Below are 115,343 nucleotides of genomic sequence, written 5' to 3'. Positions count from 1 at the left end.
CAAACGCTAAACCGGTGTTAGGAAAATTAGTCTGTTCCTGCAGTCAGGTTGGAGCCGGAAATATTGAAGAAACCATTAAAGGCGGTGTCAACAATTTCACGGATCTATGTAAAAACACCGGAGCCGGATTAGGCTGCGGAAGTTGCAAGACAGAGGTAAAAGAAATTTTAGCAAAATGTAAAGTATAGTTTCTTTTGTTTTCAGGTTTCACGTTTCAGGGTATTGGAATGCAAAGAACCTGAAACTAAAAAACTTGAAACTTGAAACAATTAAAGACATGGAATTGACAAGATTAATAGTAAAAGGAGGCGTTATATCGCCAGGTGAATTACGTGAAGTAGTCAATATGGCAATCGATCATGGTTTAGATTCGATTTCATTTGGTTCAAGACAGGATATAATTTTCCCAAAAGGATTAAATCTATCAAGCAAAGAAAAAATCGGGAAACATCATTTTGTTTTTCCAAATGAAAAAAGTGGTAACAACATTGTTTCATCCTATGTTTCTACTGATATTTTCAGAAATACCAATTGGCTTACGGGAAACAAATTCTTATATATTTTAGAACAGTTTAAAGAACAGCCAAAGCTAAAAGTCAATATTAATGATCCTAAGCAACAGTTAGTTCCACTATTTACAGGCCATTTAAACTTTATTGCTTCGGAGCATGAAGATTACTGGTTTTTGTACATTCGTCTGCCAAAATGGGAACGTATGGAAGTCTATCCCGTTTTGATTTATAGTTGGGATATTGCTACTTTTTATTATGAAATCGAAAAAATAGTAGCTGAAGAATCACATGGAATCGATATGATTTTTAGTTTAGTCAGCGAAGCATTAGACACTAATAACAGAACCATTGACAAACCCTTAAATGTACCGTTTTATCCTTTTCCATATTACGAAGGAATGAACCGTATGGGGATTGATCAGTATTGGTTAGGTTTATATTGGAGAAATAATTTATACGACCTAGATTTCCTGAAAGAAATGTGTGATTTATGTTTTGATTGTAAAATCGGAAAAATATGTATCACACCCTGGAAATCGTTTATTGTAAAAGGAATTCCGAAAGATAGAAAACTGGAATGGGAGAAATTCCTGGGAAAAAAAGGAATCAATGTTCGCCATTCTTTATTAGAATTAAATTGGCACTTGCCAGTGGCAATGGAATGGGCTTTGAACCTGAAAACCTTTTTGGTTCGAACGCTTGATCAATTTGATATTAGTACCTACGGATTAACTTTTGGAATCTCTGAATACAATCGTGATGGTCATTATTTCACTTCGATCGTAGTCGAAAAAAATGAATTGCCAAAAGATTTAGAATCGATTAAAATTCGTGACACTTATAATGTTTTATTTGCAAAGAATTTTGATCCCAATACTCGTGAATATATCGTTCATTCGCAAGATATTGACAAATTAGAATTACCAACGATCCTGATTGAATTAAGCCGAAAATACTTTGAAGAACTTGGGAATTCTATTCCTGAATCAATTGAAAATACGCAGAAAAAAGAAAAACTACAATTGGATATTTACCAATGCCAGGAATGCCTGACTATTTATAATTCAGAATACGGTGATGAAAGTCAAGGGATTCCAAAAGGAATTTTATTTACGAATTTAGCTGAAAGTTATTGTTGTTCTTTATGTGAAGCTCCTAAAAGTAATTTTAAGATTTTGGAGGTTGTTGAAAATTAATTTCTATTGTTTTCGTGATTGTAATTTCTTATTCGTGAGAATTTCAAGGAAAATCTTAACAATATTGTATTTAATAATTGCTTAAATTTAGCTTAGCTAAGAATTACGAAATAATTGATTTCCAACTTCTTCTTAGTTCGAGACTATTATAATCAATAAAACGTACAATTATGATAAAAAGAACAACCAGAACCCCAGCAGTAAAAAATACGGAAACCTCAACTGCAGAACCTGCAAAACCAGCTACTGAAAATACTGCAGAAACCAAACCTGTTGTACAAAGTCCAGCCCTAAAAGCTCCAGTCAAAAGAGCTCCAAGAACAGCTGCGAAAGCCCCGGCGGCAACTATAAAAGCATCTGCAAAAACGCCTGTAAAACCAGCTTCTAACGCAACTCCAAAAGCAGTAGTTAAAAGAACAACAACCACTCCGCCGAAAGGCTCAACTGTAACTCCCGAAATTATCGAAATTAAAACGCTTTCCAGGAATGTGAGTGATAAACCACAAGCGATTTTAAATCTTGATGAAATTGCGATTGAAATTGTAAAAAATAAATCGAAAGATAAAAAGGTAAAAAATAAGCTAAAGGAGAAAAAAGAAAAAGCTAAGAAAAGAGAGAAAGCTATAAAGGCTGTTATAAAAAAACTTGAAAAAGCCAAATTAGCCAAATTTAAATCTGATTCAAAAAAGAAAGAAAAAAAGGAAAAAGAAAAGATTAAAAAAGCTAAGGCTAAGGCTAAAAAAACAGAAAAAGAAAAAGCAAAAAAGGGTAAATCAAAAGATAAAAAGAAGAAAAAATAGTATTTGAAGAAGGTTTGGCTTGAAAGTTGAACCTTTTTTTGTTTTATACGCACCTATGAGTCATTGCGAGGAACGAAGCAACCACACTATAAAACTAAAACAATATTTGACATTCTTCATGTGATTGCTTCGTTCCTCGCAATGACCACCTGAATTGTGTCAAATCACCCCCCAATCGCAATCATGCTGCGATTATCAAAATGCAAAGTCGGGTCGTCCATTTCAGAAACTGTAACCATTCCGGCTCTGACTTTCTTTTTATTTTTGATGGATTCTGAAATCAAATCGGTAATCGATTCGCCACTTCTAAAAGCTGTTAATAAATCAGTTTCTGAATTAGAGAACAGACAATTTTTGATTTTTCCGTTTGCCGTCAGGCGGATTCTATTACAGCCATCACAAAACGGATTTGTAATGGAACTTATGATTCCGAAATCGCCCTGAAAACCTTTTATTTTGTAGGTTCTGGCAGTGAAGTTTTTTTCATCTTCTAATTTTTGAATTTCTTCAGATGAAAATACATTATTTACTTCTGATAAAATCTCATTTTGAGAAACCATTTTGCTTCTGTCCCACTCGTTTCCGGCAAAAGGCATAAACTCAATAAAGCGAACTGAAATCGGTAAAAACTGCGTTAATTGAACAAAATCTGTAATTTCATTTTCATTGAAACCTTTCATCAAAACTACATTTAATTTTACTTTGAAATCATTATTTAAAAGCAAGTGTAAATTATCAATGACTTTTTCAAATTGGTTTCTGAGCGTTATAGTGTGAAATTTAGAGGAAACCAAAGTATCTAAACTCAAATTAATTTTTTTGATGTTAGCTTGTTTTAAAGCCTCAATATGACGATCAATTAAAATACCGTTTGTTGTAATAGAAAGTGAAGTTTCTAAAGTCGCTAATTTCGAAATAATCTCAGGGAAATCTTTTCTTAATAAAGGTTCTCCTCCTGTTAATCTAATTTTATCTACACCATTTTCTACGAAAGTCTGAGCCAAAGCAAAAATTTCATCAGCCATCATTAAACTGGCTTTTGGAGACAATACGATTCCGTCAGCAGGCATGCAATACGTACAACGCAAATTGCATTTCTCCAGTAACGAAATACGCAAATAATTGTGTTTTCGCCCAAAATCATCCGTTAAAATGGCTTTAGAGGGTGTCATGATTTTTTCCTTTTAAAATATGAAAAACGTGCATCACATGCGGAAAAACAGCGTCCATAGATTCTCTGGCTCCGTTTGTCGATCCTGGCAAAGCCAAAACCAAACTTTTCCCTAATGTCCCTGCAACCGTTCTTGATAACATAGCATATGGCATTCTTTGTTGACCGTAATTGCGAATTGCTTCTTCGATTCCCGGAATCCTGCTTTCCAATAATGGCGATAATGCTTCGGGTGTTACATCTCTTGGTGATAATCCTGTTCCGCCTGTAAAAATTACCAATTGATGTTCTTTGGCGAAAGCCTTTGTTTTTTCCTGAATAATATCAATTTCATCCGGAATAATCTCATAATGCGCTGTTTCAACTCCGTAAGAATCCAGTTTTTCAACGATGATCTTTCCTGAACGATCTTCCTTATCGCCTGCAAAAATGGAATCGGAACAAACAAAAACTGCTGCTTTTATTACGTTCGGAAATTTATTTTTGAAAGAAGATTTCCCACCTTCCTTATTGATTAATTTAATGGTCGAAATTTCGATTTCTTTATCAATTGGCTTCAACATATCGTACATCGTAAGCGCTACAATCGAAGCGCCGTGCATAGCCTCAACCTCAACTCCGGTTTTGTAAACCGTTTTCACATTGAAGATAATCTGAATCGTCAAACCTTCAATTTTATATTCCACAGAAGTAAATTCAATTGGAATCGGATGACAATCCGGAATTGATAAATGCGTGTTTTTAACCGCAAATAACCCAGCCGTTTTTGCCATTTCAAGCACATTCCCTTTCGGAACCAAATTATTCACCACAGCATCAATTGTTTCCTGTTTGCTGACTTTGACAATTGCTGTTGCTGTTGCGGCTCTTAATGTGCTTATTTTATGCGTAATATCTACCATTTTAGGTGTTTTGTTTCCAGGTGAATGTATCGTTTTCAAAAATTTCTTTGCCAAAAATCGGTACATCTGTTTTGATCCAGTTCACGATTGTTTCTGTTGCTTCATAAACTTGTTTTCTTCTTGTTGCCGAAACAAATACAAACAAACAAATTTCGCCTGCTTTTACCACGCCCAGACTATGATAAATGTGCATGCAGGTTAAATCGAATTTAGCGAAAGCCTTTTCACGAATTGCATGCAAAGCTTCGTTTGCCATATCGGTATAGGCTGAATAATCAATCGCAACAACCGTATTGTCGTGAATCACATCGGCACGAACTTGTCCTAAAAAAATATTATGTGCTCCAATCGTATGTTTGGATTGATGTTTAGCAATCGACTCCGCAATAAATTCAGGAGAAATTGGTCCTTCTACAAATACATTTTTACTCATTTTCTTTATTTTTTTGAGTTTTTCCGCCACAAATTCACGAATGATTATTTTAATTCGTGAATTCGTGGCGGAAAAATTTCCCTAATATGCAATTTTTTCTTTTATTATTTGGGTTAATGCCAAAGCCCCTCCGGCTATACTTTTTACATTTTTGAATTCCTTTTTCTGAAGGACTTCTACTGCTATCTTACTTCTTATTCCAGATTGGCAATACACATAAATCGTTTGATTTGGATTCAGTTTTTTAATTTCACTTTCTAAGTTTATCAATGGAATCTGAATTCCATTTTTGAAATTAATTTTCGGAAGTTCTTCTTCATTTCTTATATCCAAAAACAACACCCCGTCATTATCAATTTCATCTAAAATTGCTGAGGCAGATATTTCTTCTATTTGATTTTCAGTTACTTTATATTTTTCTTTAAAAGCTTCCATAGTCATAACTACATCAGTATTCTTTTCAAAGTCATACTTTTGCTGTTCATTATTTAAAACATTATAAACCAGTATTTTACCACTTAACACCTCGCCAATTTCTAGAACCATTTTGATTACTTCATTAGCCTGAAGCAGACCGATAATTCCAACTGAAATTCCTATAACTCCGGCATCTGTACAATTTAATGATTGACTGTTTTCATCTGGATACAAACACCTGTATGTTGGTCCGCTTTGATAATTAAAAACCGAAACTTGTCCCTGAAATCTAAAAATAGATCCGTAAACCATTGGCTTATTTGTGATTAAACAAGCATCACTAATTAAATATTTTATCGAAAGATTGTCTGTCGCATCAACTATAATATCATATTTTTCAAATAACGAAATTGCATTTTTTCCTGAAAGTTTTTCTGCAATTGTATTAACTTTCACTAACGGATTTAACTCAAAGACCATGGCTTTGGCTTCATCCACTTTGTATTTTCCAACAGTAGAAGTTTTATAAATTACCTGACGCTGTAAATTAGAAACTTCGATAACATCATCATCAACAATCCCGATTTCACCAACGCCTGCCGCAGCCAAATAAGGCAAAACAGCAGCACCCAAACCGCCTGCACCAATTATCAAAACTTTTGCTTTAGATAATTTGTACTGGCCAGCTTCTCCTATTTCAGGCAGAATTATTTGTCGGTTATAACGTGTTGAATCTTTCATAAAATTCATTTTAGCCTCCTGCAAAGGGTGGCAACAGAGCGACAACATCACTTGTCTGCAATTTATAATCGGTTGTTTTTGGTACTATTTTTTGATTGACAGCCACACTAAAACTAAGGGAATCGAATTGGTATTTTATTTCTAAATCCTGCAATAATTGTTGCAGTGAAACTTCAGAAAAAGCTACTTTTTCGAATTCACATTTAGTCTTTTCAGCCACAGCTCCAAAATATTTAATCTCAATCATTATTCTAAATTTAAATTCTGAAAGATAAATTCATCATCAAAATGCTCCTGAAAATAGGAAGTCAATTTTGAAGTATTTTTTACTACTTCTCCAATCACAATAATTGCCGGTGAAGAAATCTTTTTTTCTGATACCAATTTAGTAATTGAACTGATAGTTCCAATTACCTTTTGTTCCGTATTTTTTGTTCCGTTTTGAATGATCGCTATCGGCAAATCATCAGTACGGTTTTCTTTGTAAATAGAAATGATTTCTTCTAATTTATGCATTCCCATCAAAATCACAACCGTTGCAGCCGATTTTGAAGCCAAATATACATCTTTAGATAATTTGTGATCTGAAGTTGTTCCTGTGATTACCCAAAAGCTTTCTGCAATTTGGCGTTGCGTCAAACTAATTCCAACCGAAGCCGGAACTCCCAAAGCAGATGAAATTCCGGGAACTATCGCTGTTTCCAGACCAAATTTTTCTACATAATCAATTTCTTCACTACCTCTTCCAAAAATAAAGGGATCACCGCCTTTTAGACGCACCACATGACCATGACGATTAGCCATTGAAACAATCAATTCGTTAATCTGATCCTGCGTATAAGCATGACAGCCCAAGCGTTTGCCTACAAAAACAATTTCTGCATTTGCAGCGTATCCTAATAATTCTTCATTTACTAATGCATCATATAAAACAACGTCAGCATTTTCCAACGCTTTAATTGCTTTTAATGTAATCAATTCAACATCTCCAGGACCTGCGCCTACAATTGTTAATTTTGGTGTTTTTGAGTTTTGCATAACTTTTAACTTAAATTGATATTCAGGTCGTTTAATTCGTCAACCGAATTAATATTTGTTAAATGAAAGTTTTCACTTTCGTCAATATTGAGGATTTGATGCGGAATTTTCGCCAGCAAATCCATCATTTTTAATTCATCGTTATCAATTGCGTTTTTGATAGCGGGCAATACTTTTTTAGAATAAATCCCAATCAACGGATGTAATCTGCTTTCTGAAGCAAAAACCGTAATTTCAGCTTCATCATTATGTTTTGAAATTAGTTCTGATAATAACTCTGTTGATATTAACGGAATATCACAACTCAAAATCAAATTAAATTCGGTTTCAGAATTTGATAATGCCGTATATATTCCTCCCAATGGTCCTTTATCAGAAATAATATCCGGTATTTTTTGATACGGCAAATAATCATACTCTTTGGTTGCCGTTATTAATTTTACTTGTTCTGTAATGGGCAAAATCGCCTGAATAATATGTTCAATAAATGGTTTTCCCTGAAACAGCACCAATCCTTTTTCTGACTGCATTCGGGAACTTTTTCCACCACAAAGAATAAATACTGTTAGTGTTTCCATGATTGATTTTTTGTTTCAAGTTTCAGGTTTCAGGTTCTTACCAATATTGTGTTTTTCATTTGACCTTAATGATTGAAACTGTTAGCTATGTTTATTAATTCGTTTTTTCAAATATAGCCCGTGGTTTCAACCTCGGGAGACGTATCGTTAATCGTTTCATACTCCCAACGGTTGAAACCGTTGGCTATGTTCTTATATTCATTTCTAAAATATAGCCCAAGGTTTCAACCTTGGGAGATTTATTATCTAAGCATTTCAAGGAAAAATCAATTTAATGCTTGCCATTAAAATCACCGTTCCTAAAACAATTTTTAATGTTTTATTGGAGAAATAACCGCTGCCATAATAACCACCCAAAACGCCTCCTACAACGGCAATCGGAACCAAATAAAAACTTTCCGTCGGAACTGTTTTTCCTCCTAAAAAGAAGCCCATAATTCCGGCAAATGAGTTCACAAAAATGAACAAACTCGAAATCGCTGCCGATTCTTTAATCGATGCCCATCCCAAAAACAATAAAATCGGACTCAATATAATTCCGCCACCAATACCTAACATACCAGACAATAATCCAATAACAAATCCGATGGTCAAGGCAAGCGGAATATTAATTGTCACGGCTTCTTTTTCCTTAAAATTGAATATTCCGAATAATCTTAACGCTGCAAACACCAAAACCACTCCCAAAATAATTTTATAAATTGTATTATCCAAAGTAATAAAACCACCAATAAACGCTGCCGGAATCGAAGCTATTGCAAACGGATAAAACAATTTAGGCTTGAAATAATTCATTTTATAATAAAAGAAAAACGAAATACTCGAAACAAATAGATTCAATAATAATGCCGATGGTTTCATAACTGAAATTGGAAAAGCAAAAATCGTCATTAATGCCAAATAACCTGATGCTCCGCCGTGTCCAACACTGGAATATAAAAATGCAATCACGATTAATGCGAAGCTGAAAAGGATCATATTTTCGGAACTAAGGAGATTCATGTTTTTTTGTTTCAGGTTTTCTTTGTTTCAAGTTAAAGGTTCCAAGTTAGGCTATATGTTTAAAATTACACACTGCTGTTTAAGCTTGAAATTCTTTATTCTTTATTCTTTATTCTTTATTCTTTATTCTTTATTCTTTATTCTTTATTCTTTATTCTTTATTCTTTATTCTTTATTCTTTATTCTTTAATTCTTAAATCCACTAATCAATTGGCAATAAAGTCACAAGTGCACCTTTTTTAAGGTTTTCTGTATCATTCGGTACAATCAGTAAACTGTTGGCAATCGCAAATGTATTAAGCATTGCTGAGCTTTGGCTGTCTAAAACTGTGACATGAGTTTCATCATACAAAGCTTTTAAAAATAATGTTTTACCAGTTGAATTCGTAATTTCACTGTTTAATTTTCGCATTAATTTTGGCAAATGAATTTCTGCAAAACCCATTCTGTTTTTAATCGCCGGATAAACGTAAACATAAAAATTAGTCAGTGAAGATGCTGGGTTTCCAGGTAAAGCAAAAACTAAACTATCATTTTTACGTCCAAAAAACATTGGTTTTCCAGGCTTTTGGTTGATTTTATAGAAAAGCTCTTCAACATCATTGGCCAATAAAGCTTCTTTTACGAAATCATAATCCCCTACTGAAATTCCGCCCGAAATTAAAATGATATCATTTTTTTCAAGAATGTCTTTTAACGCTTTTTTAGTCGCTTTAAGATTATCCTTAACCTTATAACTTTTTATTTTTTTTATTCCTATCGTTTGTAGCGCTGCCTGAAGCATAACCGAATTACTTTCATAAATCTTTCCTTTCGGTAATTTTTTACCCGGTTTTACCAATTCATTTCCAGTCACTAAAATAGCCACTTTAGGTTTTTCATAAACTGTTATTTCAGTAATTCCGAGACAAGCTAAAAACCCAATCGCTGCCGGTGTAATCAAAGTATTAGCTTCAAAAACAACCTCTTCCTTTTTTATCTGCTCCCCTTTTGCACGAACATTTGTAAATTGTTTTGGCATGCTGGCGATCAAAATAGAATCTTTGTTTACCAAAACATGTTCCTGCATTACTACCGTATCTGCATCATCCGGAACAAAGGCACCCGTAAAAATGCGTACTGCTTCGTTTTCTTTTAATTTTATATTCGCATGATCTCCTGCTTGTGAACTACTCACAACATCATACTGATGTTTTTCACCATGTATAAAAGCGTAACCATCCATAGCCGATTGGCGAAAGGGCGGCATATCAATTGGTGAATAAACCGTTTCTGCCAAAACATATCCTAATGCTTTATGCACTTGTATTTTTTGAGTCGGCATTTTAGTGCTATTTTCCGCAATAATCGATAAGGCTTGTTCAACTTGAATCATGGCTGCTATATTATTACAAGCAAAAAATACTTATTACAAATATAAGTATTTTTACTTAGTTTAAATCGTTAATTATCTAAAATATTTAAAGATTATAAATTTATGCTTAATTCTTCAAATACGTTCAGAAAAAACAAAAAATAGCATTTTGATGGTGCTTAAATTTGGAATTAAGCAATGAGTTTGAATTGTATTTTTATCAAACTTTTTAAATAAAATAGAATTAACTGAAAGATATTTCAAATTCTCAGACTTATTCCTTTTTGAAGTTTCCTTTCGGAAGGTAATACAGCCACGCAAAGCCAATAAAAAATAATATAGCTGATGCTATAAATGCGGGAAGTAATATTTCTTTATTGTTGTCTAATGCATTGTTGAGTGATGCATATAACAGCCAAATTTGAATACTCACATTTAAAATTAGTATAAAAATAAGAGTTGAAAGAATGTTGTTCAGTTTATTAGGATTGGCACGATTCTGACTTCGTCTAAATGTACTCATGATAATTCATTTTTAAATTTATTCTAACTCTCTTTTTCTTCGATATAAGCTTTAACAAATACTTTATTTTCTTTGAAAAAAACTTCTAATTGAGGCAAAGCTCTTGGTGGCGGACCTGCAATTACATCACCGGTCATAGCATCAAAAGAACCTTCGTGGCATGGGCAGTGAATAATTCCAGTTCCTGGTTTGTAAAATACGGAACAGGACAAATGGGTACATTTTTGCTCGTAAGCCCTGAAATCACCACTTTCTAAATGCACCAAAATATAAGGGACAGTACTGCCTTCAATTACGAAACCTCTGGTTCCGCCAACGGGAACTTCATCTTTATTGCAAATAAAATGTTCGCCTTGTACTCCTTCTTTTGGCAATAAATAAGCTTTGGCAGCTACAAATCCGCTGCCTATCATTAATCCTCCTGAAACAAAAGTCAGGAATTTTGCAAAATCGCGTCGGCTTACCTGCGTTGATTCCTGCTTTTGTATCGGGAAATCTTTTTTCCAGTTTTTATTTAAATTATCTTCTTTAGACATGGATCTAATTTTTAATATATTCTTAATTCATTACTGCCTTTTGGCATCATAATATTTACTTTGGTATTGACCGTTTCTTTTCCAAAAATGAAGGTATTTACCGGGGTACTGTTTGGTCGCATTTCTTCGATTTCTTCTCTTGTTCCGTAAAATAAAGCTCCACTCGGGCAAACAGTAGCACACATCGGTTTTTTGCCAACACTAGTTCTGTCATAGCACATGGTACACTTCATCATCAGATCGTATTCTTCCATTTTTTTCGGAACTCCAAACGGACATGCCATCACACAATTGGAACATCCTATACATCTTTCCGTACTGGCAGTATGCACCACTCCAAATTCATCCTGCGAAATAGCATCTGCCGGACAAACATTGGCACAAACCGGATCCTCACAATGCATGCAAACCTGAACTGTTGTCTGAATGGTTGAGGAACGCTCTACATAATTTACGCTGATCAAGGATTCCTGACCATTCGTTTCACATTCGGCACAAGCCATTTCACAGGCTTTACAGCCAATACAGCGCTGCAGATCTACAAAAAACTCTTCATTTCTATTAAAATTAGTTAAGTTCATAATGTGATTTTTATAGATTAAACACTTGCATAAGCTTCCGATTCTTTAGATGACGGCGCAATTTTTCCTTGCGGATCTAATAAACACGCACAAACTTTAAATTCAGGTATTTTAGAAATAGGATCTAAAGTTCCCGGCGTCAATTGGTTTGCTGATTTGGCTCCCGGCCAGTGGTAGGGTATAAAAACCGTATCCTTACGAATTGTTTCAACAATATTTGCCGGAAAAATTCCTTCGCCTCTTCGGGTTACAACTCTTATTAATTCGCGTTGTTTTATATTATATTTTGAAGCTAATTCCGGATGAATTTCTAACATTGGTTCCGGAAATTGATCGACCAGTTTACCAATTCTGCGTGTTTGTGTTCCACTTAGATATTGCGAAACTACACGTCCTGTGGTTAATATTATCGGATATTCATCATCTGTAACTTCACCCGGTAATTTATAGGGAGCGGGATTAAAATGTGCTTTTCCGTCCGGAGTTTTAAACTTTTTGTCTTCCCATAATCTGGGAGTTCCCGGATGATCTAATGACGGACACGGCCAGAAAACACCCATATTGTCTTCCACTTTTTTATAGGTAATTCCAAAATAATCTGCTGTTCCTCCTTTTGAAGCCACTCTTAATTCATTAAAAATGGCCTCACTGTTATCATAAGTAAACTTATCTTTTTCACCCAAACGTTCGGCAATTTCTAATAATATTGAAGTATCTGTTCTTGCATCACCTGGAGGTGTAACAGCTTGTCTAATTCTAATAACACGTCCTTCTGCCGAAGTTGTTGTTCCCTCTTCTTCTTCCTGTAAAGAACCGGCCAGAACAATATCCGCATGACGGGCAGTTTCATTCAAAAAGAAATCAATACACACATAGAATTCTAATTTTTCCAGAGCCGATCTTACATAATTGTTGTTTGGAAGCGATACTAATGGGTTAAAACAAATCGAAATTAATCCTTTGATTTCATCTCTATGAATAGCTTCTATAATTTCATAAGCTGTAAGTCCTTTTCCGGGCATGTCTTTTTCATCGATTCCCCAAACTTCAGAAATATATTTTCGGTGTTCCGGATTTTCAATATCCCTGTTTCCCGGTAATTGATCGCATTTGTGACCATGCTCTCTTCCTCCTTGGCCATTTCCTTGTCCGGTAATTGTTCCGTAACCACAATAAGGTCTGCCAATTCTTCCGGTTGCCAAAACTAAATTAATACAGCCTAAAACATTATCGACTCCTTTTGAGTGATGTTCTATGCCACGTGCGTGAAGCAGGAAACTTGTTTTGGCTTTGCCCCATAATTCGGCTGCAGCTTTGATTTTATCTTTGTCAATTCCGGTAATTTCTTCTGCCCATTCTAAAGTATAGTCTTTTACAGCATCGATTGTTTCCTGAAATCCAGATGTATAATTATCAATAAAATCATGATCTAACATGTCGTGATCAACGAGATATTTCAGCATTGCACCGTATAAAGCCGAATCTGTTCCGGGTTTTACATCCAAATGAATATCTGCAGTTCTGGCTAGCGGAATCATTCTCGGATCGATCACAATCAATTTTGCTCCACGATCTCTGGCTTTCCAGATCCAATGCGTTAAAGTTGGAAAAGTCTCACTGATATTGGCACCAGCCACGATAATCACTTCGGCATATTCTAAATCCGAATAATTATTGGAAGCCCTGTCTAAACCAAACGCTTTTTTATTTCCTGCACCGGCACTTACCATACAAAGCCTTCCGTTATAATCCAGATTTCTGGTTTTTAAGGCAACACGCGCAAATTTTCCAACCAAATAACTTTTTTCATTAGTAAGCGATACGCCTGATAACATTGAAAAAGCATGTTTACCATATTTTTCCTGAATTCTTTTGATTTCAGAAACGGTTTTATCCATCGCTTCATCCCATGTTGTTTTTTCAAAACCCTTTCCTTCTACCCTTTTTATAGGATGCAAAAGTCTGTCAGGATGATTATTTTGCAGATAACGCTGCACTCCTTTTGGACACAAACGCCCTTCATTAAAAGGAAATTCCATCCAGGGTTCAAAACCTACTACTTTATTATCTTTTACTGACAATTGAATCCCGCATTGCATTCCGCAGAAACAACAATGTGTTTTTACAAGCTCATCAGGTTCGTCTCTACCTTCGTAACCATCTTTTGGCGCATAATTTAGATGAGGACCGAAAGCCTCAATTATTTTTTCAGTTGATACAGGTAATTTTGCCATTTTCTTTTTGTTTTTTTGTTTCAAGTTTCAGGTTTCAGGTTGATATAGCTTGGCTATAAACTAAAGTTTACACAAAGTGGAAACCTGAAACCTGAAACAAAATAAACCTGAAACTTTTTAATTTATCCAAATAAGCTTCCGCTTTCTAATCTTGCTTTTAAGTGTGCTTGTGCCAAACGGGATCTTTTTCCTTCGGGGCTTAAGTCAAGATGTGAAGTTCCATCTTCGTGTGTGAAATCAAAACCTAATTGTTTGGTAACGATTTTTAAATCATCAATATGAAGTTGGGTGGCAAATTCTTCTCCGGTATGTGGACAAACTGCCATTCCTTTTTTAATTCCTTCTTTTTTGTAAATATGAGCTCCAATCTGGGCTGGACGCTGAATAATATGAAAGAACTTTCCAAACGGAATCCATATTAAAAACATGATTACGGTCACGGCATGAATTACAGCCAGAAAATCATACGCAAATCCTTTCATGAATTGATAGGAATACGTCAGACATAATCCTGTAACCGAGATTGCAATTAGAAGAATTAGAGGCAATAAATCGCCTTCAAAAGATTGTGTTGCTATTAAACCGGGATTTGTTAATCGTCTTCGGAGATAATAAACAGATCCAATTATGACCAGCCAGGAGGACCAATTTAAAGCGTGAAAAATCAAGAATGCAAGAAAAGATCCTATTTTAAAGTCCATCATTTTAAATCCAAAAAAATGAGCTTCGTAAATGGAAATGGAATTTGGAGCCAATGTAAAATGAATCCAGCCAAATGTCAGCGGAATGGTTATGGCGAAAGCCGACATACAGCCTAATGCAATACAAAAATGGGCAAACCAGCGGTATTTACTTCTGGGGTAAATGAATTTTTGAACTGCTATATTTTCCACAGATTCTTTTCCTAAAAACCATAAGTGCGAAAGTATTTTGCCTGTGAATAAAAATTGAAGACTGCGTTTGAAGTACATCCAGGTTGGTGGTCTTTGAAGCCAAACTGAATATCGATAAACAATTCCGAAGAAAGCAAAGACAGTTCCGAATAAATAGGTGATTAGCGCGGCATCAAAATTTTGCAGTTTTCTGGACCCATAAAAAACAAAAACAATAGTCAGTATTGATACTGCAGTGGCTATAAGTAAAGCCTTGGTATTAAATGTTTTATTTTTCATCCTTAATTAAAATTTAATGATTACTCCTTAACTCGGTTTTTCACAGTTCTTACGATTATAAAACCACCAATTGACACCTGTAGCTAATATAGTGAAAATAACAACGCCAATAAAGAATTGATTTACAGTACCATTAGCAGATATATTATTCCCAATAAGTTTTGAAAAAATAAATGGACCAAATGCTGCAATTGCGGCTGTCCAACCTATTACTCCGGCTGCCTGACGTTGATTTTCTGCAAAAATAATTGGATATTGTCTAAATGTTCCCGCATTCCCGATTCCGGTAAAGAAGAACATGGCTAAAATTACTGCTACAAAAAGTGGAAATTGATCCATACTTGTTGGTGCTACCAATCCCTGAGTTACCAAAATAATAGCTCCAGCCAAAATTCCTAAACCTGTAATTGTAGTCAGTATTGCACCTCCCACTTTATCGGCAACAAAACCAAAGGCAATTCTACTTGCTGAACCTATAAGCGGCCCATAAAAAGCATATACCAAAGGATCTGGCGCATTTGGAAAATCTCCGTATAAAAATTTAATCATTAGAGGAAAAGCGGCTGATAAACCTGCAAAAGTTCCAAAAGTCATTAAATACGTTATCGTGCAATACCAGGTATGTTTATTGGAAAAAATATCCAATTGTTCTTTTATTGAAGCTTTCATTGGAATACTTCTTAAATAGAACCAACTCACAATTGACAATAACAATAAGAAAGGAACAAACCAAAAAGCAGCTGATTGTAAATATATTTCCTTGTTTTTAACCGCAGTGTTTTGAGGATTAATATCATTTAATATTCTCTCTGCCAATTTCGGATTTGCATTTGAAATTGCCTTTGCTTTCGCTTTTACCGGTAATGAACTAAAAAGAATAGCTTTATCATCTGAATTAATTGATGTCTTAACTGAATCGATAACCGTTTTCTTTACGTTTGATAATATTTTAGTTTGCACGTCGGCATTAAGTGAACCAAAAACTTCTTTTTGTTTTTCGATGGATGAATTCTGAAAAACGCTAATGGTTTCTTTTTGATCAATACTGGTAAATACTGAAGCTGTTCCGTAAATTCCAATACTTATAATTAATGGCGTAACAAACTGTGCAACCGAAACTCCGAAATTTCCAATTCCGGCTTGTATACCTAACGCAGTTCCTTTCAGTCTTTTTGGAAAAAACAAACTCGTGCTCGGCATATAAGAAGAGAAATCTCCGCCTCCAAAACCCGTTGTAAAAGCCAATACAGCAAATACCCAAAATGGAGTATTGATGTTCATTACTGCAAAACCAATTCCGATTACAGGAATTAATTTGATCGCGGTTGCAAAAGAAACCACATGTCGGGTCCCAAATATGGGTAAAATAAAAGTGTGAATGATTCTTAAGAATCCGGCGGCCAAACCGGGAATGGCTGTCAGCCAAAATAACTGATCTTTGGAAAAGTTAAATCCTAAGCCTGGCAATTTAACGGCTATTACACTCATCATAAACCAGGAGGCAAACGATAGTATTAAAGTAAGTGTTGTTATTGTTAAGGTTCTCCATGCAATTTTACTTCCTGCAGTATTCCAAAACATTTCATCTTCAGGCTCCCATTTGTCTAACCAGGTTTTCATATTATTCTTTGTTTAATTTTATTATTTATCTTCTATATCTCTGGTAAATTCCGGCGATTTAATTCGCATTGCCTTTATAATTGTTCGGTGCATCCAGAGCAAACAAAGAACGGAGACTGCGAAAATGAAAATCCAGGAACTGGTCCATAGCCCTGTAGCATTTAGCAGGTAACCAAAAATTATTGGCCCCATAAATCCGCCAAGTCCACCAATTAAACCAACCATTCCGCCAACCACTCCAACTTCATTTGGAAAATATTCCGGAATGTGTTTGTATACTGCGGCCTTTCCAATTCCCCACGAAACTCCTATCAGGATTACCAAAACCACATACACCCAAAGATTGGCGTTAAACTTAATTTGGGTAATGCCTTGTGCTAATAATTCTTTCTTTTTGACTTCCTGATTCTGTTTTACCACGATTTCCTGCCAGGAATTTTTTATTGGAAAAATTGAAGTTTCGTTATTATCGCTGATCTGTTTCTCTGAAACTTTATGTGCTTTACCGTTTACTATTATTTCATTAGCGGAAACTTCGGTAACAATTCCATTTGTAGAAGCCATAACTCCCGGCCCCGTTGTAAACACTTCCATCTTAGGAAACATCAATAAAAAACTGATTACTATTGAGGAGCCGAGAACCCAATACATGACTTTTCTAGCTCCGAATTTATCGGATAAATAACCTCCAAAAGCCCTGATTACGCCGGATGGCAAACTAAACATAGTTGCAAACATTCCGCCCATAACTAAGGAAGTGTGATAAACATTCATAAAATTGGGTAAGAGCCATTGTGAATAGGCTACGAAGAAACCGAAGACTAAAAAGTAGTATGCGCCAAAACGCCAGACACGGATATTTTTAAGTGGAGATAATAAATCGGTTATTGATTTTGAAGCTGCCTGATTGGTTTTGTTTTTAGCAACAACAATAAAAAGCAATCCTATCAGTACTAAAGCGCCACCATAAATAACAGGCAATGTTTTCCAGCCATTTATGGGATCTTTTTCTGAGAGGTTATTTAATAAAGTCGGGGCTATAAAAGTAGTAATCGCCGCACCGGCATTTCCCATTCCAAAGATGCCTAAAGCTCTTCCCTGCCCACTTTTTGGATACCATACTGAAGTATAACCAATTCCAACAGCAAAACTGGTTCCTACCAATCCGAAGAAAAAACTTAGAACTGCAAAACTCCAAAATGAATTGGCAAACGGAAGCAGAAAAAGCGGTACAGAACATAACAATAGTAAAACGGTAAAAACAATTTTACCACCATATTTATCTGTTAATATTCCTATTGGAAGTCGGAATATTGAACCGGATAAAATAGGAATTCCTAACAACCAGCCGGTTTCTACAACTGTCCAGTTAAAAATACCTTTATCAACAAGATAAGTGACAAGCACACCATTTAATGTCCAGCAGGCAAAACATATAGTAAAAGCAAGTGTGTTTAAAAATAAAATTCGATGGGATTGAGATAAACCGCTCATAAAAAGGCTTTTAAAATGACTTAATAATGAGACACTGCATTCTCATTTGGAGCAAAATTATAGCCTTATGTACTCCTAGAAAATGACATATATCATATAACGATATTTATATCCTTTATGCAGAAAAATGAAGTAATAAAAAAGCTTGTCTCTTAAATTAATGAGACAAGCTTTATAAAATATTGATAGTATAAAATCAGTTTAACTTTTTCTATCCATGTCTTTTGCGTATTCAGGAGACTTCTCTTTCATTAAATTAACCACAACACGATGCATCCAAATCAGGCATATTAACGAAATTGCTAAAATAAATACCCACGAACTCGTCCAAAAACCCGTAAAACTTAATAAATATCCGAAAATAATGGGCCCGAAAAAACCTCCTAAACCACCCAACATGCCCACCATTCCACCAATTACTCCGACCTCATTTGGAAAATAATCCGGAATATGTTTGTATACCGCAGCGGCGCCTATTCCCCAAGCCGCACCAATTAAAATAACGAGTGCTAAGTAAATCCACATATTGGCTTCAAAATGAATTTGAGTTATTCCTTCTGCCAATAAATCTTTCTTTTGAATTTGTTGGTTTTGTTGCACAACTACTTCTTGCCATGATTTTTTTGAAGGTAAAATTTTACTATGTTCTGCCTCTTTATCATCTTTTGTTATGGCATACGTTTTATCGCCAACTACAATCTGATCTTCTGAAACCTTTGTAACTGTTCCTGCTTTAGAAGCCAATAAACCCGATCCGGCAGTAGTAATTTCCATCTTCGGAAACATTAATAAAAAACTTAAAACGACTGAAGAACTCAATACCCAATACATTACTTTTCGCGCTCCAAAACGATCTGATAAAAAACCACCATAGGCTCTGATTACGCCAGTTGGTAAACTAAAAAATGCTGCAAACAGACCTCCGGTGACTAATGTAGTGTGATATACATTCATAAAATTGGGCAATAACCATTGTGAAAAACTGACAAAAGAACCAAAAACAAGAAAATAGTATAGTCCAAAACGCCAGACCCGAACGCTTTTTAAAGGCTGCAATAATTGTTTGATTGTTTTAGATGTTGCTTCTACTTTCTTATTTGTTGTAAAAATAAAAAATACAATTCCTGTCGCTAATAAAGCAATTCCATAAATAACAGGCAGCCATTTCCATCCATTTTCCGGATCATTCTCTGTAAAATTGTTAAGTAAAGTTGGTGCTAAAAATGTTGTCAAAGCTGCTCCTGAACTTCCCATTCCGAAAATTCCCAATGCCCTTCCCTGCCATTCTTTTGGATACCAGATCGAAGTATATCCTACGCCAATGGCAAAACTGGTACCCACCATTCCGAAAAGGAAACTTAAAATTGCAAATGTCCAAAAGTTGGTTGCAAAAGGAAGTAAAAATAACGGAATTGAACTTAGAATTAACAAGCATGAAAAAACTGGTTTTCCCCCATATTTATCGGTTAAAATTCCCATTGGCAATCGCATAATAGAACCAGTTAAAATCGGAATTCCCAACAACCATCCTATTTCGACGACACTCCATTCAAAAATACCACGATCATTTAAAAAAGTTACTAAAACGCCGTTGAGTGTCCAACAGGCGAAACAAACCATAAAACCTAATGTATTGAAAAAAAGAATGCGATGTGATTGTGAAAGATTTGCCATAGAATATAGTATTTAAGTAGATTATTTTTCAAAACGTAAATCGCTATAAATCAGTCAAAAAATAGATATTTTTTTGCTTATGAAAATTGAGCCTTATAAAATTAAGCAAAAATATATTACTAAATAACTAAATACCAAGTATTTAAATCTTGTTGCTTTTGGAATTAGCTTTAAAAAAAATATTCCTTTCTATTTTTTTTTAAATACTTTGAAATATTGAATTTTAGTTTGCTCAAAAAGGCACCAATATTTTTAAATAATTGCTTTTCAGACGTTTTTGTATCAGTTTGCATAATTAAACTAATAATCAAAACATAAAAAACAAGTATAAAATACTACATTTTAAAGCCTCATATGAGTATGGATTTAACATTTTTCATTTTAAAAAAAACGAATTCAATTAATTGATTTACAAATAATTACAAATTAAAAATTTTGAATTTCGCCCTTTATTTCCTGCTGTAAGAAAAAAAAATTAAGTTTTTTTTGGTTTTTATTAGATTAAAATTAACTTTGTCTATAGGATTAGTAGAGTTTAAAATCATATTTGAAACCAAAAAAACTATATTTTGAAAACAACCGAAAGCATATCGTATTTAAATCTTCAAAAAAAAAATACTTATAACGCATTTTGTTATATGTGCTTCTGTTGCTAAATCTCAGCATTTTTTTTTCGTTTAGCGGTTTTTTTATTCATTATTAAATCGGAACCAAAAACGAAACTATTTAAAATTCACCATAAAAATTCTTATTGAAAATTCCAAAGATCTATCTGATACATTTATTTGTATTGAAATGATTCTTGAAACTATACCTATAAATCAAAAAAAATAATTAATTAATAACTAAATACCTGAAAAATGAAAAAGATGCATCGCTGCTGTATATAAATAAAAAAAGCCATTTCTGCGGCAACAGAAATGGCGAGGCTTAAAGAATATTTATCGCTAAATCAAGAACACATTTAGAGTGCTGAAAAATCAGTGCCCAGGGCGTCTTGTTAATTACTTAAACCAGTACAAAGAAATGAAAAAAAATTTAAAAACATACTCAATACTATTTCTCCTGCTTCTGACGGCCGGGGTTAATGCTCAAAATACGACACCACTTATACAATCTAAATTAGACGGAACTGTTGTAGATGATGTTACTAATCAGCCCATTATTGGAGCTTCTGTCGTTATTAAAGGAACAACACACGGCGTTCAAACCGACGCAGAAGGAAAATTTTATTTTCAGACAGGTCAAAAATTACCTTATACATTAATCATAAGTTATATTGGATATAAAAAAACTGAGATAATTGTTGATAAAAATCCTGTGACGATTCATTTAAAAGAAGAACGTCAGGAATTAGATGAATTAGTAGTAGTTGGATACGGTTCTCAAAAGAGAAAAGACATTACAGGTTCTGTAGCTTCGGTTCCAAAAGCAAATTTATCTCAGGTTACCTCATCGGCAGATAATTTATTACGTGGTGCCATTCCTGGGGTTGTAGTTACACAAAGTTCTGGCCGTCCCGGAGCTTCTTCAAGCGTTCGTATCAGAGGAGGAAACTCTATTACAGCAGGTAACGAACCACTTTATGTTGTTGACGGAGTTTTAATATACAATGATAACAACAATAGTACTGCCGGAGTCGCTTATGCGGGAGCCACTGTAAATGTTTTATCTACTATTAATCCAGGTGATATAGAATCTATCGAAGTGCTTAAAGATGCCTCTGCAACTGCTATCTACGGGTCACGTGGGGCAAACGGAGTAGTCATTGTTACTACTAAAAAAGGAACAAAAGGTCAGGATAATATCTCTTACCAGGGATACTTTGGTTTCGCGAACGTTTCAAAAAAGTTGCATGTTATGAATGCCAGCCAATGGGCAAGTTTACGTAATGACGTTCAGGCAAGTATTGGTCAGGCACCTTCATTTTCTGCAGCTCAAATAGAAGCTTTTAAAACTTCGGGAAGTTATGACTGGCAAGATGCCGTTTTTAGAACTGCTGCACCGGTTCAAAACCACCAATTGTCTTTTTCAGGCGGAGATGAACGTTCCAGATATGCCATTTCAGCAGGTTATTTTCAACAGGAAGGAATTGTAATCGCTTCAGATTTCAAAAGAATTTCCCTTCGTGTCAATTACGAAAGAAATTATTCTCAGAATTTTAAATTTGGTGTAAATGCTAATTATAGCAATTCGGTTGCAAATGGTGTTGGAACAAACGGCGGGTCTTCTGCCGGTAGACAACCAAACCCGTTAGTTGTTGCCTTATATCAACCTCCTGTGGTTCCTATTAAAAATCCTGATGGAAGTTATAATTTAACTAATAATCCTTATGCAACTGCAGTTAATGGAATTATTCCAAATCCGATTAATGATTTAGAGAATACCACTAATGAAACTAAAATCAACAGAATTTTGACCAACTTATTTGGTGAATATAAAATAACCAAAAAACTTACTGCAAAAGTTGCTGTTAGCGGAGATGTTCTTGATACCAAACAAAATTATTATGCACCAGCAACTACAACTACCGGAGCCGGAACTAAAGGTTTAGCCTCAGTTGGAGATCGTTTAGTAAGTTCAGTATTGAATGAGAACACATTAAACTACAATACTAACTTCGGTGATAATCATAAGTTTTCTGCCTTGGGAGGATATACACTTCAATACACAAAAGGCGAAGTGGTAAATGCAGGCGCCAACACTTTTGTAAATGACGCCAATACCTATAACGCTTTACAAGATGGTGTTCCGGTAAAACCTTATAGCGATGCTTTCGAAAGTGTTTTAAAATCATGGCTGGCAAGAGTAAACTATTCCTATAAAGGAAAATACAATTTTACACTTTCCGGGCGTGCCGATGGTTCTTCAAGATTTGGATCAGAATCACTTTGGGGTTATTTCCCATCTGCTGGATTTTCGTGGAATATTACCGATGAAGATTTTGCCAACAACATCAAAGGTGTAACAGAAGCCAAACTTAGAATAACAGCAGGAACAACTGGAAACCAGGAAATTGGAAATTATCTTTCTCTTGCGCAAATGGGTTCTGTGAACTATGCTTTTGGAGGAACACTACAAACAGGATTAGCTCCTACCCGACTGGCAAACCCGGATTTGAAATGGGAAAAAACAAATCAGTATAATATTGGTTTAGACTTATCATTATTAGATCGAAGAATCAATTTTGTTTTTGATGTTTATTACAAGAAAACAAACGATTTGTTAATCAATGTACCAGTTCCATTGACTTCAGGCTATGCAACTGTCCTACAGAATATTGGTGGAGTTGAAAATAAAGGTATTGAGATTGGTTTGATTACAGAAAACATCAAAACAGAAAACTTTTCATGGAATTCTAACTTCGTTTTCTCTGCCAATAAAAACAAAGTTGTTTCGATAGGAAATGGAGTTGATCAATTTTTCCCAATCGTTCCAAATGGTTCCTTATTACAACAACAACCTGTAACGGTAAAAGTAGGACTGCCTTTAGGAACTTTCTGGGGATACAAAACGAATGGAATTTTCCAGACTCAGGAAGAAGTTAACACACAACCAAAAATAAACAGTTTAGCCAATACAAAAGTGGGTGACAGAAGATATGTTGATACGAATGGAGATGGCGTTATTACAGCCCTTGACAAAGGAAATCTTGGAACTTCTCAGCCAAAATTTGTTGGAAGTTTCAGTAACACCATTTCTTACAATGACTTTGATCTTAATTTTTCTTTCCAAGGCGCTTATGGCGGAAAAATCTTTAATGCACTGAATCAGCAATTAGAAATTTCGACTCTTGGAACAAATGCCAACGTTACCCTTGAAGACCGTTGGACAACAGCTAACCCAAGCAATGAAATTCCGAGAGCAACAAGTTCTCCTCTTGGAATCGTTTCAGAACGTTATGTCGAAGATGCTTCTTTCTTAAGATTAAAGCTAATCACTTTGGGATATAGATTACCTAAAAGTATTTCTAAAAAATTGGGAACTAAGAGTGTAAAATTTTATGTATCTGCTGAAAACCTAATTACATGGACTAAATATACTGGTTATGATCCAGAAGTAAGCTCATACGAACAAAACAACTTATACCCGGGAATTGATTTTGGTTCTTATCCAAACTCTAAAACATTCATTTCGGGCCTGAACGTAACTTTCTAAGTAAAAAAAAAATAAAATGAAAAAGATTATTATAACATTCATACTAACTGCCGGACTATTTGTTTCGTGCGCAGATCTGGAGGTAACACCAACCTCTTTCGTAACCGAAGATAATTACTTTAAAACACAGGATGATGCTATTGCAAGTGTAACTGCCGTTTATGCTTCTTTAAGTCTTGATCCGGGAGAACAAAGTTTATTTGGTAGAAATCTATATTTCCTTACTGATATGGCTAGTGATTATGCATCGGCTGGAGTTTCGGCAACCAATCCACAGGTAAGAGCTTTAAGTAGTTTAACTCATGACGCGACTTCAGATCGTGTACAAGTTGCCTGGCGCCAAATTTACGCGGGAATCAACAGAGCCAATGTTTCTATTGATAATATTCCTAAAGTTGCCGGTACAGATGCTGTTAAAAACAGATTGATTCTGGAAGCAAAATTCATCAGAGGTTTATTGTATTTTCAGGCAGTTCGCCTTTGGGGAGGAGTTCCAATTGTTTTACACGAGCCCACTTCTATTCAGTTAGAAAGCTTAAAATCAAGAAGAGCGACTGTTGATGAAGTTTATACTCAAATTATTTCTGATTTAAAAGATGCCGAAGGTTTACCATCAACTTATCCTGCAACTGATGCCGGACGCGCTACCTCCGGAGCTGCAAAAGCGATTTTAGCCAAAGTATATCTGACCAGAAAAGACTGGCCAAATGCGATCGCAAAATCCAGAGAAGTAATCAACGGCGGATATGGTTATGCCCTTTTTGAAAGTTTTGGAGATATTTTCGCGAAAGCAAAAAAGAATGGAAAAGAGCATATATTCTCTGTTCAGTTTGAACCCAACCAAGCCGGAAACGGATCAAGCGGAAGTACTTTTCAGGCCACTGCCTTTACCGGATTTACAGCAACAGAACCTGCTGATATCATTTCGGATGTAGCTTTGTTCTATGACATTTATGCTGCCGGAGATACAAGAAGAGATGTGAGTTATGCCAAACAATTACTGATTCCAGGCACAACGACGCTTTATACTTTTCCGAAGCCAATCTTCAAAAAATATTTGGATGTTAGCAATCTCGCTACCCCTGCTAATGTGGCAATCAATTTTCCTGTAATTCGTTATGCCGACATTTTATTGTCTTTAGCGGAAGCGATAAACGAACAGGGAGCACCAACACCGGAAGCTTATGAATTGATTAATCAGGTAAGAAGAAGAGCGTTTGGAAAACCAATTACGACACCAGATGCCACTGTAGATTTATCAGGATTGACACAAGCCACTTTTAGAGCTGCCATTCAGGAAGAACGTAAAAAAGAATTTGTTCAGGAAGGCCAAAGATGGTTTGATCTAGTGCGTTGGGGAACTTTAGTTACTGAGGTAAAAAAAGTAACGGCTAAAAACTCGGTATCCGAAAGAAATAATTTATATCCTATTCCGCAAAGCGAACGCAATATTGATCCTGTTGGATTACCTCAAAATCCCGGCTATTAATAAAAAGACTTACATAAGAGTAAATAAAATGATCAAAAAACTTTCCATTCTTGCCCTGGTGGTTGTGGTACAATTTCAGCTAGTTGCACAGAAAAAGCAACCTAACATCATCGTCATTTTGGCGGATGATTTAGGTTTCTCAGATATTGGTGCTTTTGGCTCAGAAATTAAAACTCCAAATCTGGATAAGCTCGCTAAAAACGGGCTTATTCTAAAGCAGTTTTACAATGCGGGGCGTTGCTGTCCTTCCCGGGCTTCATTGCTCACGGGTTTGTATTCGCATCAGGCAGGTGTTGGAGACATGGTGCAAGACAAAGGTTTTCCTGCCTATCAGGGTTATTTGAATGAGCATTGCATCACGATCGGGCAGGCACTCAAACAGGCAGGATACCACACTATTGTTTCCGGAAAATGGCACGTTGGTTTAGTACCATCAGCCTGGGCGGCTAATCGGGGGTTTGATGATTCTTTTACTTTACAAAATAATGGGAGTAGTTATTTCAACTCGGAACCTTTGTATAACGACGGCAGAAAGGTTACTTTTTTGAAAGGAGATAAAGAAATTATCCGCAAGGATACTTCTACTTATCTGACTCAGGAAATTACCAATTTTGCCCTTAATTCTTTAGAAAAACAACGAAATCAGCAACAACCTTTTTTTCTATATGTGGCTTACAACGCTCCGCATTGGCCCATTCAGGCATTACCGGAAGATATTGCAAAATACAAAGGCAAATACCTCGAAGGCTGGGATAAATTGAGGGCAAACCGTTTTAAAAAATTAAAAGAACAAGGGATCATTGATAAAAACTGGGACTTATCAAATCGTTTTGAAAAAGTGCCGGATTGGGAAAAACTAAGTACCGAAGAAAAAGACAAATGGGATACCCGGATGGCAATTTATGCCGCCATGATCGACCGAATGGATGCTGGAATTGGAGAAATTCTTCAGAAAGTCAAATCTTTGGGAGAAGAAAACAATACTCTTATTCTTTTTCTTTCGGATAATGGTGGAAGTGCCGATGATGTGAAAAATTGGAATTATGTTACACAAAAGAATGGAACGCCAGGTTCTGTTGCGTCGATTGATAGTTATGAAAGTTCGTGGGGAAATGTGAGCAACACACCCTTTCAATTATTCAAAAAGAACACCCACGAAGGCGGTATTGCTACACCCTTTATTGCTTATTATCCAAAGGATATTAAGGCAGGCACAGTAAGCAACAGGGTAAGCCACGTGATTGATATTTTCCCAACTTGTCTGGAGTTTGCCGGTTTTCAATATCCCGATTCTTTTAAAAGAAAAAAGCTAACGCCCTTAGAAGGTATTAGTTTAAAAAAGGAATTCGAAGGAAAACAGTCTGATGCACATGAAGCCTTGTTTTGGGAACATGAAGGCAGCAAAGCGGTAAGAAAGGATCAATGGAAAGCGGTAGCTGAAAACAATCAGCCCTGGGAATTGTATAATCTTGCTACAGACAGAACAGAAACCAAAAACCTGGCAAAATCAGAACCAAAACTGCTCCAAACTCTGATTGAATTACATCAACAATGGTCAGTAAAAGTAGGCGTCGAAGATTGGAATAAAATAAAAAATTAGTTTAAAATTATACTAAATCTATAGAATTAATCAATATTTTAAAAAAGGAAATAATGAAAAAATTAAAAATTAACTCAAAAATTAAAAGCTCAAAAAAGGGACTTTTTATTACTGCAATACTTCTTGCACAATTTGGTTTTGCCCAAGATAAACCAGAAGAATTTAAAGGTGTAATCGGAAAAACTTTAGCCGATTCTAAAGAATATTGGCCAGAGCCGGTAAAAGCGCCGAAAGGGGCACCAAATGTTGTTTGGATTTTATTAGATGATGTAGGATTTGGAGCTTCAACTGCTTTTGGAGGTTTAATTCAGACACCAACTTTTGATCAGCTAGCCAATAATGGTTTACGTTATACTAACTTTCACACTACAGCTATTTGTGCTCCTACCCGTGCGGCACTTTTAACAGGAAGGAATTCAGGAAGAGTTCATGTAAGCGGCTTTTCACACACCATTTTATCGGCAGGTTTTCCTGGGTGGGATGGAAGAATTCCGTCTGATAAAGGAACTATTGCAGAGATTTTACGTGAAAATGGTTATAACACTTTTGCCGTTGGTAAATATGGCGTTACGCCAGACGAAGAAGCTTCTGACGCAGGACCATTTGACAGATGGCCAACCGGAAAAGGTTTTGATCATTTCTACGGATTTTTAGGATCTCAGACTGATCAATACAATCCTGATTTGGTTGAAGATCAGGTTTACGTTACACCAGACGGACGTCATTTAAATGAATTGATTACAGACAAAGCCATCAGTTATATTAAAACACAGCAAAAAGCGGCGCCCGGAAAACCGTTCTTTTTATACTATGCACCCGGAGCTGCTCATGCACCACATCAGGTTGCTACAAAATGGAGTGATCCATACAAAGGAAAGTTTGACAAAGGATGGGATGCTTACCGCGAAGAAGTTATTGCGAATCAAAAGAAATTGGGTGTAATTCCGGCGAGTGCTGTTTTACCAGAACGCAATCCATTAATTGCTGATTGGAAAAAACTGACTCCGGAACAAAAGAAAGTGTATGCACGTTTCATGGAAGTTTACGCTGGATTTCTGACGTATACTGATTATGAAGTTGGTAGAGTTGTAAATTACTTAAAAGAGACAAATCAACTTGACAATACCGTAATTTTTCTGGCAATTGGAGATAATGGCGCCAGTAAAGAAGGTACTACAGAAGGAACAATCAACCAAAGCCTATTTTCTCAGGGAACATCTGACGATGAAAATCTGAAAAAAAACTTGGCTAATATAGATGAAATTGGGACTGCAAAAGGTCTAAACACCAATTATCCTTTAGGATGGGCACAGGCAACCAATGTTCCTTTCAAAAACTGGAAACAAGATGCGCAATCTGAAGGTGGAACTCATAATCCGTTGATTGTTTTTTATCCAAACGGAATTAAAGAAAAAGGCGGTATCAGAAATCAATACAGCCATGTAACCGATTTACTTCCAACAACTTTGGATATTGTCGGGATCAAAGCGCCGGAGTATATCAAAAATGTGAAACAGGATATTATTCAGGGTTCTTCTTTCTATGCTTCGATTGATAATGCTAAAGCAGAATCGTTACACAAAATTCAGTACTACTACATTTTTGGAAACAGAGCAATTTACAAAGATGGATGGAAAGCCGGAGCAGCGCATTTACCAGATTCATTTGCCGTAAAAAAATCTTTAGGCAAAAATGATAAACCAGCAGAAAGCAATTTTGATGCAGATGTTTGGGAATTGTACAACCTAAATGAGGATTTCAACGAGCGTAATAATTTGGCACAAAAATATCCTGAAAAATTAGCCAAATTGAAAAAACTATTTGATGAACAAGCTAAAGAAAATAACCTTTATCCGTTAATCGACTGGCAGGATGTGTACAACAGAAGAATACACAATTCTGGAGCAGATAAAGGTAAAACGCTTCAGGATTTAATTAAACAAGCTACTAAACCGGGAAGTGCCGGAAGTTCTAACTAATAATATCTTATCCTGCAAGATTCAAAAACTTGCAGGATAAAATTCAATTTGCAAAAAATAAAAAGAAAGCAAAAATAAAATTTGGTCGACTTATCTAACAAAATCTTACAAAATAATTAAATTAAATTCTACTAATTATATAGAATTAATAGTTTAATTTTTAATTTTACAAGACAATTAAGTATGGATTTTTCTGAGCAGCAGGGATAAAAGAAGTTTAAGTAATAAAAAAGGAAATCATGAGAAAAGCAGATTACGAAGTAATAGGAAAAAAAATTGTCGTCGGGGCGATTGTTTTTTTGGTACCACTTGTCATTTTGGCGGGAGGTTTAGCGTTAATTAATCAATTTTTAAAATAAAAAATTATGGCACTAGATCAAACAAAATTAAAAAGAGACTTAGGGATTAGTCTTTTTATTTATAGTTTGCCGGTATTGGCAATATTCCTTTATTTTAAACTAAATAATGGTCATGTATCAGAGTCACATCTTACATTGCCAACTTATTTAGAATTTTTGCAGCCCGCATTTAAAAACATCAGAAGCTGGGGATTAATTGTCTTCTCGATTGTTTTGGGAATTGTAGAATTTGCAGCTGGTTTGTATGATGAGCACTGGACAGGTCGTGAACGCAAAGTTGACATTATCTGTTTTTTAGCACCAAAATTACTTTTACCTCCTGTAATTACATTTTTCAGCTTAACTGCTTTACCTTATTTACTGCCAAATTTAGCGAATACATTATCATGGGTTCCATTTTGGGGCGGTTTCTTCTTAATTGCAATTGCTGATGATTTAACGCAATATTGGTATCACAGACTTCATCATCAGGTTCCGTTTTTATGGCGCTTTCATAGAACCCATCACTCCGCTCCTTATATGGGAATGGCAATGGCTTCAAGACAAAACTTTCTTTACACCGTGTTTTTCTCTCAAATTTATTTAACTGCTACGCTAACTTATTTAGGATTGGGAATTCCGGCTTTATTTGTTTTGGTAATTAAAAGTATCATCACTTTGGGCGCGCATTCAAGCATTGCATGGGATAAACCTTTTTACAAATACAAAGCATTACACCCGATTGCATGGGTTTTAGAACGTTTGATTTCGACTCCGGCGACGCATCATGCACATCATGCAGATACAAGCGGAGACGGTGTTGGGCACTTTAAAGGCAACTTCGGAAACATGTTTTTCATTTGGGATGTGATCTTCGGAACGGGTTTAATTACTCGTAAATTCCCTCAATCCTACGGAACAAAAACCTATAAAAGTGAAGAGTGGTATGCACAATTTTTATGGCCAATATTCAAATCTAAAATTGAAGGGAGCCCTTTAGCAGATGGAGTTCTTGCTTTGCCAACTTCTCAAAAAGAAAATACGGTAGCAACAAATCAAAACGTTTACGAGCCAGTTCAGTCGTAAAAAGCAAATAAAAAACTATACAGCGTTATTAAATGTTCCATTTGATAGCGCTGTTTTTAAAATAAAAAATCATGGCGATAGTTCAAAAAGAAAAACTAACTAGAGATTTAAGCATCAGTCTTATACTATACAGTTTGCCAGTATTGGCAATTTTCCTTTATTTTAAATTAAGCAATGGCATTGTAAACGAATCGCATATTACCTTGCCTTCTTTTTTAGAATTTGCAAAACCCGCATTCGAAAACATCAGAACCTGGGGGTTTATAGTTTTTATGCTTATCCTTGGCATTATCGAATTTACAGCAGGTTTGTACGATGACGAATGGACAGGCGAAGAACGCAAAATTGATATTATAAGCTTTCTTGCTCCAAAATTGATTTTACCTCCAATAATTGCTTTTTTCAGCTTAACGATTTTACCAAATTTAATTCCGAATCTGGAAAACTCACTTTCATGGGTTCCGTTTTGGGGAGGCTTTTTCTTAATTGCCGTAGCCGATGATTTAACGCAATATTGGTACCATCGTTTGCACCATCAGGTTCCGTTTTTATGGCGTTTTCACAGAACACACCATTCCGCTCCATATATGGGAGTCGCGATGTTAAACAGGCAAAACTTAATCTACACCGTTTTCTTTTCTCAAATTTATTTGACTGCCACTTTAACGTATTTAGGTCTAGGATTACCGGCCTTATTTGTTTTGGTTATCAAAAGCATCATTGTTTTGGGAGCGCACTCCAGTGTTGCCTGGGATAAACCTTTTTATAAATACAAAGTACTTCACCCTATTGCCTGGGTTTTAGAACGATTGATTTCGACTCCGGCAACGCATCACGCACATCACGCCGATACAAGCGGAGACGGTGTTGGTCATTTTAAAGGCAATTTCGGGAACATGTTTTTCATTTGGGATATCATATTCGGAACTGGTTTAATTACCAGAAAATTCCCTAAATCCTATGGAATGAAATCCTACAAACAAGAAGAATGGTACGCGCAATTTTTATGGCCCATATTCAAATCTAAAAAAGAAGGAAGCGCTTTGGCCGATGGTGTATTGTCGGTTCCTTTAAAACTAAAACCAGAAAATAGTACTCCGAGTCCGGTTTACGAACAGGCTCAATCTTAAAAAAATATAACCGCCTTTTATAAAAATTTAAATGAAGCAATGCAGTCAAAATTAAATCTTGAAGGCATTGCTAATTTATTTCCTTTTAAAAGAAATTCAAAATCTAAAAATCATGAAAAATAAAATATTTAAAAATAGTATAGCAGTCGTAATCTTGCTGTTTACCATTATTAGCTATTCGCAAGATAAAGGCTCAAGCAGTATCGTTTTATTAGATGCTTTTTATTCGAAAATTAAAAGTCAAAAAAATCCGCAGATAATTGATGCCAGAGGGCCTGAAGAATTTGCTTTAAACCATATTGAAGGCGCTGTAAACTTCAATCTTAAATCAGAAGATTATGAAAAGCAGGTTGCAACTTTAAATCCGTCACAACCCGTATTTATTTATTCTATTGCAGCCTACAGAAGTGGTCTTTTATCAACTGAGCTAATAAAAAAAGGTTTTTCTGAAGTGTATATCTTAGAGGGCGGAATTGCCAGTTGGATTGGTGGTGGAAAACCATTTTATACGAATTTAAAAAGTAAATTAACATTGCCGGAGTACAAAAAAATCATCGCCGATAATAATTATGTTTTGGTAGACATTGGTTCAAAATATTGTGCAACCTGCAAAACGGTAAAACCAATTTTAGAAGATCTTAGAACACAATATGGAGAAAAACTGAAAATTGTTCAAATTGAGCTGGAAGAAAGTCCACAGGTAATTGCCGACTTAAAAACAGTAAAAGTCTTTCCTACATTGATTTTATATCAAAATGGGAAAATTGTTTTCAAAAAAGATGGTTTAGGCGATTTGAAGAATGATGTTGATGTGGCTTTGGCATCTAAATAACAATTTATTTTCTACCACGCATTTTTGTGATCCCGAAGCCCAATTTAACACATTATGAATTTGATTTTGGTACACAAAAATACTTTGTCGATTTGTAAAAAATAAATAACCTCCAGTTTTAACTGAAGGTTTAAAAATTTGAAAATACAATGGCTTTAGCCAAACATTTATTCGGCTAAAACCAATTTAACTCACAAACCGTTAACCTCCAGCTAAAGCAGGAGGCAATTCAAAATAGATATTATTTAATACTTAACAATACCTATAAGGTTTTGGAAACCTTGCAGGAAATAAATATAAAATGTCAACTCAACCAAAACAATTTACCATACACGAAGATTGGACCGTCGTTATTTTAGGATTTATAATTATCGGGATTTCTCTTTTTATTTTTCTTCCCGAAGTTCCAGTTTTCAAATGGACAAACGGGACCGATTTGATTTCGGATGTTTTTAATTTCGGAAACTTAAAAATTCTCGGAATCCAATTTTTATATCTGATTTCGATTGGCGCTTTCGGTGCTTTTTTAATTGGAAAATCGGTTAAATATTTTTTACTGGTTTTTCCGATTGTTTACATTTTAACGGTTATTGCGCTGGTTATTGCAGGAAATGCAGAGGCAAAAGCACTCAATTTAGAAGCTGTAATTTTCAGTTTGATTATTGGTTTGACGATTGGCAATTTTTTCAAACTTCCTGAATGGTTTCGCTCTGCCCTATCGACAGAAGTCTTCGTGAAAATCGGATTGGTTTTATTGGGAACAAGTGTTATTTTTTCAGATATTCTAAAGGCGGGTTCTTTAGGATTAATTCAGGCTTTGGTGGTCGTTTTGTCTGTTTGGTATTTTGCTTTTTGGCTTTGCCGAAAATTAAAAGTAGATGATGAATTGACGATGATGATTTCGAGTGCTGTTTCTATCTGTGGTGTTTCTGCGGCCATTGCAACTTCCGGCGCGATCAAAGGCGATTCAAAGAAATTGTCGTATGTTATTTCGATTGTTTTGGTAACCGCCATCCCAATGATGATTTTCATGCCGATGATTGCAAAATACTTCAATTTCCCTGAAGAAGTGACTGGTGCCTGGCTTGGAGGAAGTATTGATACTTCAGGTGCTGTGGTCGCATCCGGAACTTTGGTTGGCGAAACGGCATTGAAAATAAGTACGATTGTTAAGTTTTCTCAGAATGTATTATTAGGATTAGCCGCTTTTGCCATCTCTGTTTATTGGACCTATACGCATAATAATACGATTGAAGCCAATGAATCAAAACCAACTTTAAGTGTTATTTGGGAGCGTTTTCCAAAATTCGTTATTGGATTTATTCTGGCTTCAATCGTATTTTCTTTTTTCATTACTTCAGAAGTTCGCGATAGCGTAAAAGACAGTTTAAAAAATTTGCAGGGAATCTGGTTCGCATTAGCTTTTACCAGTATTGGTTTAGAAACTAATTTTAAAGATTTGCTTCAAAATAATAGTAGAAAACCATTGTATGCCTTTTTAATTGCGCAATTTTTTAATGTAATTGTTACGTTGGTTATCGCATTTTTATTATTTGGAAAATAAGTTTTTAGGAGCAACGAATAATTCTCGCGCAAAGACGCAAAAGCGCAAAGTTTCTAATCAATTGTATTAGATTGTTTTTCAATTAAATAAGTTAAAATAATAAAAGCCTGAAAAAAATGTATTAAAACTGCATTTTTTGCAGGCTTTTTAAATTTTATTTAAAACTATCAAAAATTAACATAATTATTTAATTATCAACTAATTAAATCAGTAAATTACAATACAAAATTACCTACTCTCCAATCTTATTTAAAAAAAGTTAAAGATTAATTTGGATATTATTATATTAAATTTAACTTTGTCTATAGAATTAGTAGGGTTTAAAAACATAAAGAGCTACATTTTGAAAACAACAGCAAATAGATCAAATTATTTTCTTCCTAAAAAATACACTTATAACAGCTTTTGTTATATGTGCAGCTGTTGCTAATTCTTCATCAATTTTCGTTTATAATGTTCCTTCCGAATCAAATAGTAAAAAACGAAACCTTACCAGATTACATAAAATTCTTATTGAAATTTCATTATTTATTTGATGTTTTACATCAAATAGATGACTGATGATATAATAAAAGCTCATTTCTGCGGCAACAAAAATGGCAAAGCTTAAAGAATATTTATCGCTAAAAAACAACTAACAAAAACAACACTAAAATGAATACCAGAATAAAAAACATCTTCCTTTCTTTCCTTTTGGCAGGAACATTGGGTGCAAATGAATCACACGCACAAAATGCAGCATCAAAACCCAATATCATTCTGATAATGGTTGATGATATGGGATATTCTGATTTAGGAAATTATGGTTCTGAAATCAAAACACCAAATCTCGATAAATTAGCCAGTGAGGGTTTACGCTTACGCGAATTTTACAATAACTCGATTTGTGCGCCAACACGCGCTTCTCTCCTAACGGGACAATACCAGCACAAAGCCGGAGTAGGATTTTTTGATGTCAATTTAGGATTGCCGGCCTATCAGGGATATTTGAATAAAGAATCTTTGACTTTAGGAGAGGTTTTCCGTTCAGGTGGTTACAGCACTATTTTATCCGGAAAATGGCACGTAGGTTCTGAAGATCAGACGCAATGGCCCAACCAAAGAGGTTTTGACAAATTTTATGGCATCTTAAAAGGCGCTTCGAATTATTTTGATACCAAACCTTTGCCTTTTGGAAAAACACCTTATCCGGTAAAATTAATTCGCAATAATGAAGAACTGCATCCAAAAGATGATTCGTATTATTTTACAGATGAAATCGGAAATAACGCTGTTACATTCTTAGACGAACAAAACAAAGAAAACAAACCTTTCTTTTTGTATTTAGCTTTTACAGCACCGCATTGGCCGTTGCAGGCAAAACCAGTTGATATCGCAAAATATAGAGGAAAATTTGATGAAGGCTGGGATATTTTAAGAGAAAAAAGAATCGAAAAACTAAAAACAAACGGCATTTTACCAGCTGATCAAACGGTATCGCCAAGAGATCCTGAAGTTCCGGAATGGAGCAAATTAACTTATGACGAAAAGCAATTCTGGAAAGCAAAAATGGAAGTATACGCCGCCATGGTTGACAATATGGATCAAAATGTGGGGAAAGTTCTGGAGAAACTAAAAGCACTTAAAAAAGATAAAAACACACTGATAATCTTCATTTCAGACAATGGTGCTCAGGGCGGATTTAATACTTACAATCCACTTGGAAGAAGTTTAGTTCGAAATGACGGACCTGTTGGAACTTCCGGATCGTTTGATTATCAGGAACAAAACTGGGCTTATTTATCGAATACGCCACTTCAGCAATACAAAAACAACATGCACGAAGGCGGTTTCAGTTCGCCATTTATTGCCTGGTTTCCATCAAAAATAAAAGCGGGCCGAATCGATAAAGGAACCGGACATATTATTGACCTCGCTCCTACTTTTTATGAATTGGCCGGAATTGACTATCCCAAAACATATAATGGTGTGACGACAAACCCTTTGGTTGGAAGCAGTTTGTTACCTGTTTTATTTAATAATGTTTCGCAGGTCAATAGAGGCGCACCATTATTTTGGGAAAGAGCGGGAAACAGAGCCGTCCGCGATGGCAAATGGAAATTAGTTTCGACTTATCCTGCTTATGAATGGGAGCTTTACAATATTGAGACAGACCGTGGCGAAACAACCAATGTAGCGCAACAAAATCCGGGAATTGTAAACAAACTTTCTGCTTCTTATTTTGAATGGGCAGACCAAACCGGAGTTGTAGAATACAGCAAATTCAAATTAAAACCGGAAGTAATGCCTGGTGGAGCATTGTTAAAAAAATAAGTTTAGAAATAAATTTATTTCAGACAATTTATTCCATTTTAAAAATATCAAAACCAATGAAATACCAAAACATTCTAGAGACGATTGGAAACACGCCTCACATTAGATTAAACAAACTTTTTAAATCGCATGAGGTTTGGATTAAATTAGAGAAATCAAATCCCGGATCCAGTATCAAGGACCGTATTGCGCTGGCGATGATTGAAGATGCAGAGCAAAAAGGGCTTATAAATGAAGAAACTACTATTATAGAACCAACTTCCGGAAATACAGGAATTGGACTTTCGTTAGTCGCCGCCGTAAAAGGATATAAAGTTATTGTTGTAATGCCAGAATCGATGAGCATCGAGCGCAGAAGAATTTTGAATGCCTACGGCGCCGAATTTGTTTTGACTCCAAGAGAAAAAGGAACTTCCGGAGCGGTTGAAAGAGCAAAAGAATTAGCAGCTACAATTAAAAATTCGTTCTTGCCATCGCAGTTTACCAATAAAGCTAATGTTGAAATTCATGAAAAAACAACGGCTCTCGAAATCCTGGCCGATTTCCCGGATGGAATCGATTATCTGATTACCGGCGTTGGAACCGGCGGTCATATTACAGGAGTTTCAAAAATTCTAAAACAGCATTTTCCAAATCTAAAAACTTTTGCTGTTGAACCAGCATTATCACCCGTTTTAAGCGGCGGTTTGCCGGCACCTCATCCTTTTCAGGGAATTGGCGCAGGGTTTATTCCGGAAGTTTTTAATCGCGAATATGTAGATCAAATCATAACGGTTGATAAAAATGAGTCATATAACTTCACAAAAAGAATTGCAAAAGAAGAAGGCATATTCGCTGGAATTTCGACCGGAGCCGCTCTTTCAGCAATTGCAAAAAAATTAAAAGATATTCCGGAAAATGCCGTAATTCTAACTTTTAATTACGACACTGGAGAACGATATTTATCTGTAGATGAACTATTTGATTAAAATTTATGAATAACTTTAAGCAATCAAAAAATAATTATAAACCAACTAAAAATTAATACCAATGGCAGAATCAAAACAACAACAGACCGCATTAGGCGATGTTGCAGCAAGACAATTAGCAATTGCAACACGTACAGTCCCACAAATCGGAACTATTTCACCGCGCTGGTTAACGCATCTATTGCATTGGATACCTGTAGAATCGGGTGTGTTTCGCTTGAATAAAGTAAAAGACGGAAGTCATATTGAAGTCGATTGTTCTGCACGCGACGAAAGAGTTTTACCAAATACTTTTGTCGATTATATCGAGAACCCGAGAGAATATAATTTGGCCGCAGTTCAGACAATTGTTGAGGTTCACACACGTGTTTCTGACTTGTACAGCAAGCCGTACAATCAAATTTCTGAACAGCTTAGATTGGCTATCGAAACGATCAAAGAGCGTCAGGAAAGTGAATTAATCAACAATAAAGATTACGGTTTATTAAGCAATGTGGCCCCATCGCAAATTATAAAAACACGAACTGGCGCACCAACTCCGGATGATTTAGATGAACTATTAACTAAAGTATGGAAAGAGCCTGGTTTCTTTTTATTGCATCCCTTGGCAATTGCTGCTTTTGGCCGTGAATGTACGCGTCGCGGTGTGCCGCCTCCTACTACATCTTTATTCGGATCACAATTTTTAACCTGGAGAGGAATTCCGTTAATTCCATCGGATAAACTGCCTATCAAAAACGGAAAATCGAAAATCATTTTATTAAGAACCGGAGAAAGCCGTCAGGGTGTTATCGGATTGATTCAGCCAGGTTTACAGGGAGAACAATCCCCTGGATTATCTGTTCGCTTTATGGGCATCAATGAAAAAGCAATTGCTTCATATTTAGTATCACTTTATTGTTCTTTGGCTGTTTTGGTTGATGATGCCATTGCTGTTTTAGAAGATGTAGAAATAGGAAAGTATCATGAGTACAAATACTAATAACAGTGATCTGCCTAATATTGACGATCTGCAGCTTTTAGCCAACGAATTGTTCAAGACTTTACCTAATGAATTTCCTAAAGAAATTTCGTTGAGTCCTGATAAAGCCGAACATCCTCGTGCGACAAAGATTGCAGAAACACTTTTGCATGCGGGTGGAGCCAATATCATTGCACCATTCCCAACGCAAAGTCCGTTAAATGTACAACCTCTCCCGCCTTCATTTAGTGGTTTTGGATCTTCTCCTACAATTGCTACTCAAAGTTCGAGCACTTCGGCATTATATCCGAATGCAGGTGCAGGTTTTGATCCTCAATACGGTATTCCTTCGTCAGGAGTTCCTGAAAATAATGCGTTAAACATCAATAATCCACAAACAGGATTTAATGATATTAATTTGAAAAATGAAAGTGCATCTCAAATTAATGAGGAGTCTTTTTTTTCATCCCTGCTTCTGAATAATCAATATTTACCTTTTCAAACCCAAAATTCTTCTTTTGAAGCGGAATTAAAAGTGGCTTTGGAAACGGTTGATACACAATTCAGAAAACGTATTGATTTCCCGTCAAGCGGAAGTGAAACTATAAATTCATATTATTTTTTAGATCAGAATCCGTTTGCTTTCGATAAAAAAAACACAAATGCAATTGTTGGAAATACTTTTGGACTTAAAGAAATCGGTGGTTTGACAGGAGCCAATTTTGATGCATCCTTAATCAAAAAAGATTTTCCGATCCTAAATGAAACTGTAAACGGCAAACCTTTAATTTGGTTTGACAATGCAGCAACGACTCAAAAACCACAAGCCGTCATTGATCGGATCGCTTATTTTTATGAACACGAAAATTCGAATATTCATCGCGCTGCACATGAATTAGCGGCGCGGGCATCTGATGCTTATGAAGCGGCACGCGAAAAAGTAAAGACTTTTTTAAATGCAAGTTCAGTAAACGAAATTGTTTTTGTTCGCGGTGCAACTGAAGGTATAAACTTGGTAGCACAAAGCTGGGGTGATCATAATTTAGTTGCAGGAGATGAAATTATTGTGAGTAATCTCGAGCATCATGCGAACATTGTTCCATGGAAACGATTGGCCGATAAAAAAGGTTTGAAATTAAGAGTAATTCCGGTTGACGATGACGGTCAGATTTTGCTTGACGAATATGCAAAACTGTTAAATTCAAAAACGCGTTTGGTTGCTTTTACACAGGTTTCAAATGCATTAGGAACTGTAACTCCTGCCAAAAAAATTGTCGAAATGGCGCATGCAGCAGGAGCTAAAGTTTTAATCGACGGTGCACAATCTGTTTCGCATATGAAAGTTGATGTTCAGGATTTAAATCCGGATTGGCTTGTTTTTTCCGGACACAAATTATTTGGACCTACCGGAATTGGAGCTTTATACGGCAAAGAAGAATTACTGAACGAAATGCAACCGTATCAAGCTGGAGGAAACATGATTCAGGATGTAACTTTTGAGGAAATAAAATACCACAAAGCACCCAATCGTTTTGAAGCCGGAACAGGTAACATTGCTGATGCAATTGGTCTTGGAGCTGCGATAGATTATGTAACCAAAATAGGAATCGACACCATCGGCCAATACGAACATTATTTATTGGACTATGCGACTCGATTGCTGAAAGATATTCCTGGTGTACGATTAATAGGAACTGCGAAAGATAAAGCAAGTGTATTATCTTTTAATCTGCAAGGTTATACCAATGATCAGGTTGGGCAAGCTTTAAATAAAGAAGGAGTTGCGGTAAGAACTGGACATCATTGTGCGCAGCCAATTTTGCGCCGAATGGGAGTCGAAACCACTGTTCGTCCTTCTTTGGCTTTTTACAATACAACTCAGGATGTTGATACTTTTATAAAAACGGTATGGGAGCTTAAAAAGGTTCGATTTTAGATAAAAAATAATTACTTTTTTTGATATTTTAAGTAATTATAATCAAAAGCGACTGTTTCTGGAAACAGTCGCTTTTTTATATTTAAACGTGAAGAAGAATTGACTTTATTTCCAAGTATTAATACAAAATATAAATATTACTCATACAAATTGTTAATTTACAAACGCTTAACTCATATTAATCATTTATTGACTCAATATTAAATAATTCATTGGCAATATTTTTAAAAATATAACTTTATATGACTTCTATTGTTGCAAATACTACAAAAGCAACACAAACTGTTATATATAATGTTAATAATCGTATATTGTTTAACATATATTTAAGACATTTGATAAAACTAATCCAAAACATTTGAAAAATGAAAATTAAGGCAAAGCATTTTTTATGGCTCGTATTGATACTATTTGTACAAATAGCGAGCGCACAGGAAGGATACATTTCTGGTAAGGTTACTGATAAAAAAGGAGTTCCGATTCCTGGAGTTAATATTGTTCTAAAGGGTACAAGTGCAAGTACTCAAACTGATTTTGACGGAAACTTTAAAATAACCGCCAAAAAAGGAGATATTCTAACGATAAGTTATGTGAGTTTTGCTACGATAAATGTACCTGCTTCAAATGGTATGGCAATTGAATTAGTCGAAACTCAAAATGAATTGGAAGCTGTACTTGTTGTAGGTTACGGTACACAATCCAAAAAGAATTTAACCGATAATATTGCACGTGTAACAGCGAAAGATATTCAGCAAATACCCGTTTCGAACTTGCAAAATGCATTAGTAGGAAAGCTGGCCGGAGTTCAAATTACACAAACAAATGGTAAAGTTGAAGGAGGAATTAATATTAGAGTTCGTGGTGCTGCCAGTATAAGTGCAGGAACACAGCCATTATATGTTTTAGACGGAATTCCGCTTATCACTGATAACGAATCCGGTAATGGAGCACCAACCAACCCTTTATTGACTTTAAGTACCAACGAAATAGAATCTATTGATGTTTTAAAGGATGCCTCTTCCGCAGCTATTTACGGTGCGCGTGGAGCAAATGGTGTTGTAATAATTACAACCAAAAAAGGAAAAGAAGGAAAAGGAAATTTCTCAATCAACTTCTCACAAGGTGTTAGTGAGGCTACACATAAAAAGAAATGGCTTAACGCAAAACAATACGTCGAATTATTGCAGGAAGCTGGAAGAAATGTTGACGATTTAGAATCTGTTGAAGATGAATTGGAATATCTGTCTCAGGGAACTGACTGGAGAAATGGAGAAGTTAATACAGACTGGCAGGATATTGCGCTGCGAACAGGTTATACAACCGATGCAGATTTTTCTGTTTCTGGCGGAGATGAAAAAACAAAATACTTTTTCTCAGGAGCCTATAATAACACAACAGGAATTGTTGACAGTAATGATTTAGAAAGAATTACAGCGAGATCAAACGTATCGCATAAAGTTTCTGATCGTTTTACAGCCGGAATGAATATTGGTTTTTCAAGATCTGTTATCAACAGGGTTCAGGACGACAACGCCTTCTCTACTCCATTGCAATCTGTAGCTCAGGCTCCTATTTCGCAAGCCAGATTAGAGGACGGAACTCCAAATCCAAATACAGAATATGTCAACTATTTATTAGCAAAAGACAATACTTCATGGAAAACAATCATGCGCAGAGTTACCGGAAAAGTTTTTGGAGAATTAAAAATAGTAAATGGTTTGAAATTTAATTCTGATTTCTCGTACGATCTTTTATCACAAACAGAAGATTACTGGCAAGGTAAAGATGCACCGTTTATGGCTACTGACGGAGCTGTATACGCTAGTTCTGTAAATACCGAAAGTTATGTTTTTAGTAACTACTTCACATACGATAAAACATTTGCCGAAAAGCATAATCTAAATGTTGTTGCCGGAATGGAATTCAACAAATACAACAGAAGATATCAGGATGTAAACAGTATTTATTTCCCTAATGACGATTTTCATACTATTGATGGAGGTGCCGAAGTAAATGAAGGACACGGTAGTGAAACTGATTATGCTTTTGTATCTCAATTTGGAAGATTAAATTACTCGTTCGCAGGTAAATATCTTTTCAAGGCAAGTGTCCGTCGTGATGGTTCATCCCGTTTTGGGAAAAATGAAAGATTTGGAGTTTTCCCTGCCTTCTCTGTGGGTTGGGTAATGTCTCAGGAAAGTTTTCTAAAAGATAATACAGTTTTAACTTATTTAAAACTAAAAGGAAGCTGGGGTAAATTAGGAAATGCTGAAATCGGAAACTTTGCTTCCCGTCAATTATACAGACCAAACCCTTATAACTTAAAATCAGGTCTTACTTTTGATCAGGCAGGAAATAATGATTTGACCTGGGAGAAATCAACCCAGACTGATTTTGGTGTAGAGGTTGGTTTCTTAAATAAAATCACTTTTGAGGCTGATTACTATCAGAAAGATACAGACGGTTTACTTTTTGAAGTGCCGTTGCCTCTAAGTTCTGGTGCCCCTTTTGTGAATAAAAACATAGGAAAAATCAGAAGTAATGGTCTTGAGTTTACCTTAAACACAAAAAATATAGAAACACAAGATTTTAGATGGAATACCAGTTTCAACCTTACTACGAATCAATCAAAAGTAAAATCACTTCCAAACAATAATACAGATATCATTTCTGATTATACTATTAACAGAACCGGAGAAAACATTTCTTCTTTCTTTTTAGTAGAATATGCCGGAGTTGACCCCGCTAATGGAGATGCACTTTTTGTAAAAAACACAACAAATGCTGACGGAAGTATTGATAAAAGCACAACTAATGATTATAGTGAAGCTAAAAGAATTATTTCCGGTAATCCTTTCCCAACTTTAATGTCTGGTTTGACGAATACAATGACATATAAAGGTTTTGATTTTACATTTACTTTTCAGGGAGAATGGGGTGCGAGCATCTATAATTCGGCTGGTTTATACCAATCAACTGCAGCTGATTATTTTGACAATCAAACATTGGATCAGTTAAACCGTTGGCAAAATCCTGGCGACATTACAAATGTTCCTCAAGCAAGATTTGGCGGATCAAACGGAACTCAGGAATCTACCCGTTATTTAGATAAAGCTGATTTTGTGCGTTTAAGAAACATTACAATAGGTTACTCATTACCTAAAGAAACTGTAAACAAAGCCGGAATGAGTAGCTTGAGAGTGTATTTTACAGCTGTTAACCTGCTTACTTTTACGAATTACGAAGGAACCGATCCGGAAGCAAGAAGAGACGATATTACTAAAGGAAGTCCACGTGTTGGAGAGGATTTTTACTCTGCACCACCCGCAAAAACATTTGCAATGGGAGTAAATATTAATTTTTAAAAAGAACAAGATGAAAGCAAATAAATTAATCTTATTTATAATTTTCGCAGTCTTTTTTGCAAGTTGCGAAAACGAATTAAACTTAGAACCTAAGCAAAGAGAGGATGCATCAGTAACCTTAAGCACTGAAAGTGGTGTTACAAATGTACTTACCGGTGCTTATGCCCTGGCTGCAAATGGTAATGCCTATGGGGGAAGAATTTTACTTTATGCCGATTTACTAGGTGTAAGTGGCGTATTAAACACAACCGATTTAAGATGGAGAGGTTCCTTTGGAGAGCTAAGACAAATGTATATTAAATCAATGCAATCTAATAACGTAATTATTGAAGGAACTTATGCAAGATGTTATGAAATCATAAATGCAGCAAATACCGTTATCGAAAACATAGATAAGGTTAAAGATGCGGATAAAAAAGCCCGAATGATTGGTGAAGCCAACTTTTTAAAATCGCTGGCTTACTTTGATTTGGTTCGCTTTTTTGCAAAACCATATGTAAGCGGACAAGCCAATAGCCAATTAGGAGTTGTTATCAGACCAAATGCTATTTACGATTTTAATGCAGATCTTTCGAAAGAAAGAAGCACTGTTGATGAAGTTTACAAAGTAATTATTGACGGATTAAATCTGGCTTACACCAATCTCCCTGAAGAAAACAGCTTTTATGCTGATAAATATGCCGCAAGAGCTTTGTTAGCGCGAGTGTACCTGCAACAAGGGAATTATGCGTTGGCAAGAGATGCTGCAAACGATGTGATTGAAAATAGCGGCCATTCATTATCTCAAACCTACGCTGGCGCTTTTAACCACGAAACGGATAAAGACGAAGATGTATTTGCTATTCAGATTACAAAACAAACCGGTGTAAACGATGTTGTAACTTTTTATGCTTCTGAAGATAATGGAGGCCGTGGCGGTGATTTTACTATCAGGGATGCGTATTTATCAAAATTCACTGATCCTGATGACAGAGCAACATTTAATTATGTAAATGATGCCAACGGAAGACTTCTGACTTCTAAATTTACAGATCAGTTTGGAAATGTTGGAATTATCCGTTTGGCCGAAATGTATTTGATAAGAGCAGAAGCTAATTTAAGAGCCGGAACAGCATTAGGAAATACACCTCTTGACGATATTAATAGTATCAGATCAAGAGCAAATGCCGATGATTTAAGCTCCGTAACTATCGATGATATTTTATTGGAACGCGAATTAGAATTGGGAATGGAAGGATTTTTAATCCATGATATCCGAAGAACAAAACGTTCTATTGACATTAGTACCAGTGGAGATGGTTCTGATGTTTTGCCTTTTGATGCTGATGAATTGGTATTCCCTATTCCTTTAAGCGAAACCGATGCTAACAAAAAAATTACTCAAAATCCAGGTTACAGTAGTTAATCTGAAATTATTGAATATAAAAAATCCCGTTTGAACGGGATTTTTTTTTAGCATCAGCTCTGCGTCAAATTAATAATTCGGAATCTTATTTATGCCTTAAACTATCTAAAAAATTACGATTATACACAACCGAATTATGATTTTTATTAAATGATTCGGCAAGTTCATTGTAATACAGGGCCTTTTCAATATTCCCAATATTATAGTAACAGACGGCAAGCTCGATAGCAGGAATAAAAGTCCAGCTTTCGCTGTTTGTTATTCCTGTATAATCCGAAGAAACTTTAAGTGTTAATATAAATTCAAACCAATAAATAGCCCTTTTATAATCGCCTTTTTCTTTATAGATATATCCTATTTCGCAACAGGATTCAGCTCGTGGAATATCAAAACAAAAGCTGTTAAAAAAACATTTTAGAGCATTATCGGGATCTTTACGTTTTTTATAAATTTTACCTTTTTCAAGGCATGCATTTATATTGTCACCAACGGAACCCATTTTGGTATTGAGAAACTGGGTAAAATATTCAATTGACATATCGTATTTATGATGGTCTCTTAATTCTCTTGCATAATAATATAGGGCTCTTGGCGAAAAAGGCTTCTTTTGTAATAACTGCTCTTCATATATTTTTAAGTTTCGGTTTGAGAAAGAAACTTGTTTTGTATGTGTAATAGCGATTTCAGACTTTAGATAATTATCGCCATATGTAATATATTCATGAACAGGATCATTCCATCTATAATTATTGGCTCTTTTTAGTAATCTTTCGCGATAGAAAGAATATAAGGGATTATATTTTTTATCTACAACATAATTATACTTCATTAAAACCATATCAATTTCGGGAGAAAGTGTTTGTTTGAGTTCAATAAAAGCAATTTTATCTTTTTCGATTAAAATATCATCCGCATCCAACCAAAGTTGATACTCTTTTGTAGCTTTGGAAAAAGAGAAATTTCGAGCTGCCCCAAAATCATTTATCCATTCAAAATCGTAGACTTTATCGGTATACAAATACGCAATTTCTTTTGTTTTATCATTTGAGCCGGTATCAACAATTATAATTTCGTCAACTACATCTTTTACGGAGTCCAGACATTTTGGCAACATCTGTTCTTCATTTTTTACAATCATACACAAACTTATCGTTATCATACTTTCTTAATTAATTATTCTTTTACATCATTCTCAAATCAGAATTATTAATAAAAATTCTGATTGAAAATTTCGGCAAAAATAGCCTGTATACAAACCATTAAAGTGCTGGTAAAGATTTATTTATATTAAAAAAAGATTTCGATTACAATGAAAAAACAAAAAACATATACAGAAACCGAATATGTTTATCAATATTTTAGAAACAATAAAAACAATAAATTAAGCAAACACCCCGTGAGTCAATACAGCGCAGCAATGGCAACGTATTTTTTTAAAAATTTATTATAAAAGATAATATGGAATCCCATTTTAAGCAAATAAAAAAACATCACAAAGGATGTTTTTTTATGTGATTTTATAAGTAAGGTTGAAAATTAATATAAAATCTAATTTATTTTTATAGAAAGTAGAATTTTACGATGCCATAGCAATTTCTGCAGGAACTGCAAGCATTGCCAAAGTTAACGGATCTGAATAGCCGGAGAAAAAAGTATCTAACACCTCCTGAAATACTGGATTAGCATTTTCAACCTGAGAAAACAGCGTCATTGAAGAACGTAATTTTCGGGCATCTAATTCTCCTAAAATTACTTCAATTGATTTTGTTTTAAATGTCAGCAAAAGTTCTGAAATTTCAATTAAATGTTTTGCCAAAACCGGATGATTAAGAAACTCCTTTGCCTCATTAAGATCTGCAAGAGCATAATATTTAGCGATAGTACTTTTTCCTAAACCTTTTATTTGAGGAAAAATAAACCACATCCAATGTGTCTCTTTTTTTCCTTTTTTAATTTCAGAAAAAGCAGTCAGATAAAGTTTATTCTGTGCATCTAAAAAACGTGTTAAATCAGTATTTGAATAAGCCATTTGTGAAATTGATTTAGTTTATAATTCAGTTTTTGGTTGTCTGTTTTATCTTCAAATGAAATAAAAAACGATTTATGATTCATTTTCTGTTCTTTTGAAGATATCCAAAACTACTTATCATTCTGAATTAAAAATTATATAATTATTTTAGCTTGTTATATAATTTCATCTTGTTATATAAAAAAAGCTGCAAGAAGATCTTACAGCTTTTGGTTTTTATAATAGAATTAAATTTAATCCCTAAAATCATTCAATGATTTCTCAATAATTTCCAGACATTCCTGAATTTGAGTTTCTGTCATTACCAACGGCGGAGCTAATCTAATTTTATTTCCATGAGTTGGTTTTGCCAATAATCCGTTATCTCTGAATCTTAGACAAATTTCCCAGGCTAAATCAGAATCTTCTCCACAATTAATTACGATGGCATTTAGTAAACCTTTTCCGCGAACAAGCGTAATCAGATTATTTCTTTCAGCAATTTCATTTAAACCTTTTCTTAAAATGATTCCTAAACGTTCTGCATTTTCTGCTAGTTTCTCCTCTTTTATAACTTCAAGGGCAGCAATAGCAACGGCCGCCGCAACAGGATTTCCTCCAAAAGTAGATCCGTGTTGTCCCGGTTTAATCACATTCATAATTTCGTCATTGCACAAAACTGCCGACACCGGGTAAACTCCACCAGAAATTGCTTTTCCTAAAATTAAAATATCAGGCTGTACATTTTCATGATGAACGGCTAATAATTTTCCGGTACGAGCGATTCCAGTCTGAACTTCATCAGCAATAAACAACACATTATGTTTCTCACACAAAGCTTTTGCTTTCGCCAAATAGCCTTCAGTAGGAACATAAACTCCAGCCTCTCCCTGAATTGGTTCAACTAAAAATCCGGCAATATTTTTTGAAGAATTTAAAGCCTTTTCAAGAGCTTCAAGATTATCATATTCAATTTTTATAAATCCATCAGTAAACGGACCGAAATTTTTACGGGCAGTTTCATCATTTGAAAATGAAATAATGGTAGTGGTTCTTCCATGGAAATTATTCTCACACACAATAACCTGCGCCTGATTTTCCGGAATTCCTTTTACTTCATAGGCCCATTTTCTACAAACTTTCAAAGCCGTTTCAACCGCTTCTGCACCTGTATTCATTGGTAACACTTTATCAAAACCAAAATACTTCGTTACATATTCTTCGTAATCTCCTAATTTGTCATTATAAAAAGCACGTGATGTTAAGGTCAGTTTTTGGGCCTGATCCACCATCGCCTGTACAATTTTCGGGTGACAATGCCCTTGATTTACTGCAGAGTAAGCCGATAAGAAATCATAGTATTTTTTTCCGTCAACATCCCAAACATATACACCTTCTCCCCTTTCCAGTACAACCGGAAGCGGATGATAATTATGAGCGCCGTATTTATTTTCTTTTTCAATCAAAATTTCTGCTTTTGACGAAAGGGTATTTTCAGTATGAATCATGATCTGTGTTTTTTAGAATACAAAAGTATCAAAAAAATTTTATTTACGACATTAAAGACTAATATTTGACTTTAATTTTTAATAAATAAGTCAAAATACACCTTTCGAAGATTAAAAAAGTAAAATATGATTTTAGCATAACTCATGTTTAATCCTTTTTTATTAAAAAAAATAATTACTTTTATGGATGTAATAATGCAGATTAAACTCAATATAAAAGAATGGAAACATTAGACGAATTTGATATCAATATAATTAAGGAATTGGAAAAAGACGGAAGAATGGCTTTTTCTGCAATTGCAGCTAATTTGAAAATATCAAACACGATGGTGCATCAACGTATCAACAGAATGATAGAACAAGGGGTAATTGGTGGTATAAAACCAATTATACAAGAAAAAAAGATTGGATACGACTGGGCTTCTTTTACCGGAATAACACTGAATAAAGATTCTGATTCTGACCGGATTATTGAAGCTTTAAAAGATATTCCTGAAATTACCGAATGTTATTATGTAACGGGCTCCTTCACACTGTATATCAAAATTATAGCAAAAAACCACGAACATATGCGAAGAATTCTTTACGAAAAAATCGACAGTATTCCGGGCATTGCCAAAACCGATTCGATTATTGAACTGGGCTGTGCTTTTAAACGAAATATTACTTTATAGTAGTTGTTTGTCAAATCATAAAGTTTATATTTAAACACATAGAAAACATAGTTTTTGGGCTCTCAAAAAAGACGTTTCACTTATTCAAAAACACAGAGTTAGCTATGTGTAAAGAAATATGTTTCTTTTTAAATCCTTTTTTAATACATAAAATCTATGTTTTCTATGTGTTGAAATTAATTCCAGAATGGATTCTTATAATAAGTATAACAACGTTCGCTACATGAAAAACAAGTTTCTTTTTAGATTTTCGTCAAATCAGTTTATTGCATTTCTGTTTCTTTTTATTTTTAATTGTCTACAGGCACAAACGCCAAAAGGAAAACTATTTATTATTGGCGGCGGAGATCGTTCTGACGCTTTAATGAAACAGGTTTTGACTGTAGCCGAATTATCTAAAAAAGATTATATCGTGGTTTTACCGATGTCAAGCGAAGAACCGGATAGTTCTTTTATCTTTTTTAAAACACAAATGGTCACACTCACATCAAATCCAATTGTGATGCTGAACTTTAATGCAGCAACAGCTCAAAATAAAGTTCTTACAGATTCGGTTCAAAAAGCAAAACTGATTTTTATAAGCGGCGGTGATCAGAGTCGTTTTATGAATGTGGTACAAAATACGCCAATTAAAACGGCAATACAAAAGGCATACGAAAACGGAAGCACAATTTCGGGAACAAGCGCTGGAGCAGCCGTAATGTCTGAAAAAATGATTACCGGAAACCAAAAACTGCAAAAAGTATATTCAGGTACTTTTGACAACATTCGCTATGATAATTTAGAAACTTCAGAAGGTTTGGGATTGCTAAAAACCGCTGTTATCGATCAGCATTTTTTAAAGAGAAACCGATACAATCGTTTGCTTTCTGCTTTGGTTGAATTTCCAACTTTAACCGGAATCGGAATTGATGAAGCAACTGCGATTATCGTTCGAAACAATCAAATTGAAGTGGCTGGAGAAAGCGAAGTTATTGTCGTTAAAAACCCGAAGGGAATTATAAAATCTAAAAATAACAACCTGATTTCTATTGAAAAATTAGAAATGAGCATTTATACCGCCGGACAAAAATTTAATATCAAATAAGCATGTTTATCTCAAAAATATTAACGTTAACTTTTCTATTCTGCTGTATCAGTTTTCAGATTTCGGCACAAAAAATCAATTCAAAAGAAGTCAGCCGATTAGAAAAATCAGCACAACAAGTTACCATTATAAGAGACAATTGGGGTATTCCGCACATTTATGGAAAAACAGATGCCGATGCCGTTTTCGGATTACTTTATGCACAATGTGAAGATGATTTCAAAAGAATCGAAATGAATTATATTGAAAAACTGGGACGCCTTTCCGAAATAAAAGGGCAATCCGTTTTATACAATGATTTAGAAATTAAACTTTTAATTGATGTTGATGAAGCTAAAGCCGATTATAAAAAAGCGCCATCATGGCTTAAAAAATTGTTGAATAGTTACGCAGACGCGATCAACTTTTATCTTTACAAACATCCTGAAGTCAAACCGGCACTTTTGACGCATTTTGAACCATGGTTTCCGTTGCTTTGGACAGACGGAAGTATTGGTGCCATTAGTACGGCAGATCTTTCTACAGCAGAATTAAAAGCGTTTTATTCCGGAAATAATGATAAAGTGGCTTACGTAGAAAGAGAAAAATACGTTCAGACCGGCTCCAACGGATTTGCTTTTGCGCCATCAAAAACATCTGATGGAAATGCTATTTTATACATTAATCCGCATACTACTTTTTATTTCAGACCCGAAGTTCAGGTTACAAGCGATGAAGGTTTAAACGTGTACGGAGCCGTAACATGGGGACAATTTTTCATTTATCAGGGATTTAATGAAAATTGTGGCTGGATGCATACCTCCTCCAATGTTGATGTTGCCGATATGTATGCCGAAAAAATCACCAATAAAAACGGAAAATTATTTTACGAGTTCGACAAAAAGCTTTTGCCGGTCATCGAAAAGGGAATCACGATTAACTATACGGAAAACGGAAAATTAATTCCAAAAAAATTCAAAACCTATTTCACCAACAACGGTCCAATTATGGCCAAGCGCGACGGAAAATGGATTAGTTTAAAATCGAATAATCGTTCGATGACCAGTTTGATTCAGAGTTGGGTGCGAACAAAATCCAAAAACTTTGACGATTACAAAAAAGCAATGGATTTAAAAGCCAATACTTCCAATAATACGGTTTATGCCGATAGTAAAGGAAATATCGCCTATTGGCACGGGAATTTTATTCCGATAAGAGATAAAAATCTGAATTGGTCAAAAGTAATTGACGGTTCAATTTCAGCAACACAATGGAAAGATTTACACGAAGTTGATGAAACAGTTCATTTGTACAATCCTGTAAACGGCTGGCTTCAGAATTGTAATTCCACTCCCTATTCGGTCGCAGGAGAAAACAGTCCGAAAAGAGAAAATTATTTGCCTTATATGGCACCAGACGGAGAAAATTTCAGAGGAATTAATGCCGTTCGAATTTTCAGCAAAGGCGATAAATATACCTTAGAAAAAGTCATAGCCGACGGTTACGATTCGAAGTTATCAATTTTTGAGATTTTGATTCCGAGTCTGGTGAATGTCTTCGAAAAAAACATTACATCTACATATCCTGATTATAGCGAATTATCAGAAGCCATTACAATTTTGAAAAACTGGGACTATTATGCTAAGGAAAATTCGGTAGCCACTGCTTTAGCTGTTGAATGGGCGTATAAATTAGATCCAATTATTCTAAAAGCGTATGTTGATGAAGGCGAATTGGATCAGGTTGAAAACACAAAAAAATTCGCGGCAACTGCAGGAGTTGATCAATTAATTCCGCAATTACAAAATGTCATTAAAGAATTAAAATCAAAATGGGGAACCTGGCAGGTTGCCTGGGGAGAAATAAATCGTTTTCAGCGTTCAGGCGGCGCTATCGATTTAAAATACGACGATGCTAAACCGAGTTTACCAATTGGTTTTGGACCTGGTTCCTGGGGAAGTTTGCCTTCGTTTAAAAGCAGCTATCAAAACGGTTCTAAAAAACGTTACGGTTATAATGGAAACAGTTTTATCTGTGTTGTTGAATTTGGCTCAAAAATAAAAGCAAAATCATTATTGGCCGGAGGAAACAGCGGCGATGAAAACTCAAAACATTTTACAGATCAGGCCGAAATGTATCGCAAAGGAGAATTTAAAGACGTCTTATTTTATAAAGAAGATGTTGAGAAAAATGCCGAGAAAACCTATCATCCAGGCGAATAATTCAATCTTAAATCATATAATTTTAAACCTCGTAAGAAATAGCTTTCGAGGTTTTTTTGTAACATATTATTTCTGATATTTGTTTAAAATTGTAAAACGATGAAAAATTCAGCTCTTCTTATTTTTGCTACTATATTGTTTTCTCACACTATAAATGCACAATTAAAACCAGTAAAATATGCTGACGGAAGTCAGGCATTAAATGGTTTAGCTATAAAACCTGCTAAAAAAAGCGGTAATAATCCAGGAATTTTACTTTTGCCGGCTTGGCTCGGAATTGATAATGCCTCAAAAGGAATTGCAGAGAATTTATCAAAACTAGGCTATACTGTTTTTATCGCTGATATTTATGGAGAAGGAAACTATCCAAAAAATACTTCAGAAGCAGGAAAACAAGCTGGTTTCTATAAAACGAATTATAAGGCTTACCAAAAACGAATCAATCTTGCTTTACAGGAATTAATTAAATCCGGAGCAAATGCAGATAATATTGTAATTATTGGATATTGTTTTGGAGGAACAGGAGTTTTGGAAGCTGCGCGTGGTCATTTGAACGTAAAAGGAGTTGCTTCCTTTCACGGAGGTTTAGGAAAAGATGCCGCACGACCTGCAACACCAATTACAGCAAAAGTTTTAATTTGTCATGGAGCTGACGATCCATATGCTTCTAAAGAAGAAATTGCCGCTTTTCAACAAGAAATGCGTGATTCAAAAGCCGATTGGCAAATGATTTATTATGCAGATTCTGTTCACTCTTTCACCAATCCGGAAGCAGGAAACGATAATTCTAAAGGAGCGGCTTATAATCCGGTTGCTGCTAAAAGAGCATTTGAGCATTTGAAGCTTTTTTTGGATGAAGTTCTGAAAAAGTAAATGACACGCAGATGACACGGATTTAAACGGATTTGCACGGATTTTCATTAAATTAAAATTTGTGTTAACCCGATTAATTCCAAACTAAACCTTAATAAACCAAATCACAATCAATAAATAACCAAATGTCACACAGTCCCATTAGAAAAGACAAAACCTGCCTGAATTGCAGGCATGTTGTCGAACAAAAATTCTGCCCCAATTGCGGACAGGAAAATACAGACAGCCGAAAGACCTTTCATCATTTGTTTGTCCATTTTTTTGAAGATTTAACGCATTATGAAAATGCATTTTGGAAAACCATTAAAAATCTTCTTTTTAAACCTGCGACTTTAACCAAAGAATATCTGTCCGGAAAAAGATTATCGTATCTGGCACCTGTTCGTCTTTATATTTTTATCAGTTTTATCACTTTTTTATTGATTGCCTTGTTTCCGAATAAGGTAAACGAAAATCTAAGTAAAAGCGAAAAAGAAATTACTTCAAAACTTATAAAACAAGAGACAAAAGGAAAAATTAACGCTTTTAATGAAGATAAAATTTTTGACTTAAGACCGATGAAAACAATCGACTCAATTCAAAAATATGGAAAAGAAAGTGAGAAATTTTCAGATTTTGAATATTGGGCTTATGAAAAAGTGTTAACTGTTACGGAACACAATACCAAAAGGGAAATTATCGAAAAATTCATTGAATCTTTTTTACATAACATCCCTAAAATACTATTCATAATAATGCCTTTCTTTGCCTTCTTCTTATGGATTTTCCACGGCAAAAAAAGATGGTATTATTTTGATCATGGCATTTTTACCCTTCATTATTTCTCTTTTTTACTTTTAATATTTCTTATCTTATTCATAGTCCAAAAGTTATTTGGATTATTAGGAGAGAACAGCCCCGTCGCTTTTATAGCTGATATTATCAATTTTGTCGGAATACTTTGGATGTGTTATTATTTTTATCCGGCACACCATCGATTTTATGGAGAAAGCAGAATAGTTTCGTTTGTTAAAAGTGTGATGCTATTTTTTATAAACTCCTTTTTTATTCTACTTTTACTTGTATTCTATGTTTTCTACATATTTATCAATTTACACTAAACAAAAAAAATGAAAAAAATTGTAATTCTATTACTAATTGCTTCAGCATTTTCATGTAAAAATGCACAGTCGGTTGCTTCTAAGGACAACTCTGACCCAACCAAATACATGAACAATATTACAGCAAAAGACTTAAAAAAAATGCTTTATGTTGTTGCTTCTGACGAAATGGAGGGTCGCGAAACAGGTTCAAAAGGACAGAAAAAAGCAGGACTCTACATGATTGAACAATACAAAAAAAATAAAATTTCGTTCCCAAAAGGAGCAACAGATTACTACCAACACATTCCGGCAGCATTTTTAAATGCAAAGCGTAATGAAAATTTACCCGATTCAGAAAATATCTGGGCGTACATTGAAGGTTCTGAAAAACCAGATGAAGTTTTAGTGATTTCAGCACATTACGATCACGTTGGAATTAAAAATGGAGAAATCTATAACGGAGCAGATGATGATGGCTCCGGAACAGTAGCAGTAATGGAAATTGCAAAAGCATTCGCAAAAGCAAAAAAAGACGGACATGGGCCAAAACGTTCTATCTTATTTCTACATGTAACAGGTGAAGAACATGGTTTGCATGGATCTCGTTATTACTCTGAAAATCCATTGTTTACAATTGCAAACACTATTAGTGACATCAACATCGATATGATCGGACGTCGTGATGTAGAACATGCTAAAACGAATAATTACGTGTATGTAATTGGTGCTGACAGACTTTCGTCGGATTTACATAACGCTGTTGTGGCCCAAAACAACAAATACACTAAATTAGATTTAGATTTTAAATTTAACGATCCTAAAGATCCAAATCATTTCTACGAGCGTTCCGACCACTATAACTTTGCTAAATTTGGTATTCCGGCTGTTTTCTTCTTTAACGGAGTTCACGAAGATTACCACGGTAAAGGCGACGAACCACAAAAAATCGAATATGATGCTTTAACAAAAAGAGCTCAATTAGCGTTTGTTGTAGCCTGGGATTTGGCGAATAGAGAGAATCGACCGGTAGTGGATAAGAAATAAGGTTCTGAGGTATTGAGATGCTAAGGTCCTAAGTTAAAAAAACAAAAAGGGATGAGTCTAAAAACTCATCCCTTTTTTATGTCATTTAGTTTAAAATCTCTAAAAAGAAAAAACTTAGAACCTTAGCATCTCAGAACCTTTTTCATCAGTCATTCATAGAAATCAAAAACTCCTCATTATTTCTGGTTTTCTTAAAACGTTCGTTCACAAAATCCATAGATTCAACCGGGTTCATATCCGATAGATATTTACGCATAATCCACATTCTTTGTAATGTTTTTTCGTCTAATAATAAATCATCACGACGTGTACTTGATGAAGTAAGATCGATTGCAGGGAAAATACGTTTGTTCGCAATTTTACGATCCAATTGAAGTTCCATGTTACCAGTTCCTTTAAATTCCTCAAAGATAACCTCATCCATTTTAGAACCCGTTTCAGTCAATGCTGTTGCGATGATACTTAATGATCCACCGTTTTCTACATTTCTTGCTGCTCCAAAGAAACGTTTTGGTTTTTGTAATGCATTAGCATCAACACCTCCACTTAATACTTTTCCAGAAGCTGGTTGTACAGTATTGTAAGCTCTTGCCAAACGTGTAATTGAGTCTAATAAGATCACAACATCATGTCCGCATTCTACCAAACGTTTTGCTTTTTCCAGAACGATATTAGCAATTTTTACGTGTTCTTGTGGTTCTCTGTCAAAAGTCGAAGCAATAACTTCTCCACGAACACTTCTTTGCATATCTGTAACCTCTTCAGGACGTTCATCAATCAACAGAACGATTAGATAAACTTCAGGGTGATTGGCTGCAATTGCGTTTGCAATGTCTTTTAGTAACATTGTTTTACCGGTTTTCGGTTGCGCGACTATCATACCACGCTGCCCTTTTCCTATTGGAGAAAATAAATCGATAATACGGGTTGAAACTGAACTGCCTTTCTCGGCTAATTTGAATTTTTCAGAAGGAAAAACCGGAGTCAAATGTTCAAAAGAAACTCTGTCACGAACTACCTGCGGATCGTGACCGTTAATTTTTAGTACACGAACTAAAGGGAAAAACTTCTCGCCTTCTTTTGGAGGACGAACCACCCCTTTTACAGTATCACCGGTTTTAAGACCAAATAATCTGATTTGAGAAGTTGATAAATAAATATCATCCGGAGAGGCTAAATAATTATAATCTGATGAACGTAAGAAACCGTATCCGTCCGGCATCATTTCAAGAACACCTTCACTTTCAATAATTCCGTCAAACTCAAAGTCTGAATCCCTGAAATTATTCTTTTTATTTTTATGATTTGGATTTTGGTTTCCGTTATTCCCATTTCCGTTTTGGTTTGGATTCTGATTTGGGTTTTGGTTCGGATTTTGATTTTTATTCTGATTTGGATTAATCTTTTTTACCGGAGCAGTTCCTTCCACTTTTTCGGCTACCGGAGCCGGAGCTACGGTTTCAGTCTCAGTCTCAGTTATTTCTTCAGACGGAACTTCTTTTTCTTTTTGTAAAGCTACCTTTTTCTCGTAAGCTGATTTATTAAACTTTACGATTTTCGGACCCTTTTTCTCTACCGGTGCAGATTCTGAAACTTCCTGAACTTGTAGAACCGGTTGAATTTTCGTGTTGGGTTTTGAAATCTTAGGTGTTACCTCTATTTTCTCAGCTGGTTCCTCTACTTTATCAAATTCTAAAACAGGAGCATTTTTACTAATTGCTGCTTTTTTAACTGGAAGAATCCTTGCTCTTTTAGGTTTATCATCTCCTATTTCTGCTTGGGGCGCAACATTGACAGGAGGCTTTTCAGCCGCTTCCTGATGTGCTAAAATCTGACTGATTAGAGTCTCTTTTTTAACGCCATTAAACTTTATAGTTTTAGCTAACTTAGCTATTTCTTGAAGCTCAGAAAGCTTCATTTCTTTTAATGCAGAAATATCAAACATGAATATTCTATGAATTTAATTATTTTAAAGGAAATACTGTAAAAAGAATAGGTAGATAATTGTTTTCAATTGACCGCAGTATGAAGTGCTTACGGTATTATGATGCAATAATACGAATAAAATTTAATCATACAATAGTATTTATAAAAAAGAAAATATATTTTTGTAAAACAATTTTAGACCATGATACAAAGAATTCAAACCGTATATTTACTTCTTACCTTTGTTATTACAGGGGTTTTAATGTTTTTTATTCCGCTTTGGACATTAAATACAGGAAAAGCATTCTATTTTATGCAAGACCAGGTTTATACTATACTTTTAGGTCTAAGTACAATGCTTACTGTTATCAGCATTATTTCATACAAAAAAAGACAAAATCAGTTTGTGATGGGCAGACTGAACATAATATTAAATTTAATTTTATTAGGATTATTTGTATATCGATCACTAAACTTATCTGGAGAGACAAGTAACATTGTTTCAGAGAAAGGTATTGGGATGTTTCTACCGATTGTTGCTATCGTGTTATTAGTGTTAGCTAATAAAGCCATCAAGAAGGATGAAGATCTCGTAAAATCTGTTGACCGTTTGAGATAAACCTATAAACTTAATTTTTTTGTGCGAAGAGAACCCGAATTTATATTCGGGTTTTTTTGTGCCTTAAAATGATATGAAAATACCCGTAACAGGAACTTTTACAAAACAACCTCTTCTTAAATTTGCCATTTCCGTCCAAAAACGATTATGAAACAAAAAATAAGAATTCATCTGGCAGATGATCATCAGGTGCTTATCGATGGTCTTACCAATTTATTACAAACGGTTCCAAACTTTGAAGTCGTTGGAAATTCTCTGGATGGCACTACAGTATACAACAATGTCAATGAAAATAATGCTGATATATTAATTTTAGATATAAGCATGCCTCAAAAAGACGGAATTGAAGTTTTACAAGAGTTTAGTAAAAATAAAAGCCCTTGTAAAGTCATTATTTTATCCAGCTATGATGAATTAAAAATCATTAAAGAAGTAATGAAATTTGGCGCTAAAGGTTATTTGACCAAAAAATGTGCAGGCAAGAATATTATTGAGGCCATCGAAACTGTTTATCAGGGACAGGAATATTTTTCTGATACCGTAAGAGAGAAAATCTTCAACACTTTTACATACAATAATCCCAAATTAAATAAAAATATCTACATCGAGAATCCCATTTTGAGTCCACGGGAAATTGAGATTGTTACTTTAATTTCATTGGAATACACCGGAAAAGAAATAAGCGAAAAGCTTTTTATCAGTACCAATACAGTCGAAACACATCGAAAAAACATCATGAGAAAACTTCAGACTAAAAACACTATTGGCCTGGTCAAATATGCGTTAAAAAACCATTTGATTAATCCATGAATTTGTCCCGGAAAGAAATCCATTATAGCAACTACTGATTATGTCTTTCATTAGAATTTTAGCTCTTTTTATTTTCTTCATTTCATCTAATGAAAATGCTGTTTATAGTCCGCAAAAAGGATCTTCAAAAGAAGAAAGCACTTTATCCATTAAAAAAACAAAAGAATTTACCTCCACTCAACTTCATCAATACGAACAATTAAGAAATAAAAAAGTAGTCAGTCTATCAATTGTTCTGGTGATAATTCTCTTTTTTTTATTTTATTTCTTTTATCAGAATACTAAGTTAAAACAGAAAATTAAGCGAAAAGACGTCAAGCAAAAATACTATTAGATGTTATAAATTCCGGAATCGATACTCAGGAATTAGAACGTAAAAAAATCGCTTCGTTTTTACATGACAACATTAATTCTTTATTGTCATCTGCGGGATTGCATTTAAATGTTTTCACCAATCAAAATAATATAGAATCTGATGAAATTCGGAAAACAAAAGTTATTTTGACTGATGTTCATGATCTTTTACGTGATATATCACACGAACTTGTTCCGAGTCTTTTGGTCCGTTTTGGTTTGATTTATGCCTTGGAAGATTTATGCGAAAGAAATTCAAATTCAAGTATCACTTTTGAATTTGCAAGCGCAATTCCAACACAAAAAAGATACATTGAAAAATTTGAAATGAAGCTTTATTTTATCACATCAGAACTTTGTAATAATATCATAAAACATAGCGAAGCAAAAAAAGCACATATACTATTAAAAGAAAAAAACAATCATTTTCTTTTAACGATTCGGGATGACGGAAAAGGGTTTAAAACAAAGAAAATGGACGAGGGCTTTGGACTTAATCGAATAAGAGCACGAATTAAAAAATTCAAAGGAAGTTTTGAAATTATTTCCAATCCAGATGACGGAACAATAATTAAAATAAAAATTCCTTTACCTCATCAACATTCATAAAAGCTTATTTTTTTCCTATTTCAACAATCTCCAAATCTTTAATTTTATCATCATCAATAACAAACCTTAACATTGTACGCATTTGGTGGAAACCGCTTTTTCCGCAAGCGCCGGGATTCATATGCAATAAATTATGTTTTTTATCAAACATGACTTTTAAAATATGTGAATGTCCGCAAATAAATAATTTAGGTGGATTTGTCGCCATTTCTTCCCGAATCGCCGGATTGTATTTCCCAGGATAACCTCCTATATGTGTAATCCAAACCGAAACATTTTCACATAAAAACCGATTGTGTAAAGGAAATTCCAATCGGGCTTCTCCTCCATCAATATTACCATAAACACAACGCAAAGGTTTTAGTTTTTTTATGGTATCGGTTACATGCAAATCTCCAATATCTCCGGCATGCCAAACTTCATCGGCCAAAGCCACATATTTTAAAATAGTATCGTCAATGTGACTGTGGGTATCGGAGAGTAGGAGGATTTTGGTCATTTTTTTTAAGGGGCAAAGGTTCAGAGGTGCAAAGGTACAAAGGTTTTTCTTAAAGCTGCTAAGGTTCTGAGTCGCTAAGATTCTAAGTTTTTTTATATATAAAAACCGATTTGCTTTCGCAAATCGGTTTTGTATCCTAACAGGTTTTGAAAACCTGTTAGGTATTTTAGATAACATCTGGATTTAATTAATTCTTAGAACTTTTACCATCTTTCGAATCTTTCGTATCCATCATTTCCATTAGTTTTAATCCTAACAGACCGCTGATTGAACCATCAGAACCACCGTTTCCGGAAATCAATACATCCGGAATTACTTTGATGTTTCCTTTACCAATTTCTTCGGTAACTTTATATCTGGTAAAGTTGTCTCCACCCATTGCACTAACCTGCAATTGATACGATTCCGCAGTTGATTTACCAATCGCCATGATTTTCTCTGCTTCGGCCAAACCTGTTTTAGAGATTCTTTCTGCTTCAGCGCTTGCGTTCAATTTGGTAGCTTCTGCCTGTGCTCCGGCTCTTGCTTTTGTTGCTTCGGCCTCTGCATTGGCACGCATTTTTGTAGCTTCGGCTTCAGCGTTTACATTCAGTTTTAAACTGGTAGCATCTCCTTCTGCTTTCTTTACGGTTGCATCTGCGGTTCTTTGTGCGATTTCAACACTTTGAGAGGCGCGAACGATTTCTTTTTGCATATCGGCAATCGCAGTTTCTTTCTCCATTCCCTGACGTTGTTCCTGCGCCATTCTTTGGGTTTGATAGGTTTTCTGCTCTTCTTCAGCCAATTTTCTATCCGTCAATGTTTTCATTAATGAATCTGGCGGAACGATATCTCCGATCAAAGTATCTACTGCATTTACGTTGTATTCGTCAAGCACTAATTTGATATGATTTTTAGCCGATTCCTGACGTTCTTTTCTGGTACTTAAGAAAGAAATCACATCGCTATCCTGAGCTGAGTTTCTAAAATAGTTACCAATTGTAGGCTCTAAAACCTGAGAAACTAAGTTATTCATACTACCAAAACGCGCAATAACTTTTGGCGCTTCGGCTGCGGGAACGTGAATAATTTGTGCCACATCTAAATTAAACGGGAAACCATCTTTTGAACGAACTGTAATCGTAGAAAGGTTTTTATCCAAATCATGCGATTCACTTCTGGCATTTGCCCAGTTCAAAACTAAGTTTGTCGTTGGAACTGCTTCTAACTTCGTTGTGTATTTATTCAGTGCATATTTTCCTGGTCCAAGCGGTTCCATCCAGACACCGCGCTGCCCTTTTGAAACAATATTTCCGTGTTTAAAAGTATCGCCTGTAACATCCTGTCCATCTTCTCCTATATAAGAAATCACAACTCCAACGTATCCAATTGGCACATCCGTCATTGGGTTTTGTTCGATCAGGATTCCCCATGTATTAATGTAGTAAGATCCAGCCAACATTACCTGAGGTTGCAAACCACGATTACCACCACTATCTAAAAACTTGTCAAAATCCTGAAAGTTGTTATGGCCTTCAACAAACTTACCGGCAATTTGTCCTTGCGGAATGGGTTCTCCATCTAAAGCTGTTACGATACCAATCATATTCTCATAAATCTTGATTTGGTCTGCAATTACAATTTCAAAAAGAAACGTGTTAATACGATACGAACCTGTCGTAATAAAAGCAGTCTGACGTCCTTTTTGTCCGCCATTGTTTAAGAAAAAAGTAGCATCCTGAAAATTATCACTATCTACTTTTCGGGCTAAGATTCGCCCGGTTGGAATTTCTTGTCCGTCTTTACTAAGGACAAGTCCAATTTTACCCTCGGGAATAACTGTAAATCCAGACATATCGATTGAGTATTGCCAGATCCACATTCCCCAGTACAAACCCGGAGCAAGTGTTTTTGCCTGATAACCGGCTTCTCCTTTTGTCGCAATAATACGACCGTCCGGAAGCGACCTGTCGGCTCCAAACAAAACGAATTTTTTGGTCACAAGACCAATTTTATCTTCGGGAACCATTACCATTCCGAAGAAAACGCGTAAAATAAATTTGTAAAAAATAATGGAGAATAAGATTAAAATTATCCACCAATAAGAAGTAATTTCATTCATAGTTTTTGATATTTAGATTACAAACATAGGAGAAATAGTTCCTGTTAAAATGAAATATTTTTAAAATTAACGTTTAATAATTTTTAGCAAAAAAAGTTAAAATCTAATTGATTTTCTATCGTTGGAATTGTCAATTTCTGACACGATTTTTCGAGAAGTAAACTATGATTGGTATTTTGGGTTTTAACAGTTTCTTACGAAGGTTCTGAGGTTCTGAGATGCTAAGGCTCTAAGTTTTCTTTTTGGAGATTTACAAACAATCCTTTTTATTATATTTTTCATTTCTAATGTTAGACGCACTGCAGTGCGCCTCTACAGAAATCTTTGAATCAACAAAATAAAAAACCTTAGAGCCTTAGAATCTTAGCATCTTAGAAACTTAAAAAAAACCTTTGTACCTTTGCCCCTCTGAACCTTTGAACCTTTACTTTGAGATATTTTATTCAATTTGCTTATAACGGAACACATTATCATGGCTGGCAATTTCAGCCGAATGCGGCTTCTGTTCAGGAAACTTTAAACAAAGCACTTTCGGTATTATTAAATGCTCCTATAAATGTTATGGGTGCCGGGCGAACGGATACCGGAGTTCATGCCCAGGAAATGTACGGGCATTTTGATTTTGAAACCGAAATTGATGTTCCAAATTTAGTGCACAAACTGAATTCATATTTACCAAAAAACATTGCAATTTTTGATATTAAATTAGTTCATGATGATGCGCATTGCCGATTTGACGCTACAAAACGAACATACGAATACCATATCAATACTGTTAAAAATCCGTTTTTGGAGGAACTGAGCTGGTACTTTAATCAAAAATTAGATGTAGATTTGATGAATGAAGCGGCGAAAATTTTACTAAATCATACCGATTTTCAATGTTTTTCGAAAGTAAATACAGATGTCAACACATTTGATTGCACGATTTTTGAGGCTTATTGGAAACAAGAAAATAATAAATTGGTTTTTACGATTTCAGCGAATCGTTTTTTACGAAATATGGTTCGTTCTATTGTTGGAACTTTGGTAAATATTGGATTACACAAAATCTCTTTGGAAGATTTTGAAAACATTATTGCAAGCAAAAGCAGAGAAAAAGCGGGTTTTTCGGTTCCGGCACATGGTTTATATTTAACTGAAATTAATTACGATTATCTATAGCTGTAAACTATAGGCAATAAGCAGTAAGCTTAAAGCCTAAAGCCTAAAGCTTAAAGCTCCTAAAAATATAATGAAAGCAAAAGCATTCGATACCGGATTATTCAAACGAATTTTAACATATACAAAGCCTTACAAATGGCGCTATTATGGCGTTATTATTTTTGCTGTTTCACTGTCGATTTTTGCGGCACTTCGCCCCTATTTGTTAAAACAAACGGTCGACGGCTATATCAAGACCCATGATAAACATGGTTTATTGATGTACATTATAGTAATGGGAGTTGTTTTGCTTATGGAGGTTTTTTCCCAGTTTTATTTTGTGTATTGGGCCAACTGGCTCGGACAGGATATTGTAAAAGATATTCGCACCAAACTTTTCAAGCATATTTTGAGTTTCAGAATGAAATATTTTGATTTGGTTCCAGTAGGACAATTGGTTACGAGATCAGTATCAGATATTGAATCGATTGCTCGTATTTTCAGTCAGGGATTATTTATGATTATAAGTGATTTGATGAAGATGCTGGTTGTCTTGATTTTTATGTTTTACATGAACTGGAAACTGACCTGGATCGTAATTGTTGCCATGCCGATACTGGTTTATATTACCCGAATCTTTCAGCGTAAAATGCAAGTTGCTTTTGAGGAAGTCCGTACACAGATTGCAAACATGAATTCCTTTGTGCAGGAGCGCGTTACGGGAATGAAAATCGTACAGCTTTTTAATCGTGAAAAAATCGAAGCTGAAAACTTTAAAGAGATCAATAATAAACATCGCGTTGCCTGGATCAAAACAATTTTATACAACTCGATATTTTTCCCCATTGCCGATATTATTTCTTCCATCACTTTAGGATTAGTTGTTGTTTATGGTGGTTTCAAGATATTAAATGGAGATCATTTTACGACCTTTGGAGATTTATTCTCGTATACGATGTTTATCGGCATGTTATTTAACCCACTTCGTCAGATTGCGGATAAATTCAATGAGATGCAATTAGGAATGATTGCTGCCAATCGTGTTTTTGATATTATCGATACGCAAGATCATATTCAGGATACCGGAACGCTTGAAGCGCCAATTTTTGACGGAAGCATTGAATTTAAGGACGTACGTTTTAGTTATATTCCAGAAGAAGAAGTCATTAAAGGTATTGATCTATCTGTCGCTTCAGGGCAAACAATTGCCATTGTTGGTTCGACCGGAGCTGGAAAATCGACGATAATCAACTTGCTGAATCGTTTTTACGAAATTAATAGCGGTACTATTTTTATCGACGGCCATAATATTGAAAACTATACTTTGGCTTCCTTAAGAAAACAAATTGCGGTGGTTTTGCAGGACGTTTTTTTGTTTGCTGATACCATTTATAATAATATCACTTTACACAATCCAGAAATCACTCGGGAACAAGTTGTAAATGCTGCCAAAAAAATTGGAGTGCACAATTTCATTATGAGTTTGCCTGATAATTACGATTTTGATGTAAAAGAACGTGGCGTAATGCTTTCTTCAGGACAGCGTCAATTGATAGCTTTTTTACGTTCGTATGTGAGTAACCCGAGTATTTTGATTTTGGATGAAGCAACTTCATCAATTGATACTTATTCTGAAGAATTAATTCAGCGTGCTACAGAAACGATTACCAAAGGAAGAACTTCCATTATTATTGCACATCGATTGGCCACGATTGTAAACGCTGATAAAATTGTAGTCATGGATAAGGGTTTAATTGTAGAACAAGGCACACATCAGGAATTATTGAATAAGGCAGAAGGGTATTACAAAAATTTATATGACTCTCAATTTTCTGTGGCGAACTAGATTTTGAAATGCTAAAAAAGTTCTTAAAAAAGTTAAAATAGCGTTATAGGTATCATAAATGTAATCTTTTCAGGAAATTATGTAACAATATTAAATTTCCCTTTTTTTATCTTTGAAATAATAGAAATCAAATGTAAAAGAAAAATGCCACAAAACAGATTTTACCCAAACGAACAATTCAAAGAAATAGAAATAAACGCTTCATTACAATTACGTTACGCCATTTCAAACAGAGGCCGTTTAATAAGCTTTACTGATGACATTGAAAATGGCCGAATCCTAAAAGGAGGCTTGAGTGATGGTTATCCGACCTTTAGATTCAAAGTCAAAAAAGACGACAAAATAGTCAACAAATATCTTTTCCTTTATAAATTAGTTGCCCAATATTTCCTTCCGAAAAACTCTGAAGAACAGACTTATGTTTTGCATCTGGATTACAACCGAAGCAATGACGATGTAAACAATTTACGCTGGGCCACAAAAGCCGAAATGATGGCGCACAGCCGTAAAAGTCCACGTGTGATTCAGGCTAAAAAGAATCTGATCGAACACAACTTAAAAGCAGACGGAAGAAAATTAACTACAACAAAAGTCATGCTGATCAAGAAAATTTTGGCCAGACCAGAACAAAAAACACGTCTAAAAATGATCGCCAAACAATTCGGCGTAAGCGAAATGCAAATCAGACGAATTGCCAGTGGGGAAAACTGGGGGCACGTTAAAGTATAAATTATTAATTGTGAATTGTAAATGGTTAATTGATCAATTGCAGTCACTTTAAGCGAAGTCGAAGATCTTTTCAATACGAAAAGACTTCGACTTCGTTTATTTTGACAAACATTTTAATTTGAGACTTCGTTTCTAAATCTGATTTTTCAATTCATAATTCACAATTTACAATTAACAATTACTTAAGTTTCTGTGAAAAGGTCAAAATCAGTACGGGTAAAAATAAATTTTAAAGTGTTTTTTAAAATAAATCCTTAAATTCGCAAACACAAATAACAAAAGAAAAATCGAAGAGTGAGTTTCGGAATTATAAACCTCATTTTCGGTTATAAATACTAAAAACCAAAAAAATGAAATACGACGTTATTGTTTTAGGAAGTGGTCCTGGCGGATATGTAACAGCGATTAGAGCTTCACAATTAGGCTTTAAAGTAGCTGTAGTTGAAAAAGAAAACCTTGGTGGTGTATGTTTAAACTGGGGATGTATCCCAACTAAAGCATTATTAAAATCAGCTCAGGTTTTTGATTATTTAAAACACGCTTCAGACTACGGATTGAAAGTTTCTGAATTCGATAAAGATTTCCCTGCAGTTGTACAACGTAGCCGTGGTGTTGCTGAAGGAATGAGTAAAGGAGTTCAGTTCCTGATGAAAAAAAACAAAATTGACGTTATTGAAGGTTTTGGAAAACTAAAACCGGGTAAAAAACTTGACGTTACAGATAAAGATAATAAAGTAACTGAATACAGCGCTGACCATATTATCATCGCAACAGGAGCTCGCTCTCGTGAGTTGCCAAACTTACCTCAGGACGGAGTAAAAGTTATTGGATACCGTCAGGCAATGACATTACCAACGCAGCCAAAATCTATGATTATTGTAGGTTCCGGAGCTATTGGAGTGGAGTTTGCACACTTTTACAACTCAATGGGAACAGATGTTACTATTGTAGAATTTATGCCAAACGTTGTTCCTGTAGAAGACGAAGATATCTCAAAACAATTTGAGCGTTCTTTGAAAAAAGCCGGAATTAAAATTATGACTAACTCTTCTGTTGAACGTATTGATACAACTGGTGCAGGAGTTAAAGCATTTGTTAAAACTGCAAAAGGCGAAGAAGTTCTTGAAGCTGACATTTTACTTTCTGCAGTTGGAATCAAAACTAATATCGAAAACATTGGTTTAGAAGAAGTTGGAATCGCTGTTGACAGAGATAAAATCTTAGTAAACGCTTACAACGCAACTAACATTCCTGGTTATTACGCAATTGGAGACGTTACTCCAGGACAGGCTTTAGCTCACGTAGCTTCTGCTGAAGGAATTAACTGTGTGGAGAAAATTAAAGGGTTACATGTAGACCCAATCGATTACGGAAACGTTCCTGGTTGTACTTACGCAACTCCGGAAATTGCTTCTGTTGGTTTAACTGAAAAACAAGCGAAAGAAAAAGGATACGAATTAAAAATTGGTAAATTCCCATTCTCTGCTTCAGGAAAAGCTAAAGCTGCCGGAACTCCGGACGGATTCGTAAAAGTAATCTTCGACGCCAAATACGGAGAATGGTTAGGATGCCACATGATTGGTGCTGGTGTTACAGATATGATTGCTGAAGCAGTTGTAGCCCGTAAACTAGAAACTACAGGTCATGAAATCTTAAAATCTATTCACCCTCACCCAACAATGAGCGAGGCTGTTATGGAGGCTGTAGCTGATGCTTACGGCGAAGTAATTCACTTGTAATACAAAGCCGTTTTACGGTTACATATAATTTTCAATTTAAAAATCCGATTTGTGAAAGCAAGTCGGATTTTTTTATACGTTTGATTTTCCAAACACCAAAAACAAACCTTTTTTATTTTCATAACTTTACGATAAATAAAAGGTTATGAAAGACGTATACATTGTTGAATTCCCGTCGAATTTAGGGTTAAAAGAACCTCAACCCGGAAAAGAACCTGGTGTAAAAAAATTACCGGACTGGTTATGGAAACACAATTTGCATAAATTCATTTCCCATAAAGATATTATCCGACTTGATCCACCAAAATATCGTAATGTTAGAGATCATGAAACGCAAATTCTCAATGCAAATTCCTTAGTTGAATATGCCCGTGAACAGGCTTATCTCATAAATAATTTACTCACTCAAAATAAATTTCCTTTTATACTTGGTGGCGACTGCAGCATTCTTTTAGGAGCAGCAATTGCACTAAAACAAAAAGGGAACTATGGTTTATTTTATCTCGATGGACATACCGATTTCATGGATATTTCCTTGTCTGAAACCGGCGGTGTTGGCGGAATGGCAGCTTCAATTGCGACTGGAAACGGACATGAAAAACTAACCAATATTCTTAACTTATCTCCCTATATAAAAGAAGAAAACCTTTGGTGTGTGGGCAATCGTGAATACGATGATGAATACGAAAATGAGATTCGGAATTCTACTGCCACTTATTTAAGTCTTGAAATGTTACGCAAACAAGGCATTGAAAATTGTGTCAATTCCTTTCTTTCAGAAATTAAAGACAAGAATCTGGATGGTTTTTGGCTTCATATCGATGTAGACGTCTTAAATGATTCTATAATGCCATGTGTTGACAGTCGAACACCTGATGGTTTAACTTATAATGAGTTTAACAAACTTACTTCTTACCTCTTACAAAGCGAGAAATTAAGCGGACTCGAAATAACCATTTTAGATCCGGATTTAGATCCGACAGGACAATATACAAAAGAATTCGTCGCCAATATTTCGGCCACTTTCAACTCATTTAAAAAATAGATTTAATTGATACAATAAAAACTTCCTGTGGCTAATTAGTACGTAAGAGCAAAATAATTTTACGCAGTTCTATTCTGGAACATTAAATGAAAAATAATTTAAAAATCATAGAATGAAAACAAAGATTGCAATACTTGCTCTTATAATTTTTTCTGTAATTGGCTGCAAAAAACACAAGCCAACAGAAGACAAAAACTTAACTTCTTTAGAACAATTAACCACAGGTAACGAAAGATTCCTAAACGGAAGATCTGCTCACCCACGCCAAAACAAAAAAACAGTTCTGGCCAATCAGGACGGGCAAAAACCTTTTGCAGTTGTAATTACCTGTTCAGACAGCCGTGTTTCTCCTGAAATTGTATTTGATCAGGGAATTGGAGACTTGTTCGTAATTAGAAATGCCGGAAATCTAATTTCTGATATCGACATGGGAAGTATCTAATATGCTGTTGAGCATTTAGACTCCAAATTAATTGTTGTTTTAGGTCACACTGAATGTGGCGCTATAAAAGCGTATATCAATGATAAAGATGGTTCTTATAAAAAACATTTTACTCATATTGATAATATCGTTGAAACGATTTCACAGGAAAAAGAAGAAATTGATGCGGATAAAACAATTCCAAAAGCAACTAACTATTTAGAAGCTATTAATGCCAACATCAAACATTCTGTAAAATTAATTCAGGACAATCCAATTGTAAAAGAACACCAGGTAAAAATTGTTGCTATGCGCTACGACGTACACACCGGAAAAGTGGTTCAGTTGTAATTTAAGTTCGAAGAAAATATTAAAATCCGATTTGTGAAAGCAAGTCGGATTTTTTATTTGGGCGTGCCACCATCCCGATAAGAGGGCAAATTACTTTACGCCTATACGCCCTCTTAGCAGGATGCTGTCAGGCTATCCAGTCCGCTGCGGCGGATTCCTCCTATCCTTCACGCAGTCCAGTTTTCATAAGAAGATCTTTTCTTCATTTTTTGTAATAAAAAAAAGAGTATTTTAGTTTCCGAATTCAACCATCAATCAACAAATTATTTTCTAAAAATTATATTGATATGAATGCAGCTGTACAAGATTATAATAATTTGCAAAGCGATTCAGACAAAGAAATCTGCGATCAACTTGCCACAATAATCGATGAAAATCTACCCGACGCCGAAAGCAAAATCTGGCATGCCCACCCCGTTTGGTTTCTGAATGGGAATCCGATTGTTGGTTATAGTAAATTAAAAAATGACGTTCGTTTACTCTTTTGGAGCGGGCAGTCTTTTGAGGAAGAAAAATTGACTAATGAAGGTTCTTTTAAAGCAGCAGATTTCCGTTATACTTCAGCCGGGCAAATCATTAAGGAAGATCTGGAACGCTGGCTCAAAAAAGGAAGAGCAATACAATGGGATTATAAAAACATTGTCAAACGAAAAGGCGTTTTAGAACGATTGAAATAATTGGTGCAACAAAGATTCACAATACCACTTTAAAACTAACGAACAAAACGGATTATGATCGAAATACTTGTGGAACTTCTAATTTTCTGGTTGTTGCTTTGGTGGTTTGATAAATCCAATTTATCTGTTTTAGGTTTTAAAGTAACAAAAAACCGGACGTTCCACTTTATACTTGGTTTTATTACCGTCTCACCTTTTTGTGTTTTTTACTACACCGCTACTTCAACTTTAGCAAATACAAATTATACTAGAAATCCAGAGTTTACAATAGAGCAATTCTTCAAAAGTTCGTGGTGGGTTTTGAATTCGGTTTTATTTGAAGAACTCATTTTCAGGGGCGCTTTACTGTATATTGAACCTAATTCACAAGCGTTAGTTGGCAAATGCGATTACTTAGGTTTCGAAAAAGGAAAATATAACGCAGACGGAATTTATTTCAATATAGAAAAGATGTTGGAGAATGAGTCTAAGGCTTTAATATAAAAAAAATAAAATGAAAATTTTATACTTACTACTAACTGTAATAGCAATTAATTCAACCTATTCTCAAAATCAGGAGTTAAGAGGGAAATGGGTATTAGATAAAATAGTGTATCAGGATGGGACTGATTTAGAAATAAATAATGGTCAATATTCAATTGAATTAAAATATTTTATATCATCGAATTCTTTAAAAATCAACGACCGATTCTTTAAGGCCAACTACAGCTCGAAACAAATTAAAAATGATTATAGAACTATAAATTATACTGTAGAAAATAAATATTTAAAAATTCAGGAACAGAATGATGACAAAATAAGCTACTTTTTAAAAACTGATGATTTTATTACCAAATATCCTGAATTTACATTACAAAAAATTGTACGAGATAGTGATACTATTCTTGTTGCAAATGACCTTGCAAATTATGATTTTCAAAAAGAAGAAAGCCTTGACGATTTTATAAGCTTAAATAGACCAGATAGAAAAGCAAAAAGTCTACCTAATTTATATTTTCAAATCGAATTTATTCTAACAAAAAATAATAAAATACGCGATATAGCGGTTTTGCACTCAATTTCAGAGGGATACGACAATGATTATATTGACGCACTTAAAAAGGCAGAAAAATTCCTGAGAAACAACACAAAATACGATTTATTAATCACACAAGAAGTTAATAATCTGAAATTTGCTGACGACTTAACCGATCCAAAAGAAAAAGAATTATTTGAGATCATCGAGCTTGGTGATCAATACTATGAAGATAATAATTTTAAAAATGCCATAACAACTTATAGTAAAATAAAGCAACTTGAAATTAAAAACAACAGATTTAAAATAAGAATTGAAGACGCTCTTATAAAGTTAGGAATTTCATATTTGGCAACTGGAAATCAAGTGGAAGCTTGCAAAATTTTTCATCTTGTTGGAAATAATACGAAATTCGAAATAAGAAATTATTTAAATAATTTTTGCAAATAAAACGTTGATATAATCATTTTCGAGTTTTTTATTTTTTAATTGAAATTTAGAAGTTACCAGTCTTAAAAAATAATATAATTGCTTCAAAAAAAACTAACCCACAAACCAACCAAAAATGTATGTAACAGAATTACCTATTGACCTAAAAAAACTAATTGAAAATGAAAAAGTCGAATTTTCTATAAAAGCAAAACGAAATCTTCCTCTTGGTAAATCAGTAGGGCGCCTCATTTTCGGCATAGCCTATTGTGCTTTTGTCAGTATTTTTGTTGTCGCTTTCTTTGGCCCCTTATTTAAAAATGAAGAAGTACATTTTACGTCTAATGATGTTCCGGTAACGGCAAGTTGGGATGATTTGGGCGAGTTGATAGTGCCGGGCATGATTATAGGACTATTTGTAATCGTTGGTGTGGGACTTACTATCTCTTCCATTTATGCCCTTTTTCAAAAAGGAGGCTATTTTATTGGAACAGAAACCAGAATGATTCAGTATCGAAATGGAAAATCAACCATTACAGATTGGGAACAGTTTTCAGGGAATGTAAAAATAAACGCTAAAAATAATTTTGGCGATTTAGAATATGAATTAAGAACAGGAAAAATGCAAAGTCGAAAAAACGAATCAGATAAATTTGTTCCGGATGTTCTTTACATTTCAGCAATTGAAAATGTATATGAGATTGAAAAAATATGCAAGATAAGAATCAAAGAAAATGACCCGACTCCGGCTGTTTTATCCGTTTAAAAAATAAAATAGAATAAATATTTCTCAAAACTATTTAATAAAAAATATAACTTTTACTCAAATGAATGCCCTAACAAAACAAGACATAGACAAACCAATTGGAGGTTTATTTTTCATGATCATAAACACTTCTATTTGGGCTTTTATCGCCGAATACTATCTTGAAAACAGGGACCACCATCTAATTGGCATTCTTTTAGGTTTGATTATTTCGAGTTTTTTATATTTTTATCTGAAATTTACAAAAGCTCAAAAAAGTCTACCGGAAAGCAACGTTGAAAAAACTGATCAGGAAAAAAAGAATGAAAAAAGGTTTTTGATTGTTTTTGGACTGGAAGGAATTGGAATTTTAATTGCTAAAAACATTCTGATGAACATCAATCACGACGAATTGTTTATTTCTTTTTTTGTCCTGATTGTCGGTCTTCATTTTTTTCCTTTAGGAAAAATATTCAAACGTACTTTTGATCTCTATATAGGAACCTGGACTTGCCTGTTTGCCATTTTGGGCATTTATTTAATAACACAAAAAATCACCACTTCGAATTTTGCTAATGTAATAGTAAGTTTAGGATGCGCTCTTGCGACCATTTCTTATGGGATCAGAATGGTTTTAGAAGGCAGAAAATTACTTTTAAATGAAGTGAAACAAAACTAATAAAAAGTAATTATTTAATAAAACATCAATACTTAACGCAACCATTTAACAAAATTTATATCTATTAAATAAACCTATATAAATTTATGACCAATGAAAAATGCTTTACTATTTTTTGTTTTTATACTATTAACTTCCTGCAGTAGTGAAGATTTTAACGCTTCTAAGAGAAAATCATTACAAGGCAAATGGAACTGGGTTCAATCTTCGGGTGGTTTTGCCGGAAAAACCTATACGCCTGAATCTTCAAATCAGGTGATTTATATTGAATTTTCAGGGAATTCTTTTAAAAGATATATTAATGGAACAATGTCCGCCGATGATACATTTGTTATCAAAACTCAAAAATCTATTTTTGGTGGTGAGAAACCAATGATTGTAAGTGATAATCCTGATAAATATTTTGTAGCAATGTCTTTTGAAATTCAAGGAGATAAACTTTATCTCAGTGAAGAATGTTATGACTGTTTTGGATCACAATACGACCGTATCAAATAACTACTTGACACTAAATTCAATCAAAATTATGAAAAAAATTATTACGTTTATTTTTATCCTTATTGCTTTCACAAATTGTACAGATAATGATGATGATAAAGCAAGTCCGGTTGTTGGAACCTGGAAATTAGTAAAAACACGAGGTTGGTATGTGAATTATGATGATGATGATGGCAAATTGGAAGATCATTTTACTGATTATTCAGATAAAAATATTACTTACAGATTTGATGCAAACTCTAATCTAACCATAAACACAGATGGAAAAATAGAGAACCATAAGTACGAATACAAACTTGATTATTTATCCGGAAGTCCTGGTCCTGAAGAAAGAAAAGAATTCTTTGTTTTTATAGACGATTCAAAATGGACCTATTTTGTTTCTGATAAGGGAGAGATGGTTTTAGGAAAATCGTATGTTGATGGAACTGATTTGTATTTTGTACGACAATAAGTTTTTGTGAATCGTTTTTTAGTAGGTATTAAATTCAAAAAAAAATCTAAAATCTAAAATTCTAACTTGTCTGATTCACCCCTTACAATTGTCTCACAAACACCCTAACATATTGATTTTTAGAACGTAAATTTGTTAAATAACTTTCTAAAAACGATATAAAATGAGTGCGCAAGATTTTACCACGACCCTTATAGTTGATCAATCTCCCGAAGAAGTTTTTAATGCCGTTACCAATGTTCGCGGATGGTGGTCTGAACAAATTGATGGCAATACAGCCAAACTAAACGATGAATTTGATTATCATTATGAAGATATACATCGCTGCAAAGTCAAATTGATTGAAGTGATTCCGAACCAGAAAATTGTTTGGCTGGTGGAGAAAAACTATTTCAAATTCACCGAAGACGAAACAGAATGGACGGGTACAAAACCAACTTTTGAGATTTCAGAAAAAGATGGAAAAACAGCACTTCGTCTTACTCATGTTGGCTTGGTACCGGATTATGAATGTTTTGATATTTGCAGAGATTCCTGGACGAATTATATTCAGAATAGCTTAAAAAAATTGATTACAACCGGAAAAGGCCAACCCAACGGCAAAGACAAACCGCAAACGGAAAATGAAAGAAAACTGAGTGCGAAGTAATTCGGTGAAATAATTTCGGCTAAGAGAATCGTAGATTTGGCTACAGTTCCTTCTTTGATGTTACGCAACTTTGTAACATCAAAAAGTAACACTATGAAAATTATAATTACAGGTTCTTTAGGGAACATTAGCAAGCCACTAGCGAAGGAGTTAGTGCAAAAAGGACACGACATTACGGTTATTACCAGCGATGCCGGGAAACAAACTGAGATCGAAAATTTGGGAGCAAAAGCAGCCATAGGATCTGTTGAAGATCTTGCTTTTTTAACGCAAACATTTACTGGTGCAGATGCTGTTTATTGCATGATTCCGCGTGCGAATTATTTCGATCCGAATCTTGATTTGGATGCTTTTACACGAAAAATTGGAAATTGTTATGCCGAAGCCATTGCAAAATCGGGTGTGAAACGTTTAGTTTTTTTAAGCAGCGTTGGCGCTCATTTAGAGCAAAATTCAGGGATTATTCAGCGTTATAATGAAATTGAAGCGGTTTTGAATAAACTTCAAAATGTGGCGATCACGTTTATGCGTCCAACTTCTTTCTATTATAATTTACTGGCTTACATTCCGATGATAAAAAATACGGGCGTTATTGCAGTAAATTATGGCGCTGATAAAATGATTCCTTGGGTTTCTCCACTTGATATTGCAGCCGCTATTGCCGAAGAACTTGCAACTCCGCTTGACGGAAGAAAAATTCGTTACGTGGGCAGTGAAGAACTTACTGGTCATGAAACGGCTCGTATTTTGGGAGAAGCTATTGGCAAACCTGATCTAAAATGGGTTTTAGTTAGCGATGATGAAACACTGAACGGTTTAATAAATGTTGGCATGCAGCCAAAAATTGCGGAAGGTTTAGTCGAAATGTATGCCGGACTTCACAATGGTTTATTGGCTGAAGATTATTATCGCAACAAACCTGCCGTAATGGGCAAAACAAAACTTGCAGCGTATGCCAAAGAATTTGCTGCGAAATATAATCAAAATTAAGTAACTTGTACTATGGCAAATCAGCAACCGCATCGAATAAAAAGTATAAGCGAATTTCTTGAATTTAGGGGTTTGCCCAAACCGGAGCATCCGCTTGTAACGGTTTACAATTTTGAAGATCTTAAATTCCTGAATAAAGAGGAACCGAAAAGTTTGATGCTTGATTTTTATTCGATTGCGCTCAAAAGAAATGCGAATGCCAAAATGCGTTACGGCCAGCAGGAATATGATTTTAAAGAAGGTGTTTTATTGTTTATTTCGCCTGGTCAGGTTTTTTCTGTTGAAGGCAATGCCGAATTACAACATACAGGATGGTCATTATTGATCCATCCTGATTTTTTGTGGAATACACCGCTTGCGCAGAAAATCAAACAATACGAATATTTTGGTTATGCGGTTCATGAAGCCTTGCATCTTTCTGATAAAGAAGAAAAAATGATTATTACTATCATGAAAAATATTCAGCAGGAATATCAATCGAATATTGACAAATTCAGTCAGGATGTGATCATTGCGCAAATTGAATTGCTTCTTACGTATGCGGAGCGATTTTATAACCGCCAATTTATTACCCGAAAAATAAGCAATCACCAGATTTTGGCTCGTTTAGAAAATTTGCTTGAGGGCTATTTCAACGCAGATTATTTGTCTCAAAAAGGACTACCAACCGTTCATTATATAGCTGAAAATCTCAACGTTTCTCCCAATTATTTAAGCGGATTATTAAAACTTCACACCGGTCAAAGTACACAGCAGCACATTCATAACAAACTTATTGAAAAAGCGAAGGAGAAACTCTCGACAACCCATTTATCGATTAGTGAAATTGCTTTCGAATTGGGTTTTGAGCATCAGCAATCTTTCAGTAAACTATTCAAAACCAAGACCAATGTTTCGCCATTGGAATTCAGGCAATCTTTCAATTGAAATAGAATAATATATTGGGTTCATTTTACTATCGATAATTTTCATAAATTAGTACAACTAAAAACCAAAATTTATGAACCCTGTTTTAAAAAATACTTTGGCCGTAATTGCGGGCCTTTTTGTTGGAAGCATTGTAAACATGAGTATAATTTTAATGAGCGGTTCTATTATTCCGCCCCCGGACGGAGCTGATAATACAACTATGGAAGGTTTGCAAAAAACGATGCATTTGTTTGAGCCAAAACATTTTATTTTTCCGTTTTTGGCACATGCCATAGGTACATTTTCCGGTGCACTTACAACCTCTCTAATTGCATTTAATCACAGAACAAAACTGGGTTTAATTATTGGTGCATTCTTTTTATTAGGCGGTATAGTAAGCGTTTGCTCTCTCCCTTCGCCAATGTGGTTTACAGTTGTAGATTTAGTTTTTGCTTATATTCCAATGGCTTATTTGGCAATTAAGTTAGTTAAAAGAAGAGTTTAAATGTAATTCTAAAAAGCTTCAAAATGAGCGAGAAATCAACTTCCGTAAAACCAGCGAAAATGTGTTACAGTCACATTGGCGGAAAACTCGGCCAATTGCTTGTAGAAAACTTTGCTGAGAAAGGCTGGATTGCCAAAAATAAACCAATAGATAAACATTTTTATATTACTGATTTGGGAGAAAAAGAGTTCAAGAAATTAGGTCTTGATCTTTCTAAAATCAAATCAGAAAACCTCTAAAAAACTTCAATTTTCCGGCTTTATTTACTTGAAAACATACTTCTAAATTTCATAACTTAGTTTGTTTTTAATTTTAGAATCATGACTAAGAAATATATAGCCCAGGAATTTTTAAAACTCGCTGCAAATGGGCATTCACACGAAGCTTTCCGGCTTTATATAGGCGAGAATTTCAAACACCATAATGCTTATTTTAAAGGCGATGCCAATACTTTGATGATAGCCATGGAAGAATCTTCCAGAAAAAATCCGAATAAGACTTTTAAAATTCATCATGCTTTAAGAGACGGCGATTTGGTTGCGGTACACTCATGTGTTAAACAAAATTCGACTGACTTAGGTGCGGCCGTTGTGCATATTTTTAGATTTGAAGCTGACAAAATAGTAGAACTTTGGGATTTGGGACAAGCGATTCCAAAAGAAACGATTAACGAAAACGGAGTTTTTTAAAAAAGTATTCAGTCGCAGTTTTCAGCATTGCAAACTGTCAACGAGAGTGAGACTGAAAACTGCGACTGTGACTGCGACTGTGACAGAAAAACCTGAAACTAAATAAACTAAAAACAAAACTTTCTTAATGAACACTATTTTCCGATTCTCTTCTCTGCTTTCTATCGTTTTTCTATTTTCTAACTGTAATTCTTTTGCTCAAAAAAAGGATAACTATGCTGCCAAGATTGACAGTTTAATTAAAGTTGCCGATCCTAAATTTAATGGTGTAATTCTGATTGCTCAAAACGGAAAAACAAAATATGAAAAGACACAAGGCTTTGCCAATTTTGATACTAAAAAAACTTTAACAATCAACAGCCAATTTGAAATTATGTCGAACAGCAAGTTAATTGCTGCTGTTTTGATTTTATTAGAAGTCGAGCAAGGAAAAATTAACTTACAGGACCCAATCAAAAAATATCTGCCTGAACTAACTCAGACATGGGCAGATTCTGTTACGGTTCATCAACTTTTAAATCACACACACGGAATTGTAGCCATCGATAAACCTCTGGAATTTAAGCCTGGAACTAATTTTCATTACGGAAATATGAGCTACAGTCTTCTCGGCCAAATTGTTGAACATACTTCGAACAAAAGTTACAGCGAAGTGGTCAATGCCCTTTTCAAAAAACTTAAGATGCAGCATACTTTTGCTTATAATCAGAACAAAATTCAAAATTTGACCACTGGATATATTAATAATAAAAACACTTATGAAGCCGTCAAAAAATCCCTTATAAAACCTGAAAATTTGGGTGCTGATGGAATTATTTCGACCGTACACGATTTAGCAATCTGGAACAATAATCTCCATAAAGGAAAAATTCTAAAACCGGAATCGTATCAATCAATCGTTAAACCATCGGTATTATCACAGCATAATTTCTTTGGAAAAGAAAAGGAAGGTTACGGTTACAGTATTCGAACTATTGAAAAAGACACAGTAAAATATCTGGGCCATACAGGTTTAGGTGATGGATTTTCTTCTGTTAATTTGTATTTTCCGGAAAGTGATGTGAGTTTGATTGTCATTGAGAACCAGATGAATGAAGATTCAAATTTGTTTTACGCTTCTGAAAGAAAAATCAAAGATATTTTATTGAAAAGCGATTTAGTTCATCCAAAAAAATAAATCATGGCAAAGAATAAGACTACAGAAACAGAAACCAGTGTTATCGATTTTATAAACACTTTTGTAGACGATGAGGCAAAAAGAAAGGATGCTTTTGAATTGATCAAAATAATGCAAAAAGTAACCGGTTTTGAACCTAAAATGTGGGGACCTAGCATTATTGGTTTTGGAAGTTATCATTATAAATATGCCAGCGGACACGAGGGTGATGCTCCTCTTGCGGGATTTTCTCCGCGAAAAGCAGCAATTTCATTGTATGTTTATTTGTTTGAGCAAAACAGAGAAGAATTACTTTCGGAATTAGGAAAACATAGAGCAGCAAAAGGTTGCATTTACATCAAAAAACTAAGCGATATTAATGTAGAAATTCTCAAAGAAATGACTTCGACTTCAGTTGAATATTTACTAAAATTATATCCTTCTAAATAAAAAAACATGATCCTTACACTAATATTACTTTTACTAGCCGTCATTTTATATTTTTTATATCATCCAAGATTTGGAAAACAACCTACTGGCGAAAGACTAGCTTTAATACAAAAATCACCTCAATACAAAAATGGAAGATTTGAAAACGAAAGTTTTACACCTGAACTTGCAGAAGGTTATGGCTATTATGATATTATAACACAATTCTTTTTCAAGAAGGTTGACAGAAAAGTTCCGACTGATTTAATTCCGTCAATAAAAACCAATTTAAAAGAACTTCCTTTAGATCAAGATGTTTTAGTTTGGTTCGGACATTCATCTTATTTCATTCAGCTTGAAGGCAAACGTTTTTTAATCGATCCTGTTTTCAGCGGCAACGCCTCTCCTATTTACGGCACTACAAAAGCCTTTAAAGGAACTGATATTTATACCTATGATGATATTCCCGAGATTGATTATTTACTGATCACACACGACCATTACGATCATTTAGATTATAAAACCATTATGGAACTGAAACCAAAAATAAAAAAAGTAATCACGGCGCTTGGCGTTGGTTCGCATTTTGAATTTTGGGGCTTTTCAGCAGAAAATATTATTGAAAAAGACTGGCATGAAAAAATAGAATTAGATCAGAATTTAACGCTTTATACTGCTCCATCAAGGCATTTCTCCGGCAGAAGTATCAAACGCTGCAATACACTCTGGACCTCTTTCATTCTAGAAACCAAAGATTTCAAAATGTATTTGGGTGGTGACAGCGGCTACGATTCTCACTATGCAGCCATTGGTGATAAATACGGACCTTTTGATATTGCGCTTATCGACAATGGTCAGTATAATCCAGCATGGAAATACATTCACAATTTACCGGAAGATGTAATAAAAGCGATGAAAGATTTGAAAGCAAAAAGAGTATTTCCGGTTCATAATTCAAAATTTCCTTTGTCTCTTCATTCGTGGGATGAACCTTTGATTAAAGTAACCGAATTGAACGCTAATTCAGAAAATCCTATCCCGCTGATTACACCGAAAATTGGAGAATTGGTAGAATTAAAAAATGAAAAACAAGAATTCCAACAATGGTGGAAGGGAGTTAGATAATTTTAGAATATTGAATATAGAATATAGAGAATAGATTTTAGATTCAACCTGAAACTTGAAACAAAGACCATTAAACGCGAAACAATATAAAACCTTGAAACTAAAAATCAACTTCTTAGCGATTACCTTTTTGGTAACCTTAAATCTTTTTTCTCAAAATACTTATGTCTTTTTGGGTAGTTATAATAAAGATAAGAATGCCGAATCAATTCAGGTATATCAATTAGACACTTTAAACGGAAAACTGACTAAAGTGACTTCTGCAAAAAATGTCATAAATCCATCTTATTTGACCATTTCTCCAAACGGAAAATATGTGTACGCTTGTACAGAAACAAAAACTCCAAATGATGGAAATGTTAGTAGTTTTGAATTTAATCCTCAAAACAAAACCTTAACTTTTTTAAACAAACAACGGAGCGGCGGCGAAAATCCGGTTTATGTTTCCGTTCATAAAAGTGGAAAATGGTTGGTAAATGCGAATTATACGGAAGGAAGTGTTTCGGTTCATCCATTATTAGAAAATGGAAAAATAGATTCCCTTGCGCAGAATTTTCAATATGCAGACGGAAGCATCCATAAAGAACGACAAACAAGATCACATGTGCATTCGGCTGTCTTTTCGCCTCAAAATGATTATCTTTTTTTACCCGATTTAGGTGCCGATAAAATTCGTTGTTACCGTTTTGATGAAACCCTGAAGCAACCTTTAGTTGAAACAAAAAATCAGTTTACCAAAACAGATTTACAAGCCGGACCAAGACATTTTACTTTTCATCCGAATCAGAAATTTGGTTATTGTATTGAAGAAATGGCTGGCGCGATTAGTGTTTATCAGTATGAAAATGGAACCTTGAAAAAGATTCAGCGCATCAATACCCATCCTGATAAAATGACAGAAGGTTTTGAAAGTTCAGACATTCATATTTCACCTGATGGAAAATTCCTTTACGCTACAAACCGGGGAAAAGAAAACAATATTGCCATTTTTTCTATTGATGAAAATGGACTTTTGAAAAACATTGGTTACCAATCGACTTTCGGAAAACATCCAAGAGTTTTTGCTCTTGATGAAAGTGGAAGATTTCTTGTTGCCACAAATGTCAATTCCGGAAATGTGGTGGTTTTTAAAAGAAACGAAAAAACGGGAAAGCTAAAAAAAGTGGGAACAGAAATTAAAATGGAAAATGTTTCCTGTGTTCAGATTAAAAGAATATAAAATAATAGCACACGGATTGTGCGGGTTTAAACAGATTTACGCGGATTTTATGTCATCCTGACGTTAATCTGTGGCAAAAAACAGAAACAGTAGAAAATGAAAAATCAAGAATTTAATTTACAACCAGAATTTTTAGAAGACGATATTACCAAATTAGTTCCACTAGAGGAAACCCATTTTAATGCTCTATTTGAAATTGCATCAGATCCGTTACTTTGGGAACAACATCCAATTAAAGACCGTTATAAAAAAGAAGTTTTTCAGTCTTTTTTTGATGCTGCACTGGATTCTAAAAGCGGTTTTGTAATTGTAAATGCAGCAACAAATGAAATTATTGGCACTACCCGATTTTATGATTACAAACCTGAAAACTCTAGCATTGCTATTGGCTACACTTTTCTGGACCGAAAATATTGGGGCGGATCTTATAATAAATCCAACAAAAAACTATTGATCGATTATGCTTTTCAACATGTAGATTCTATATTTTTTCACATTGGAGCTGAAAATTTCCGTTCTCAAAAAGCAGTTTTAAAATTGGGTGCGACAAAAGTAAACGAGATGAATTTTCCGCCTACTGCCGATGGTATTCTGCACTTTGAATATGAATTGGTTAAATAGTTATGAATTATAAGTTATGAATTATGAGTTAGTTGCTATGCACTATTATTAGAAATATCGCTAGCTTAAAACGATAAACTATAATCAATAATTAAACTACTATACATTCATATTCAATAGTCACTCAAAACTTACAACTTATAACTCACAACTCATGAAAAGAATAACCGTTTTTTGCGGATCAAGTTTTGGAACCGAAACAATTTACGCAGAACAAGCAACCTTACTTGGCGAAACATTTGCTAAAGAAAATATAGAACTAGTTTTTGGCGGCGCAAATGTAGGCTTAATGGGCGCTTTAGCAGATGGTGTTTTAAATAATGGCGGAAAAGCAATTGGTGTTCTGCCGAATTTCTTAAGATCAAAAGAAATTGCTCATTTAGGTTTAACCGAATTAATTTTGGTCGAAAGCATGCACGAAAGAAAGACCAAAATGAATGATTTATGCGATGGCGTCATCGCGCTTCCGGGTGGTTTTGGAACGCTGGAAGAACTCTTTGAGATGCTAACCTGGGCACAACTTGGGCTTCATAAAAAACCAATTGCTATTTTGAATATTAATGGCTTTTATGATTCTTTAATTGAACTGACAAACACTATGGTCGAAAAAGGTTTATTGAAAGGAGCGAATCAGAAGATGCTATTAGTTAGTGATAATATTGATGATTTATTGAATCAAATGAAAAACTATACTCCACCCACGGTTGGGAAATGGATTGACAAAGAGAAGTTATGAATTGAGCCTATAAGTAACTAACTTCTAATGCTTTTAAAATTAAACAATTAGAGTTATATTTACATCTTCACTTTAATACAACGCTAAATCCCTAACCTCTAATTCATAATCTTTAACTTCCAACAAAGATGAAAACAGAAAATAACAAATTCGCAAAAGCCGAAATGCTTATTAGAAAACCTGTTTCAGAAGTTTTTCAGGCTTTTATTGATCCGGAAATCACGAGCAAATTTTGGTTCACAAAAGGCTCAGGCAAATTGGAACAAGACAAAAAAACAGAATGGACCTGGGAAATGTATGGTTTTTCACTCTCCGTAACCACGCATGTTTTACAGGAAAATAAAAAAATTGTAGTTGAATGGGGAAATCCCGAAGAAAGCACTTTAGTTGAATGGATTTTTACACCATTAGACGAAAATGAAACATTTGTAAGCATAACAAATTCTGGTTTTAAGGGAGATTCAGATAAAATAATCGATCAGGTTCGTAATTCTACTGAAGGTTTTACTTTGGTTTTAGCAGGCGCAAAAGCGTATTTAGAGCATAAACTGCAATTGAATCTGGTTCTGGATCGTTTTCCGAAAGGCCTCGCGTAAAAAGAAAGTTTCAGGTTTTAAGTTTTTTTAGTTTCAAGTTCGTTGCGACAACCTGAAACCTTAAACTTGAAACTAAAAAAAAATTGATATGGAAACAAAAAAACCTGCAAATATTGACGAATATATTGGCGCTTTTCCCAATGATGTTCAGGAAATTCTGGAGAAAATTAGGATAGCGATTCAGAAAGCAGCTCCTGATGCTAAGGAGAAAATCAGTTATTCCATGCCGGCTTTTGAGCAAAACGGAATTGTAGTGTACTTTGCTGCTTTTAAAAATCATATTGGTTTGTATGCTTTACCAAGTGGTCATGAAGCTTTTCAGGAAGAACTTTCACAATATAAATCCGGAAAAGGTTCGGTGCAATTTCCTTTTAATAAACCGATGCCGTATGATCTGATTACCAAAATTGTCAAATTCAGAGTTAAAGAAAATCTGGAAAAAGCAAAAAAGAAATAAGTTTAAATGAATTTACAAGAACATTACGACCAACTTTATCAAAAATCTTCGAAAGCTATTTTAGAAGGAAATTATATCATTGATAACCAAATTAATGACACAGCTGATACCCGATTTGGAATTACTTTATTGATTCGGCCAGGCGATGAAATAAAAGCTAAAATACAGTTGTTTTTAGAAGAATTAAAAGAAGTTGATTCCAATCAATATTATTACCCAAATTCAGACATTCATATTACAGGAATGTCGATTATTTCGTGTTATGAAGGTTTTACTTTGGATAAAATCAGAATTGAAGAGTATGTCGAAATCATTCAAAAAAGTTTAATTGACGTAGATAAAATCAAGATCGATTTTAAAGGCATTACCGCCTCGCCTTCTGCAATAATGATTCAGGGTTTTCCAACTGATGAATCTTTGAATAATTTACGGGAGAAATTGCGTGAGAATTTTAAAAAATCAGATTTAGAACAAAGTATCGACAGCCGTTATGCTATTGCAACTGCACATTCAACCGTTATGAGATTTCAGGAAAAACTAGAAAATCCGGAGAAACTAATAGAAGTTGTAGAAAAATTTCGGGGTTTTGATTTTGGGGAATTTACAGTTGACAAACTGGAATTAGTTTATAACGATTGGTATCAGCGGAAAAGCAATACAATTAATTTGGCTGATTTGTATTTATAGTTTTTAGATTTACTACTTTTTATTTTGTTAATAAAAGTTATATTTTCAAAAATTAAAGCTTCGTGATTCTATTATCTTTGAGCTTTTAGAAACAGAATATACAGATACAGAAGTGCAGAAAAAATTATACGGACTAGATCACTTAAGAGCTTTTGCAATATGTTTCGTTTTCTTATATCACTATGAAATCCCCATTTTTGCACATCCGGAATGGTTAGCTAGTATTGCTAAATTTGGCTGGACCGGAGTAGATTTGTTTTTTGTTTTAAGCGGATTTTTAATTTCTTCGCAACTCTTTTTTAATATTAAAAACGGAATAAAAATCTCTTTTAAAGATTTCTTCTTAAAACGTTTTTTCAGGATTTTACCCCTATTTTGGTTCGTTACCGCACTATATTTTCTTATTCCTATATTTAGAGAAAAAGAAGCACTTCCTCCCTTATGGAAACTACTAACTTTCACTCAAAATTTTGGGTTAAATATTCAGGATTATGGAACATTTTCACATGCTTGGTCACTTTGCGTTGAAGAACATTTTTATTTGCTTTTACCTCTTGTGCTGCTTTTTCTGCAATCAACTAATCTTTTTAATAAATCCTATTGGATTTTAGTTGTATTGTTTATTTTCGGTTTTATAATTCGACTGTATAGTTGGGAAATTTTATATTTTCCAAACAGCGGCAAAGACAATGCATGGTTATTTTGGTTCAAATTTATATACTACCCAACATACAACCGTTTGGATGGATTGCTAATAGGCGTATCTATTGCCGCTATATATCAATTTTCGCCTAATTTATGGAACAAGATTTCTAGATTCGGAAATGAATTTCTAATCGTTAGTCTCCTTTTATTGACAGCGGCCTATTTTTTATGTTATGAAGAAAGATCTTTTTATGCCTCTGTTTTAGGATTTCCTTTAGTAGATTTAGGATATGGATTTATGATTTTAGGTGCAATATGCCCAACAAGTTTCTTATATAAATGGAATTCAAAAACAACCACATTTATCGCTACACTATCGTATGGAATTTATTTAATTCATAAAGGAATAATTCACCTTACACAACAATTTCTGCTGACTTTTAATGTAGATATCAACAGTACTATTACATTGGTAATTTGCATTATATCATGCCTTATTATTGCTTATATTCTTAATAAAATAATAGAGAAACCATTTATGCAATTAAGAATCAAAATACAGCAGATTAAATGATTTTACTTTAAGATCAAATCACTTAAACTTTCCAAAATGCCATAAAACACCGGAAGGATCATGTAGAAAACATTCACTTCCCCAATCTAAGTACCGCGTTGGAGTTAATTTCACTCCATATTTTTCCGTTAGGTTTAAAGCCAAAAGTTCCTTGTAATAGCGGTCGACATCATCCACTTCTAAGAAAACCATGGTATTTTCGATCCATTCTTTTGCATAATAATCCTGAAGATAAAAAGCAATTTCACCGGTTTTGAAAACAGAAAACTTTGGATCTAAAACGGTTTCTTCAAATCCTAAATCTTTATAGAAACTCCTGGAGATTTGAAAATCTTTAGCTCCAATAAAAGGTCGGATGGATTTTACTTTGTGTTGCATTTTCTAAAGGATTTAAATTTTATTAAAATTAAGGAAACCAATCAATACCATTATCAAGACGAACAAGAAAATCAGTAAAAGAAGTCCCGATTTCTATATGATACTTGGTGTTTAGATCAATAAAAGGCGAAAGAATTATTTTGATATTCTCGTTTTCATCTAATCTAATTCCAATAAATTCTCCACTTCCATTTGAACCAATTCCAATCGTTCGTGATAATCCTTCTACAATATTAAAATTTTTATTAGTTTCAATAATTTCTTCTAAACTCCAAAGGTTTATAAATTCAACACCAATAAACTGATCGATTCCATAATAGTTCTCAAGGTAGAACACATAATCTTTCGGAAGTTTCAATTTCGAATATAATTCAACATCAATTATTTCAACAGTAGAATTTATATCTCTTTTTGGAAAACTATATTTTGCAATTATTCTTTCTAGATGTTCTGTCATAATTTATTTTTGGAGCTTTCAAAAATCTTTTTACCCTTTCTTCAAAATACTCCCTAAACCTCTACCAATCTGTTCAATCGCTTCAAGACCTTTGGTTAATGGAGTTGCGGTAAAATCTTCGTACGCATCCATAGAAGTTGCTTTTCTGTCATCTTGTGGATATACCAAAATCAGGTTATTATCGCTGAATGATTTTTCGAATTTCTGAGGTAGTTTATCAAAGATCGATTGGTATGAAACAGAACCTTTTCGGGATAAATTGAAAACAATCAAATCGGTTGGTCTTATTTCGTCTGAAATCGCTTCAAAATTATCCCAGTCCAAAATACTTTTAAAACCTAATTTCGCGTTCAGTTTTAAAATATTAGCAATTTGCTGAATGGTTTGATGCGTTTTATATTCGGCATAAATCACAATCGGCACACTTAATTCTTGCGACAGTCGGCAAATTTTTTGAAGTAAAAGTTGAAATCCGGCCCCTCTTTCAGAAAAAGGCGGACAGATAAATACCAGTCTTTTTTCTTCTATAAATGTCTTTTCGAAACGGCAGATAAACAAACTTTTATCAACGTTATTAATAATTGAATCTACATTTTCTCCAAAAATTTTATCCAGGAAGCCTGTTTTTCTCGGCCAGCCGATAATTACAATATCTGACATGATTTCTTTGGAAGTTCTGGCTATTCCACTGGCAGGATTATGATCAATTCTGGCAATTGTATTGATTTTTACTTCTGAGGCTGAACCCTGAATTACAAATTTATCAACTGCTTTTCGATATCTTAAAATATTTTTTTCGGCCTGATCGTTATTCGGAACAATCGTCAATAAAGTAATCGGGTTTGACGATTTTTTATCTTTAATCAAAAGTGCAAAATCTAATAAACTTGATGTCGCAGAAGTTTTTGCTAATGGAATCAAAATATGCTCGTCTAAAATCTGATCTTTATGTGCATCTTCATGCGAAATCTCCTCTTCGCAAATTGCAATTTTTTTCGCTGCTTTTTCGGTAGCAAAAGACGCTACAATACAGGTAATCAATATTAAAATAATCGTACCGTTTAAGATATTTTCATCCAGGATTTCAGCTTTATATCCCACTAAAATTACAGCCAAAGTTGCTGCGGCATGCGCACTGCTTAATCCAAAAATTAGTTGTCTTTCAGTCTTGCTATATTTAAAAACGATTTGAGTAAAAAACGCTGCAATCCATTTTCCAAAAATAGCCACAACACTCAATGTCCCGGCTACAATTAAAGCCGTTGGGCCACTTAAAATTACGCTGATATCAACCAACATTCCCACAGAAATCAAGAAAAACGGAATGAATAAGGAATTTCCAATAAACTCAATTCGGTTCATTAAAGCTGATGATTGCGGAATCAAAGGATTCAGTGCCAAACCGGCAACGAAAGCACCAATAATAGGTTCTACCCCTGCAACTTCGGCTAAAAATGCGGCAAAGAAAACAACTGAAAGAACAAAAATATAATGGGCGTGTTTCTCACTTTCCAGTTTCTTAAAAAACCATTTTGCCACTCTTGGAATTACCAAAAACATGATCGCAGAGAAAATTGCTAATGAAATGGTTAGTTTTATCCAGAAAGCCTGATTCAGATTTCCCTGACTGCTTCCCATAATTACGGCCAAAATAATCAACACTGCGGTATCTGTCAAAATAGTTCCTCCCACGGTAATTGCAACGGCCTGATTTTTGGCAATTCCCAGTTTACTCACAATTGGATAGGCCACCAAAGTGTGTGTCGCAAACATACTTGCGGTTAAAAAACTGGCATTAAAATCATAATTCAAAAGATAAAAACAAACCGGGAAACCAATCGTTAATGGGAAAATGAATGTAAAAAACCCGAATAATAAACTCTTATTTTTATTGGCTTTAAACTCGTTCATATCGAGTTCCAGACCAGCAATAAACATGATGTAAAGAAGTCCAATGGTAGAGAATAAATCTACGGCTGAATTTTTGGCCAAAATATTAAGTCCGTGCGGGCCAATAATAACACCCGAAATAATCAAACCAATGATTCCGGGAATATTAATTTTTTTTAGTAAAATCGGGGATAATAAAATGATAAAAAGTATCAACGAAAAAATCAATACTGGATTATTAAGTGGTAGTTCGAACTCTTGTAGTAAATGCCTGAAAAATTCTATCATAATGTGGTTTTAGCTCCTATTTGGTATATCAACTGTCATAAAAAGACATTTTCAGCATTCAGACAAATACCCAAAGTTGCAGTTTATTTCGATTATTAAAAAACTAAAAAGATCAGTTTCTTTTAGTAATAGCTATACAAAAATACCTAAAAAAATCCCGAACTTTTTATGAAAGCCCTATATTAACTAATTAAATTTACTTCTTTGCCAAATTATTAATATTTAATATTTATTTTAACAAAACTGCAAGATTTCTAATTGAAAGTAAAACATCATTGCATTATTCAATTATCTTTGTCTTAATAAAAATTGAACAATGGAAGAATGTATCTCTGTTTTTGATATGCTTAAAATTGGCGTTGGTCCTTCAAGCTCACATACTTTGGGGCCATGGCGCGCTGCTGAACGTTTTTTAGAAGAGTTAAAAAACGAATCTATTTTAGAACAAATTACCAGAGTTAAAGTCGATTTATATGGCTCACTTTCACTTACAGGAAAAGGTCATGCTACTGATTTGGCCGTAATGTTAGGTTTAAGCGGACAAGATCCAGAGTATATTCCGGTAGATAATATTGCAGGAATTATCAAAACAATCGAAACCAAAAATGAAATCATTTTAGGCAACCAGATTACGATTCCGTTTTACTTTCTTCAGGACATTGTTTTCAATAAAGAATTCCTTCCTTTTCATGCCAACGGACTAAAATTCACTGCATACAAAGCTGATGATTCTGAATATGAATCTACTTTTTATTCTATTGGAGGTGGTTTTGTCGTTAAGGAAGAACGTACCAATGCCAAAATAAAAGAAGAGATTAAATGTGCTTTTCCGTTTCCCATTCAAAATGCCGTTGAGCTTTTAAATTATACGATTTCAGAAAACAAATCGATCTCAGAGATTGTCTATGAAAATGAAAAATCGATGCGTTCTGAAGAAGAAATTCATTCGGAATTAATGCGTATCTGGAACACGATGCTGGAATGCATGTATATTGGCTGTCATACTGGAGGCATTCTTCCCGGCGGATTAAATGTTCGCAGAAGAGCTTTCGACATGCATCAGAATTTAATTGGATTATCTAATTATTCTGATCCTCAATCCTGGCTGGAAGAAATCAGAAAAACGGAAGTTAAATTTCGCCAAATATTAAAATGGGTTAGCTGTTTTGCACTTGCAGTGAATGAAGTAAATGCCTCTTTGGGCCGTGTAGTTACTGCTCCAACAAACGGGAGCGCTGGTGTGATTCCGGCCGTTTTAATGTATTATTTGGTGATTGAAAACCATAATGCCGGAGAAAAAGAAATCAAACAATTTTTGATGGTTGCCGGAGAAATTGGAAGTATCTTCAAAAAAGGATCTACCATTTCTGCAGCGATGGGTGGCTGTCAGGCCGAAATTGGTGTATCGTCATCAATGGCTGCAGCAGCACTTTGCGAATTAATGGGCGGAACTCCCGCTCAGGTTTTAATGGCGGCAGAAATTGCCATGGAACATCACCTTGGTTTGACTTGCGATCCAATTGGCGGTTTAGTTCAGATTCCGTGTATAGAAAGAAATACAATGGGGGCCATAAAAGCGATAAATGCAGCAGAATTGGCCTTAGAAACCGATTCTAAAAATGCAAAAGTGCCTTTAGACAAAGTAATTAATACGATGTGGCAAACTGCTAAAGATATGAATTCTAAATACAAAGAAACTTCTGAAGGCGGATTGGCAATTGCGGTAAATATGGCTGATTGCTAAAGTTCGAAATAATTATTGCCACAGATTAAAAGAGTAACGCAGATTACGAATCCTTTTCAATCTTTTAATCTGTGGCAAAAACTAAAATACTTCATGAAAAAATTATACTTTCTAATTGCCTTATTTTGTTCGGTTTTATTGCATTCACAAGAACGCTATTTTCTAAATTCAGATACCAGACTATATACAACTGCTAGTTCTTCCGCCGTTTTTTTGGGTTACTTTAAATATGGTGCTGAAGTCCGATTATTATCCGAAAGTAAAAATGGCTGGTATAAAGTACAAGCTGATAATTTTAATGAAGGCTTTATTGAGGAAAAATTCGTTACAACAAGATTAAACGCAAAAGACATCAAAGTTAAAGACAATGAGAATCCTATCATTGAAGGCGGTGATGCCTATTATGGAGGTAATCATTTATTTGTTTTGGTTGCAAGTTTAAAAGCACGAGCACTGCCTGATAAAAACTCAAAAATTAAAGAAATTCTTTATACCGGTGATCCCGTTGCTGTTAATTATCTTCCAAAAAACCAGGAAGACTGGGTAAATATAAATGGTAATTTCACGGAAGAATACGCCAAATATACTTTACGAAAATTTATTGGTATAAGACCCAACTTTGATACCTTGTTAAAAGAATTCGACAAACTTGATGTGAATGCTATTGCAGACAGAAAAACAGTTAGTGAAAGAATTACAGAATTGGCATGGAACAGTGATTACGCTAAATTAGCTCCGGCTTATCAGCGTTATTCTGAAGTTGTTAAACAATTAAATGACCCTAAACTTATTACTGAAACCGACTTAAATACGACTATCGCAAAAGGCTTGGCGAAGCATAAACTACCTGAAGAAATTGTTGCCTTTACTAAAAAAGCTGAATTTATTTTAAAAGGAATCAAAACCAAATCGCTCTATTTAACTCAAAAAGATTTAGTGAAAACATTTGGGCAGCCTTCTAAAAAAGAAAGCATTGGAGATGAATGTGGTGTGTATTTAAGTGACTTGTTTTATTATTATCCTGATTTAGAAGCATCTGTAGATGAAAAGAAAAATCAAGCAGAAATTATCAAAGTTTATATGAATGAAAATAACAAATTCATAATTAATCCAAATTCAATTTTAGATAATTCAGTGTCCGAAAAAGCTTTCATTGAAAAATATGGTGCCTATATCGAGGCTTCTATAAAGTCACCCCATAATTATTCTATCCTTGTGGAAGACAGTCAATTTAAAATAGAATTTAAAGATGGTAAGCTTTTCAGCATTGAAATATTCTTCTATTGCTGATTCTCAACTTACAATTATTCAATACTTTTACATTATCAAAAAAAATAAACAAAAAACAAAATGTCAGTAGCTAAAAAAGATTATAAAAGAATAACTACAAAATCGTTAATCGAAATGAAAAGTAACGGAGAAAAAATCTCTATGCTTACAGCTTACGATTATACGATGGCAAAAATTGTTGACACTGCAGGAATCGATGTGATTTTAGTGGGTGATTCGGCTTCAAACGTTATGGCGGGACACGAAACGACTTTGCCAATTACTTTAGACCAAATGATCTACCACGCTTCCTCTGTAGTTCGTGCAATTGAAAGGGCTTTGGTTGTAGTTGATTTACCTTTCGGAAGCTACCAATCTGATCCAAAAGAAGCTTTACGTTCTGCAATCAGAATCATGAAAGAAAGCGGTGGACATGCAGTAAAACTTGAAGGTGGAAAAGAAATTAAAGAATCCATCAAAAAAATATTAAATGCAGGAATTCCAGTAATGGGACACTTAGGTTTAACACCACAATCTATTTATAAATTCGGAACTTACAGCGTTCGCGCCAAAGAAGACGAAGAAGCAGAAAAATTAATTGAAGATGCAAAAATGCTTGAAAAAGTAGGTTGTTTTGCTGTAGTTTTAGAAAAAATACCCGCAGATTTAGCGGAGAAAGTAGCTAAAAGCATTTCGATTCCGGTTATCGGAATTGGCGCAGGAGGCGGTGTTGACGGACAGGTTTTAGTAATTCATGACATGCTTGGAATGAACAATGAATTCAGCCCGCGTTTCTTACGTCGTTACTTAAACCTATATCAGGAAATGACCTCCGCAATTGGTCAATATGTTGCTGATGTTAAGTCAAGTGACTTTCCAAATTCTAGTGAACAATATTAATTTTTAAGGCACTAAGGTTCTAAGTTGCTAAGATTCTAAGGTTTCTTTTTTAGGTACAAAGGTTCAAAGCAACAATCCCGAGGCTTCGGGACAAAGGTTTGAAATTGAATAGCCTCCAGCTTTAGCTGGAGGACTTTTTTTGATTCATCTAAAAGGCTTTAGCCGAATTCTTTCAATCTAAAATCTAAAATCTAAATTCAAAAATCTAAAATTCTAAGCAAGTCTAAAATGAAAATCATCTCAGATAAAAATAATCTCCAAATTCTACACGAAGACAACCATATCATTGTGGTAAACAAACGTGTGGGTGATATTGTACAAGGTGATAAAACCGGTGACAAGCCCTTATCTGATGTTGTAAAAGAATACATTAAAGACAAATACAATAAACCTGGCGACGTATTTCTGGGAGTGATCCATCGACTGGATCGACCTACAACCGGAATTGTGGTTTTTGCCAGAACCAGTAAAGCTTTAACACGAATGAACGAACTTTTCAGTAATCGTGAAACGCAAAAAACTTATTGGGCAGTTGTGAAGAATAAACCTCAGGAAACAACTGCCAAATTGGTTCATTTTTTAAAAAGAAATGAAAAAAATAATACGTCGAAAGCACATTTAAAAGAAGTTCCAGATAGTAAAATGGCCAGTCTGGATTATACGGTTTTTAAAGAACTTCAGAATTATGTGGCTTTAGAAATTAATCTTCATACGGGTCGTCATCATCAAATTCGTGCGCAATTGTCTGCCATTGGTTCTCCAATTAAAGGAGATTTAAAATATGGTTTTGACCGAAGCAATCCTGACGGGGGAATTCATCTTCATGCCAGAAAATTGGTTTTTGTTCATCCTGTTTCTAAAGAAAATATTACGATAATCGCACCAACTCCGGATGAAACCATTTGGAATGCTATTTGATTTTATGATTTATTTGTTATTTTTTTAAATTTTATCAATTAACTTGCATAGAGAAAAAACAAGTTGATCAGAAAATGGACTATAAAAACGACATTGGATACAGAAAAGAAACGCTCAAAAAGTTATTGTATAACATACAAAAAAGCGAAGATTTAATTGTAAAAGCTTTGTACGATGATTTTAAAAAGCCTGAATTCGAAACCGTTCTAACAGAAACAAATTACGTTATTTCTGATCTGAAAGACACCATCAAAAACATTCATAAATGGGCCAGACGCAAACGTGTTTTTCCATCAATTCTCAACTTCCCTTCTACCGATTATATTTATAAAGAACCTTACGGAAAAGTTTTGGTGATTGCACCCTGGAATTATCCTTTTCAATTGGCATTATGCCCTGTTATTGCCGCAGTTGCCGCAGGAAACAGAGTGGTTCTAAAACCATCAGAACTTACTCCAAATACATCAGCAATTATTTCAAAAATTATTGAAAAGACATTTCACATCAATCATGTTGAAGTTTTTGAAGGCAGCGTTGAAATCTCTAATAAATTACTGGCTCAGCGTTGGGATTATATTTTCTTTACCGGAAGCGTTGCTGTCGGTAAAATTGTCGCTAAGGCAGCAGCCGAGAACCTGACTCCGGTAACATTAGAATTAGGTGGGAAAAATCCGTGTATTATTGACGAAACGGCTAATTTAAAATTGGCAGCAAAACGAATCGTCTGGGGAAAATTCATCAATGCCGGACAAACTTGTATCGCCCCTGATTATATTCTGATCCAAAAAAATATGAAAGTCAATTTTATTACTTTTTTGATCGAAGAAATCATAAAAGCCTATGGTAAAAAATTGGAAAAATCTCCTGATTTTGCCCGTATCATCAATACTAAAAACTTTCTTCGACTAGACAGCATGATCGAACGCGAAAAAGTGATTTTTGGAGGAGAAACAGATGCCAACAAACTATTTATTTCACCAACATTAATCGAAGAACCGGCCCTTGATAGTCCTGTAATGAAAGAAGAGATTTTTGGTCCAATTTTACCTATCCTTACTTATGAAACCGAAGCAGAAATCCACAACGTTGTAAGCAAATACGAAAAACCTCTTGCTTTTTATATTTTTAGCGAAAATCAATCTTTTGCTAAAAAACTGATTAAAAACTACTCTTTTGGAGGCGGTTGCATAAATGATACTGTCGTACACTTTTCAAATAAAAGATTACCTTTTGGAGGTGTTGGCCATAGCGGAATTGGTGCTTATCACGGCCAACTAAGTTTCGACATTTTTTCTCATCATAAAGCGATCGTAAAAAAGGGAAACTGGTTAGATCTGCCTATGCGATATGCTCCCTATAAAGATAAATTAGCTTCTGTCAAACGATTATTAGACTGGATATAAACAGGCAGAAAACAACTTATGTATATTTTGTAGATTTTTATATGCAATTGATTAAATATATTATATTTACGTTTCAGTATTTAACCTAGATATAAAAAGTATAAAGCAATTCTACCAGTAAAATGAAATCTACATCCGATCAAATCGAAGACATTAAAAATCATGGCTATTCCTTAGATTTTTCAACTGTTTTTAACCACGCATTCGAAAACTATAAAAAAATAGCACTTTATTCAGGGCTTATTATTTTAGTATTTTCAGTCCTCTTTTTATTCGCGTTTTTTAGTGTACTTGTTGCCTATTATGGTGTGGAAAGTATGAGTAAAGATTTTTTTGAGAATCTTGAAAATCAAAAATTATCATATCTTGAACAATTAATTTCTACATTGGGCATTTCACTTTTAAGCGGCGTTTTAGCTCCTTTTGGTGCCGGATTTCTAAAAATGGCAGATTGCGCTGATAAAGATGAAGAATTCAATGTTTCTACTATTTTCACTTATTACAAAGCACCTTATTTTGCTCAGATATTCACAGCCACTTTCGTTATCGCAGTCGTAGGAGCTGCTATTTCGAATGTCCTCGAAAGTATTGGCTTAGGACTTCTGGGAGGTGTCATTTCAATATCTATCAACTTTTTTACTTATTTAGTTATTCCGTTAATTGTTTTCGGAGATTTAAAAGCCTTAGATGCAATTAAATCAAGTATCATCGTTGTAAGTAAAAATCCATTATTAATTTTTGCTTTTTTCATTGTTGGACTTATTGGAGCAATAGTAGGTGTATTTGCATGTTGCGTGCCAATCTTGTTTACACTTGCTTTTAATACATCAATGAATTACGCGACTTATTATGGAATTTTTAATATGGATGAAGAAGATCCAATTGACGCAATAGGTCAATCGGATTTAGAATAAAAACGAAAATTCTAAATATATAAAGAGCTTAACCTTCTCTGTTTAGAAAATTAAAAACGCTATTTACTAAACCAAACATACCCCAAATACTATGGTAGCAAACTATAGTTTTTATAATGTACTGCTTTCAGGAATTACCCATTTTGGTAGTACCCTGAAAGCAGTTATCACAAATTGGTATGTCCTTAGTCCGGATATTATTTTTTACAACAATCCTAAACTGATCATTTTAGGACTATCTCTCTTTGGTTTCTTAAGTATTCTGGTGTATCAATTCTTTAGAATTAAAGCAAAAATTGGTAATTTCATTGAGAAAAAAAGAGAAAATGACACTGTCAATAAAGAGTATGAACTTTATCTTTTGTTTTTTGGAATTGCTATAATTCTAATTGAAATTATCAATGAAATTTTTAAAATCAGGCCAGCCAGTTTATTAATTTCAAATGTTTCTATTGGTTGCATAGTTTTACTAATCTACTTTTTTACAGGTAAAGTTAAGTTCCTAAGAGACCGGATTCAGCAAAATTTCATTGTAGCTTTTTTTATTTACATGATTTATATTGGGACAAATATTATTTATCTCCCTAATGATATTGTACCCATTATTACTTTTTTAATCTCATTTTTCTTTTCATATAACATATTAAAACCCATAAAAGTTTATTGGATTTTTGTTGGAATACTCTTTACTTACTTAACGATAACTATAGTTTATCAATTAATTCCAATTAAATCATCCATTTTACTAGTTAACTTTTCTATTCTAATTTTTATTATCAATCAGGTAAAATATGCTGTTTTATTAAATAACCGCGATAATTTTAGGTTCACTAATGAAATTGTTCATAAAGGAAATTCTCTAACAATTGCTACAAATGAAAAAGGGGAATTACTTTTTTGCAGTGAAACAATCACTTCAATTTTAGGTTATCAGCCTGAAGATGTTAAAGGAATGGAGTTCTGGAGACTTACTGAAGATCAGGAATTCAACAAAGAAAATTATCATAAAAACTACATTGATAATAAACTATACATTAGAAAATTAAAAAATAAAAGCGGAGAGTTTAAGTATATTCAATGGAAGGATAAAAAATTCTCAGAAGATTTAATTATCAGTATTGGTCAGGATGTTACAGAACAAATACTTGTTCAGGACCAATATAAAAACCTCATTCAGACCGCTACAGATATTATTTTTGAAATAAGCGCTGATGGTTATTTTACATTTATAAATGAATTTGGATTTTCAATTTTAGGTTATGCTGAAAACGAGGTAATTCTACAGCATTATTCGAATTTCATTCACGAAGATTACATTAGAAATGCGGTAGATTTTTACGAAAATCTGGAAAAAAACGGAAACAGTTACCCCACAATTGAAATCCCGATTATAAAGAAAGACGGAAGCGAAATATGGATCTCGCAAAAAGTGATCGTACGCAAAAATGACCTCAACGAAATTATTGGTTTTGCCGGTATCGCCAGAGATATTACGGAGATGAAAAATATTGAAAATGAGAAAAAAAGACGTCTCGAAAAAATTGAAGCTTATAACAATTCGACCAAAAAATTATCAACAACAGATTTTCGCGAATATCATAATCTGCAAACGGTAATTGATTCTATTATAAAAGAAGCTGCAACAATTTCAAAAGCAAACAGAGTAAGTTTCTGGAAGTTTACAGACGATGTAATTATCTGTAAAAATTTATTCAGTAGTGATAATCAGAATTTAAATGATAAAAATATTCTGGATAAGGAATCGTATCCTATTTATTTTGAAACCTTAAAAAACAAAGCCATCATAAATGCTCCCGATGTTTTTGATAAATTAGAAACTTCTGAATTTCAGGAAATTTACTTCCGAAAAAACAAAATAAAATCAATGCTCGATGTGCCTATTTTTTCAAATGGACAATTAGCCGGTGTTGTTTGTTTTGAAAGTACAGGCGAAAAAAGAGATTGGGACAATGAAGACATCAACTATGCCAGAACTATTTCTGATGTTATTTCGTTGGCTATTTCTTCTCAGATGCGACTTAAAGCAGAGAAAAAACTGGAACATAAAAGCGAACTACTTTCGGCATTAGCACTTTGTACAGAAAAGTTTCTATTGAGTAAAAGTTTGCAAAAAATGTTTCAGGAGACCTATGATATTATCGGAAGAGCTTCAAAAGTAGATCATATTTTTTATTATGAAAAAGATCTCGAAACAAACACTATCAGTCAGCAATACAAATGGTCAAGAGAAGGAATCGAACATCAGAGAACCACATTACAAGTTTTTACCGAAGAAAATTTAAAGGAAATTATTTCCCATTCTCAAAATAGAAAAGTTTTAAATACACGAACCAGCGATCTTGAAGATACGTTTTTCAAAAGATTGCTGGTTAACAATAATATTAAATCGATATTAATTTTACCGCTGTTTATCAACAATACCTTCTCTGGTTTTATAGGATTTGATGATTGTACCAAAGAAAGAAAATGGACTGACGACGAAATTTATATTTTTCAGACACTTGCCAATAACATTTCTTCGGCTTTGGACAGAAACAGAAATAACGCTAAAATCAAGGAAAGTGAAGATGCCATAAAAGCCAAAGAATTGGCAGAAGCAGCCAATAAATCTAAATCTGATTTTCTGGCCAATATGTCGCACGAAATCAGAACGCCTTTAAATGGAATAATTGGATTTACGCATTTATTGATGAAAACTAATCTTGAAGAAATTCAGGAAAAGTACATGACAACCATCAATCAATCTGCACATTCGCTACTTGAAATCATCAATGATATTCTCGATTTTTCTAAGATTGAAGCTGGAAAATTGGAGCTTTTTATTGATTTATATGATGTTCAGAAAATACTGGGACAAATATTTGATTTGATTATTTATGAATCCAATCAAAAAAATCTTGAACTTGAATTAAACTTAGATCCATCAGTACCAAAATACATCTGGACAGATATTGTTCGACTGAAACAAATTTTGATTAACCTTTTATCCAATGCAATTAAGTTTACAAATGAAGGTTCAATCAAACTTAATGTGACCGTACTGGATAAAAAATCAGATGAGAATTATATCATCCGATTTTCTGTAACTGATACCGGAATTGGAATATTAGAAAAAAATCAGAAAAAAATATTCAAGGCTTTCTCACAGGAAGACAGTTCAACAACAAGGAAATTTGGTGGAACAGGTTTAGGATTAACCATTTCAAATCAATTATTGGCTTTAATGGAAAGTCGTTTACAACTTAATAGTAAAATAAATGAAGGCAGCAATTTTTATTTTGACCTGAATTTGAAAACAAGCCACAAAAGTATCAATGAAAAATTCAAGCAAATTTCAAAAAACAGAGATCCGGAATATGCTTTAAGCTACAATTCAAATCAGAAAAAAATAAGCATTTTGATTGTTGAAGACAACAAAGTAAATATGCTTCTTTTAAAGACAATTGTAAAGAACTTAAACATGAATTCTATTATTTTCGAATGCGAAAACGGTTATGAAGCCGTCAAACAAATCGAAAATATAAATCCTGATCTTGTTTTTATGGACATTCAGATGCCAATCATGAATGGTTATGAAGCGACAAAAGCAATCAGAATTACTGAAATTGGCCAGCACATACCGATAATTGCCGTAACCGCCGGAGCTGAAAAAGAAGAAAGAAATAAATGTTTATCAGCCGGAATGAACGATTATATCTCAAAACCTATTATTAGAGGTACTGTTGAAGAAGCTATGCGAAAATGGTTAAAATAATTTAAAAACTAAATTGTTTCTGTTAACGTGTAATTCCTAAAAAATATATAAATTCGTATGAAAGAAAACTTAAAAAGCTTAAATAGAAAGATATGAAATGGTTAGGCAGAAGACAAAGTGATAATGTTGAAGACCGTAGAGGTGTTTCTGGAGGAAAAGTTGCCCTTGGAGGCGGGGTTATTGGTATAATCATTTTGCTTTTAAATGTTTTTGGTGGTGAAACCGGCCAGACTGTAGGATCTGCTTTAGAACAATTGCAAGGCGGACAGCAACAAACTGAAGCCGCAGCCCCATTAAGCAAAGAAGATAAAGAAATGGGAGACTTTGTTAGAGTAATCCTGGCCGATAATGAAGATATCTGGAGCAAAATATTTGAAGAGCACGGCATGACCTATAAAAATCCTAAATTGGTACTTTTTAGAGGTTCTGTACAAACTGCGTGCGGTGGTGCATCATCAGCATCAGGACCATTCTATTGTCCGGGTGATCAAAAGGTATATATGGATTTAGGCTTCTTTGAAGAGCTAAAAACTAAATTTGGCGCCAAAGGTGGCGACTTTGCCATTGCATACGTTATAGCGCATGAAATTGGGCATCACGTACAGACATTACTTGGAACCTCAGCAAAAATGAGAGAAGCCCAGGAAGGAAAAAGTGAAGCAGAAGCCAATAAGCTTTCGGTAGCACTAGAATTGCAAGCCGACTTTTATGCCGGAGTATGGACACATTATAATAAAGAAAATTTAGATACCGATGATATTGAAGAAGCGTTAAGCGCTGCTAATGCTGTTGGAGATGATGCGATTCAAAGTAAAATGAGCGACCAGGTTGTTCCGGATTCATTCACGCATGGAACATCAGAACAAAGAATGTACTGGTTTAAAAAAGGGTTCAAAACCGGAGATATTAAACAAGGAACAACATTTGACGAAATTCGATAATTCAACAAACCAAACTATAATAACCAAATGTAAGCATGACTTAAACGTCATGCTTTTTTTTGATAAATCAAAAAAAGAAATTCCAATTTTTTAAATTCCAAATTCCAAAAACAAGTAAAGTTGGAATTTGGAATTTAAAAAATTGGAATTTAATTAATGCCCACAAAAAAAGCCTTGAATTTCTTCAAGGCTTTAAATTTCTGGGTGGCTGACCGGGTTCGAACCGGCGACCCGCGGCACCACAAACCGCTACTCTAACCAGCTGAGCTACAACCACCATTTTGCTTAGCGGTTGCAAATATACAACTAATGTTTACTTCCGCAAATAAAAAATTGAAAAAATATTGATCTTTTTAAATCAAATCATCTAAGCTATTGACAGCCAAACATCTTTCAACAGTAAAACCTTCGGCAAAATCCTTCCCAACAAGCCTTCCTAAGTCCTTGGCGCGGTAATTTAAGCTTTCAAAAAAGTTTTTACTTGTAATTGGAGTGGCAGGTTCTTTTGAATTTGGATCATAAAATTGTGTTTTATAAGCCGCGATCGATTCTACCTTTTTATCCTCAAAGCCCGTAATGTCTACAACAAAATCAGGTTCGATGTTTTTCCACTGGATATAATGATAAACCACTTTCGGTCTCCAGGCTTCTTGTTTTTCACCATCAATTGAAGTCTCGATTTTCATCAATCCGGATAAAAAACAGGCATCAGAAACTAGCTTGCTTCCTTTACCGTGGTCAATATGACGATCATCGATGGCATTGCATAATACAATTTCAGGTTTATATTTTCGGATCATTTTAATAACCTCTAACTGATGTTTTTCATCGTTTACAAAAAATCCGTCACGTAAACCTAAATTTTCACGAACCAAAACGCCTAATATTTTTGCCGCAGCTTTTGCTTCTTCATCTCTGGTTTCTGCGGTTCCGCGTGTACCTAATTCTCCTCGGGTTAAATCTACGATTCCTACTTTTTTACCCAGAGAAACTTCCTTTAAAATTGTTCCGGCACAACCCAATTCTACATCGTCAGGGTGTGCACCAAAGGCTAGTATATCTAATTTCATTGCTTTTTTTGTTTCAAGTTTCAAGTTTCAAGTTTCAGGTTTTTTTACGCTCCAACAACTTGAAACCTGAAACCTGAAACTTGAAACATTTTTAACAGCTACTATTCTTTTTTATATTCAAAACTCTTTTCATTGTCATCGATTTGTTGACGCTTTCCTCCCATTCTTTTTCCGGAATACTTTCTTTGGTAATGCCACAACCTATGTACAAAATGGCTTTATTGTCCTTAATTTGCATGCTGCGTAAATTTACAAATAAATCAGAACTTGATGCTTTATGAGCAAAACTGCTGTTTAATTCGCCCAGAAAACCGGTGTAAAAAGTTCTGTCGTAGTTTTCATTTTCAAGGATAAATGCTTTTGCTTTTTTCTTTGGCAAACCACAAACTGCCGGTGTTGGATGCAACGTATCGATAACTTCTTCTAAAGTTGAATTCTCCTTTAAAACACCCGAAATATCAGTTTTAATATGCCAGATTGATCCAGCCTTAATACTGTAAGGTTCGGTAACGTTTACAGCCGAAGCCACTTCATGCAATCTTTTTATAATAAAATCGGTTACATATTGCTGTTCGTCTTTTTCTTTTTGCTGCCAGGAAATTTCTTCTTCCAAATTGGCTTTTTGAGTTCCCGCCAATGCCGTTGTTTCAAAAGCACTTCCGCTCGCTTTTAATAATTGCTCCGGTGTTGCTCCCATCCAGAATCCAATTTCGGGATGTGAAAAACAATACGTAAAAGTCGATGGATATAAATGAATCAAACGTTTAAAAGTGACGATGAAATCGAAATCAGTCAAATCAACAGTTTCGTTTCTTGACAAAACTACTTTTTTGAATTCTTCATTCTTAATTGCCTGAATTCCTTTTTCGACCAAATCTTCATATTGCGTTTTTGCTTCTGCATCAAAATTGGCGTCCTCGATTTTGTTAAAATCAAAATTAACTGCTGTTTGTTCAGCGCTTATAATTTTCGATTCTTTTTCAGGAATTAATATCAGCTGTTTTTCATCAAAAGAAGCAAAAACAAAACCTTTCTCACTATAATCTGTGACTTTGTATAAGGTATCATCCTGCTGCAACAGCGCAAAAATACTTGAAGAATTGGGTTTAGAGTAGATCACAAAAGGCAATTTTTGCTCTTGATGTTTTCTTATAGTGGAGAAAAAGTCGTTCATATTTTTATTCGGTTTTCTTTTTATCCAAAACCATATTAGTCAGTTTGCAAAGCGAAATCAGATTTCCTACTTCATCGGTAATTTTAATTTCCCAAAGATGAATACTTCTTCCTTTATGAATGATTCTCGCTGTTCCAAAAACCCAGCCTTCACGAATACTTTTTAAGTGATTGGCCGAAATTTCTATTCCGCGAACTTCCTGTTCTTTTGTATCGATAAAAAAGAATGATGCTGCGCTGCCTACACTTTCAGCCAAAGCCACTGAAGCTCCGCCGTGCAGTAATCCCATTGGTTGATGAACACTTGGATTTACAGGCATTTTTGCAGTTAAAAAATCTTCGCCAGCATCGATGTATTCAATTTTCAGCGTTTCCATCAAAGTGTTTTTAGAAAACTGATTGCAACGCTCTAATATTTGCTCTTTGGTATAATTCATTTAGAATGGGCTTTAAAATCGTAAAAATAAAGAAAAGATGAGATACAAATTAGAAAATCCAATTCTAATATTAAAAATCATTTATGAACCTGTCCGTTTTTTGCTATTTTTACAAAGCAATAAAAATATTTGCCACAGATTTGCTTCGCCCGTTCGCTGTCGCTCGGGTCACGGATTCACATAGATTAAATTTATTCACTAAGAATGGAAAAAATCATTTAAATCTGTAAAATCTGTGGCAAAAAATAACCCAATTCAAATGCGTCACTATTTTGCACTCTTCATTCTCGGTCTAATTCTGGTTTTCAGTTCCTGTCGAACTGATTTTGATACTGTTGCAAGCACAGGAGATTTAAAGTTTTCAAAAGACACTGTTTACCTGGACACTGTTTTTAAAAACATTGGCTCAAGCACTTATCAGCTGAAAGTGTACAATAAAAGTAAAAATGACATTTCAATTCCGATTATTCAACTCAAAAAAGGACTGAATTCTAAATACCGAATGACCGTTGACGGAATGACCGGTAACAACGGAAAAATCTTCAATAATGTTACTCTTTTAGCCAAAGACAGTTTGTACATTTTTGTAGAAACCACTGCAGATATTACAGATGCCAATCCAACCGATTTTTTATATACCGATGAAATTCAGTTTGCCAGCGGTGCAAATCTGCAACAAGTAGCTTTAGTGACTTTGATTCAGGATGCTGTTTTTTTATATCCGAAACAAAATCCGGATGGAACTAAGGAAAAAATCAAAATTGATGGCAAAGATGTTGATGGTTTTTATTTGGATGAAAATGATCCCATAAACGGAAATGAATTACTTTTTACCAATCAGAAACCTTACGTAATTTACGGATATGCTGGAGTCCCTGAAAACAAAACAGTCTCTTTTGAAGCCGGAGCGCGTGTTTATTTTCACAACAATTCGGGATTATTTGTAGACAAAAAAGCTTCCTTACATGTAAATGGAACTACATCAACAACCGAAAAACTCGAAAAAGAAGTCATTTTTGAAGGTGATCGATTAGAATCGCTTTATGATGCTATTCCAGGACAATGGAATTCGGTGATACTCGCTGACGGTAGTACAAATCATTCGATAAATCATTTGACACTTAAAAATGCTGTAGTTGGTTTGTCTTTCAAAAATCAGGACGCAACTACTGTTTCGATTAAAAATACACAGATTTACAACTGTGTCGAATATGGAATTCTGGCTCAAAACGCCCGAATTAACGGTGAGAACATCGTAATTAATTATGCAGGTTTAGCAAGTTTATCCTGTGTTTACGGCGGAAATTACAGTTTCACACATTGTACTTTTAACAACAACTGGCAAAACAGTTCGCACTTCGCGGTAAACATTAGCAATAGTTTAAGCGGTGCAACTCCCGAAACAAATCCGCTGACTCAGGCAACTTTTAATAACTGTATCATTTATGGTTCTAATACCAATGAATTCAATCTGAATAAAAATACCAATGCTGCTTTTGTTTATCAATTGAATAATTGTTTGCTGAAATTCAATGGTTCTACCACAAATCCGGATTATCAATTTAAAACGGACGCTGTTCATTACAATCAGATCATTTTAAATGAAAATCCGAAGTTTTATAATGTTTCTCAGAATAAATTCAATATTGATAATACTTCTTCCGCTTTCGCGAAAGGAAATCAGGCGTATATAATTCCGTTGGATATTATTGGAGTAACGAGAACTTCTCCTCCGGATTTGGGTGCTTATCAGAACAAAGAATTCCCTAAATAGTTAAAGTTTAAAATACAATTGGACTCTATGAAATCAACAATTTTATCTATAATTTTTCTCGTGATCTATAGTACTTCATTTGCTCAAAAGAATACAACGGTAATCAAATGTGATTCTATTTATAAAGACAAGGGAATTACAATAAAATTAGTAAACTTTGAGACTGAAAAAGACGGTTATGAAGGCGAAAAAAATTCAATTCTAATCATTAATCAAAAATTAAACAATAAAAATTCAGTTTTAGTCAAGGACTCTATTTTTAGCAGCACTCAAAAAATAGAATTTAAAGACTTCAATAATGATAAAATAAAAGATATTTTAGTTCAAAATATTTCTGATGTACGAAGTAACTGGACTTATAATCTATATTTATATAATCCTAAAAAAAATAATTTTATAAGAGTAATTGGCTTTGAGGAAATAAAAAATCCAATGTATAAAGCAAAATATAATATCATCCAAGGATATGTGGTTTCTGGTCAAGATTGGGTGTCATTCTATAAAATAAAGAAGAATCATATCTATGATTATGGGATTAAAATAGTAGATGATCATGGTCATAATTTCGATAAAGAATACAAAAAAGCAATTAATAAAATAACTTCAATAAAATAAAACTTTGCGACTCTGCGCCTTTGCGAGATTAAAAAAACTTCGTGCCCTAGTACCTTCGTGCCCAAAACCAAACCAGTAAGAAAATATATCTAAAAATAAACATTCCTTAACTCAGCGTATTCTTAAAAATAGTAAATTTGATTCAACAAACAATTAAGATTCTTAGAATCAATTTGTTATCAACCAAATCTAAAACTATTTTTTATGAAGAAATTCTACTCTTTTTTCTTATTACTCGTTATTACAGCAAGTTTTGCCCAAATTCCAAGTGGTTATTACAACACTGCAACCGGAACAGGTTATACCTTAAAAACACAATTGTACAACATTATTAAGGGTCATACTGATAATGGATATGCCGGTTTGTACACAACCTATCAAACATCTGACGTTGATAATTTTTATGAAAATGACGGAACTGTTTTAGACATGTATTCTGAAAATCCTTCCGGAACAGACCCTTACAATTACAGTACAGGAACTACCCAACGATGCGGAAGCTATTCTGTTGAAGGGGATTGTTACAACAGAGAACATATTATTCCGCAATCGGTTTTTAATGAGCAATCTCCAATGGTTGCCGATGCTCATTTTATTACGCCAACAGATGGAAAAGTAAACGGAATACGTTCCAACTATCCGCATGGAACGGTGAGTTCAGCAACTTATACTTCGCAAAACGGAAGTAAATTGGGATCAAGTTCTGTATCAGGCTATTCCGGAACTGTTTTTGAACCTGTAAATGATTTTAAAGGTGATATTGCCAGAATGTATTTTTATTTTGCCACCCGTTATGAAAATACTGTTGCAGGATACTCTTATCCTATGTTTGATGGTTCAGGTAACAAAGTGTTTACTACGGCATTCTTAAACGTTCTTTTGGCATGGAATACACAAGATCCTGTAAGTGCAAGGGAAATTGCCCGAAACAATGCTATTTATGCACGTCAAAATAACAGAAACCCATATATCGATCATCCGGAATATGTGAATCAAATTTGGGGTGGTACGCCTTCCGGAGATACTCAGGCGCCAACTACGCCAACGAGTTTGGCTTCTACATCAAAAACTGCAACTTCAATCACAGTTGCCTGGACTGGCTCTACAGATAATGTTGGTGTTACGGGTTATGATGTTTATGCAAACAGTGTTTTAAAAACAACCGTTTCAGGAGTAACAGCAACAATAACCGGTTTAACTGCTTCAACAAGTTATTCCATCTATGTAAAAGCAAAAGATGCTGCCGGAAATACTTCCGCTTCCAGCAACACAATTGCAGTAACAACCAACAGCAGCGGAACCGGAACAGCAACCGATTTACTTTTCTCTGAATATATTGAAGGTTCAAGCAACAATAAAGCCCTTGAAATTGCTAACAATACAGGAAGCTCAGTAAGCTTATCGGCATATACCATTAAAAAACAAACCAATGGCGCAGGTTCGTGGAGTACTGGTTTAGCACTGAGCGGAACTTTAACTACGGGAAGTAAATTCGTAATTGTAAACAGTTCAATTTCATCAAGTTGCTTTTCGACAAGTTCAGCCAATATTTCAACTTCAGGAACAGAATTAATGTTTAATGGAAATGATGCCTTAGGTTTATTCAAAAACGGAATTCTAATCGACATCATCGGGACTTTTAATGGCGGAACAGCCAATTTTGCGATTGATGTGACTTTAAGAAGAAAATCGACTGTGACTTCTCCATCAACAACATTTAATTTAAGTTCGCAATGGGATTCGTACACCACAGATACTTGTAATAATCTGGCAAGCAAAATGGCACAGCCTGTTGAAGAGGAAGAAATTGTTCAACTTTCAGATGAAATCGTACTTTATCCAAACCCTTCAGACGGAAATTTCTATGTTGGCTTTTCTACTCTAGATGAACCTTACTCTATTGAAATTATCTCCTTTGCCGGACAAAAAGTTTTCGAAAAAGAAAATAGCACAGATCCTGCAATTTCAGTAAGTCATCTTGCTAAGGGAATTTATTTAGTAAAAATTACAAAAGACTCAAAAACGACTATTAAAAACATAATAATCAAATAATTAAAACCACATCTTACTTCATTTAAAAGCGGCAAATTGCCGCTTTTTTTTGTTTACTAAAGTTTTAAAATTATTTTTCACGCAGATTCTGCAGATTTAAGCAGATTTGAATAGATTTAATTTTTAAAATCAGATGTAATAAATTATCTGCAAGCATCTGCTTAAATCTTTTTAAAATCTGCGTGAAATAAAACTTTGCGACTCTGCGACTTTGCGAGATTCTTTTCCCAATCCTCTAAAATGAACTTATATCACTTATATGGTTTAAAAAGCGTCTGACTTTTTTCAAAAGAGTTTGTTTTCAAATTTGCGCTTACTATTTATTTACACTAAATTTGCATCTTCAATACAACAAACTACACATCACAATGATCCATTTCTTTGAAAACCAAAGCAAAACTGTTTTCGCGGTACAAACGCAAAACGAAATTTCGGCTCAAGACATTTCAAAATTAAACTGGCTTTTTGCCAACTCCAATAAGATCGAGAAATCCGCACTGTCGGATTTTTTTGTTGGTCCCCGTGCCACAATGATCACACCCTGGAGTACAAATGCTGTAGAAATTACTCAGAATATGGGTATTCCGGGCATCATCAGAATTGAAGAATTTCATCCAGCAACGGCTGATTTCACAGATTTTGATCCGATGCTTTTTCAAAAATTCAATCAATTAGATCAGGAAATTTTCACTATCAACGTACAACCGGAACCTATTCTGGAAATCGATGATATTGCAACGTACAATAAAGTAGAAGGTTTGGCTTTAAGCCAGGAAGAAGTAGATTACTTAGATAATCTTGCTGTAAAATTAGGAAGAAAGTTAACTGACTCTGAAATCTTTGCTTTCTCTCAGGCAAATTCTGAGCACTGTCGTCACAAAATCTTCAACGGGACTTTTGTTATTGACGGTAAAGAAAAAGAAACTTCTCTTTTCAAATTAATCAAAAAAACATCACAGGAAAATCCGAACGATATAGTGTCTGCTTACAAAGACAACGTTGCTTTTGTAAAAGGACCAAAAGTGCAGCAATTTGCGCCAAAAACAGCTGACAAACCTGATTATTACGAGATAAAAGAATTTGATTCGGTTTTATCTTTAAAAGCAGAAACACACAATTTCCCAACAACAGTGGAGCCTTTCAATGGAGCTGCAACAGGTTCAGGAGGAGAAATTCGTGACCGTTTAGCAGGTGGGCAAGGTTCTTTACCATTGGCAGGAACTGCGGTTTATATGACTTCATACTCTCGTCTAAACGATGACAGAAAATGGGAAAATGCTGTTGAAGAAAGAAAATGGTTATACCAAACTCCAATGGATATTTTGATCAAAGCTTCAAACGGAGCTTCTGATTTCGGGAATAAATTTGGTCAGCCGTTAATTACAGGTTCAGTTTTAACTTTCGAACATGGGGAAAACGACCGTAAAATTGGTTACGACAAAGTAATCATGCAGGCAGGTGGAATTGGTTACGGAAAATTAGATCAGGCAATCAAAAAGAAACCACAAGAAGGCGATAAAATTGTAATCTTAGGTGGAGAAAATTATAGAATCGGAATGGGTGGTGCTGCAGTTTCTTCTGCTGACACTGGAGCTTTCGGTTCAGGAATCGAATTAAATGCCATTCAGCGTTCAAACCCTGAAATGCAAAAACGTGCCGCTAATGCCATTCGTGGTTTAGTAGAAAGCGACAATAATCCAATTGTTTCTATTCACGATCACGGAGCTGGAGGACACTTAAACTGTCTTTCGGAATTAGTGGAAGAAACCGGAGGTTTGATCGATTTGGATAAATTACCAGTTGGAGACCCAACACTTTCTGCAAAAGAAATTATCGGTAACGAGTCTCAGGAAAGAATGGGATTGGTTATTGGTCAAAAAGACATTGATATTTTGCAAAGAATCGCTGACAGAGAGCGTTCGCCAATGTATCAGGTTGGAGATGTAACGGGAGACCACCGTTTTACTTTCGAATCAAAATCAAATGGTTCAAAACCGATGGATTACGCTTTGGAAGATTTCTTCGGAAGTTCTCCAAAAACGGTTATGACAGATAAAACGATTGACAGAAAATATGCTGCTGTATCTTACGACGGCGCCCATTTTGAAAAATATTTAAAAGATGTTTTATGCTTAGAAGCTGTTGCCTCAAAAGACTGGTTAACTAACAAAGTTGACCGTTGTGTGGGTGGAAAAGTAGCCAAGCAACAATGTGCAGGACCTTTGCAATTGCCTTTGAATAATGTTGGGGTTATGGCTCTGGATTATTTAGGAAAAGAAGGAATCGCTACTTCTATCGGCCACGCTCCTATCGCAGCTTTGATTGATCCGGTTGCAGGAAGCAGAAATGCTATTGCCGAATCGTTATCAAACATTGTTTGGGCGCCAATTAAAGATGGTTTAAAAGGAATTTCATTATCTGCTAATTGGATGTGGGCTTGTAAAAACGAAGGTGAAGACGCTCGTTTGTATGCTGCCGTTGAAGGTTGTTCAGAATTTGCAATCGAATTGGGAATCAATATTCCGACAGGAAAAGATTCACTTTCGATGAAACAAAAATATCCAAACGACGAAGTAATCGCACCGGGAACAGTTATTATTTCGGCTGGTGGAAATTGTACTGATATTAGAAAAGTAGTTGAACCTGTTTTACAGAAAAACGGAGATTCAATTTATTATATTAATTTGTCTCAGGATGATTTCAAATTAGGAGGTTCATCTTTTGCACAAATCAGAAATACAATCGGAAACGAAACTTCTACTATAAAAGACGCTTCTTTCTTCAAAAATGCTTTTAATACGATTCAGGAATTAATCGGCGAAAGCCAAATTTTAGCCGGACACGATATCGGAAGTGGTGGATTGATTACTACTTTATTAGAGTTGTGTTTTGCTGATGTGAATTTGGGAGCTAAAATTGATTTCTCTGCTTTCGCAGAAAAAGATCTATTGAAAATCCTTTTCGCAGAAAACATCGGAATCGTTTTCCAGGCTAAATCTGATGCAGCTGTTGAAGCTAAATTGAATGCAAATAATATCGAATTCTTCAAATTAGGAAAAGCGACAACTAGTGAGACTTTAGACCTTGGACTTTGGACTTTAGACATTCCTACATACAGAGATGTTTGGTTTGAAACTTCTTATTTATTAGACCAAAAACAATCTAAAAACGGAACTGCAAAAGCACGTTTTGAAAATTATAAAAATCAGGCTTTAAATTATACTTTCCCAAGTCACTTTACAGGTAAAGCGCCTGTAATTGATGCTTCAAAACCAAGACCAAAAGCGGCTATTATTCGTGAAAAAGGAAGTAATTCTGAACGCGAAATGGCAAATGCAATGTATTTGGCAGGTTTTGATGTAAAAGACGTTCACATGACGGATTTAATTTCTGGTCGTGAAACATTGGAAGATATTCAGTTTATTGGCGCTGTTGGAGGATTCTCTAATTCAGATGTTTTAGGTTCTGCTAAAGGTTGGGCCGGCGCTTTCCTATACAACGAAAAAGCAAAAACAGCCTTAGATAATTTCTTCAAAAGAGAAGATACTTTATCAGTCGGAATCTGTAACGGATGCCAGTTGTTTATGGAATTAGAAGTTATTAATCCGGAGCACGAAGTTCACGGAAAAATGCTTCATAACGATAGTAACAAACATGAAAGTATTTTTACTTCTGTAAAAGTTCAGGAAAATAATTCGGTTATGTTGTCTACATTGGCAGGAACTACTTTAGGAGTTTGGGTTTCTCACGGCGAAGGAAAATTCAATTTACCAATGGGTGAAGAAAATTACAACATTGTTTCTAAATACGCTTACGAAGGCTATCCTGCAAACCCTAATGGTTCTCATTACGATGTAGCGATGATGTGTGATAAAACAGGAAGACATTTAGTTACTATGCCTCATATTGAGCGTTCTACTTTCCAATGGAACTGGGCACATTATCCAAAAGACAGAAATGACGAGTTTACACCGTGGCATGAAGCTTTTATCAATGCCAGAAAATGGATTGAGAAAAACTAGTTTTTTTTAGCCACGAATTTCACGAATTTACACGAATTGAATTGTGGAAATTTTTGAAATTGCTTTGCCTGCTTTTATTGCTCGGTCGTGGCGAAAAATATAAACCTTACTTATAAAAAAATGCCTCAGCACTATCCCTATAGCTGAGGCATTTTTTTTAACGTTTTAATGATGAAGCAATCCCGGTTACAAAATTAGATGCTCCAAAAGCAAACAATGCTGAAGCGATGGCATTCTGACCAGCAAAAAACTGATTTTCTGCAATTGCATTACTAAAGTAATGTCCACCGGCTACTCCTGCAACTAATCCCAAACCAATAATACTAACATACCACCAAGGTTCAGGATCCGGAGGTGGCGGCGGATTTTTCCAAAAACGTCTCCACCAGCCTGGATACTTGGTTCCACACCATCCCATTGCTAAATACAAAGCTGTTTCCATATTAATTAGATTTAATTATGCCTACTCATCTGCTTTTCGGCTTTCGCATTTTAATAGCATAAAAGTAGTTTTCCCGTAAATCAAATCGATAATGGTTTTTCCTGTTTTTATAAGGGGAAAAACACCTTTTTTTCTTCCCGGTTACCATCCTTAAAAAAACTTTAATCTTATCTAAGACTAATTTAATGATATCTTAAGGTCGTTTTCAGGACTCTCTTTACCCGGATAAATATCTTTGTCTCATGAAAAAATGGATACAACAATTATCACTGTTTATACTATTAGTTAGCATTAGTCAATTTTCTTTTGGTCAAAAAACTGCTGCAATAAAAGGAAAAGTTTCCGATGGAAAACTTCCTGTAGAATTTGTAGATGTAATTTTAAAAAACACAAGTGACTCTGTAAAAGTGGCCAATTATGCCGTAACAGATGTTTCTGGAAATTTTGATATAGAAAATGTAATCTCAGGTGAATATCTTCTTCAATTCAAATTAATAGGATTCAAAACTATAACTCAGAAAGTAAAAATTGCTGATACTCCTGTTTCCATTGGAACTATTGTCTTGCAAAATGATGCTAATTTATTGAATGACGTTGTGGTCAAATCTCAAAAAAAACAAATTCAAAAAACAGACGAAGGTTTTATTTTTAATGCTGTTTCAAATATTTCGCAATCTGGAGGAACTGCCACAGAGATGCTTAAAAGTATTCCGACTGTTGCTGTAGATGCAGAAGGCGGTATAACCTTAAGAGGGAAATCGCCTATGATTTTGATCAACGGAAAAAACTCGGCAATAACCAATATGGATCAGATTGCGGCGAGCAGTATTGAAAGCATCGAAATCATAAGTAATCCTACTGCAAAATACGATGCGAATGCAGAAAGTGGCATCATCAATATTAAACTCAAAAAAAACGACCAAAACGGAATCAATGGTGCGGTGGTTTTAGGTGGTGGTTTTGGTGCGAAAGGGAGAGCAAACAGTTCAATACTTTTAAATCAGAAAACAGAAAAATGGAACTTTGGTTTAGCGTATGATAATCGTTTTGCCGGTCGAACGAAAGAAATACATGCAGATCGTACCAATTATTTTATTGATGACGAACATTATATTCATCAATACAGAAATGACGAACGCACCGAGGGTTTACAGAATTTAAAATTCAATATTGATTTTTCTCCCAACGAAAAAAACACTTTTTCATTTGAAGCACTCGGAAACATGGAAAGTCAGGATAATGATGAGACCTTGTATACTCAGGTAAATACCAGTACAAATCAATTTTTCTCGAATAACAAACGACATTCTTTAGAATTAGAACGTTCAAAAGTAGCCGAACTGGCTTTCAATTATGATCGGAAATTTTCTGATGACCAAAAGAGTTTTAATATCAGCATTACTTCCTCTTTCAACAAAGACAAAGAAAATACGGATATTGACACCTATGATTATGATGAATATAATGAGCAAATCGGTGACGTATTTTTACAAAGAACACACAATTATGAAAACGAAAATATATCAAACGCTATTGTAAATTATGCTTTACCAATTTCGCCAAAAACGGTTTTGGAAACAGGATACAAAGGAACTTTTCGTTTCTTTACTTCTGAATTTGAAAGTGCTGATATGATTAATGGCGAATATGTAATTAATCCTACTGTCAGCAATACTTTCGACTATAACGAACAAATAAACGCGGTTTATGGAATGCTGAATACATTTTCTGGAAATGCAGAAAATCCAAAATGGAAATACAATTTAGGATTGCGTGCGGAAAATGTTTCCAACAATGGAGCAACACAAAATAATAGTGACCGCTTTAACAATGATTATATCAAATTTTTCCCTTCGGCATCTGCCCAATTAAATTTAAACTCAGATGAATTTGTAAAAATCGGTTACAGTAAACGTATCAATCGTCCGGATCTGGATGATCTGAATCCGTTTATGGATATTACCGATGCTCTGAATCCACATAGTGGAAATCCGTATCTAAAACCGGAAATTATTCATATTGCTGAAATGAGTTACAACAAAGACTGGAACAATTATTCATTCTCAACCAATGCCTTTTACCGAAATGCTACAGATGCCATTAGACAATATGCAGAACTTAAGGATAATGGAGTTATTTTATTAATGCCAAAAAACATTGGAAGCACAATTACCTATGGATTAGAAACTATTTTCAGCCTAAAACCAATTGGTTTTTATGATGCCAATATTAGCATAACTGCTTTTCAGCAAAACATAAATACTTCTAATCTTGGAGAAGATGTGGTAAACAATGCTTTTAGCTGGTACGGAAAAATTATCAATAATTTTGTTCCGTGGAAAGGCGGAAAACTTCAGATTATCGGGAATTATAATTCGGCTCTGCCAACTCCGCAGGGAAAAAGAATTCCGATTTATAATGTTGATATGGGTTTTCAACAAAAACTCGGAAAAGGAAATGCCCGTTTAGGATTGGTTGTAACAGATATGTTCAACACACTAAAAAGCGGCTATAAAAACAATACAGCTTTGTTTAGCAATAACAGAACGAATAAATCAGATACCCGTGCTTTGATGGTTACATTTGCTTATACTTTTAAGTCTGATTTTAAAGAAAAATTGTTGGA

General features: G+C 34.5%; 99 protein-coding genes, 1 tRNA gene and 1 pseudogene (2 of these 101 cut by a window edge). 69 read left to right on the top strand and 32 right to left on the bottom strand.

Going from position 1 to position 115,343, the window contains the following annotated elements; translation table 11 throughout:
* Positions 1 to 188 carry the 3' portion of a nitrate reductase gene (locus ASC72_RS18150; protein ID WP_056194059.1) on the top strand. 3,331 nt of this gene lie to the left of the window's left edge, so the window shows 188 of its 3,519 coding nt (coding positions 3,332-3,519); the start codon falls outside the window, past its left edge; it ends in the stop codon at positions 186 to 188.
* An 89-nt stretch (positions 189 to 277) separates the two neighbouring features.
* The gene (locus tag ASC72_RS18145; protein WP_056194056.1) at positions 278 to 1,708 is read left to right on the top strand and encodes a rubredoxin; all 1,431 of its coding nucleotides are present in this window, start codon (positions 278 to 280) and stop codon (positions 1,706 to 1,708) included.
* 103 nt (positions 1,709 to 1,811) lie between these two features.
* Here ASC72_RS18145 and ASC72_RS24020 read toward each other — a convergent pair whose 3' ends face one another.
* Complete coding sequence (locus tag ASC72_RS24020; protein ID WP_131725839.1) at positions 1,812 to 2,135, bottom strand: hypothetical protein; 324 nt, start codon at positions 2,133 to 2,135, stop codon at positions 1,812 to 1,814.
* A 61-nt stretch (positions 2,136 to 2,196) separates the two neighbouring features.
* On the opposite strand from ASC72_RS24020, the gene ASC72_RS24015 reads away from it, so the two are divergent.
* Entirely contained in the window at positions 2,197 to 2,508 is a 312-nt protein-coding gene (locus ASC72_RS24015) for a hypothetical protein (RefSeq protein WP_131725838.1), read from the top strand.
* Between the two features lie 164 nt (positions 2,509 to 2,672).
* Here ASC72_RS24015 and moaA read toward each other — a convergent pair whose 3' ends face one another.
* The 17 genes from moaA to ASC72_RS18055 all read right to left on the bottom strand — a co-directional run bounded on the left by moaA (position 2,673) and on the right by ASC72_RS18055 (position 19,978).
* Positions 2,673 to 3,680, bottom strand: a complete 1,008-nt coding sequence (gene moaA, locus ASC72_RS18135) for a GTP 3',8-cyclase MoaA (protein WP_056194051.1) — start codon at positions 3,678 to 3,680, stop codon at positions 2,673 to 2,675.
* Positions 3,667 to 4,581 (bottom strand): bifunctional molybdenum cofactor biosynthesis protein MoaC/MoaB, encoded by a 915-nt coding sequence (gene moaCB / locus ASC72_RS18130; protein WP_056194048.1) that lies wholly within the window; start codon positions 4,579 to 4,581, stop codon positions 3,667 to 3,669. The genes moaA and moaCB overlap by 14 nt, the downstream gene beginning before the upstream one ends.
* A 1-nt stretch (position 4,582) precedes the next feature.
* Complete coding sequence (locus ASC72_RS18125; RefSeq protein ID WP_056194045.1) at positions 4,583 to 5,014, bottom strand: molybdenum cofactor biosynthesis protein MoaE; 432 nt, start codon at positions 5,012 to 5,014, stop codon at positions 4,583 to 4,585.
* An 81-nt stretch (positions 5,015 to 5,095) separates the two neighbouring features.
* Complete coding sequence (gene moeB, locus ASC72_RS18120; RefSeq protein ID WP_056194539.1) at positions 5,096 to 6,172, bottom strand: HesA/MoeB/ThiF family protein; 1,077 nt, start codon at positions 6,170 to 6,172, stop codon at positions 5,096 to 5,098.
* A 10-nt stretch (positions 6,173 to 6,182) separates the two neighbouring features.
* On the bottom strand, positions 6,183 to 6,419 hold the full coding sequence (locus tag ASC72_RS18115; RefSeq protein WP_056194042.1) for a MoaD/ThiS family protein: 237 nt from the start codon (positions 6,417 to 6,419) through the stop codon (positions 6,183 to 6,185).
* Positions 6,419 to 7,210 carry a uroporphyrinogen-III C-methyltransferase gene (cobA, locus tag ASC72_RS18110; protein ID WP_056194039.1) on the bottom strand — a complete coding sequence of 264 codons (792 nt, stop codon included), beginning with the start codon at positions 7,208 to 7,210 and terminating at the stop codon, positions 6,419 to 6,421. Before cobA ends, ASC72_RS18115 begins: the two co-directional genes overlap by 1 nt.
* 5 nt (positions 7,211 to 7,215) lie before the next feature.
* Positions 7,216 to 7,788 (bottom strand): molybdenum cofactor guanylyltransferase, encoded by a 573-nt coding sequence (locus tag ASC72_RS18105; RefSeq protein ID WP_056194036.1) that lies wholly within the window; start codon positions 7,786 to 7,788, stop codon positions 7,216 to 7,218.
* 255 nt (positions 7,789 to 8,043) lie between these two features.
* The gene (locus tag ASC72_RS18100; RefSeq protein ID WP_056194031.1) at positions 8,044 to 8,790 is read right to left on the bottom strand and encodes a sulfite exporter TauE/SafE family protein; all 747 of its coding nucleotides are present in this window, start codon (positions 8,788 to 8,790) and stop codon (positions 8,044 to 8,046) included.
* Positions 8,791 to 8,992: 202 nt separating this feature from the next.
* A complete protein-coding gene (glp, locus tag ASC72_RS18095) occupies positions 8,993 to 10,165 on the bottom strand; it encodes a gephyrin-like molybdotransferase Glp (protein ID WP_056194029.1) in 1,173 nt (390 codons plus the stop codon).
* 253 nt (positions 10,166 to 10,418) lie between these two features.
* Positions 10,419 to 10,667 carry a DUF6755 family protein gene (locus ASC72_RS18090; protein ID WP_056194024.1) on the bottom strand — a complete coding sequence of 83 codons (249 nt, stop codon included), beginning with the start codon at positions 10,665 to 10,667 and terminating at the stop codon, positions 10,419 to 10,421.
* A gap of 23 nt (positions 10,668 to 10,690) precedes the next feature.
* Positions 10,691 to 11,203, bottom strand: coding sequence for a ubiquinol-cytochrome c reductase iron-sulfur subunit (locus ASC72_RS18085; protein ID WP_056194021.1), 513 nt, complete (start codon positions 11,201 to 11,203; stop codon positions 10,691 to 10,693).
* 11 nt (positions 11,204 to 11,214) lie between these two features.
* Positions 11,215 to 11,784 carry a 4Fe-4S dicluster domain-containing protein gene (locus ASC72_RS18080; RefSeq protein ID WP_056194018.1) on the bottom strand — a complete coding sequence of 190 codons (570 nt, stop codon included), beginning with the start codon at positions 11,782 to 11,784 and terminating at the stop codon, positions 11,215 to 11,217.
* A 17-nt stretch (positions 11,785 to 11,801) separates the two neighbouring features.
* Entirely contained in the window at positions 11,802 to 14,018 is a 2,217-nt protein-coding gene (locus ASC72_RS18075) for a molybdopterin oxidoreductase family protein (RefSeq protein WP_056194535.1), read from the bottom strand.
* Between the two features lie 122 nt (positions 14,019 to 14,140).
* Complete coding sequence (locus ASC72_RS18070; protein ID WP_056194016.1) at positions 14,141 to 15,190, bottom strand: hypothetical protein; 1,050 nt, start codon at positions 15,188 to 15,190, stop codon at positions 14,141 to 14,143.
* A 27-nt stretch (positions 15,191 to 15,217) separates the two neighbouring features.
* Positions 15,218 to 16,810 (bottom strand): magnesium transporter MgtE N-terminal domain-containing protein, encoded by a 1,593-nt coding sequence (locus tag ASC72_RS18065; protein WP_056194013.1) that lies wholly within the window; start codon positions 16,808 to 16,810, stop codon positions 15,218 to 15,220.
* Between the two features lie 21 nt (positions 16,811 to 16,831).
* The gene (locus ASC72_RS18060; protein WP_056194010.1) at positions 16,832 to 18,304 is read right to left on the bottom strand and encodes a nitrate/nitrite transporter; all 1,473 of its coding nucleotides are present in this window, start codon (positions 18,302 to 18,304) and stop codon (positions 16,832 to 16,834) included.
* A 201-nt stretch (positions 18,305 to 18,505) separates the two neighbouring features.
* On the bottom strand, positions 18,506 to 19,978 hold the full coding sequence (locus tag ASC72_RS18055) for a nitrate/nitrite transporter (RefSeq protein ID WP_056194007.1): 1,473 nt from the start codon (positions 19,976 to 19,978) through the stop codon (positions 18,506 to 18,508).
* 1,026 nt (positions 19,979 to 21,004) lie between these two features.
* Here ASC72_RS18055 and ASC72_RS18050 point away from each other — a divergent pair.
* From ASC72_RS18050 to ASC72_RS17985, 14 genes are all read left to right on the top strand, one after another.
* Entirely contained in the window at positions 21,005 to 24,136 is a 3,132-nt protein-coding gene (locus ASC72_RS18050; RefSeq protein ID WP_056194004.1) for a TonB-dependent receptor, read from the top strand.
* A 16-nt stretch (positions 24,137 to 24,152) separates the two neighbouring features.
* The gene (locus ASC72_RS18045; protein WP_056194000.1) at positions 24,153 to 25,625 is read left to right on the top strand and encodes a RagB/SusD family nutrient uptake outer membrane protein; all 1,473 of its coding nucleotides are present in this window, start codon (positions 24,153 to 24,155) and stop codon (positions 25,623 to 25,625) included.
* Between the two features lie 28 nt (positions 25,626 to 25,653).
* A complete protein-coding gene (locus ASC72_RS18040; RefSeq protein WP_056193997.1) occupies positions 25,654 to 27,225 on the top strand; it encodes an arylsulfatase in 1,572 nt (523 codons plus the stop codon).
* A gap of 53 nt (positions 27,226 to 27,278) precedes the next feature.
* Positions 27,279 to 29,204, top strand: coding sequence for an arylsulfatase (locus ASC72_RS18035; protein ID WP_056193994.1), 1,926 nt, complete (start codon positions 27,279 to 27,281; stop codon positions 29,202 to 29,204).
* A gap of 365 nt (positions 29,205 to 29,569) precedes the next feature.
* Entirely contained in the window at positions 29,570 to 30,628 is a 1,059-nt protein-coding gene (locus ASC72_RS18030) for a sterol desaturase family protein (protein ID WP_056193991.1), read from the top strand.
* Between the two features lie 71 nt (positions 30,629 to 30,699).
* Positions 30,700 to 31,758, top strand: coding sequence for a sterol desaturase family protein (locus ASC72_RS18025; protein ID WP_056193989.1), 1,059 nt, complete (start codon positions 30,700 to 30,702; stop codon positions 31,756 to 31,758).
* A 112-nt stretch (positions 31,759 to 31,870) separates the two neighbouring features.
* The gene (locus ASC72_RS18020; RefSeq protein WP_056193986.1) at positions 31,871 to 32,590 is read left to right on the top strand and encodes a rhodanese-like domain-containing protein; all 720 of its coding nucleotides are present in this window, start codon (positions 31,871 to 31,873) and stop codon (positions 32,588 to 32,590) included.
* Between the two features lie 301 nt (positions 32,591 to 32,891).
* Positions 32,892 to 34,154: a YeiH family protein gene (locus tag ASC72_RS18015; protein WP_056193983.1), complete on the top strand. Its 1,263-nt coding sequence runs from the start codon at positions 32,892 to 32,894 to the stop codon at positions 34,152 to 34,154.
* A gap of 654 nt (positions 34,155 to 34,808) precedes the next feature.
* A complete protein-coding gene (locus ASC72_RS18010) occupies positions 34,809 to 36,467 on the top strand; it encodes an arylsulfatase (RefSeq protein WP_056193981.1) in 1,659 nt (552 codons plus the stop codon).
* A gap of 56 nt (positions 36,468 to 36,523) precedes the next feature.
* Entirely contained in the window at positions 36,524 to 37,435 is a 912-nt protein-coding gene (cysK, locus tag ASC72_RS18005) for a cysteine synthase A (RefSeq protein ID WP_056193979.1), read from the top strand.
* Between the two features lie 61 nt (positions 37,436 to 37,496).
* Positions 37,497 to 38,417 (top strand): family 2A encapsulin nanocompartment shell protein, encoded by a 921-nt coding sequence (locus ASC72_RS18000; RefSeq protein ID WP_056193975.1) that lies wholly within the window; start codon positions 37,497 to 37,499, stop codon positions 38,415 to 38,417.
* Entirely contained in the window at positions 38,401 to 40,332 is a 1,932-nt protein-coding gene (locus tag ASC72_RS24730; RefSeq protein WP_056193972.1) for a family 2A encapsulin nanocompartment cargo protein cysteine desulfurase, read from the top strand. Before ASC72_RS18000 ends, ASC72_RS24730 begins: the two co-directional genes overlap by 17 nt.
* Positions 40,333 to 40,697: 365 nt before the next feature.
* Positions 40,698 to 43,697 (top strand): TonB-dependent receptor, encoded by a 3,000-nt coding sequence (locus ASC72_RS17990; RefSeq protein WP_056193968.1) that lies wholly within the window; start codon positions 40,698 to 40,700, stop codon positions 43,695 to 43,697.
* 10 nt (positions 43,698 to 43,707) lie between these two features.
* Positions 43,708 to 45,102, top strand: coding sequence for a RagB/SusD family nutrient uptake outer membrane protein (locus ASC72_RS17985; RefSeq protein ID WP_056193965.1), 1,395 nt, complete (start codon positions 43,708 to 43,710; stop codon positions 45,100 to 45,102).
* Between the two features lie 85 nt (positions 45,103 to 45,187).
* Here the strand turns inward: ASC72_RS17985 and ASC72_RS17980 are convergent, their stop codons facing one another.
* Positions 45,188 to 46,261, bottom strand: coding sequence for a glycosyltransferase family 2 protein (locus ASC72_RS17980; RefSeq protein WP_056193961.1), 1,074 nt, complete (start codon positions 46,259 to 46,261; stop codon positions 45,188 to 45,190).
* Between the two features lie 150 nt (positions 46,262 to 46,411).
* Here ASC72_RS17980 and ASC72_RS24160 point away from each other — a divergent pair, with 150 nt between their 5' ends.
* Positions 46,412 to 46,552, top strand: coding sequence for a hypothetical protein (locus tag ASC72_RS24160; protein ID WP_157849292.1), 141 nt, complete (start codon positions 46,412 to 46,414; stop codon positions 46,550 to 46,552).
* Between the two features lie 126 nt (positions 46,553 to 46,678).
* On the opposite strand, the gene ASC72_RS17975 is transcribed toward ASC72_RS24160, so the two are convergent.
* Together ASC72_RS17975 and rocD are read right to left on the bottom strand one after the other, a co-directional pair.
* A complete protein-coding gene (locus tag ASC72_RS17975) occupies positions 46,679 to 47,131 on the bottom strand; it encodes a DUF1810 domain-containing protein (protein ID WP_056193958.1) in 453 nt (150 codons plus the stop codon).
* Between the two features lie 233 nt (positions 47,132 to 47,364).
* On the bottom strand, positions 47,365 to 48,618 hold the full coding sequence (gene rocD / locus ASC72_RS17970; protein ID WP_056193955.1) for an ornithine--oxo-acid transaminase: 1,254 nt from the start codon (positions 48,616 to 48,618) through the stop codon (positions 47,365 to 47,367).
* A gap of 221 nt (positions 48,619 to 48,839) precedes the next feature.
* Here rocD and ASC72_RS17965 point away from each other — a divergent pair, with 221 nt between their 5' ends.
* From ASC72_RS17965 to ASC72_RS17940, 6 genes are all read left to right on the top strand, one after another.
* On the top strand, positions 48,840 to 49,292 hold the full coding sequence (locus ASC72_RS17965; RefSeq protein WP_026984584.1) for an Lrp/AsnC family transcriptional regulator: 453 nt from the start codon (positions 48,840 to 48,842) through the stop codon (positions 49,290 to 49,292).
* A 187-nt stretch (positions 49,293 to 49,479) separates the two neighbouring features.
* A complete protein-coding gene (locus tag ASC72_RS17960) occupies positions 49,480 to 50,379 on the top strand; it encodes a cyanophycinase (RefSeq protein ID WP_241775752.1) in 900 nt (299 codons plus the stop codon).
* Between the two features lie 2 nt (positions 50,380 to 50,381).
* The gene (locus ASC72_RS17955; RefSeq protein ID WP_056193953.1) at positions 50,382 to 52,580 is read left to right on the top strand and encodes a penicillin acylase family protein; all 2,199 of its coding nucleotides are present in this window, start codon (positions 50,382 to 50,384) and stop codon (positions 52,578 to 52,580) included.
* Between the two features lie 99 nt (positions 52,581 to 52,679).
* Positions 52,680 to 53,453 (top strand): dienelactone hydrolase family protein, encoded by a 774-nt coding sequence (locus tag ASC72_RS17950; protein ID WP_056193951.1) that lies wholly within the window; start codon positions 52,680 to 52,682, stop codon positions 53,451 to 53,453.
* 125 nt (positions 53,454 to 53,578) lie between these two features.
* Positions 53,579 to 54,553 (top strand): DUF3667 domain-containing protein, encoded by a 975-nt coding sequence (locus tag ASC72_RS17945; protein WP_056193948.1) that lies wholly within the window; start codon positions 53,579 to 53,581, stop codon positions 54,551 to 54,553.
* Positions 54,554 to 54,562: 9 nt separating this feature from the next.
* Complete coding sequence (locus ASC72_RS17940) at positions 54,563 to 55,579, top strand: M28 family peptidase (RefSeq protein WP_056193945.1); 1,017 nt, start codon at positions 54,563 to 54,565, stop codon at positions 55,577 to 55,579.
* 145 nt (positions 55,580 to 55,724) lie between these two features.
* On the opposite strand, the gene rho is transcribed toward ASC72_RS17940, so the two are convergent.
* Positions 55,725 to 57,524, bottom strand: a complete 1,800-nt coding sequence (rho, locus tag ASC72_RS17935; protein ID WP_056193942.1) for a transcription termination factor Rho — start codon at positions 57,522 to 57,524, stop codon at positions 55,725 to 55,727.
* A 183-nt stretch (positions 57,525 to 57,707) separates the two neighbouring features.
* Here rho and ASC72_RS17930 point away from each other — a divergent pair, with 183 nt between their 5' ends.
* The 3 genes from ASC72_RS17930 to ASC72_RS24640 all read left to right on the top strand — a co-directional run bounded on the left by ASC72_RS17930 (position 57,708) and on the right by ASC72_RS24640 (position 59,897).
* Complete coding sequence (locus ASC72_RS17930) at positions 57,708 to 58,124, top strand: DUF4293 domain-containing protein (RefSeq protein ID WP_056193939.1); 417 nt, start codon at positions 57,708 to 57,710, stop codon at positions 58,122 to 58,124.
* Positions 58,125 to 58,271: 147 nt separating this feature from the next.
* A complete protein-coding gene (locus tag ASC72_RS17925) occupies positions 58,272 to 58,934 on the top strand; it encodes a response regulator transcription factor (RefSeq protein WP_056193936.1) in 663 nt (220 codons plus the stop codon).
* A gap of 417 nt (positions 58,935 to 59,351) precedes the next feature.
* Positions 59,352 to 59,897 (top strand): sensor histidine kinase, encoded by a 546-nt coding sequence (locus ASC72_RS24640; protein WP_241775751.1) that lies wholly within the window; start codon positions 59,352 to 59,354, stop codon positions 59,895 to 59,897.
* Positions 59,898 to 59,901: 4 nt separating this feature from the next.
* Here ASC72_RS24640 and ASC72_RS17915 read toward each other — a convergent pair whose 3' ends face one another.
* Together ASC72_RS17915 and ASC72_RS17910 are read right to left on the bottom strand one after the other, a co-directional pair.
* Positions 59,902 to 60,396, bottom strand: a complete 495-nt coding sequence (locus ASC72_RS17915; RefSeq protein ID WP_056193934.1) for a metallophosphoesterase — start codon at positions 60,394 to 60,396, stop codon at positions 59,902 to 59,904.
* 187 nt (positions 60,397 to 60,583) lie between these two features.
* Entirely contained in the window at positions 60,584 to 62,497 is a 1,914-nt protein-coding gene (locus ASC72_RS17910; RefSeq protein WP_056193931.1) for an SPFH domain-containing protein, read from the bottom strand.
* A 429-nt stretch (positions 62,498 to 62,926) separates the two neighbouring features.
* Here ASC72_RS17910 and truA point away from each other — a divergent pair, with 429 nt between their 5' ends.
* The 29 genes and pseudogenes from truA to ASC72_RS17765 all read left to right on the top strand — a co-directional run bounded on the left by truA (position 62,927) and on the right by ASC72_RS17765 (position 86,255).
* Positions 62,927 to 63,661 carry a tRNA pseudouridine(38-40) synthase TruA gene (gene truA, locus ASC72_RS17905; protein WP_056193929.1) on the top strand — a complete coding sequence of 245 codons (735 nt, stop codon included), beginning with the start codon at positions 62,927 to 62,929 and terminating at the stop codon, positions 63,659 to 63,661.
* Positions 63,662 to 63,731: 70 nt separating this feature from the next.
* A complete protein-coding gene (locus tag ASC72_RS17900) occupies positions 63,732 to 65,486 on the top strand; it encodes an ABC transporter ATP-binding protein (protein ID WP_056193927.1) in 1,755 nt (584 codons plus the stop codon).
* Positions 65,487 to 65,630: 144 nt separating this feature from the next.
* A complete protein-coding gene (locus ASC72_RS17895; RefSeq protein ID WP_056193923.1) occupies positions 65,631 to 66,215 on the top strand; it encodes an NUMOD4 domain-containing protein in 585 nt (194 codons plus the stop codon).
* Positions 66,216 to 66,565: 350 nt separating this feature from the next.
* Positions 66,566 to 67,954 carry a dihydrolipoyl dehydrogenase gene (gene lpdA, locus ASC72_RS17890; RefSeq protein WP_056193919.1) on the top strand — a complete coding sequence of 463 codons (1,389 nt, stop codon included), beginning with the start codon at positions 66,566 to 66,568 and terminating at the stop codon, positions 67,952 to 67,954.
* A gap of 145 nt (positions 67,955 to 68,099) precedes the next feature.
* Positions 68,100 to 68,999 carry an arginase family protein gene (locus tag ASC72_RS17885; protein WP_056193917.1) on the top strand — a complete coding sequence of 300 codons (900 nt, stop codon included), beginning with the start codon at positions 68,100 to 68,102 and terminating at the stop codon, positions 68,997 to 68,999.
* 112 nt (positions 69,000 to 69,111) lie between these two features.
* A pseudogene (locus ASC72_RS24635) lies at positions 69,112 to 69,771 on the top strand (carbonic anhydrase).
* A gap of 287 nt (positions 69,772 to 70,058) precedes the next feature.
* Positions 70,059 to 70,448, top strand: coding sequence for a DUF1801 domain-containing protein (locus ASC72_RS17875; RefSeq protein WP_056193912.1), 390 nt, complete (start codon positions 70,059 to 70,061; stop codon positions 70,446 to 70,448).
* A gap of 54 nt (positions 70,449 to 70,502) precedes the next feature.
* The gene (locus ASC72_RS17870) at positions 70,503 to 70,931 is read left to right on the top strand and encodes a hypothetical protein (RefSeq protein ID WP_056193909.1); all 429 of its coding nucleotides are present in this window, start codon (positions 70,503 to 70,505) and stop codon (positions 70,929 to 70,931) included.
* A gap of 10 nt (positions 70,932 to 70,941) precedes the next feature.
* The gene (locus ASC72_RS17865; protein WP_056193907.1) at positions 70,942 to 71,913 is read left to right on the top strand and encodes a tol-pal system YbgF family protein; all 972 of its coding nucleotides are present in this window, start codon (positions 70,942 to 70,944) and stop codon (positions 71,911 to 71,913) included.
* A gap of 115 nt (positions 71,914 to 72,028) precedes the next feature.
* Positions 72,029 to 72,658: a hypothetical protein gene (locus tag ASC72_RS17860; RefSeq protein ID WP_056193904.1), complete on the top strand. Its 630-nt coding sequence runs from the start codon at positions 72,029 to 72,031 to the stop codon at positions 72,656 to 72,658.
* 61 nt (positions 72,659 to 72,719) lie between these two features.
* Complete coding sequence (locus tag ASC72_RS17855; RefSeq protein WP_056193902.1) at positions 72,720 to 73,316, top strand: hypothetical protein; 597 nt, start codon at positions 72,720 to 72,722, stop codon at positions 73,314 to 73,316.
* A 93-nt stretch (positions 73,317 to 73,409) separates the two neighbouring features.
* Positions 73,410 to 73,814 (top strand): hypothetical protein, encoded by a 405-nt coding sequence (locus ASC72_RS17850; protein ID WP_056193899.1) that lies wholly within the window; start codon positions 73,410 to 73,412, stop codon positions 73,812 to 73,814.
* A 28-nt stretch (positions 73,815 to 73,842) separates the two neighbouring features.
* Positions 73,843 to 74,268: a hypothetical protein gene (locus tag ASC72_RS17845; protein WP_056193896.1), complete on the top strand. Its 426-nt coding sequence runs from the start codon at positions 73,843 to 73,845 to the stop codon at positions 74,266 to 74,268.
* Positions 74,269 to 74,431: 163 nt separating this feature from the next.
* Positions 74,432 to 74,917 (top strand): SRPBCC domain-containing protein, encoded by a 486-nt coding sequence (locus ASC72_RS17840; RefSeq protein WP_056193893.1) that lies wholly within the window; start codon positions 74,432 to 74,434, stop codon positions 74,915 to 74,917.
* Between the two features lie 93 nt (positions 74,918 to 75,010).
* Positions 75,011 to 75,907: an NmrA family NAD(P)-binding protein gene (locus tag ASC72_RS17835; protein WP_056193890.1), complete on the top strand. Its 897-nt coding sequence runs from the start codon at positions 75,011 to 75,013 to the stop codon at positions 75,905 to 75,907.
* Between the two features lie 12 nt (positions 75,908 to 75,919).
* Positions 75,920 to 76,834, top strand: coding sequence for an AraC family transcriptional regulator (locus ASC72_RS17830; RefSeq protein WP_056193886.1), 915 nt, complete (start codon positions 75,920 to 75,922; stop codon positions 76,832 to 76,834).
* A 73-nt stretch (positions 76,835 to 76,907) separates the two neighbouring features.
* The gene (locus ASC72_RS17825; protein WP_056193883.1) at positions 76,908 to 77,321 is read left to right on the top strand and encodes a hypothetical protein; all 414 of its coding nucleotides are present in this window, start codon (positions 76,908 to 76,910) and stop codon (positions 77,319 to 77,321) included.
* Between the two features lie 23 nt (positions 77,322 to 77,344).
* A complete protein-coding gene (locus ASC72_RS17820) occupies positions 77,345 to 77,560 on the top strand; it encodes a hypothetical protein (protein ID WP_056193880.1) in 216 nt (71 codons plus the stop codon).
* Positions 77,561 to 77,641: 81 nt separating this feature from the next.
* Positions 77,642 to 78,010, top strand: coding sequence for an ester cyclase (locus tag ASC72_RS17815; protein ID WP_056193877.1), 369 nt, complete (start codon positions 77,642 to 77,644; stop codon positions 78,008 to 78,010).
* Between the two features lie 127 nt (positions 78,011 to 78,137).
* Positions 78,138 to 79,187 carry a serine hydrolase gene (locus ASC72_RS17810; protein ID WP_056193875.1) on the top strand — a complete coding sequence of 350 codons (1,050 nt, stop codon included), beginning with the start codon at positions 78,138 to 78,140 and terminating at the stop codon, positions 79,185 to 79,187.
* A gap of 3 nt (positions 79,188 to 79,190) precedes the next feature.
* Complete coding sequence (locus ASC72_RS17805) at positions 79,191 to 79,616, top strand: DUF1801 domain-containing protein (protein WP_056193872.1); 426 nt, start codon at positions 79,191 to 79,193, stop codon at positions 79,614 to 79,616.
* 6 nt (positions 79,617 to 79,622) lie between these two features.
* Positions 79,623 to 80,720 carry an MBL fold metallo-hydrolase gene (locus tag ASC72_RS17800; protein WP_056193869.1) on the top strand — a complete coding sequence of 366 codons (1,098 nt, stop codon included), beginning with the start codon at positions 79,623 to 79,625 and terminating at the stop codon, positions 80,718 to 80,720.
* A 94-nt stretch (positions 80,721 to 80,814) separates the two neighbouring features.
* Positions 80,815 to 81,939, top strand: a complete 1,125-nt coding sequence (locus ASC72_RS17795; protein WP_056194528.1) for a lactonase family protein — start codon at positions 80,815 to 80,817, stop codon at positions 81,937 to 81,939.
* A 96-nt stretch (positions 81,940 to 82,035) separates the two neighbouring features.
* Positions 82,036 to 82,560, top strand: coding sequence for a GNAT family N-acetyltransferase (locus ASC72_RS17790; protein WP_056193866.1), 525 nt, complete (start codon positions 82,036 to 82,038; stop codon positions 82,558 to 82,560).
* Between the two features lie 154 nt (positions 82,561 to 82,714).
* Complete coding sequence (locus ASC72_RS17785; protein WP_056193862.1) at positions 82,715 to 83,296, top strand: TIGR00730 family Rossman fold protein; 582 nt, start codon at positions 82,715 to 82,717, stop codon at positions 83,294 to 83,296.
* A 128-nt stretch (positions 83,297 to 83,424) separates the two neighbouring features.
* A complete protein-coding gene (locus tag ASC72_RS17780; RefSeq protein WP_056193858.1) occupies positions 83,425 to 83,892 on the top strand; it encodes an SRPBCC family protein in 468 nt (155 codons plus the stop codon).
* Positions 83,893 to 83,980: 88 nt separating this feature from the next.
* The gene (locus ASC72_RS17775) at positions 83,981 to 84,349 is read left to right on the top strand and encodes an iron chaperone (protein ID WP_056193854.1); all 369 of its coding nucleotides are present in this window, start codon (positions 83,981 to 83,983) and stop codon (positions 84,347 to 84,349) included.
* 6 nt (positions 84,350 to 84,355) lie between these two features.
* Positions 84,356 to 85,036: a 2'-5' RNA ligase family protein gene (locus ASC72_RS17770; protein WP_056193851.1), complete on the top strand. Its 681-nt coding sequence runs from the start codon at positions 84,356 to 84,358 to the stop codon at positions 85,034 to 85,036.
* Positions 85,037 to 85,148: 112 nt separating this feature from the next.
* Entirely contained in the window at positions 85,149 to 86,255 is a 1,107-nt protein-coding gene (locus tag ASC72_RS17765) for an acyltransferase (RefSeq protein WP_241775750.1), read from the top strand.
* Positions 86,256 to 86,273: 18 nt separating this feature from the next.
* Here the strand turns inward: ASC72_RS17765 and ASC72_RS17760 are convergent, their stop codons facing one another.
* Genes ASC72_RS17760 through ASC72_RS17750 form a run of 3 tightly spaced genes read right to left on the bottom strand, consistent with a single transcriptional unit; the run spans position 86,274 to position 89,268 of the window.
* The gene (locus ASC72_RS17760) at positions 86,274 to 86,633 is read right to left on the bottom strand and encodes a VOC family protein (RefSeq protein WP_056193845.1); all 360 of its coding nucleotides are present in this window, start codon (positions 86,631 to 86,633) and stop codon (positions 86,274 to 86,276) included.
* Positions 86,634 to 86,661: 28 nt separating this feature from the next.
* Positions 86,662 to 87,090, bottom strand: coding sequence for an SMI1/KNR4 family protein (locus ASC72_RS17755; RefSeq protein WP_056193843.1), 429 nt, complete (start codon positions 87,088 to 87,090; stop codon positions 86,662 to 86,664).
* 30 nt (positions 87,091 to 87,120) lie between these two features.
* Positions 87,121 to 89,268 (bottom strand): cation:proton antiporter, encoded by a 2,148-nt coding sequence (locus ASC72_RS17750; RefSeq protein ID WP_056193841.1) that lies wholly within the window; start codon positions 89,266 to 89,268, stop codon positions 87,121 to 87,123.
* A 316-nt stretch (positions 89,269 to 89,584) separates the two neighbouring features.
* On the opposite strand from ASC72_RS17750, the gene ASC72_RS17745 reads away from it, so the two are divergent.
* The 8 genes from ASC72_RS17745 (at position 89,585) to ASC72_RS17710 (ending at position 101,132) form a co-directional block, all read left to right on the top strand.
* Complete coding sequence (locus ASC72_RS17745; RefSeq protein WP_056193838.1) at positions 89,585 to 91,012, top strand: L-serine ammonia-lyase; 1,428 nt, start codon at positions 89,585 to 89,587, stop codon at positions 91,010 to 91,012.
* Positions 91,013 to 91,105: 93 nt separating this feature from the next.
* A complete protein-coding gene (locus ASC72_RS17740) occupies positions 91,106 to 92,302 on the top strand; it encodes an SH3 domain-containing protein (RefSeq protein WP_056193836.1) in 1,197 nt (398 codons plus the stop codon).
* Between the two features lie 60 nt (positions 92,303 to 92,362).
* A complete protein-coding gene (gene panB, locus ASC72_RS17735; protein WP_056193833.1) occupies positions 92,363 to 93,181 on the top strand; it encodes a 3-methyl-2-oxobutanoate hydroxymethyltransferase in 819 nt (272 codons plus the stop codon).
* A 228-nt stretch (positions 93,182 to 93,409) separates the two neighbouring features.
* Complete coding sequence (locus ASC72_RS17730) at positions 93,410 to 94,099, top strand: RluA family pseudouridine synthase (protein ID WP_056193828.1); 690 nt, start codon at positions 93,410 to 93,412, stop codon at positions 94,097 to 94,099.
* A gap of 74 nt (positions 94,100 to 94,173) precedes the next feature.
* Entirely contained in the window at positions 94,174 to 95,502 is a 1,329-nt protein-coding gene (locus tag ASC72_RS17725) for an aldehyde dehydrogenase (protein WP_056193826.1), read from the top strand.
* A gap of 122 nt (positions 95,503 to 95,624) precedes the next feature.
* Positions 95,625 to 96,416 carry a hypothetical protein gene (locus tag ASC72_RS17720; RefSeq protein ID WP_056193823.1) on the top strand — a complete coding sequence of 264 codons (792 nt, stop codon included), beginning with the start codon at positions 95,625 to 95,627 and terminating at the stop codon, positions 96,414 to 96,416.
* A 91-nt stretch (positions 96,417 to 96,507) separates the two neighbouring features.
* On the top strand, positions 96,508 to 100,191 hold the full coding sequence (locus ASC72_RS17715; RefSeq protein ID WP_056193821.1) for a response regulator: 3,684 nt from the start codon (positions 96,508 to 96,510) through the stop codon (positions 100,189 to 100,191).
* 92 nt (positions 100,192 to 100,283) lie between these two features.
* The gene (locus ASC72_RS17710; protein WP_056193819.1) at positions 100,284 to 101,132 is read left to right on the top strand and encodes a neutral zinc metallopeptidase; all 849 of its coding nucleotides are present in this window, start codon (positions 100,284 to 100,286) and stop codon (positions 101,130 to 101,132) included.
* Positions 101,133 to 101,335: 203 nt separating this feature from the next.
* Here the strand turns inward: ASC72_RS17710 and ASC72_RS17705 are convergent.
* From ASC72_RS17705 to ASC72_RS17690, 4 genes are all read right to left on the bottom strand, one after another.
* Positions 101,336 to 101,409, bottom strand: a tRNA-His gene (locus tag ASC72_RS17705).
* Positions 101,410 to 101,485: 76 nt separating this feature from the next.
* Entirely contained in the window at positions 101,486 to 102,202 is a 717-nt protein-coding gene (gene bshB1, locus ASC72_RS17700) for a bacillithiol biosynthesis deacetylase BshB1 (protein ID WP_056194525.1), read from the bottom strand.
* Positions 102,203 to 102,293: 91 nt separating this feature from the next.
* The gene (locus tag ASC72_RS17695; RefSeq protein WP_056193817.1) at positions 102,294 to 103,376 is read right to left on the bottom strand and encodes a chorismate-binding protein; all 1,083 of its coding nucleotides are present in this window, start codon (positions 103,374 to 103,376) and stop codon (positions 102,294 to 102,296) included.
* Positions 103,377 to 103,380: 4 nt separating this feature from the next.
* The gene (locus ASC72_RS17690) at positions 103,381 to 103,812 is read right to left on the bottom strand and encodes a PaaI family thioesterase (RefSeq protein WP_056193814.1); all 432 of its coding nucleotides are present in this window, start codon (positions 103,810 to 103,812) and stop codon (positions 103,381 to 103,383) included.
* Positions 103,813 to 104,071: 259 nt separating this feature from the next.
* On the opposite strand from ASC72_RS17690, the gene ASC72_RS17685 reads away from it, so the two are divergent.
* The 4 genes from ASC72_RS17685 (at position 104,072) to purL (ending at position 112,275) form a co-directional block, all read left to right on the top strand.
* Positions 104,072 to 105,586, top strand: coding sequence for a hypothetical protein (locus tag ASC72_RS17685; RefSeq protein WP_056193811.1), 1,515 nt, complete (start codon positions 104,072 to 104,074; stop codon positions 105,584 to 105,586).
* 27 nt (positions 105,587 to 105,613) lie between these two features.
* On the top strand, positions 105,614 to 106,201 hold the full coding sequence (locus ASC72_RS17680) for a hypothetical protein (RefSeq protein WP_056193808.1): 588 nt from the start codon (positions 105,614 to 105,616) through the stop codon (positions 106,199 to 106,201).
* 204 nt (positions 106,202 to 106,405) lie between these two features.
* Positions 106,406 to 108,253 carry an endonuclease gene (locus tag ASC72_RS17675; RefSeq protein WP_056193805.1) on the top strand — a complete coding sequence of 616 codons (1,848 nt, stop codon included), beginning with the start codon at positions 106,406 to 106,408 and terminating at the stop codon, positions 108,251 to 108,253.
* 368 nt (positions 108,254 to 108,621) lie between these two features.
* Complete coding sequence (gene purL, locus ASC72_RS17670) at positions 108,622 to 112,275, top strand: phosphoribosylformylglycinamidine synthase (protein WP_056193803.1); 3,654 nt, start codon at positions 108,622 to 108,624, stop codon at positions 112,273 to 112,275.
* Between the two features lie 157 nt (positions 112,276 to 112,432).
* Here the strand turns inward: purL and ASC72_RS17665 are convergent, their stop codons facing one another.
* Positions 112,433 to 112,717 (bottom strand): hypothetical protein, encoded by a 285-nt coding sequence (locus ASC72_RS17665; RefSeq protein WP_056193800.1) that lies wholly within the window; start codon positions 112,715 to 112,717, stop codon positions 112,433 to 112,435.
* 242 nt (positions 112,718 to 112,959) lie between these two features.
* Between ASC72_RS17665 and ASC72_RS17660 the strand changes: the two genes are divergently transcribed.
* A protein-coding gene (locus ASC72_RS17660) for a TonB-dependent receptor domain-containing protein (RefSeq protein ID WP_056193797.1) crosses the window boundary here: on the top strand, positions 112,960 to 115,343 show its 5' portion. 22 nt of this gene lie beyond the right edge of the window; 2,384 of the gene's 2,406 nt are visible here — the first part of the coding sequence; its start codon is at positions 112,960 to 112,962; its stop codon lies beyond the right edge, outside the window.

Source organism: Flavobacterium sp. Root420, from assembly GCF_001427905.1.
Lineage (GTDB): Bacteria > Bacteroidota > Bacteroidia > Flavobacteriales > Flavobacteriaceae > Flavobacterium.
This window is presented reverse-complemented; position numbering and strand designations above follow the sequence as displayed.

What these genes read in the sequence shown, in the direction of transcription:
- ASC72_RS18015 (WP_056193983.1), top strand. Translation starts at nt 32,892, where the DNA reads ATGTCAACTCAACCAAAACAATTTACCATACACGAAGATTGGACCGTC.
- ASC72_RS18055 (WP_056194007.1), bottom strand. Translation starts at nt 19,978, where the DNA reads ATGGCAAATCTTTCACAATCACATCGCATTCTTTTTTTCAATACATTA.
- ASC72_RS17870 (WP_056193909.1), top strand. Translation starts at nt 70,503, where the DNA reads ATGATCGAAATACTTGTGGAACTTCTAATTTTCTGGTTGTTGCTTTGG.
- ASC72_RS18010 (WP_056193981.1), top strand. Translation starts at nt 34,809, where the DNA reads ATGAATACCAGAATAAAAAACATCTTCCTTTCTTTCCTTTTGGCAGGA.
- ASC72_RS24160 (WP_157849292.1), top strand. Translation starts at nt 46,412, where the DNA reads ATGAAAAAACAAAAAACATATACAGAAACCGAATATGTTTATCAATAT.
- bshB1 (WP_056194525.1), bottom strand. Translation starts at nt 102,202, where the DNA reads ATGAAATTAGATATACTAGCCTTTGGTGCACACCCTGACGATGTAGAA.
- ASC72_RS17830 (WP_056193886.1), top strand. Translation starts at nt 75,920, where the DNA reads ATGGCAAATCAGCAACCGCATCGAATAAAAAGTATAAGCGAATTTCTT.
- ASC72_RS18045 (WP_056194000.1), top strand. Translation starts at nt 24,153, where the DNA reads ATGAAAAAGATTATTATAACATTCATACTAACTGCCGGACTATTTGTT.
- ASC72_RS17875 (WP_056193912.1), top strand. Translation starts at nt 70,059, where the DNA reads ATGAATGCAGCTGTACAAGATTATAATAATTTGCAAAGCGATTCAGAC.
- ASC72_RS17695 (WP_056193817.1), bottom strand. Translation starts at nt 103,376, where the DNA reads ATGAACGACTTTTTCTCCACTATAAGAAAACATCAAGAGCAAAAATTG.
- glp (WP_056194029.1), bottom strand. Translation starts at nt 10,165, where the DNA reads ATGATTCAAGTTGAACAAGCCTTATCGATTATTGCGGAAAATAGCACT.
- ASC72_RS17850 (WP_056193899.1), top strand. Translation starts at nt 73,410, where the DNA reads ATGAAAAATGCTTTACTATTTTTTGTTTTTATACTATTAACTTCCTGC.
- ASC72_RS17680 (WP_056193808.1), top strand. Translation starts at nt 105,614, where the DNA reads ATGAAATCAACAATTTTATCTATAATTTTTCTCGTGATCTATAGTACT.
- ASC72_RS17915 (WP_056193934.1), bottom strand. Translation starts at nt 60,396, where the DNA reads ATGACCAAAATCCTCCTACTCTCCGATACCCACAGTCACATTGACGAT.
- ASC72_RS18105 (WP_056194036.1), bottom strand. Translation starts at nt 7,788, where the DNA reads ATGGAAACACTAACAGTATTTATTCTTTGTGGTGGAAAAAGTTCCCGA.
- ASC72_RS18070 (WP_056194016.1), bottom strand. Translation starts at nt 15,190, where the DNA reads ATGAAAAATAAAACATTTAATACCAAGGCTTTACTTATAGCCACTGCA.
- rho (WP_056193942.1), bottom strand. Translation starts at nt 57,524, where the DNA reads ATGTTTGATATTTCTGCATTAAAAGAAATGAAGCTTTCTGAGCTTCAA.
- purL (WP_056193803.1), top strand. Translation starts at nt 108,622, where the DNA reads ATGATCCATTTCTTTGAAAACCAAAGCAAAACTGTTTTCGCGGTACAA.
- ASC72_RS17825 (WP_056193883.1), top strand. Translation starts at nt 76,908, where the DNA reads ATGAACCCTGTTTTAAAAAATACTTTGGCCGTAATTGCGGGCCTTTTT.
- ASC72_RS17800 (WP_056193869.1), top strand. Translation starts at nt 79,623, where the DNA reads ATGATCCTTACACTAATATTACTTTTACTAGCCGTCATTTTATATTTT.
- ASC72_RS17685 (WP_056193811.1), top strand. Translation starts at nt 104,072, where the DNA reads ATGCGTCACTATTTTGCACTCTTCATTCTCGGTCTAATTCTGGTTTTC.
- ASC72_RS17855 (WP_056193902.1), top strand. Translation starts at nt 72,720, where the DNA reads ATGAATGCCCTAACAAAACAAGACATAGACAAACCAATTGGAGGTTTA.
- ASC72_RS17740 (WP_056193836.1), top strand. Translation starts at nt 91,106, where the DNA reads ATGAAAAAATTATACTTTCTAATTGCCTTATTTTGTTCGGTTTTATTG.
- ASC72_RS17820 (WP_056193880.1), top strand. Translation starts at nt 77,345, where the DNA reads ATGAGCGAGAAATCAACTTCCGTAAAACCAGCGAAAATGTGTTACAGT.
- ASC72_RS17810 (WP_056193875.1), top strand. Translation starts at nt 78,138, where the DNA reads ATGAACACTATTTTCCGATTCTCTTCTCTGCTTTCTATCGTTTTTCTA.
- ASC72_RS17980 (WP_056193961.1), bottom strand. Translation starts at nt 46,261, where the DNA reads ATGATAACGATAAGTTTGTGTATGATTGTAAAAAATGAAGAACAGATG.
- ASC72_RS17690 (WP_056193814.1), bottom strand. Translation starts at nt 103,812, where the DNA reads ATGAATTATACCAAAGAGCAAATATTAGAGCGTTGCAATCAGTTTTCT.
- ASC72_RS18000 (WP_056193975.1), top strand. Translation starts at nt 37,497, where the DNA reads ATGGCAGAATCAAAACAACAACAGACCGCATTAGGCGATGTTGCAGCA.
- ASC72_RS17900 (WP_056193927.1), top strand. Translation starts at nt 63,732, where the DNA reads ATGAAAGCAAAAGCATTCGATACCGGATTATTCAAACGAATTTTAACA.
- ASC72_RS17985 (WP_056193965.1), top strand. Translation starts at nt 43,708, where the DNA reads ATGAAAGCAAATAAATTAATCTTATTTATAATTTTCGCAGTCTTTTTT.
- ASC72_RS17770 (WP_056193851.1), top strand. Translation starts at nt 84,356, where the DNA reads ATGAATTTACAAGAACATTACGACCAACTTTATCAAAAATCTTCGAAA.
- ASC72_RS18145 (WP_056194056.1), top strand. Translation starts at nt 278, where the DNA reads ATGGAATTGACAAGATTAATAGTAAAAGGAGGCGTTATATCGCCAGGT.
- ASC72_RS17755 (WP_056193843.1), bottom strand. Translation starts at nt 87,090, where the DNA reads ATGACAGAACATCTAGAAAGAATAATTGCAAAATATAGTTTTCCAAAA.
- ASC72_RS18050 (WP_056194004.1), top strand. Translation starts at nt 21,005, where the DNA reads ATGAAAAAAAATTTAAAAACATACTCAATACTATTTCTCCTGCTTCTG.
- ASC72_RS17945 (WP_056193948.1), top strand. Translation starts at nt 53,579, where the DNA reads ATGTCACACAGTCCCATTAGAAAAGACAAAACCTGCCTGAATTGCAGG.
- lpdA (WP_056193919.1), top strand. Translation starts at nt 66,566, where the DNA reads ATGAAATACGACGTTATTGTTTTAGGAAGTGGTCCTGGCGGATATGTA.
- ASC72_RS17925 (WP_056193936.1), top strand. Translation starts at nt 58,272, where the DNA reads ATGAAACAAAAAATAAGAATTCATCTGGCAGATGATCATCAGGTGCTT.
- ASC72_RS17710 (WP_056193819.1), top strand. Translation starts at nt 100,284, where the DNA reads ATGAAATGGTTAGGCAGAAGACAAAGTGATAATGTTGAAGACCGTAGA.
- ASC72_RS17745 (WP_056193838.1), top strand. Translation starts at nt 89,585, where the DNA reads ATGGAAGAATGTATCTCTGTTTTTGATATGCTTAAAATTGGCGTTGGT.
- cysK (WP_056193979.1), top strand. Translation starts at nt 36,524, where the DNA reads ATGAAATACCAAAACATTCTAGAGACGATTGGAAACACGCCTCACATT.
- ASC72_RS17930 (WP_056193939.1), top strand. Translation starts at nt 57,708, where the DNA reads ATGATACAAAGAATTCAAACCGTATATTTACTTCTTACCTTTGTTATT.
- ASC72_RS17845 (WP_056193896.1), top strand. Translation starts at nt 73,843, where the DNA reads ATGAAAAAAATTATTACGTTTATTTTTATCCTTATTGCTTTCACAAAT.
- ASC72_RS17975 (WP_056193958.1), bottom strand. Translation starts at nt 47,131, where the DNA reads ATGGCTTATTCAAATACTGATTTAACACGTTTTTTAGATGCACAGAAT.
- ASC72_RS17960 (WP_241775752.1), top strand. Translation starts at nt 49,480, where the DNA reads ATGGATTCTTATAATAAGTATAACAACGTTCGCTACATGAAAAACAAG.
- moaCB (WP_056194048.1), bottom strand. Translation starts at nt 4,581, where the DNA reads ATGGTAGATATTACGCATAAAATAAGCACATTAAGAGCCGCAACAGCA.
- ASC72_RS17865 (WP_056193907.1), top strand. Translation starts at nt 70,942, where the DNA reads ATGAAAATTTTATACTTACTACTAACTGTAATAGCAATTAATTCAACC.
- ASC72_RS18085 (WP_056194021.1), bottom strand. Translation starts at nt 11,203, where the DNA reads ATGTCTAAAGAAGATAATTTAAATAAAAACTGGAAAAAAGATTTCCCG.
- ASC72_RS18025 (WP_056193989.1), top strand. Translation starts at nt 30,700, where the DNA reads ATGGCGATAGTTCAAAAAGAAAAACTAACTAGAGATTTAAGCATCAGT.
- rocD (WP_056193955.1), bottom strand. Translation starts at nt 48,618, where the DNA reads ATGATTCATACTGAAAATACCCTTTCGTCAAAAGCAGAAATTTTGATT.
- moeB (WP_056194539.1), bottom strand. Translation starts at nt 6,172, where the DNA reads ATGAAAGATTCAACACGTTATAACCGACAAATAATTCTGCCTGAAATA.
- ASC72_RS18115 (WP_056194042.1), bottom strand. Translation starts at nt 6,419, where the DNA reads ATGATTGAGATTAAATATTTTGGAGCTGTGGCTGAAAAGACTAAATGT.
- ASC72_RS17895 (WP_056193923.1), top strand. Translation starts at nt 65,631, where the DNA reads ATGCCACAAAACAGATTTTACCCAAACGAACAATTCAAAGAAATAGAA.
- ASC72_RS18020 (WP_056193986.1), top strand. Translation starts at nt 31,871, where the DNA reads ATGAAAAATAAAATATTTAAAAATAGTATAGCAGTCGTAATCTTGCTG.
- ASC72_RS17780 (WP_056193858.1), top strand. Translation starts at nt 83,425, where the DNA reads ATGAAAACAGAAAATAACAAATTCGCAAAAGCCGAAATGCTTATTAGA.
- ASC72_RS18060 (WP_056194010.1), bottom strand. Translation starts at nt 18,304, where the DNA reads ATGAGCGGTTTATCTCAATCCCATCGAATTTTATTTTTAAACACACTT.
- ASC72_RS17835 (WP_056193890.1), top strand. Translation starts at nt 75,011, where the DNA reads ATGAAAATTATAATTACAGGTTCTTTAGGGAACATTAGCAAGCCACTA.
- ASC72_RS18075 (WP_056194535.1), bottom strand. Translation starts at nt 14,018, where the DNA reads ATGGCAAAATTACCTGTATCAACTGAAAAAATAATTGAGGCTTTCGGT.
- cobA (WP_056194039.1), bottom strand. Translation starts at nt 7,210, where the DNA reads ATGCAAAACTCAAAAACACCAAAATTAACAATTGTAGGCGCAGGTCCT.
- ASC72_RS17790 (WP_056193866.1), top strand. Translation starts at nt 82,036, where the DNA reads ATGAAAAATCAAGAATTTAATTTACAACCAGAATTTTTAGAAGACGAT.
- ASC72_RS18080 (WP_056194018.1), bottom strand. Translation starts at nt 11,784, where the DNA reads ATGAACTTAACTAATTTTAATAGAAATGAAGAGTTTTTTGTAGATCTG.
- ASC72_RS17815 (WP_056193877.1), top strand. Translation starts at nt 77,642, where the DNA reads ATGACTAAGAAATATATAGCCCAGGAATTTTTAAAACTCGCTGCAAAT.
- ASC72_RS17860 (WP_056193904.1), top strand. Translation starts at nt 72,029, where the DNA reads ATGTATGTAACAGAATTACCTATTGACCTAAAAAAACTAATTGAAAAT.
- moaA (WP_056194051.1), bottom strand. Translation starts at nt 3,680, where the DNA reads ATGACACCCTCTAAAGCCATTTTAACGGATGATTTTGGGCGAAAACAC.
- ASC72_RS17955 (WP_056193953.1), top strand. Translation starts at nt 50,382, where the DNA reads ATGTTTATCTCAAAAATATTAACGTTAACTTTTCTATTCTGCTGTATC.
- ASC72_RS17675 (WP_056193805.1), top strand. Translation starts at nt 106,406, where the DNA reads ATGAAGAAATTCTACTCTTTTTTCTTATTACTCGTTATTACAGCAAGT.
- ASC72_RS18065 (WP_056194013.1), bottom strand. Translation starts at nt 16,810, where the DNA reads ATGAAAACCTGGTTAGACAAATGGGAGCCTGAAGATGAAATGTTTTGG.
- ASC72_RS18035 (WP_056193994.1), top strand. Translation starts at nt 27,279, where the DNA reads ATGAAAAAATTAAAAATTAACTCAAAAATTAAAAGCTCAAAAAAGGGA.
- ASC72_RS17785 (WP_056193862.1), top strand. Translation starts at nt 82,715, where the DNA reads ATGAAAAGAATAACCGTTTTTTGCGGATCAAGTTTTGGAACCGAAACA.
- ASC72_RS17940 (WP_056193945.1), top strand. Translation starts at nt 54,563, where the DNA reads ATGAAAAAAATTGTAATTCTATTACTAATTGCTTCAGCATTTTCATGT.
- panB (WP_056193833.1), top strand. Translation starts at nt 92,363, where the DNA reads ATGTCAGTAGCTAAAAAAGATTATAAAAGAATAACTACAAAATCGTTA.
- ASC72_RS17990 (WP_056193968.1), top strand. Translation starts at nt 40,698, where the DNA reads ATGAAAATTAAGGCAAAGCATTTTTTATGGCTCGTATTGATACTATTT.
- ASC72_RS17760 (WP_056193845.1), bottom strand. Translation starts at nt 86,633, where the DNA reads ATGCAACACAAAGTAAAATCCATCCGACCTTTTATTGGAGCTAAAGAT.
- ASC72_RS17750 (WP_056193841.1), bottom strand. Translation starts at nt 89,268, where the DNA reads ATGATAGAATTTTTCAGGCATTTACTACAAGAGTTCGAACTACCACTT.
- ASC72_RS18125 (WP_056194045.1), bottom strand. Translation starts at nt 5,014, where the DNA reads ATGAGTAAAAATGTATTTGTAGAAGGACCAATTTCTCCTGAATTTATT.
- ASC72_RS17725 (WP_056193826.1), top strand. Translation starts at nt 94,174, where the DNA reads ATGGACTATAAAAACGACATTGGATACAGAAAAGAAACGCTCAAAAAG.
- ASC72_RS17805 (WP_056193872.1), top strand. Translation starts at nt 79,191, where the DNA reads ATGGCAAAGAATAAGACTACAGAAACAGAAACCAGTGTTATCGATTTT.
- ASC72_RS17730 (WP_056193828.1), top strand. Translation starts at nt 93,410, where the DNA reads ATGAAAATCATCTCAGATAAAAATAATCTCCAAATTCTACACGAAGAC.
- ASC72_RS18090 (WP_056194024.1), bottom strand. Translation starts at nt 10,667, where the DNA reads ATGAGTACATTTAGACGAAGTCAGAATCGTGCCAATCCTAATAAACTG.
- ASC72_RS17665 (WP_056193800.1), bottom strand. Translation starts at nt 112,717, where the DNA reads ATGGAAACAGCTTTGTATTTAGCAATGGGATGGTGTGGAACCAAGTAT.
- ASC72_RS17715 (WP_056193821.1), top strand. Translation starts at nt 96,508, where the DNA reads ATGGTAGCAAACTATAGTTTTTATAATGTACTGCTTTCAGGAATTACC.
- ASC72_RS17950 (WP_056193951.1), top strand. Translation starts at nt 52,680, where the DNA reads ATGAAAAATTCAGCTCTTCTTATTTTTGCTACTATATTGTTTTCTCAC.
- ASC72_RS17840 (WP_056193893.1), top strand. Translation starts at nt 74,432, where the DNA reads ATGAGTGCGCAAGATTTTACCACGACCCTTATAGTTGATCAATCTCCC.
- ASC72_RS24730 (WP_056193972.1), top strand. Translation starts at nt 38,401, where the DNA reads ATGAGTACAAATACTAATAACAGTGATCTGCCTAATATTGACGATCTG.
- ASC72_RS17720 (WP_056193823.1), top strand. Translation starts at nt 95,625, where the DNA reads ATGAAATCTACATCCGATCAAATCGAAGACATTAAAAATCATGGCTAT.
- ASC72_RS18100 (WP_056194031.1), bottom strand. Translation starts at nt 8,790, where the DNA reads ATGAATCTCCTTAGTTCCGAAAATATGATCCTTTTCAGCTTCGCATTA.
- ASC72_RS17965 (WP_026984584.1), top strand. Translation starts at nt 48,840, where the DNA reads ATGGAAACATTAGACGAATTTGATATCAATATAATTAAGGAATTGGAA.
- ASC72_RS17775 (WP_056193854.1), top strand. Translation starts at nt 83,981, where the DNA reads ATGGAAACAAAAAAACCTGCAAATATTGACGAATATATTGGCGCTTTT.
- ASC72_RS18030 (WP_056193991.1), top strand. Translation starts at nt 29,570, where the DNA reads ATGGCACTAGATCAAACAAAATTAAAAAGAGACTTAGGGATTAGTCTT.
- ASC72_RS18040 (WP_056193997.1), top strand. Translation starts at nt 25,654, where the DNA reads ATGATCAAAAAACTTTCCATTCTTGCCCTGGTGGTTGTGGTACAATTT.
- ASC72_RS17910 (WP_056193931.1), bottom strand. Translation starts at nt 62,497, where the DNA reads ATGAATGAAATTACTTCTTATTGGTGGATAATTTTAATCTTATTCTCC.
- ASC72_RS17885 (WP_056193917.1), top strand. Translation starts at nt 68,100, where the DNA reads ATGAAAGACGTATACATTGTTGAATTCCCGTCGAATTTAGGGTTAAAA.